The organism is Paenibacillus ferrarius (genome assembly GCF_002027705.1).
GTDB lineage: Bacteria > Bacillota > Bacilli > Paenibacillales > NBRC-103111 > Paenibacillus_E > Paenibacillus_E ferrarius.
Genome location: NZ_MBTG01000003.1, coordinates 1 through 115,343, shown reverse-complemented (window position 1 = coordinate 115,343; position 115,343 = coordinate 1). Strand labels below are relative to the sequence as shown.

The window sequence follows — 115,343 nt, the reverse complement described above, 5'->3', positions numbered from 1 at the left end:
CGATTCCCGACAAGCCTGCTTGGAACCCAAGAAAGTCGCCGTAAGTCACATCCGCTTGCTCGAAGCCAACCTTCGTAATGCCTTGCTGCTGCAGCAGCTCGCGAACGGTTTCGATCGCCTTCGGCTTATGTTCTATAACTTCAAAGCTTTTTGCTTGCTGCGGCGCTTGGGTCATGTACCGGAAATCCGTTAGCAAGATAGCACGATCTAACGTAATAAGGACATAACCGGAAGAACCAGTGAAACCAGATACGTATGTACGGTTATATGCGTTCGTGATGAGTAGTGCCGGCAAATTCTGCTGCTCCAAAACTTTGCGAAGGCGTTCAATACGTTTCTCCTGCATCCAAATCACCAATCTTTCTTATTAATTAAGAAGAGTCGTTTAGCCTTGCATATGCGGTAATAAGGCTCGCAAGCCTAATTCATATCCTTGTGGGCCAAGCCCGCAAATCTGACCGATGACTACCGGGGCAATAACGGAATGATGGCGAAATTCCTCACGTTTATGAATGTTCGAAAGATGAACTTCAATCGTTGGCAATTGCACGGCGGCTAACGCATCACGGATCGCATAGCTATAATGCGTAAATGCGCCTGGATTGATCAGAATACCGTCTTTCGTGCCAAAAGCTTCATGAATTTTATCAATTATATCGCCTTCATGATTCGATTGAAAACTTTCCAGTTCAACCGAAAGTCCCTCTGCTATCTCTGTTAAACTTTGAATAATAACGGGAAGGGATGACGTTCCATAAACACCGGGCTCACGCACGCCCAGCATATTTAAGTTGGGTCCGTTAAGGACAAGAACCTTTTTCAACAGGAAATCACTCCCCAGCATGTTCTGTCAGGATGACGAATACATCCTATTTGACCCTTGATATTTTACCATAACTTTCATGTCTTGTGTATAGCTTCTCTCTTGCTCGTACTAGTGTCTGTGTATTCAATGGCAATCGAGTATCCAATAAACATTCCCCAAAGAAGGAACAAACAGAAATCACTTATGATGGTGTTTATATCCAGTTTATTAATCCAGTAGGTCATGCCCGCCAACGGTCCAATGAGCAAATAGATGGCCACCCACCAGAAAGCTCCATACCCTAATCCCCACCAAGGCCCTTGCAGTTTCCACATGGTCGCCATATAGAGGAAGGCGGCGATGATCGAAAATAGCGTAAAAAATCCCCAACCTACCAGAACCCCCTGCCAAGTTACCAGAAACTCATGCCTGAAAAAAGGCTCAACAAGAAAGCCAATGACAATGTGCGTAAACTTCAAATATTGTTCAACAATTTTGAGTGCGCCCCAAATGAACCCTGCGAAAAACCCAATATAAATGGCATACAGCCACCGATTTGTTTTAATTTTCTGTTCATTCCTTGCCTCCATGTTCCTGTCTCTTCCTCTCTCTGCAGAAGTTCCCTGTCTTTCCTTAGGTATGAATAGTATGTTCTACTGGTATCGGTAGCATTCAACCTGTGAATCCGTTACAATAAGAAAGTACACTAAACCGAATTCGAGAAGGATAAGAAGGTGGAACTCATGGCAGAACAAAACAGTATATACGGAGGACAAGCCGTCATAGAGGGCGTCATGTTCGCAGGAAAAAATGTGCATGTAACCGCCGTGCGCAAAAAGGACGGCTCCCTGGATTACTTGGAAGTACCGAAGAAAGTAATTCCTTGGGTTCAATCGCTCAAAAAAATACCATTTATTCGCGGTATTGTAGGTATTATCGAATCCAGCGCGAAAGGCGCACAGCATTTGAACTTCTCGGCTGAATCCTTTGCTGAACAAGAAGGTGACAACGATAAAAATGCCCAGAAAGAAGAGAAACCAGGCTTCTTTTCTAATATTTCGATGATTCTCGGCGTTGCCGTAGTTGGTGTCATTTCCTTTTTATTCGGGAAATTCGTTTTCACGCTGGTACCAGCAGTTATTGAACAGTTTTTGTTTCAAAATGTATTTAGCAATCAGATTCTTCATAACCTTATAGAAGGTGTTATCAAAATCATCTTACTGGTTGGATATATTTACTTCATATCCCTCACGCCGATGATTCGCCGCTTGTTCCAATATCATGGAGCGGAGCACAAAGTCATCAGCGCTTATGAAGCCGGCGTCGAACTGACGGTAAGCAACGTGCAGAAATTCAACACGCTGCACTATCGCTGCGGCAGCAGCTTCATTGTGTTCACCGTATTAATCGGTGTCGTGATCTACTCTTTCCTCCACTACGATGGGTATGTAGAGCGTATTCTGCAACGATTGCTGCTGCTTCCTGTTGTTATTGGCGTATCCTATGAAGTTCTGCGATTCACGAATTCACTTCGTGAAGTCCCGGTTCTTCGCTACCTCGGTTACCCGGGACTTTGGCTTCAACTTCTTACAACCAAAGAACCAGAAGACCATCAAGTCGAAGTGTCGATTGCGTCTTTCAACCGCATGCGTGAAGCGGAACAACGAATTACGGAGGGACGGGTATGAGAAGAAAATTTTCCCCTATCGAAATTGCCATCGCGATTTTGATTGCCATTGGTTTATTGGTAAGTTTACGAGCCTTATTCATTCCCATACTCGTGCTAGGGATCATCTTTCTCCTTTATAAATTTCCGCCATCTCGCTGGAGAAAGTTTTCTACAGGTCGAGGCCCATCTAAAGTCAAAAGGAAAAATGCCAAATTTCGTGTCATTAACGGAACAAAGGATTCAGAACCGGACGATTACCCGAAATATCATTAAACGTATTAGTCCAGAACGTACTTTGTATAGTTTTCTTCATAAATTTCAGCCGACCATTTGTCGAAATATTCGTTGGAAGCTTTGAATCCTGATTCGTAGAGCAGCATACTCTTTTCTTTCGATAAGTTGAACTGCGTATTCCCCACACCCAGTGTGGGGATTTTTACTGTTCGAAAACGGTTTTTCTGTTCAATATAACGCTCGTCATGGGCGCTCAACATCGTGCCAAAAAGCGCCTCAAGCATAGTGATCGGCCCTTTAATTTTCCGGGTATGCGTGTCGCTTTTCCCCACCAATTGAAAGCCAATCACAGGAATGATCTCGTCACGGTCCGTATCCTTATCGAATACCCATAACGGATAATTACTAAGCAGCCCGCCATCTACAATATAATAAAATTGCTCGGTGAATGGCGTCGCCTTCCCAAAGCTCTTTATTTTGCGCCGAATCCTCACAGGGTCAAAAAAGTAAGGAATGCTTGTGCTCATCCGCACCGCTTTGGCAATCGAAAACTTGAGCGGATCTATCCCATATTGGGCGATGTCGTCCGGCAGAATAAGCAGTTTGCCTTGCGTAATGTCAGAAGCAATAACGCGAAGCTGGTTCGGCTTCAAATCGCCAAAGGTCCGAATACCCTTAGCGGCAAGCTGCTGCTCAACCCAATATTCGAGCGCTTCTCCAGCGTACAGGCCTTTTTTGATTAACAAACGTGCCGCGGGTCCAATAATTTTGGTATTAAAAATGGGGGACCGCTGCATAAACGATTTAAAGGGTGCTCTTAGGATTAATTCCTTCATCTCTTCTCCGGTATAGCCCGCGGCCAGAAAAGCCGCTACAATCGAGCCTGAGCTTGTACCTGCCACTTCATTGAAGACGAGTCCCTGTTCCATAGCCGCACTGACTCCGCCTGCAAGAGCAATCCCTTTCACGCCGCCACCTTCAAACACACCATTAATGATCAACTTACACCACTCCCTGTCGTCGCGCTTAGGGCCTACTTTGTTATGTATGCAGAGGCGGTTTGTTTCTATACCCACAAAAAAAAGACAGAGACCGTTATCACGGTCTCTGTCTAACTTTCAGCGTCGATCTCTTTGCGAATATTCACAAGGTCTTCCATCCGATTCGGGTCCCTGCGGAAATATTCGAGCAGCGTTTCAATACAAGTGATGGAATCCCAACTCAGATGATGTTCAATGCCTTCTACATCCTTATATATATTGTCCTCTTGGACACCAATGACGGTTAAGAAATTTTCCAGGAGCAGATGTCGGTCAACTAAACGTTTCCCCATCTTCTTCCCTTTTGGAGTTAACATTAGTCCACGGTATTTTTCATAAATCAAATAGTGATCCTTGTCCAGCTTTTGAATCATTTTGGTCACGGATGAGGGGTGCACCTCTAGTCCTTCAGCAATGTCGGAGACACGAGCGTAGCCTTTCTCGTCAATAAGCTTGTATATTCTCTCCAGATAGTCTTCCATGCTAGGTGTAGCCATTGCTTTATTTCCCCCTGCTTTTCCTTTATTTCCTGTCTACTGCTTACTTATCATAATGCATCAACCCAGATGCGGTCAAATATCCCATGGTTCATGGACTCGTCGGTTTGGCACACTAAGGAACACCATTAATTCTAATCACGATAGTTGAAAGGAGACAAACATGGCGACTGAATTGCTCACAAGACCTGTGCCTGCAACCTCTGTTTTTGTCCCCGAACTTGTCTATTTTGAACCGGATGCGATGAATTATCCCAAAGGCCAGCGGATTTATGAATGGGCTAAACAGCAAGGTCTTGAGATTCATATGACAACTTCTCATAACCAAATCCGTGATTTGCCCGGCGACTCTGAGCTGGAGAAATATAAAATTGCCAAACGCACGCTTGTCGTTGGCCTCCGCAAGACACTCAAATTCGAGACGTCCAAACCATCCGCTGAGTATGCAATCCCTATTGCTACTGGCTGTATGGGACATTGTCATTATTGCTATCTCCAAACAACAATGGGAGCCAAGCCCTATATACGTGTCTATGTCAACATGGACGATATCCTTGGAGCTGCCAAGCAGTATATCGAAGAACGGGAACCGGAAATTACCCGGTTTGAAGCAGCCTGCACCTCTGATCCTGTCGGATTGGAGCATATCTCCGGTTCCTTAAAAGAATTGATTGAATTTATGGGTCAGCAGGAGCACGGCCGCTTGCGTTTTGTAACCAAGTATCATCATGTGGACCCCCTTCTCGATGCCAAACATAACAAACACACCCGTTTTCGCTTTAGCGTAAACGCGGATTATGTCATCAAGAATTTTGAACCCGGCACCTCCAAATTTCATGAACGCATCGAAGCCGCAGGCAAAGTAGCCCATGCAGGCTATCCACTCGGTTTCATCATTGCGCCGATCATTTGGCATGAAGGCTGGGAAGACGGGTACGCAACCTTACTGGAACGTCTCTACAAAGAGCTGCCTGCCGAAGCTGCCACAGATTTGACTTTCGAAATGATCCAACATCGTTTCACGCGAACGGCCAAAAATATTATCGAAAAAAGATATCCAAAAACGAAATTGGAGATGGATGAAGAAAAACGCAAATACAAATGGGGTAAGTATGGCAGAGGCAAATATGTATATCCCGATGAACAAGCAAATGCTTTGAGAGAATTCATCACAGAACAGATCTTTGATAAATTCCCTCAAGCCAAAATTGAATATTTTACGTAGCTTAAAATTTCATCCAAGCCGGCGTTATGGAGTTCAGCCAAAGCGTGATTTGCGTCATTTTACCTGTGTACAGAAGAATGGCGATCAAGATCATTAAGCCACCGCCAATTTTCATAATCAGATTGGAGTATTTCAGAATCCATTTGGTCGAACCGATGAAAAAGGATAGGACAAAGAACGGAATCGCAAACCCAAGCGAATAAGCCGTTGTAAGCTGGAACCACGTTCCAGGTTCTGTCGTCGCCAGTGCAAGAATGGCGGAAAGAATCGGCCCCACACAAGGTGACCAGCCTGCTGCAAACCCCATCCCAACAAGAATGGAACCCAGATAGCCTGCGGGACGAAAATTGATATTCAATTTTCGTTCCTTCATTAACCATTGAGGCTGAAAGATGCCAAGCAGAAACAATCCCATAATGAAAATTAAAAGGGCAGCAATTTGTCTAAGCAAATCACGATAATCAAAGAAGAAATTACCCAAGAAACCAGCCGTTAACCCCAACGTATAAAAAATGATCGAAAATCCAACGATAAAACTTAACGTATGCAGCATCGTTTGACGGCGAACGCGAGCAGTCGTTTCTCCTGATTTCAATTCGCTAACTGAAATTCCCGTTATGTAAGAAAGATAAGAGGGATACAAAGGCAAGCAGCAGGGTGATATGAAGGATGCGATTCCTGCCCATAAAGCGATCCAAATATTAACAGAGTCCATGTTAAATCCTCAACCCTCTTTTCAGAATGATCCCGACCAGCATAGCAATAAGCGTAAGTACAACCGTACCGCCTGGAGCCAGGTCCCATACTCCCGCGACAACAAGTCCAATAACAACGGCAATTTCAGAAAAGAGAATCGCTAAAAAGACCGAATGTTTAAAGCTCCGAGCTATTAATAAACTGCAGGCAACCGGAATCGTAAGCAAAGATGAAACCAGTAGTGCCCCCACAATCTTAATAGCAACCGAAATGACTAGCGCGGTAAGCATTGTAATCATCATATTATAATATTTGAGTGGAAGTCCACTTACGCTCGCTGCGTCCTCATCAAAGAACATAAGAAAAAACTCTTTGAAATGCGCCGCAATGACGCCAACTACAAGCACACATACACCAAGTACAACCCATAAATCTGTACTATCCAGCGTATAGATGCTGCCAAACAAATAGCTCATCACATTCATGTTAAAGCCCTTGCCTAATGTAAATAACAGCGTAGCCAGCGCCACGCCGCCTGACATAATGATGGCAATCGAGAGCTCTGCATACGTCTTGTACGCTTTGCGCAAGCGTTCAATGGCGAAAGAAGCCAGCAATGCAAATACAAGCCCAACGCCTAACGGATAGACGTTAATTAGAAAGCCGAGAGCTACACCGGCGATGGATACATGTGCAAGCGTGTCTCCAATCATCGACAGCCGCCTTAGGACAAGAAAAACGCCCATCAAAGGCGCCGCAAGCCCAATTAAAATTCCGCCAATTAACGCACGCTGAAAAAAGTACTCCGTGAAAATGTCCAAAATGCCCGCTCCTTACTGAACTCCGATCATCTCGCGAATTTGGCCGATCGAATGAGTCAAATTCGTCTCACGGCAATCCTCGGGATCATGGGTATGCTTGACATAAAACTTAATGCCGCCACTTACCTGCTGCGGCTCTGTTCCTAAATAAGACTGCATCATGTCCATATCATGGGACACCATGATGAAAGTCATATGATGATGCTGATGCATATGTCGGATCATTCGGAAGAATCCGACTTGCGTCTCCGCATCAATCCCAACCGTCGGCTCATCGAGTATAAGGAGCTCCGGATTGTTCACGATCGCGCGCGCGAGGAAAGCGCGCTGCTGCTGTCCACCCGACAGCTGACCAATCCGGCGGTCAGCCAAGTCCTCGATGCGCATGGCAAGCATCGCATCTTCGGCTTTTTGAAGATCGACCTTGGACAGCCGGCGGTAGACCCGTTTTTTGGTGTACATCCCCGACAGCACAATTTCTCTCACCGTAGCCGGAAACAGGGGATTAAACGCATTTTTCTGGGGAACATACCCAATGCGTTCCCAATCCTTGAATTGGCTTAGCGGCCGATCAAACAACCTGATCTCACCAGCTGTCGGCTTCAACAAACCGACAAGCATTTTGAGCAGCGTTGTTTTGCCGGCACCATTGGAGCCGATAACGCCAACAAAGTCGCGTTCGAGCACATCGAAACGCAGCTTATCTATCACTTTCTTATGTTCATAGGAGAACGACACATCATCCATAGACACGATACTGCGATGACAAAACTCTTTTTGACTAATCTCCATCTATTAACTCCTGACTCCTTCACAATGGAATGACTCCAAAACTACTCTTCCTTTATTGTAAAGCCTTCACCAAGTTTTTCAAATTTTTGTCCATGATCGAAATATAACTTTCGCCAGCCTTCACTTGCTCGTCTGTCAGACCCTCAATTGGACTTAGAACCATGGTATCCACCTTGGCATCCTTTGCTAACGTTTTGGCCAACTTATCAGAAACAAGCTCTTCAAAAAATATATATTTCAATTCATGTTCTTTCATGTATTCATTCATTTTCTTCAAATCCTGCGCAGTCGGCTCAGCGTCTGGGGACAATCCCATAATTGCCATCTGAGTCAAACCATAATCTCGGCATAAATAGGCAAAAGCTTGGTGAGATACCGCAATCTCTTTCTTCTTGGTTAAAGCGAGCTCTTTTCTGTAACGAGCATCTAGATCCGTCAATTTCTGAGCATAACTAGCATAATTTTGCTCGAATGCCTCTTTATGTGCAGGGTCGGCACTAATAAGCGCCTCTTTAATATTATTAGCCATTTTTATCGCATTTAACGGACTTAACCAGGCATGCGGATCAAATTCATCTTTATTTTCGGAAGTTTTGATTAAATTGGCCCCTTGGCTTGCTTCTACAACCTTCAAAGTTGAATCTGCAGGCAGACTGCCTAGGAAATCCTTCACCCATCCTTCAAAACCTGCTCCTTGATAGACAAACACTTGGGACTTCGTCATATTTTTAATATCACGGCTCTTTGGGGACCAATCATGCGGTTCTACACCTGCTGGAACGAGATTGATCGCATTCACATACTCACCGCCAATATTACGAGTAAACTCATACAAGGGGTAAAAGCTGGCAACCACATTAACCTTACCATCCACCAGCTTATCCTTCGTACTCGAATTACTGGCACAACCTGTCGCCACAATCGCTAAAACAGCGAAAATAACTATATAAAAAAATCTTTTGTTGGACATCCCCATATCGCTCCACTCACATTCTAAATCGTAATTATTTTTATTAACGAATTGATTATACGAATCCACCTACCCGAAGTCAATACATCTTGACGCAAAATAAAAGGGCTAACTGCGGATGTTCACAGCATAGCCCCACTTTATTCACAATAGTTCACTTTTTTTGTTCACTATCTGAACTCGATTTATCAGACTTGTTGCTCTCCTCTTTCAACTTCTTGTAGCGTTCTTCTGACTGTTTAATCAGTTTCTTCTCCTGCTGAGTCTTATATTCGATAATTTCATTATACATCTGATATTGCTTCTTTAGCTCTTGATTAATCACACTGTCATCCTGACTGGTGCTTTGCGCCTTCGATTTTTCTTGTTTCTGCTTAGACGTATCCTCTTTTTGCTTATCTGATCCTTTGCCAAATAACGTGCAGGCTGTTAAAAGAAAAGCCAGACCAAAAACAACGATAATTTTCACGATAAATCGTATCTTCATCTGCTTCACTCCGTTGTTAGTTTCCTTTAGGATTCCCCACTTGCCTAGGAACCCATTCAAAAACAAAAGAAAGCCCCCAGTCCCACGTTTACTGTGGGATTGGAGGCTTGTCGTTCCTTGCCTTTATTTGACGATCGCACCGTTTGGCATCGAGTCAGGGACAGTGGCAAGCGTTAGCTGATCGCCATGAGAAGCGGCGAGAATCATACCTTGAGACAGCTCGCCGCGCAGCTTGGCGGGCTTCAAATTCGTGACGCAAATAACTTTGCGTCCAGCCAGCTCCTCGGGCGAATAAAACTTCGCAATACCCGAAACAACCTGACGCTGCTCGTACCCAAGGTCGAGCTGCAGCTTTAGAAGCTTATCGGCGCCCTTCACAGGCTCCGCCGATATAACTTGTGCTACGCGCAGCTCCACCTTGGCGAAATCGTCAATCCCGATTTCGTCCTTTGGCTCCGGCGCGGGCACGGTATTGGCAGCTGCGACAGGCGCAGGCGCTGCCTCTTGCACTTCCGCGGCGCTAGACGAAGCGCCGCCCATGGCCTCGACGATGAAGGCGACTTCCGCTTCCACGTCGAGTCTTGGGAACATCGGATCTCCCTTCTGCACAATCGTGCCTGTAGGGAGATGTCCGAAGGATTGGACGCTGTCCCAGTCCGTCAAGCGTGGCAGATCTTCGGCAGCTAATCCAAGCTGCTGCCAGATCAATTGCGGCGTCTTCGTCAAAAATGGACGCAGCAGCACAGACGATATGCGCTGGGACTCAGCCAGCACATACATAACGGAGCCAAGAGTTTCACGTTTGGCTTCATCCTTCACCATCGACCACGGCTGCGTCTCGTCGATATATTTGTTCGTGCGGCTAATAAGCTGCCACACGGCCGATAAAGCGATGGAGAATTCCATCTTCTCCATGGCTTCCTCGTACTTCGCTACCGTCAACCGAACAGTCTCCAAGAGACTTTCATCAAACTCGGTAGCCCCAGCAACATAAGCGGGAATCTTGCCTTCGAAATACTTATCTATCATCACGATCGTACGGTTCAAAAGATTCCCCAAATCATTCGCGAGATCATGATTGACTCGCTCCACAAAACTTTCCGGTGTAAACGTACCGTCCGCACCAAAAGGAACCTCGCGCATCAAATAATAGCGCAGTGCGTCCAAGCCATAACGATCTATCAACGTAACCGGATCTACGACATTGCCTTTGGACTTCGACATCTTGCCATCCTTCATTAGAAGCCAGCCATGAGCAAAAACCTTCTTAGGCAACGGCAAATCAAGAGCCATCAACATAATCGGCCAATAAATCGTATGGAAACGAACAATCTCCTTACTCATTAAATGCACATCAGCAGGCCAGTACTTCTCAAAATTACTCGCATCGTCTGATCCGTAGCCTAGAGCCGTAATATAATTAGACAAAGCATCTATCCACACATAAATCACATGCTTGGGATCACCAGGAACCTTAATGCCCCAATCAAAAGTCGTCCGAGATACCGCCAAATCTTCGAGACCTGGCTTAATAAAATTATTCAACATCTCATTTTTACGAGATTCCGGGTGAATGAATTCCGGATTTTCTTCATAATACTGCACCAGGCGGTCCGCATACTTACTCATCCGGAAGAAATAAGTTTGCTCTTTCATCTTCTCAACAGGACGCCCACAATCCGGACATTTCCCATCAACCAGCTTGCTTTCTGGAAAGAAAGATTCATCAGGGATACAATACCAGCCTTCATACTCACCTAAATAAATATCCCCTTGATCCAGCAATCGTTGGAAAATCTGACTAACAGCAACCTTATGGCGATCTTCCGTTGTCCGAATAAAATCATCATAAGAAATATCCAATTTTCCCCAAAGCACTTTAATACCTGCCACAATCTCATCTACAAATTGCTGAGGGGTAGTCCCTTTTTCCTGAGCTTTTCGTTCAATCTTTTGACCATGCTCATCCGTACCCGTTAAATACCTTACATCAAAACCGCGCAATCGCTTATATCGAGCCATCGCATCGCCAGCTACCGTAGAATAAGCGTGCCCGATATGAAGCTTATCACTCGGATAATAAATCGGCGTAGTAATGTAAAACGTTTTGGCTTTTGTTGACATAATCATTCCTCCTAGCAATTAGTAGAAAACACAAAAAACCCTCATCCATCTTGGGACGAGAGTTGAACTCACGCGGTACCACCCAGGTTCCCCCGCCTTTCACAAGCTCGGGGCTCAGTAAGTCTTACGACTTGCCCATTAACGCTGGGACACGAAGCCAGCTCACTCCCATAGTGTGTGTTAGTTTGCCAACACATTGGGAAGCTCGAAGGCTTATTCTCCGGGACCATCTTCCAGACTTTCTCCTATACCGGCTTTCACCTAACCCGGCTCTCTGTTCATAGGCATCCATCTGTACTTATCCGTTCATCGAAGCATATATAACATCTTAAGCCAAATATATCGAAAAGAAACACACCATGTCAAGCAGACTGATCGTTATGAGTTAATTTTTCCGCTTTGGCCGGCACATGATCAACCCCGCCTGGATGAAAAGGATGGCACTTGCATATCCGTTTCACAGATAGCCATGATCCCTTCAGGGCACCGTGAACCTCAATAGCTTCCAGCGCATATTGCGAGCAAGTAGGATAGAATCGACAAGTTGGCGGCTTCAACGGAGAAAGAAACTTCCGATAGAAATGAATTGGAATTTGCAAAGTCTTTTTCACAGCCCCGCCTCCCCTTAGTTTGCTTATTGATATCAAGCACTCTGTTTCTACATCATGCCTGAAAAAAGGAGCACGGTCAATTTATGAATGTTCTCTTATCCAGTAATTTGATAACATTTAAAAAAACTACGATATAAATGAATCGAAACAAACTTTTTAAACCACTTATTAAAAAAGTAAGGAGAAGACATACCACTCTCGAATTTGTGCGCATGAAAAGCATAGCTCAAATATAGTTTGGGAGTTACTTTCTTAAAGGTTATTTTGTCATGGAGCCGGCTTACTTTGGACGCCATATAAGAGACTATATCCCATTTATCAATCGGCATGCTCGAATGTTCATCCTGATGATTAGCAGTTGTATCCAACCTTATAGCAGGATTCGAAGCTTCCATTTTCCGAAACGAGTTTTTCCAGTTTTCTTCACTAACAAAAGCAAAATATATTTTTTTCAATAATAATTGAGCGCTTCTATAATTTATTCCAAGAATTTGTGACAATGACGCGGCCGAATAACCCTGATCGGATTGAACTAATAATTGGATAGCCCGGAACCACAGAAGCAGCGAAAGCTTGGATTTATGCATGATCGTCCCAGCCGTTAAAGAAATCTGCATCCTACACTCCTTACATTCCAATAATCTGCGAGTACGAATATGAAAAGCTTCATGATAATCACAACGAGGACAACAAAATCCATTGGCCCATCGCAAATTCAGCAAGTATTCCTCACAATCTTCTTCCGTCAGAAAAATGTTCAAATCCATATCAGCAAATTCCTGCCACAATTTCATATCTCCACCACCAAAAGGAACATTTGTTCTTATTTAATTATACCAAATATACGTTCGCTTGTGAAGTGGTTTTTAGGTAGATTACCATAAATATCCTAGCTCATAAAAGGTTCCGATAAAACGCGTTTTCTGTGATACATACAAAAATATCGACGAAACACGCAGGAGCAATATCGGATAGTTGGCCGGCAGTACAAATAGTAGGCGACTCTTGTGGCCCCACTACTTCCGATCGTCAAATTCCAAAAAATTCGCGCTCAAGCGGCTTCCATAGTTCTAGAGCTCTAGCGGCTTTGATAGTCCGCGTGCTTTACGGCTTTGCATTTCTGGTCCTCAAGTACCTTAGATATTTCTAGCCCTCTAGTGACTCTGGCTCAAGTCGCTCTGCTTCTCTAGTGGTTCCAGTAAGCACTCTCCTCTTGCAGCTCCGAGTCAGCTCGCTCCTCTTCTAGCCCCTGTTAGCTCGTTCCCCTTTCGGATCTTGTAAGCTTGCTCCTCTTGCTGGCTACAGTCAGCTCGCTCCTCTTCTTCTTCTTCTTCTTCTTCTTCTTCTTCTTCTTCTTCTTCTTCTTCTGGCCCCCGTTAGCTCATTCCTCTTCTGGCTCCTGTTAGCTCGTTCCTCTTTTGGATCCGGTAAACTTGCTCCACTTTCTGGCTACTGTCAGCATCGCTCCTCTTCTTCTAACCCCTGTTAGCTCATTCCTCTTATGGCTCCTGTTAGCTCGTTCTCTTTTGGATACGGCAAGCTTGCTCCACTTGCTGGCTTCAGTTAGCTTGCTCCTCTTCTTCTGGCGCCTGTTAGCTCGGTCCTCTTCTGGCTCCGGTCAATTCTCTCCTCTTGCAACTCCCAGTCAGCTCCCACTTATTCTGGCTCCACTAACCCTAACCCTCATGTGGCTATGGTAACTTCGGGCCCCGTGTGGCCATGATAGCCCTTAGAGTTATGGTAGTTTTGCTAGTTATACTAGATTAATTGACGAGATAATTCATTAATTTATGTTATTAGCGAAGAATGGTAGCTGGTAATCCTGTTTAAAAAAGCAATTGGTTCGACCGCTTAATAACCATTTTTCAAATCAATTACATCAATTGGCTGGGTTTAATTACCTACCATCCCAAACAAATAAAATACGTTTTGTAGATATCACAGAATCTGAGTATTCAAAGAATAGGATACTCGGGATTGGCAGTACTGTTAGGAATGATCTCAGATTACAGTGTCCTAGAAACCTAATAATATCTGGTGCTTGTAGTTGGTGTTGGGGTTGGGGTTGGGGTTGGGGTTGGGGTTGGGGTTGGGGTTGGGGTTGGGGTTGGGGTTGGGGTGCGATGTCTGTCACTTTTTTTGAATGGTTTGTGATCGAAAGTGAGAGACATCGCTTGTTGTGGTGGTTAAATGGATTTTAGGATTTTATGGAATTTTGGGTAGATTCATTTTTTTCTAGGATTAGAACTCCTTTTGGCGGTAGGGTGATTTTGTTCTTGATTGGTTCCCCGGTTATGAGGTCTGTACCTGTTAGGTCGCCAAGTTCTATGCTTGTTGGTTGGTCATTATGATTTAAGACGAATAGGTAGGAATTGTTTGCTGTTGTTCTTGTTGTTACTTCTATACCGGCTACGGGCGGGATGGGTGCTGTGATGCCTTTTTCTTTGCATAGATTTCCGAGTAAGCCTTGTAAAAAGGAGGGTTCAGGACTTGAAGCTACGTACCAGGCTTGTCCTGCGCCGAATTTGTTTACGGTTAGGACTGGCATTCCCTGATAAAATTCGCTGCCGTATACGGCTTTGACTTCTGCTCCTTCTGCATGGATTAAGTCACATAGCAATCCACATTGATATTGGCCGTGTAGTGCGCCCCATGACTCTGTGAGGACGATTTGGTTGCTTTGATCTGGGTATAAGGCGTCAATTTCTTCTGCCCAGATGCCAAGTACTTTGCGCAGCTCGCCAGGGTAGCCGCCGAGGGTTACGATATCGTTTTCGTTAACGATGCCGCTGAAGAAGGTGGTTAGGAAGGTTCCACCGTCATGAACGAATTGTTCTATTTGTTTAGCGAAGCCTTTTTGGACCATGTAAAGGACAGGTGCAATGATGATGTCGTAGTTTGAGAAATCTGCTTCTGTGCTGATGAGATTGGCTTGTATGTTTTGCTGAAAAAGGGCGTCATAGTATTTGTGGACTTCATCTACGTATTGGAGGGCAACGGTTGGCCCACTGGATAGTTCGACTGCCCACCGGTTTTCCCAATCATAGATGATTCCGACGCGAGTGTTGGCTCTGGCATCCAGCAGTTTATCTGAGAGGGTTTGGAGTTCAGCGCCTAATTCTGCGCACTCGCGGAACACTCTTGTATGTTCATGTCCAACGTGCTCGATGACGGCTCCATGGTATTTTTCACAGGCACCCACTGAGCGGCGCAGCTGAAAGAACATGACGGTATCCGCGCCGCGAGCAACGGCTTGGTAGCTCCAAAGCTTCATCACGCCTGGTCGTTTGAGCGAGTTGTAAGGCTGCCAGTTTTGCTGGCTTGGCGTTTGTTCCATCAGCATGAATGGCTGACCCTCTTTTAAACCGCGCATTAGATCATGGGTCATAGCCGTCAAGCTGGTTGGCGTATTGAAGGACGGATAATTGTCCCAAGAGATGACATCCAAATGCTTAGCCCATTTGAAATAGTCAAGCTCTTTGTAGAGACCCATCAAGTTGGTTGTGACTGGGAGTTCTGGGGTATGCTTTTTAATAGCGTTGTATTCCAGCTTGTAACATTCGAGCAAACTATCCGACATAAATCGTCGATAATCTAATGAAATTCCTTGGAAGAAGGTATTGTCTCCTGTCCGCTCTTCGGAAAGTGCATTCGGCGGAACGATTTCTTCCCAATCATAGAAGGTATGGCCCCAGAAATTGGTATTCCAAGCTTTATTGACTTGCCCCAAGGTGGCATATCGCGCTTGCAGCCAAGTGCGAAACCCGTCTGCACATTGGTCACAATAGCAATAACCTCCATACTCATTGGAAATGTGCCAGATCAGAATGGCGGGATGATCCTTATAGCGCTCAGCTAGCTTTTCAGCTATGCGTTCAGAGTATTTCCGATAAGTGGGGCTGTTCGGACAAGAATTGTGTCTTGCGCCAAATTTACGCTTGCGGCCTTCAAAATCCACACGGAGTACATCCGGGTATTTGCGCGCCATCCAAGCCGGATGAGCCCCCGTGCTTGTAGCTAAACATACATATGTCCCACTCGTATATAAACGCTCGATGATGTCATCCAACCAAGTAAAATCATAGATATCTTCACTTGGCTGTAATAACGCCCAAGAGAATACATTGATGGTAGCTACATCAATCCCTGCTAGTTTGAACATGCGTAAATCTTCATTCATGATTTCTTTATCCCATTGCTCTGGGTTGTAATCTCCGCCATACCAAATTTTAGGAAGTTTATCATTTATCATTGCAAGCACCTCTTAATTTCTTGAAGGATATAAGAATAAATACATTGTATTGGATTCTGAATGATCTTAAAATATAATATTCTTGTATCCTTATATAATAAAATGGAACAGGAATGTGGCCATATGCACACAAGATATGAATTGACGCCTTCGACAGCGCAACCGTTTCCAATTTTCATTGAAAGTATTGGGCACCATGAAGATCAAGAAAAAATAATAAGGCCTGAAGGGATTCCTAATTATCACTGGCTGCAAACTTATGAGGGTGAAGGCGAATTTATTATGGGAGGGAAAAAGCATCACTTAACGAAAGGTTCAGGTGTGTTATTACTTCCTGGAATACCTCACTCTTATTGGGCTGTGACGGACAAGTGGTGCACGCAATATGTTACGTTTAGGGGAAGTTGTGCGGAGGCTATTCTAAACACGTTGGAGTTGAATGAGTCTGCTGTTTATCGTTGGGATGAACAAGGATCTCTGGAATTGGAAATAGGACGTATGTTAAGGAGTTTAGCTACCGAAAATGATTATTCCGGTTATGATGCGTCAGCAGATCTGTACCGATTTTTCATTCAGCTCAAAAAACAAGGTCAAATCAATAATCGGATTTCGTTAAGTAACCAAATGCGGCATTTACAACCTCTGCTAGATTGGCTCGACGCGCATTACGATAACTCAGACACAGGTCTTGAACAGATGGCTGAGGTTCTTAAAGTAACGCCCAGACACTTAAATACGTTGTTTCAGCACGCTTTCGGACTTTCGCCTTATTCCTATTTAATTCGGATGCGCCTCCGCAAATCAAAGGAAATGTTGTTGAGTCATAGACAACGGACGATTACTGATATCGCTAAATGTGTCGGTTTCCGTGATGTAAGCCATTTTGTGGCGAGTTTTCGAAAGCAGATTGGGCTCACGCCTGAAAAATTTCGTCAGATGAATTAGGAACTGAAGAAAGGATTTTAGATTTCCGTCCAAATGGTTTATAATAAAAATATAGTTACTATTTTTTTATCAAAGGAGTCTGAATTCACTTGATTATAGAAATTTTTCAGGATGTCGTCTGTCCTTGGTGCCGGATCGGCAAAAAGAATTTAACGGATGCGCTCGCCGAATTTACAGCTGAGCCTGTTGAGGTTCATTACCGAGCTTATCAACTCGACCCCTCGACGCCAGAGGAGGGCTCTCCTTTCCGCGATGTCATGGTTAAGAAAATGCGGGCAGATGAGGATCGATTGAATGGCATGCTGCAGCAAGTTACAGATGCTGGCAAAGCTTCCGGCTTGCATTTTGATTTCTCCAAAGTCGAAAAAATGCCAAATACGTTAAAAGCGCATCAGCTCATCGCAATCGCACCTATGGAGAACAAAAAAGAGCTTGTTGACGCTATTTTTCAAGCCTACTTTGAAGACGGAAAAGATATCGGGCAGGTTGAGGTTTTGCTTGATCTTGCTGAACAGCTTGGCTTGAACCGTTCACAACTTGCAGCATCTCTGCTCGCCAAGGAAGGTCTGGAAGCAGTTGAGAGTGATCTGGCTTTTGCTAGTCAGGCGGGCGTGACTGGGGTTCCCTTTTTCGTCATTAACGGGAAGTATGCGTTAACCGGCGCGCAGCCATCCGCAACCTTTTCGCAGGTTTTACAGCAGATCAGCGAGGAATCTTAGGAAAGAAAAAACCGACTTCTCTTAGTATGAGGAGTCGGCTTTTTCGGCTTCAAGACTTAAACACAAAGTTCCTGGCTATATAAAGCACCGGTGTCGATGCAATGGATATAACGAATTTAATTCCGTAGGTGGTTAAGAAGATTTGCAACCACACATTCCAATCATATACACCCGCGAAAGCAATGGTGCAGAATACAAATGAATCGACCAGTTGGCTGATCCCGGTGGATCCATTGTTGCGGATCCAAAGCTGGTTTCGCGCTGAGAAGAGCTTTTTCAAATAGGTGTAAATTCTTACGTCCAGGAACTGGCTGATCAAGTATGCTGTCAAACTGCCAAGCGCAATCCGCGGCAAAAGACCAAAAATCGTTTCCAAGGACGACTGAGCTGCTAGCCCAAAATCACTTTCCTGGGGAGTGAACTTCATCGCCATCTGCATAATGATGATGGTCATAATCAGCGTGAAAAAACCGAACCACACCGCTTTTTTCGCTTCTTTTTCCCCATACTTCTCGTTGAGCAAATCCGTTGTTAAATAAATCGTGCCATACATGGTATTCCCAAGGGTCATAACCAGACCAAACATATCAATGGTCTTAACCACTTGGATGTTGGCCAGAACGGTAGCTACCCCCACCCATGCATACAGGCCTTGCTTGCCAAACATGCGATAACAAACGAGAAACAGCACAAAATTAACGAGGACGAATCCTACGCCCCATACAAAATTAAACATTCTAATCCCCCTAGTTTTGATAACGCGGGAAGTTCCCGAACCGCGGCTTTGCTTTGCAAAGCGATGTTGATTATAACATGAAGGGATTAGGTTGTGGCAACTTTTTTTCCGAAAAGTGTCAAGAGGTATCTTTCATCTTTTTAACAGATATAAGATAATGGACGAATGGCATGGCATATCTAGAACAGGAGTCCAACGAATGACTACTTTACTAACAACACTTAAGCATCTACCCACGCGTATTTTGATCATTATTTTGCCTTTTTTATTGATGGGCATGGTCGAATTTCTGGAAAGAGGCACTTATGAAGAGCTGCACAAATGGGTGATGAGCCACCCGCTTTCTATGGTGCTTGCCTACTTCGTGGTCGGTACTTTGTATCTTTTTCTAATCGCGGTATCCGCAAGAATCCAGCTCTCATTTTGGCTGCTGTGTGTTATTTTGCTTCCACTTGGCGCGATAAGCGGCAGTAAATTAAAAGCCATAGGAGCCCCCTACTATCCGTGGGATTTATTTTTTAACAATCAAATTATGACGTATAAGGCTTTTCTGTATGGGTATTTAAACATTAGAATTATTGGAACCCTGATCGTTTTCGTCGTCGTTTCTGCCCTTTTGTTCTTTTTGCTAAATCTCAATAAACGCTTGCGAATTCAATTGACGTGGATTGAGCGTACTATTTATGCTGTCATCGCAATAGTGATGGCAACAAGTCTATACATGGACAAGCCCATTCCGTTCATGAATGTATATGGCATCTATACGGTCCCATGGGATCAAACGATTACGTATGATGAAAATGGCTACCTTTTTTCATCCGTACAAATGCTTGGTTTTTTGAATGTTGCCAAACCGGACGGTTACAGCAAAAAGGCAGTCACCTCCATTCTGGATCAGATTCCAGAGCCCAAAACAGCAAGCGGCAAAAAGCCGAACATCATTGTCATGCTTGGCGAATCATTCATGGATCCTACTGTCATGAAAAATATTACGTTTAGCCGTGACCCTATCCCAAATTTACATCAATTACAGAAAACGTTCACGAGCGGCTTGATGTTGTCTCCCCAATTCGGCGGCAGTACAGCCAATGTGGAATTTGAAGTGCTTTCTGGCAATTCTATGCGATTTTTCGGGAAATCTCCGGACAAAATATTGCCTTATATCCAATACATGAACCATGGCGTGGATTCATTAGCCAGTATTGCAACGAGGCAGGGATACACGGCTACATCAATCAATCCTTTTTTCAGTTATTTCTTTGATAGTAGAAAAGTGTACAAACATTTTGGTTTCTCCAGGTTTATCTCCAGTGAATTTTTTCCGAATGATTTTGAGGGGCCCAACTATGCGGACCGGGCTGTGGTGAAGAAAATTATCGAGGAAACGGAGAAAAGTTCGGGACCTGACTTTGTTTTTGCCAACACGATGGAAAACCACCATCCTTTTAAGCCCGGCAAATTTGCTCAAAATACGATTGAAGTGACTGGGGATATTAGCTCAGAATCCAAAGGTATTCTTGAAACGTATGCGCAAGGGATATCCGGCACAGACAAAGCGCTGCAATCTTTGGTGGACTATTACACGAAAAAGGGTGAACCCACGATTATCCTCTTTTTTGGAGATCATTTTCCATTCTTTGAAGAAGACTACAAGGTATATCGGGATGCCAAATATGTCCTTCCAAATGATCCGGATTTGTACACAAAAACACATTACACGCCTTTTCTGATATGGAACAATTTCCTGCCTGCTGATCAGGAGCAATTAAATCTCAAGCTAAGTCCTTCGTTCTTGGGACCGAAGCTGCTTCATATGGCAGGCATTCAAGGCAGCTACTATACGGATTATCTATATGAACTATCACAAAAAATTCCAGTTATTCCACCGCAGGACATGTGGGATAAGTATGGCATTCAAAACAAGGACCTAGCTGATTACATGAAGCTGCAATATGATAATTTGTTCGGTGGACGTTACGGATACGAAGCCAAAGGTTTCAAAAATACGATTATACAGCCTGGATATGTACTAGGTTACGGAGATCCTATCGTTTCTAAGGTCCTAAGAAGCGAAAATAAGCTGCAGGTCATAGGTTCCCCTTTCTATTCCTCCTGCAACGTTTATATCGACGGCTTAGCTTTCAAATCAAATTTTGACGGTGAGGACTCCCTTTATGTGGATCTCTCCGATTCGGACAACCCTCGCTTAGAGGACGGCAAACCGCATCAAGTAGAGGTTCGCATTTATGATGATAAAAAGATGAAGATTGGTCAATCCAATTTTTATCCTCTCCCCTAGTCATGACAAACCCCCCCTTAGAATAGGATGAAAGCATATCCTGTTCCAAGGGGGGTTTTGGGCATGACTTCTTGCATCCCGCCTGCTCATGTGCATTTCTTCAAGAACATCACTTCAGAAGAGTTGAAGCATCGTCATCTACAAAGGGTCTATACGTTCAGTGTAAACGGAACAGCTTATGATGGTCATGTTCATCAGTATCAAGGCATCACGGGCATTCGGTATGGGCACTATCATAACTTTTTCGGAATATCTGGACCCGCCATTGCCCTTCAGAATGGCACGCATATTCATTTGCTTGAAGGGATTGTTGATTTAAATGCCTACAATACTTCCCGCTCCGGCGCTCTAGTCCAATCAGCCAAGGCATATGGCCTGATTACTGAGCTCCATCAGCATCCCTACTCAGGCTACTCGACGATTGGTATGTCCTATGAGCCCTGGTAAGGTTCGATGCGAAGCGACCACTCGAATGCGAAGGTTTCGCCAGAAGCTAAACCTTGCGCTCCGGAAAGCTCCGCTTTAATGGGCTCATTGAACACGTTCATGATGCTTGTATAAGGTTCAAGCGAGACCGCATCCGTCCATGGCGCGGTGAACAGTACGTGAATAGGGAAACGGTCCCCCATGTCAAAGACCAGCTTCGTCCCGCGAGCTTCGTAATGCAGCTCACAGGTCTGCGGACCAGGCTTCATGCTGAGCATCTGCGACCCGCCAGGATAGCCTGGCAGCTCCGTGACGCGCGCGCCTTGCTGCAGCGCCGCGGTTAGCGTTGACGCCGCAGGCTCGCCTGCGGCGTAGCCGTCTTCGCTCAGCGGCCATTCCCCTGCCGCTGGAATCACGACCCGCACGCGGTCGGCTTCGCCCTCCGCGTACGCGAAATACGGGTGAAAGCCAAGCGAAAGCGGCATTGTGCTGCCGCTTCGGTTGGCGATTTCACCGCTGAGCGACAACGTGCCGTCCTTCAGACGGTACGTAAAGCGAAAGCATGCGGCGTGCGGCCAATACGCCAGCACATCCGCGTGCTCCGCGAAGTCGAACTCCGCGGAGACATAAGCCCCGCCAGCCGCATCCGCGCCGCTGGCTACGACCTTCCACGGCCGCTCGCGCAGCTCGCCGTGGGCATGATCCGGCTCCCGATTCGCGGGGAGCCTGTATTCGCGGCCTTCAAAGGTGAAGGCCGCTTGCTTGACGCGCCCCGGCGGGAACAGAATGGGCACGCCGTAGCGCGAAGACTTGACGCGAAGCTCGGCTGCGCTGGCTGGCTTCGCGATGTAAGCGTGGTTCCGCACATCGAAGCGGAACAGATGCAGTCCGATGGCCGGGATGATCTCGGCCTCGGCTCCGGTAGCATGGTCGACGAGGCGAAGCGTCGACTCCCCGTCCCACTCACTTGCAATAATTTCATATCCACTCATGTGAAATATCCTCCTTAGTTCGTATGTAGAGTCTTTGTGGGTCTCCGATAAAACAAAACGAGCCCTGCTATTCCAATCATAAGAATCACAGTCGTGACTAGACTGCCCTCAGCCCCGAAAATGCCGCCAGAAATTAAAGCACTGTCGGAATAACTCATTTTTAGCGTAAAGAGCGAGGGCATTGGGGTGCCCGATACCTGGAAGCCAAAGATGCACCCCTGCAAATAATTCCAAGACAAATGCAGTCCAATGGGCATCCACAGACTTTGAGAAAACTCTCGGCATAAGCCAAACAACAAGCCAGCCAGCAGCAAATTCAGCAATGGCACAGGATTGCTCCACATTCCCGGGTTAAACGAATGCAGCAAAGCAAACACGAGCGTAGACACGGTTACAGCCGAAATGGTCCCAAATCTCTCTTTCACCAGTCCCTGTAAGTAACCTCGGGCAAAAAGCTCTTCATTTACCGCAACACCGATAAAAAGCAAGAACCCCCATACCAGCTCAAGTCCTAATGAGCTTGTCCAAGCATTGAAATGGAAGAGAATGACGCCAAACAACCAAATCCCGAAGGTGCTGGCCGAAATCAGCAGCGCCCCCAAGAGAACACCAGCGCTAAGCTTAAGTCCCATCTGTCGCGCTCCAAAACCAAGGGCCCATCTTTTCCGCCTCTCAAACACGGCATAGGCAAGAAGAACGCCCCCTACAAAGCCAATAATTTGTGCCCACAATGCGGCTTTAACAAAGAAGGGGTCACCAGCCATTCCAGCCATGCTGAGCTCCTGGTCTGGATGTTTTAGAATCGCTACAACAGCTGCTGCAATTGATAATATCACGGTTATGACAACAATGAAAACTCCGCAAAGCAGTACTTTACCTACAATTTTCAAGATAGCTATAGCCAAACGCTTTTTGGCATCAATGAGATTTCACTCCCTTCTCATCCACTTATTCGCGAAGCTTCGCTTATTTCCTCTTAGGCCCACAGGGAAAGGATACTCTTGTGCAAATGTTGGCTCCATGCCACAATAGAAGAAACTATCTATTCATTTGACGGAGGAATCATGCTTTTTGTACTATTTGCCTTATGGATTATTGCACTTGGTCTTATGATGATCGATCCTAGATCCAGTACAATGCGATGGATGAGCGCTGTCGTTTTTACCGGTGGATTCGGTGCTCTTGCCGCTGTTCTGTCGGAGAACTTCATCCCATATATCCAGCAAACCGTACCTAATCCTTCAATCGCATCATTGCTTTACAATTTCATGGGACTGTGCTCATTGATTTCTTATTATGGCTTACCCTATTCGTTCGCCATGCTTTCCTTAACCTACAACACATTTTGGCAAAAGCCGAAACTTCGGACATGGCTGCCCTTTGCTCTGCTCGTCCCGCCCATTGCATGCTTGTTGTTCACGCCAAGCTACACAGAGGAAATGCCCATCGCCTTTCCTGTCGTAGCCACGTGGGCTTTCCCTTACATATTGATCGGCGCTGGACTCATCCTTACCAAAAAAGAGCGGCTGCCGGCATTGAAACAAACTCATTTATTCACATGCCTGGCACTTCTCCCGCCCATTCTATGTGTGGGTGTGCTTAATTACGTCATGCCAAGCTTTGGTTTCTACCGGATGTGGGTCTATCATGTTTGGATTTTGGCTTTTGTCGTGCCCTTTTTCGTATATACCTTTTTCAAATACGGATTTCTGGGCATGCGCCTGCTCATCGAACGCCGCAAGCTTGACTCCACCTTGCGGGCCATTACTTCTGGAACCGCCATTCTGAACCATGCCATCAAAAATGATGTTGGCAAAATGCGCTTATTTCTCGAGAAGATGAAGCAGCATGCCGAAGATACCGAGCAAACCGAGTTAATCCAAGACATTGATGTGGTTATGAACGCATCCATGCATATTCGCGACATGATTAGTCGTGTCCATGAGCAAACACAAGAGCTTCCGCTCAGAGTTTCTCCCGTACATTTGACAGCGCTGTTGCAAGACGTTACCCCACCGCTGCATCCGTATTTGGCGAAAATTCAGGTGCATCAGAACGTTCCTGACACCTTGAAACTTCTGCTTGATCCGATTCAATTTGCGGAAACATTGACCAACGTCCTGATGAATGCGGCTGAAGCCATGCCAAGCGGCGGCGAGCTTACGATTAGAGCCTTTCAGGCCAAGAAAAATATCGTCATCGAAGTCAAAGATACCGGGATGGGTATGGATAAATCGGTGTTGAAACAAGTGCTGGAGCCCTTTTATACGACCAAAAGCGGCAGCCGCAACAATTTTGGACTGGGACTCGCTTATTGCTACAGTGTGATGAAAAAGCATGGGGGATCGTTGGAGTTAAGCAGTGAGCCTGGGAAAGGAACGAGTGTGTTCCTGATCTTCCCTGGCAACCGATTACAGACATAAGGGGGATTCTGACTTGGAACCAATTCGCGTTTTTATTGTTGAAGATGATCTAGACTGGCTGCGCGGCCTCAAAGCTTATCTGAATCGCCAGACGGATCTGAACGTCGTTGGCACCGTATCGACCTCGGAGGAGGCCAAAGAGCTTTTCACAGAAGCTGATCCCGGCGTTGACGTCCTGTTAATGGACATCATGCTGCAAGATGAGCCCGCCGGAATCGGACTGGCTGAGCAAGCTGTTCTTTCATGGGGCGTGAAGGTCATCATGCTGACATCGATGGAAGAGAAAGATTTCATCTTTCGTTCTTTCCAAGCCGGCGCCATCGACTATCAAATCAAATCTCGCTACGAAGAGTTGCCTGGCATTATCCGCGCTGTGCATGCCCGTCAATCCGCCATTAACGCCGCGGTAGCGGAGCAGATGCGAGAAGAATTCCGCAGACTCAAAAAGCTTGAGCATCAATTCAAAGTAAAAGAAATCAGTGATCTGATTACTCCTACCGAACTGCAAGTATTGGAGATGATTGATCAAGGCCATACGCAAACCGAAATTGCCAGCCGTTTTTTCATTTCTTTGCGTACGGTCAAAATTCATGTCGGACATATTTTGAAAAAACTCGGTAGTCCCAGCAGCAAGGACGCCGCTCAGAAAATCAGAGATTTAGGCTTATTTGAACGAGGAGAAACAACGAAGGGTACGGACAAAGCGGACTAGTGAATGTCCTTCTTCTTAAATCTTCCACCTTTGACATCGTGGATGTTGCCAACTGCCAGAAATGCTTTTGGATCAAGCTCACCCACGATGGACTTTAGCTTTGCTTCCTCCAGCCTTGTAATGACACAGAAGATTACTTTCTTATTATCTCCGGAGAATCCGCCTTCCCCTTCCAGATACGTAACGCCGCGCCCCAAACGATCTAAAATCGCTTCGCCGATTTGTCGGAAACTATCACTGATGATCCACACGGATTTGGACTCATCGAATCCTTCAATCGTCACATCAATCATTTTATAAGCGATGAAATAGGCAATTAACGAATACATGGCACGATCCCAGCTGTAGACAAAGCCAGCGCTGCCGAGGATGAATAAGTTGAAGAACATAACGATCTCGCCTACTGAAAAAGGCAGTTTTTTAGATACCAGAATCGCAATAATTTCAGTGCCATCGAGTGAACCTCCGAATCTGATAACCATCCCAACCCCGATACCCAGAATAATGCCTCCGAATACGGCAGCCAACAAAGGATCATTCGTCAGCTCATGTACGGGATGAAGCAGCGAGGTTCCGATGGACATAACCAGAATGGCGAAAAATGTCGAAAGTGCAAAGGTTTTGCCAATCATTTTATAGCCGATAAATAAGAACGGGATATTTAACAAGGTCAAAAATAGTCCGACTTGCACGTGGGTCAAATACGATAAAATAATGGAAATCCCTGTGATGCCGCCATCGATAATTTTGTTGGGAACCAGGAATATCTCCAGTCCCACTGACATTAAGGCTGCCCCTATGAAGAGGAACACACCGCGCCGCAATAGGGCGCTTTTGGTCATTCTTCGATGTTGTGCATGTATCGTTGCCTTCTTCTGAAATTGAACTTGTTCGTTGGCCAAGGCTAATCCCCTCCGTATCTCATCATCTTCTTATCCTATTTCTCGACAAACTGTTTGATTTCCTCCCTAAAAGAACGCTTTTCAATCTCCTATTCTTATAAAAATTGTTAGATATTCTGCCATCGAATATTATGACCGCCCATGGTATAATGTCAGTTGTCATTTACAATTTCTTAATTCATTCTTTTTAGGAGAACCTATGAAAAATCAACTTAATCGTTTGCTCTTATTTTTTCGGCAACGGTGGCCGCTAGTCCTTATAGCATTTATCCCTGTTGTGGTCATGGAAATCTTGAGCCGAGGGCATTATATAGAAACGATCACATGGGGCTATAAGCATGTGCTGGAGCTCCTTTTTAATGAATGGATCGTCCTCAGTCTTCTGCTCTTATTCATCGCTATGATAGGTCGTACCAAAATCGCATATTGGGTCGTATCCGCACTACTGCTTTCCTTGGCGCTAATCAGCGGTATTAAGTTGAAAATCCTCGGAGTCCCTTTGACCCCTTGGGACATTGTTTTAGCCGGTGAAGCCTCGGATATGGTGAAATACCTCTCCAATATTTTCAGCTTTAACATTTTGATTATGATCGTATTTTTCTTGGCAAGCAGCTATTACTTGTTGTACCGCACACCCTTATTTATGAAAAAAGTGGCATTAAAAGAACGTGGCATTTTGGCGATTATTGCTCTGGCGATGTTAACAGCTGTCTACTCAGACCTGCCTCTACCGATTCAAAGATGGTCCGGGATTAAAGCCTCTGTCTGGAACCAGGTAGAGAACACAACGACAAATGGTTACGCGCTAGCCACAGTTCTCAATACGAAGTCGATGCTTTTTGATAAACGCGAAGGCTACGACGATAAAGCGGTCGAGGCTATTGTTAGCCAGACACCCAAACCGATTAAAGCCGGCGATCCTGGCAATCCTGTTAAGCCGAACGTCATTGTCGTGCTAAGTGAAGCCTTCTGGGATCCAACGGTCATCAAAGGGGTGACCTTCAGCAAAGATCCCATACCGTTCTTTCATAAGCTGCAGCAAACAGGAACAAGCGGAACCATGCTTTCACCGCAATATGGCGGCGGCACCGCGAATGTTGAATTTGAGGTTTTGACCGGAAACTCTATGCGTTTTCTGCCTCAGGGTTCCATTGCCTACAATCAATTCATTACAGGTGAAGTCGATTCTTTAGCGAGCATTTATGCTAGGCAAGGCTACACATCTACAGCTATCAGCCCTTTCTACAATTGGTATTTCAACAGCAACAAAGTTTATAAGGACTTTGGCTTCTCGAAATACATTCCGATAGAATACTTTAAGCCTAATTATTCAGGCCCTTATATCGCAGATCATGAAGTTGCTGCCAATATCATTCATGCGACTGAGTTAAGCGATGGACCCGATTTTGTTTTTGCCAATACGATGGAGAACCATTTCCATTTCTATCCTGGCAAATTTCCCAAAAATAATTTTGATGTTTCTGGCGATATGTCGCCTTCGTCGCAAGGCATGCTTGAAACGCTTGCCCAAGGCATCAATGCCTCGGACAATATGCTCAAGGAACTTGTTGAGTATTACGAGAAAAAAGGCGAACCGACCATTATCGCTTTCTGGGGAGATCACCTCCCTGCGCTTGGCGATGATTATGCCACTTACATGGACACGAAGTATATCAGCGGCAAAGACGACCCTGATTTCCTGAAAAAGATGTACAGCGTTCCGCTCGTAGTATGGAATAATTTCGATACGGAGCGCAAGGATAAGCTTAACATCAGCCCGTCATTTCTAGGTCCTTATCTCATTGAATTATCCAAGCAGCAAGGCAGCTATTATACGGACTTTTTAAGCCAGCTAGTCAAAAAGATTCCGGTCATTCCTCCCAAAGATTATTACCAAGCGATGAACATTAATGAACAAGATCTAAAAAACTACGATACGCTGCAATATGACATTATTTTCGGTGATAGGCATGCTTACAAAGATTACAAAGTGCCTATTATTAATTCCAAGTATATGCTTGGATTCGGCCCGATTACACTGAATACAGTTGAAGCAGACAGCCGCGATATCTCAGGACGTTCCAGCATAACCCTGTCGGTGAAAGGCAATAATTTACCGCCACTCGGTTTTGTGACTTTGAACGGAAAAGCAGTCCCGACAACTTGGCAGGATGAGCATAACCTAACCGCTAAAGTTGAAGGCAGCTTGCTGAAAGCAGGCATTTGGGACATTCAGGTTCATGTGAAAGATTCCAGGGAAACCACCGTAGGCAAGTCGAACACAGTGCCGATCAAAATTGGCGGACGTTAAGCAGCAGCTGGCACCAAAACCCCTTTCCTCATCTTCTGAGGAAGGGGGTTTCTGTTATATTATTTGGGAGCAAGCGCAAGTCTAGAAAGCTGTCTGGCGCGGTAAAGAAGATAGCTGATGCCGGCCAGCAAAACCATTGTAGCTACACCCCAATAAATATGTGTAAATACATCCCCCATTGGAATTGACTTTTGCCAAGCGATGCTCTTCCCGCTCAGTGCCACGCCAAAGGCGCCTCCAACGAATTGTATGAGCTGTGAGAGCCCCATACCTGCACCGATTTGTTCCTTTGGCAAAATGCGTGACATTTCGTTAGACACACTTGTCGTGAGCATAGTAACGCCAAGGCTTAAAGGAATATACACGATTAAAATGGCAATAGGCGATAATGAGCTGAATAAACCAAACAGCACAGCCCCTAGCAGCATCAGAATACTCCCTGTACGCAAAATCAGATGGTTCCCATACCTATCAATCATGCGACCTACCACATTTGAAAATAACGCGGACAGCATGGCTCCTGGAAAAATGATCAATCCTGTGTAGACGGAGCTTAAGCCAAATAGTCGACTAAGCATTAACGGCATCAGGAACAGTGTCGCGAAATGCGCGGCAAATGCGGCAAAGACCATGAAACTCAGCAGCATATACGGCATATTTCTTAGCAGCTCTGGCTGAACAAAAGGGCCGTTCGCACTTTTGATTCGGTACCAGAAAGCAAAGAGGAACACGACTCCAGCGACAAGCGCATAAATGGAGTTCGTTGTCATAAATAATAAAAGACCTGTTACACCAATCCCGATTGAAATCGCACCAGCGAAATCAAATCGAACGTGTTCGGCTTGTTCCTTAGGCAGCAAACGGACCAGAAAGGGAAGCACCAGCACAATTAACCCCGTGACGAGGAACAGGCCATTCCATCCCCAATACTGCGTAATCACACCACCCAAGACGGGGCCTAAGCCCATACCGAACGTAGCCGTTGAAATGATCGTTGACATTGAGCGGCCTCGTCTACTCATCGGAATATAGCGAGTAACCAACATCACCCCTAGGGAGATTCCTGACCCTGCTCCGATCGCTTGCAAAATTCTAGATGCAAACAGCATCAGAAAATGATGACTGAACATGCCTAGAAACGAGCCTACGCCCAAGAAAATGATCCCTATCGTTAATAGTCTGCGAATAGGCAAATAATCGGACAGCCGACTGAAGGTTATCGACGATATCGCAAAAACAATCGAATATCCCGTGACAACCCATGAGGCTGTTGTTGAGGATAATGAGAACTGCTTCATAATCTGTGGCAACGCAACATTAAACATGGTTGTATTCATTGTGATCAGCATGACCGCAATGCTCCACAAGCCCAGAACAAGCCTTTCTCTCATGACCTCCTGTTCTTGAGCTTCCTTTATTGGTGAAGCCTTATCCGTCGTCATTATGAAGCACCTCCTTTTATTGTTCGAATATTATCGAACAATAAAACTTTAACACATTTGTTTAGAAACGACAAGATAAAATGCTTAACAGGTTGTTTCCCTCAGGACCGTCCGCATTTCAGGATAGAAAAACTGAAAAAGCCTGCACAATGGCAGGCTTTTCAGAAATGGAGTTTAGGGCATTTCCTATAAGGAAATGACTTTGCCTGTTGCTTCGGATTCGAAAGCAGCCAGAATAACGTTCAAGGAGCGAAGCCCCTCTTCACCGGAAATGCGCGGGCTTTTGCCTTCCAGAATGCTTGTAACGAACTCATCAATAACGCCGCTGTGCGTTTGTTTTTCGTTCGTTGCGATTTGTCCTACTTTATAACGCTCAACAGTACCGTCACGAAGTTCAACGATCACTTGATCATTAGGATCTGTATCGATTTTGATAACACCGTTCTCGCACCAAAGGACAGTGGAGTTGTCTTGACCTTTGTAATACGTCCAGCTAGCAACCAGAGAGCCTGTAGCCCCGCTCTTCATGCGCAGCAAGCAAGTTGCGTTGTCGTCAACATCGGTTCCCTCTTTGTGGATCGTACCCACGAAAGCTGCTACTTGAGCAACCTCGTCATCCAGCAGCCAACGGATCAAATCGGACTTATGTACGCCTAGATCGCCCATAGCTCCCATGACCGCTTCTTCCTTGCGGAAGAACCAGCTCTCGCGGCCATCAACGCTCCAGCCTTCCGGGCCTGGGTGGCCAAAGGAAGTGCGGAATGTAAGCACTTTGCCCAGCTTGCCGGACGAAAGAATTTCTTTGGCTTTCACATGCGGAGGCATCAGACGTTGGTTATGACCCACCATGAGGAAAACGCCATTTTTCCTCGCAGCGGCAATCATCGCTTCTGCTTCTTCGGCTGTGGCAGCCATTGGCTTCTCCACCAATACGTGCGCACCGGCATTCGCCGCGGCGATGGATACTTCTGCGTGAAGATAGTTAGGTGTACATACGCTGACAGCGTCGACCTTCTCACTCTTCAGCATTTCTTCATAACTGCTATACGCTTTACCGCCGTGCAGCTGCGCATAATGCTCTGCTCTCTCCAGGATCGGATCTACGAAAGCAACCAGCTCCACATTGGAGTTCCAAGCATATTCCGGGATATGTCTATGTTTAGAAATAGAACCGCAACCAACTACGGCTACTTTAATTTTGCTCATTGTCATTATTGCTCCTTTGGGCTGATTAATTAGTTACGTTCGTGTAATGCTCTTTTACCCAGTTCAAGCTGTTCTCAATGCTGGTAAGCGGTGGTTTCTGGCAATTGTCCTGCTCGACCACAAGCCATTCAACGCCAGCTTTCTCCGCTGCCTTGATCACTTCCTGCAAAGGAACATCGCCAAGACCAAGCTCGAGCGTAACTAGCTTGCCTTCAGCATCCTTGGTGAAATCTTTAAAATGGACAAGCGGTAAACGACCCGCATATTTGGCAATGTAAGCAAGCGGATCTTGCCCAGCGAATTGTACCCAACATACGTCCATCTCAACGTTGATCGCATTTTCACCTGTTTTGGCAAACATAGCATCGAAGACGAACTCGTCATTCACTTTATGATGAAATTCGAAATCATGATTATGATATAAGAACTGCAAACCTTGTTTGTTGACTTCTACTGCAATGGCTTCACACTCAGCAATCAAAGCTTTCCATTGGTCGGCAGATTCACGCTCTTCAGCGCCAACATACGGACAAATCGCATATTTAGCACCAATTGTGTGCAAGAAATCAATTTCCCCTTGCAAATTCGTACGGAATCTTTCAAGACTCACATGGCTGCCGAAAGCTTTCAAGCCAAGCTCATCGAGAAGTGCTTTTACTTCAACAGACGATCTGTCGTAATAACCTGCGAACTCAACACCTTCATATCCTAATTTCGCAACATGGCGAAGTGTTCCTTCAAAGTCATTCGCCATATCATCACGAAGTGTATACAATTGCAGACCAATGCCTAAACGTCCCATTTGTTCTCCTCTTTTCTCTTTATCCTATTTTAATGAATCAAGCCTATGTACATAGTATAATGGATCATAGCCTATTCTGACCATTCACGATATAATCAAAACATCTCCTATTTGGCTATGAAAGGTGAATAACATGGAATCAGAACTTATAACTTGCGGCTATTCCTTTCATATGGAGCCGTTTCATGCAAGCAACAAATCCGGACTTAACCATTATCTGTTCCGACTGCAGACTGAAGGCACTTGCGAAGCTTTTGTAGACGGAAAATTCAAGCGAATTGAAGCGGGCCATTTGCTCCTGTTTCAACCGGGAGATCCCTATGAGCTGCGAATCGAACACGATATCAATCAGCTGGATCATAAAATTGCCAGCGGCGATTATTATATATTTTGCCGAGGCACGTGGATTGACGCATGGTGGAAACGCAGCAAGAAGCAATCCTGCACACGTATTGATTTGGATGCCAGACTCATCTCACTCTGGCGGCAGTTAATTCTGGAGAAACGCAGAATGGAAGAAGAAAACAATGAGCTCAGCGGTTATTTGCTGCAAGCCTTATGCCTCTATGTGGAACGCGCAGCAACGGAAACGGTCTCCTTGCAGGGACGCCCCTTCACCGGCACTCGGATGAAAAGATTCATTGAAGCCCATGCTACAGCTACGTTCAAAGTTGATGATGTCGCTAATCATGTTGATCTTAGTGTTTCGCGCGCCGTTCATTTGTTCAAAGAGTGCTTCGGCAAAACGATGATCCAATATTCGCTCGAAGTACGGTTATCCATTGCTGTGGAACGGATGCATGACAGATCATTGTCTCTTGAACAAATCGCTCTAAGCTGCGGCTTCGGCAGCTACGCTTATTTCCATAGAGCCTTCAAACAACGATTTGGCACATCGCCTAAGCTTTTTCGCCAAAAATCTCCTTAACCGAACCCTTTTATAAAATATTCACAAAATCTTCATGCAGATTGACAATTGGAATGAAACATTTCTGCTCTCTCAATCGTATATATAGTAGCAGGAAAAAGATTACAGATACATAGTCTGAAATTGAGGGTTTCTAGAATAGTTATCTACAATTTCTATGAAAATCAACATTTTGTTTCAAAATTGTAAAACTATTTTAAGGTTAAATTAATAATCCTCCTATATGCTAAAACTATAACCAATTCCTAGGATGGTGAAAACTATGAAAATGTTTATTACGATTCATAACAAACCCGTGCCTGTCTACTCCGATGAGAAAAATAAAAAGAAGTTCAACTTATTGAAATCTGCGCTTGAAGCAAAGGTTAGCAAAGGAAGAGCTACCATCAAGAAATGCTTGGATTCTATCATTAGCATTGAAATCGTTGGTTGCGAAGCAATTCTGCACTCTTTTAACGAACGCGACTCACTCGCGTTGTCGCTTTACTAACATCATGGTGAACGACAAACAGCCCTCCACCACCACTTTCTATCAAGTGGCATTGGAGGGCTGTTTATTTGGTTGGCGATTAAGCTTGCAAATATCTTGTATGAACAACATTGAGGTGATGCTGCGCATGCCCTGCAATAACGTAGGCAAGCGCTCTTGCTGAGGTCGGATAAGAGTTAGAAATACCTTGACGCTCCCAAGCGGGTTCCGCGATCGTAGTCAACAGCGTGAAAGTGGATTGCCGAACAGCCTGAAAATCACGAAATAAATCACGGATGGACAGCTCATCAAAATTAGTGTTCGCAATATAGATATCTTGATCAAACCCCGGTAAACTCGTTGTATCCCCACGTGCGATACACAGCATCCGATAGCTCATAATGCGCTCTGTATCGGTAACATGGCCCAATAGCTCCTTCAAGCTCCATTTGTCTGGGGCATAGCGCAAGAGCGCTTTCTCCTCGCTCATCTCGGCAAATAAGGCCGTGATTGCATCCAATTGATTTTGTAAAAAGGAAAGATAGTCCCCTTCCGGCACTTGGCTGATATACGTTTCGAAATGAGAGTTGTATTCCTCTTGATCAGGTCTCTGCAGCATGCGTCGTTAATCTCCCTTCCAAGGTATGAATTTGATATTAATGCCAATATCATATAACAGATAGTAGCAAATTTAAACACCCTGCTTTCCACTGTGCAGAACGGGCTTTTCTGTCGTATCTACAAAAAGCGCAACCCCACTTGATCCTAAGCAGGGTTGCGCTTGATTGCGCTGAAATGATATTATTCGGCGCTGCTGCGTTCAAGCAGCCAAATTTTGCTTTGGAAATCTCCATGAAGCCCAGCAACGGGCAGACCGACGTAGAGTAGATGATCGCCGGGGAATTCGCCTTGCAAACCTGCGACTTGATAATCAAAGTCGGGGTTAAGTCCTTTGAGGCGAAGTGTTTTGATCGCATCATTCGGTATGGCGAGGACGCGGAAATAAGCGACCATCGCTTGGGTTTTATCCTCGGATACAATCATCCAAGCCGTTTCATTGCCCTCGAAGGGGCTAAGCAAACGATACATGTCGCCGAATTGAACGAGCGGTCGAATCTGCTTGTAATCGGCAATTTGCTTTTTGACGATTTCTTTTTCTTCGTCCGAGAAGACAGTCAGATCGAGCTCGTAGCCGAAGTTGCCGGACATCGCAACATTGCCGCGCATTTCCAGCGACGTGTCACGATGCACTTGATGATTAGGAACGGCTGAAACGTGAGCGCCCATCGTACTAATCGGATAGACAATGCTTGTCCCATATTGAATTTTCAATCGGGAGATGGCATCGGAATTATCGCTCGTCCATGTTTGCGGCATGTAATACAGCATACCCGGATCGAATCGTCCACCGCCGCCAGAGCAGCTTTCGAATAAAATGTGCGGGAATTCAGCCGTTAAGGTTTCCAAAACGCCATACAGCCCCAGCATATAGCGATGAGCTGTCTCGCGTTGTCTTTCCGGAGGCAGAGCAGCCGAACCGATTTCTGTCATGTTCCGGTTCATATCCCATTTGATATAGGTAATTGGCGCGCTTTTTAAAATATTTCTAATCATCATTGTAATCTCTTCACAAACATCCGCGCGCGAGAAATCCAAAATCAATTGCTGACGCCCTTCCGTGCGCCTGCGATCCGGTACATGCAGGCACCAATCCGGGTGCTTTCTGTATAAGTCGCTGTTCGGCGAAACCATTTCCGGTTCAAACCAGAGCCCGAACTCCAGCCCCATGCCATTCACTCTGGCAACGAGATCTTCCAGACCATTTGGCAGTTTCGCTTTATCGACAACCCAATCCCCCAAGGAGCTGTTATCGCTGTCTCGTTTGCCAAACCAGCCGTCATCAAGCACGAATAGCTCGATACCCAGCTCTTTGCCGGCGCTTGCGATGCTTTCAATTTTCTCCGCATTGAATTGGAAATACGTTGCTTCCCAGTTGTTAACAAGCACAGGTCTGGTACGGTCGCGGAATTCACCACGGCAAAGCCTTGTTCGGTACAGTCTATGGTACGTTCTAGACATATTCCCCAGACCTTCACTGGAATAGACCATGACCGCTTCAGGCGTTTGGAAATGCTGACCAGGCTCAAGCAGCCAGTTAAAATCAAAGGAATTGATCCCCATCGAAACACGCGCAGTTCCATAAGGACCTACTTCAGCATGCGCCGCGAAGTTGCCGCTATAAACCAGGCTAAACCCATACACATCCCCATGGTCTTCGCCAGCATCTTTGGACAGCAGCGCGACGAACGGATTATGCTGATGGCTGCTTGCGCCGCGGCTGCTTTCAACCGACAGCTTGCCCGGTGCCAAAGGTCGTCTAACCATTTCGCGTTCTCTCACCCATGCTCCAGAAAGCTGCAATAGATCATAATCGCCATGCGAGAAATCTACGCTTGTACTGTAAGCGCGAAGAAGCTTCAAATCAGCGTTCCCCTCATTGACGAAACGGACAGATCGCGTTATTGCCGCATGATCTTTGAAAATCGTATAAGATAGGAACACTCTTAAACCGATGAGTTTATCGATCAAAGCGAGTTCAAGTGTCTCTGCTTCTTCCTCTTGCTCCACATAAGTTGCAGGAAGTCCTTCAAGTACAGGCTTGCCTTGGTAAATTCGATGGTTCTCGTAGACAAGCTCCGTAATCGTAGAGCCGTTCGTTAAGGCAACTTGATACGCGGGTTCCCGATAATCGCTAGTTCCATAAGCCGGGTACTCTTGCGGCATCGTATCGAACGTAATTTTGCGATCCTCGACTACCGGATTTGGATGAAACGAGCATCTTTCCCGATATTGTATGATCGAGCCCAATTGGCCGGATCTGATGGGCCGTCCCCAATACACGTGTGCCGGATACGCGTTATGAATGAGCTGAATCACATAACTCATATGCTTATTTTGTAAATGAAACAGTCCCTGTGTCGCTTCAAATGAAATACTCATAAAATCCCTCCTAAGTTCATCTCTATTATCTTATCCTTCCGCGAACAAAACTATGGAGGATTTGCACCTACATATGGAGGAATGTAGTTTCCGCAAGCTTTCGCTTACAAATGAAAGAAACGGAACTAACGAGCGCTTATGAATGACTTCTCCCTCTATAAGAGCGAAAGCATTCATTTCAACGCACCGTAGTTCCGTTCAATCTGCCAGTCATTTTGTTTATTTAGCCAAATTTATAGGTCATGCCATACCCGCCTTTGGGGTAGACCCAATCAATATTGTAGGAAGGGCATGCAATTCGGCACGTTCCGCATTCGATGCAATTCTCATAGGCAACCGTTGTGATTTTGAGCTTCTTCTCCCACTCATACACATCGGATGGACAGAAAAAATTACAATCTTTGGTGACGCAATTCAGGCATGTCTGCGTGTCTTTAATGACGAGGTGGGATTTATCGTCGCATTTGTAACGAATGGTAAACAGCTTATCTGAAACATCACATTGGCTCATCCGTTCATCGCCCTCCATCCTTTATAACCCAGCTTCATTAAATTAACGGTTCCGCCAGCCGCATTTTTGATGAGTTTCACGGCCATTTTTTGTTTATCTGCTTTTGTAATCCCATCCACAAGAAACATATTATAAGCCGCTTCATTCAGCGCCCTAGGTAATTTGTCGAATAACAGCTCCGGGTCCTGATCCTTTAGGAATTGGTGCATTCCCTTGTATTTTTGCAAATCCTTATGAACAAATGAAGACTTTATTTTATTATCATAAGCATGGAGAGAAGCACCGGAGAAATCCCCGCGTTCCTTGGCTTCCACAATGGCTTCACCTGCTAACCGGCCCGAGGTCATGGCTAAATTGGTACCTTCTCTATGCACGAAGTTGATCAATTGAGCCGCGTCCCCGCACACGCACCAGCCATCGCCGGATAATGGCGGAATCGAGTGAAAGCCTCCTTCGGGGATCAAATGGCCGGAGTACTCTTTGGTTTCACCGCCTTGAATTAATTTCCGAATCATCGGATGCTGCTTAACAGCGTCTAAGACGGCGTAAGGCTTCACTTTTTTGTCTCGCAAATGATTAACCATCACACCAACGCCCAAGGAAATCGTTTCCTTGTTCGTATAGAGAAAGCCCATGCCCGCCATGCCAAGCGAGGTCTCGCCCATGAACTCAATCGTCACGCCTTCATCGCCCTCAAGGCCAAAGCGATCCTCGATTTTCTCCCGCGGCAGCGCAATCACTTCTTTGACTGCAAGAGACACTTCATCCGGCATCCATTCCTTATGAATACCCATCGCTTTGCCCAGCAAGGAATTGACGCCATCTGCAATGACAACAACGTCGGCGTAGAGATCGCCATCTTCCCGATCCGTGCGCACGCCCACAACACGATTGCCTTCCCGAATGACATCCAGCGCCACCGTTTCATAGATGGGGATAGCTCCAGCAGCGACAGCCTTCTCCGCAAACCATTGATCGAATTTCACACGCAGGCCTGTAAAACAGTTAAAAGGCTCCTTGTACGCCTCGTTGCGATGGCCAAATGTGACCATAGATTCCTTGCCCATCATCCAGATTCGCTGCTCGACAATGTAGCGTTCCATCGGGAAGTTTTTCTCTTTCCAAAACTCGGGCACAAGCTCCTCGATTTGCTTGCGGTAGAGGACGCCGCCGAATATATTTTTGGCGCCGGGAAACTCTCCCCTCTCCAGTAGAACAACAGATAAACCAGCCCTTGCCATCGTCAAAGCTGCAGCTGCTCCGGCCGGACCTCCTCCGACTACAATCGCATTGAATTTCTCATTCATTTGGCTTCACTCCTTTCAAGAGCTTCGCTTACCGCACGGGTCGAATCATTGGCAGGTGTGGCACTATCGGCTTCGGTTAGCTGCACGCCAAACAACGTTCGGCGTTTCTTGATTTCCCCGGCAATCGCTGGCACAATTTTGAACAGATCACCCACTATGCCATAATGAGCAAATTGAAAAATGGGCGCCTTCTCGTCTTTGTTTATGGCTACAACCACATCGGCATGGCTCATGCCAACGGTATGCTGGACGGCCCCTGATATGCCGATTGCAAAATACAGCTTCGGCCTCACTGTCGCACCGGTTTGACCGACCTGGTGCTCGTGCCCGATCCAACCTGCGTCGACCGCTGCGCGCGATGCGCCTACAACGCCGCCGAGCGCATCCGCCAGCTCGGTGAGCAGCCCGAAGGCATCGGGGCCGCCCAAGCCGCGGCCGCCCGCCACGATAATCTCGGCATCCTCGAGATTGAGCTTGCCCGTTTCGCGCAGGAAGTCCAGCACCTGCGCGGCAATCTCTTCCTCGCGCATCGTTGCCTCGATGCGCACGATTTCGCCCTCACGCGCGGCATCCTTCGGCAGCGCCTGAAAGACCCCGGCCCGCGCTGTCGCCATTTGCGGCCGGTATTGCTTGCAGAGGATGGTGGCCATCATCTTCTCAGAAAAAGCCGGCCGGCTGGCCAGCAGCAGCCTTGACGGCGGCGGCTCCACGTCGAGCTGCGTCGTGTCGGCCGTCAAGCCCGTCGGCAGGTGCGTCGCGATCGCGCCTGCTAAGTCGCGGCCCGTTGCCGTCGCGCCGAACAGCACGATCTCGGGCTTCGCTTCCTCGATCAGCTTCAAGACGACCCGACTGTACGGCCGGGTCCGGTAGGTGCGAAGCTCAGGCGCTTCGCACAGGAACACCCGGTCTGCGCCGTAATGCACGGCTTCCTCAGCGAGATGTGCGACATCCTCGCCGATCACGAGCGCCATGAGCGGCGCATCCAGCTTGGCTGCCAGCTTCTTGCCTTCGCCCAGCAGCTGCCAGGACACCTTTTTGGCGGCGCCATCGCGCTGCTCCACCACGATCAAAACTCCCCGATATGCGGACCAATCGGGCATTGCCGCTTCCGACTGCTCCGATGCTTGTTCATTTGCCATCGTAATTCCTCCATTCTATCCATTCACCTTATTAACAGAGTGTTAAGAAGACCAATCCAGCAAAGTTTGAATCTCCTTCGTCCACAGCTGATCCGCCAGCAGCGCAGCCGCCTCTTCCGGGGAGTCAGATGCCAGCATCTGGGTTTTCACTGCTTTGATTTCCGGCACCCATGTTTTGGCAACAATGGTCGGCGAGCCCTTTAAACCAATTTTGGCGTGCTCCAGATCAGGGAAATCCGCTGTTGTCCACACGGTAGGCTTATACCTCGCGGCACGCACCATGCCTGGCAGTGAAGCTCGCCTAACTTTATTCAGCTCCTTCAACGCGGTGATGAGCACCGGCATGCTTGTCTCCACCACTTCGATCCCATCCTCCAGAAGCCGGTGAACGCGCACCTTGCGATTCTCTTCATCCACGTTGACGACTTTGTTCACATACGTTAACTGCTCCAGATCCAACCGACAAGCAACACCCGGGCCAACTTGCCCCGTGTCTCCATCCAAAGTCTGCTTACCGCAGAACACGATATCGACAGGCCCCCAAGTCTCGGCTATTTTCTGGATCGTACGTGCAACCACATACGAAGTAGCTAACGTATCCGCACCTGCAAAACCACGATCTGTTACCAAAACAGCCTCATCGGCTCCAAGTGAAATACATTCTTTCAAACCCTTCTCCGCCGGCGGTGGTCCCATCGTTACAACGGTGATTCTTGCTCCTTGTTCATCCTTAATACGCAGCGCTTCTTCCAGCCCATGCATATCATAGAAATTCACAATGCTGGGAACACCCTGCCGGATTAACGTGTTGTTCTTCGGATCAATCCGAATTTCTCTCGAGTCAGGTACCTGCTTAATACACACAACGATATGCAGCATCTCTGCACCCTCCTGTCTCTTATGAAAACTTTCTTACAATAAGCGACTTCATGCTTGTCATCATTGTGAATTTTGTCACTTAAATGGCGAAGCGGAAAGCGCTCTCAAATTTTGTTATAAGAGAATAACCTACAACAATATATGCGCATTGTTTCCTAACATGACAACAACTTTATGTTCATGGGGCTTCTTCCGCCCAGTTGCAGCCCACAAAAAAAAGACCAGAGGCTGCGCTCCGATCTTCAAGTATCAATCATAGGACTCACTACCCTTAGTCCTCGTCTATATCCCCATCAACCTCATAAGTACACATAAACCGCTCCACTTCTGGATATTTCTCTCCCAAGCTGCGAATGACGAAACCGATATTGCGATAAAATTGGACGGCTTCTTCGTCCGTCTCTGCGACGATTCTCAGCGGATGCATGTCTTCAATGATTTCGAGAATAATGCCTCTTCCAAATCCAACGCCCCGACTCTCAGGCTCAACAGCCAAATGAGTAATGGTCATCTCTTGTTCGTCATTGATCCGGAATCCAATGATTCCGACCAAAATGCCTTCGGATTCATAACCATAAAGCCAAAGGTTCAAATCTTCCTTATATTGCTGAATTGTTTGTTCCAAACGATCAGGATCTGGAAACACGCTATAGCTTAACAGCTCTTGTATGCCGTCTTCTTGAATTCTGGATTTCACATCTATTAACATGCGGATCACTCTTTTCTCATTATCTTTTTAATCTATACATAATCTAACAGACTCAGCAGCTTGTCAATGTGAGCGATAGGTTGTACGCCTTTTTCCTCCATTGCATACGTCGTTCGTCCATAGCTGATGAAAGGAATATGCGCATCTCTGGAAGCTTGACCATCTATCCAAGAGTCGCCAACTGACAGCCAACCTTTCGCTTGGAGTTCAGGAAAGTGCCTCATGGCAACCAAATAACCTGATGGGGCAGGCTTCATTGCATCCATCTGCTCTCTGCCGACAATAAGATCAAAATGATCCTTAATGCCTGTTATTTCTAACGCTTGTTGCGCTGCTGCCAGGGAATTATTCGTCACAATGACAAGTTTGAAATGACCTTTCAGCGCATCCAGCAGCTCCATTGCCCCTGGCTCCAAACCTGCCCCTTCCATGCCGCGAAGTTCATGCTTTTGGGCAATTTGCAGGGCAGCCTCGATTAGATGAGAAGGCGCCCCCTCTTTTTGAGCATTGGCTAATATTGTTGAAGTCGTGTGATTTTCCATTGAAAATGAGGCTCCTAAATAACCTTGCTGCATGAGCAGCTCGGCAACTTCCTCTTTCATAGCTTTGAACTGAATATGCGATTGAAGCAAGGTATTGTCCATATCAAAAATGATGCCATGTATGCCATTGACTTTACTCATTTGCACTCCTTTTTAAACTATGTGAAGTCTTAGTGTATTTCGACAATGAAAGACATAAAGCTACATTTACCGCTATATACAGGTTACTTTGCCGACCTCTATAATATAAAAAATACGTGCTGATTTTTATTTTTTTTAATTTCCAAATCAGCTTACAGCTTAGATAATCAAGTGTCAATATAAAGAGATAGCCCCGATAGAATGTGAGGATATGGACATGCACGATATGAGTATTGAAACTTATTTTATTGCCTTAATCTTTCTCGCTTTTGTCCTAATCCTGATAACCTCGATTATAAGTTTAAACCTGACGCGAAAGATTGCCGCAACAACCGCCTGTCAGCAGAAGTTATGGATTGCTTGCAGTGCACTATCATTAGGAGCCGGTGTCTGGTCCATGCATTTTATCGCATTCTTGGCTCATCCTTTATCACTGAATATTACTTATGATTTACAAGCCGTCGTTACTTCTTTAGCTATCGCTATCGCAGGTGCGCTCGTCGGTTTTTTTATTATGTATCGTTCCAAGCTGGAAATACCGAGGCTGTTCTTCGGTGGAACCTTTATGGGTTTCTGCTTTGCCAGTATGCATTACATTGGATTAGGCGCTGTCACCAACGTTGTCATTCATTTCAAACTTGCTCTTTTTGTGATCTCCATTGTCATGTCCGTCGGCGCAAGTATGCTAGCCTTGTATTTGTCTTATTTACAGAGTCCACGAATTATCATGAACGGATTGTTCATGAGCCTGATGTTTATCTGCATGCATTTCGTCGGAATTCTCGCAGCGGATATCGATTTTCCGGCCCAAAATATCCTCCTCCCAGCAGACTCAGTGAGTATGGATAATTTTATCTTAGCCATGTTTGTTGCTTTTGGCACGGTGATCCTATTATTCATCAACTTAAGCAGTTCGTTGAAAACAGATCAAAAACTGCAAAATCAATTTACGCTTCGTGCATCTATCCTAACGTCTAGTCTGGACTGCATTCTGATGTTTAACAACCGAGGTTGGCTTATTGAATTCAATCCGGCCGCTGAGGCTGCATTTGGCTACACGAGGAAATATGCGCTTAGTTTAACCTTGCTGGATTTTCTTTTTCCCTTTGATCAAAATGGACAAGCGGCTGCTTCCTTATTCGGTCAGCTTGCCCGACAAGATGACGCCTTAATGGGCAAACGGCTTGAAATGCTAGCTTACCGTGCCGATCGTACCGCATTTCCGGTGGAGATCACGTTTACAGGCTGCCACCATGAGGGAAAGCCGATCTTCACCGCTTTTCTCAGAGATTTATCCAAAACCAAAACATTGCAATGGTCCTCAGAACAAATCGTTTCATAAAAGAAAAAGCCAGAACGCTGGGTATTGAGCGCTTCTGGCTTTACCTTTTTAAATGAAGAAGCTCGTCTTGCGATTACTTAAGCCGTTTGCTTCGAGGTTGATCGAATTGCGAACGGAATGGCAAGGGAGAGGACACTCACGATGAGACCGAAGACGAACATTCCGTGAAAACCCGTGTAAAAAGCGCTTGATTTGGTCAAAATCGCTCCCATAATCGTGACGCTGACCGCTGTTCCGATATTCCGGGCAAATAGCTGAAGCGAGGTTGAAATGCCTTTTTGATTGGCCTCAACCAACTGCTGAGCACCGATCGTGGACACGGTAAAGATTAATCCGAAGGCAAGCCCCAGAAGTGTTAAAGCACCAAAAGAATACCAGAACGAGGTGCTTTCTCGCAAAAAGAACAGCATTACAGCGGTCACAACGAGCAATAAGTTGCCTGCAATCAGCAGTGGCTTGTAGCCGTAGCGCAGCACCCACTTCCCTGAAGGGACAGCCACAACCATCCATCCGATGGAGGTTCCCAGAAGTGCAATTCCGCTAATAAAAAGCGAATGGCCTTGATTTTGCAAGAAAAGAGGCAGAAAGCTGGATGTTCCGAACAAAGCCGCACAGCTGATAAAAGAACCGGCGATCATGATCGCAACAGGACGATTGCGCATAATATTTAATGGAACAATAGGAGCGCTGTGCCTTTTTTCATAAAAAATAAACACAATGATCAGCAATGCTCCTACTACACCGAATAGGGCGTTGTACCGATCTACAGTCGTCGTCAGCAGAAGAAGCGAAATCCCTCCTGCGAACAAGATTGCGCCGCCATAATCGACCACCGATTTTTTCGGTTGATACACTTCTTTATAAGGCTGAAGGGCAATTAGCGAAACGATGCATATCGGAATATTCACGAAGAAAATCCACCGCCAGCTCAAGTAGGTCACGAAAAATGTGCCTAATAACGGTGCCAGAACCGCTGACAGCCCCCACATTGCCGTAAAAAAGGCCTGAACTTTGCCCCGCTGCTCAACCGGATAAATATCGCCGGCAATAATAGAAGGAAACGGCATCATAACCCCTGCCCCGATCCCTTGAACAGCTCGGAAAATAATCAACTGAAGCATGCTCTGAGATAGACCGCACAGGATGGAGCCTCCCAGGAACAGAAGGATCCCCGCGGCATAAATCCTTTTCCGACCAAACAAATCCGACAGTCGGCCAGCTAATGGAGCCAATACCGTAGATAAGACCATATATGAGGTAAATGCCCACGCATACAGGTCATTCCCACCAATTTCTTTCACAATAATCGGCATCGTCGTATTGGCAATGGTTGTATCCATCGATGCTACAAGCATTGCCAGAACAATACTGACCATCACCGTTGTTCGATTACTCATACTTGCTCCTCTCTACTTGCTTTTTAGTCACGTTCCCATATTGTACCTGATTCCCTCTTTGATGAACAGAAACTTTATGAGGGGGAAAATGATTATTTGAACATCTAATTGAAAATTTTTCTTTACATAATGCTTTTCTATATAATAAAATTAATCCAATTGATTTAGTGGGTAATCAGATTGGGGACATGACAACATGACTTTAAGTGTATTACTGATGGGGGTATTTGTTGGTTTTTTAGTTGGTTTAACTGGCGTTGGCGGAGCCTCACTGCTGACTCCGATCCTAATTCTGATCGGTATTCATCCTTCTATCGCCGTCGGCACAGATCTGCTTTATAATTCCATTACGAAGCTTTTTGGAACCATCCAGCATTGGCGGCAGAAAACGATTGATTTTAAACTAGTCAAAATGTTGGCCATGGGCAGTATTCCGGGCGTTATTGTCGCAGTTCTCTTCCTGAAATTATTCGATTCATTTTTTAACAACCAAGAACTCATGATCAAGCATGCACTCGGCTACGTTCTGATTCTGGTGGCCTTTGCTACCTTGTTCAAAGTATTTTTCGGACACAAGCTCAAAGAAAATCGCTGGCAGTTGAAAAGCCTGCAAGAAAAACGCGGATTGACCATCACAATTGGAGCCGTGCTGGGCTTCATCGTTGGGCTCACGTCCATTGGTTCCGGTTCTTTGTATGCGATAGCGATGCTTTATTTTTTTCGCATGAATCCGGCCCAGCTCGTCGGGACTGATATTGCGCACGCATTTTTCCTTGCTTCTGCGGCAGGCATCCTGCATGCAAGTATGGGCAATGTGAATTACACGCTGGTGCTCAATCTGCTGATCGGCTCCATTCCGGGAGTTCTCATCGGCAGCATGATGTCTACCAAAGCCCCGACGCATGTGCTGCGAATCATCATCGCGAGCTTGGTATTAATTAGCGGGATTAAATTAATTTGAGGCAATGAGCAGGAAGAGGAATAGGAAAAACCTGTGGCGCTACTGGGTAAACCAGCGTAGTCACAGGTTTTTTGTCTGTCGACTCCTACAATTCCCTGGGAAATATATCGCTCTATTTCAGCGTCATTTCCTTAGTGAACCAAAGCTTATAGCTCAGCATGCTGAGAATAATGCTTGTGATGGCAGCAGCGGCGGTGAAAGCAAACAAAATCAAAATCTGATAGCGCACCGCCTCTACCGGATTGGCGCCAGCGATAATCATGCCCGTCATCATGCCGGGCAATTGAACGAGTCCTACGGTCTTCATCCCGTCAATCGTTGGGATCATACTGGCCTTCACGGAGCGCTGCAGCGCCTGCTGTATGGCTTGTCTTACGGTTGAGCCCAGCGCCAGCAGGGCTTCGATCTCTTCTTTGGAGGAGGCGACCTCACGGTTCATTTGATTCAAAAACAAACCACACACGATCATGGAGCTGCCTATCGTCATTCCGCTGATCGGAATAATAAACTGGGTCGTTGGCTTAATGATTCCCAGCCCCAGCATCAGAGACAGCGTCAAAACCTCCGTTACGGCAATAGAAACTGCCACCCGCCAATGAATACCTTGCAAACCCTCGCCACGCTTGCCCGCGTTGTGTGTGGCTATTCCGATCATAATGGCAATGATGATGCCTATGAGTGCTATGTTCTCTGTTTTGAACACATAATGGAGGACATATCCAATAAATAACAACTGCAAGGAACCCCGAATTGTGCCCAGCGCTATATCTTTCTCCAGCCCCAGCTTTTGCCATTTCGACAAAGCGATCGTAATCATGACAAAGGTCAGCGTGAAGCCCAAAGCTAATGTTGACATGCAGGATCATCCCCCTTTTCAACACGTTCAGATGGCGTTTTTTGGAATAAGTTCTCCATCCGAGCTTCCGCCAAAATACCACTATCCAAATGCCAGAAGCGGTTGCCGACTCGACGAGCTTGCTCCTGTTCATGAGTGACCCAAATGATCCCTTTCCCCTGTTCATGGTGCCATTTCATCAATGTGGCTTCTACCGCCTGCTTGCTTTGCGAATCAAGGGCAGACGTGGCCTCGTCAAGGAGCAGAATATCGGACTTCAGCAGCATTGATCTGACAAGTTGAACCCGCTGCTTTTGGCCTCCTGACAATTCCGCCGCTTTCTGAGACCAATCCAGATCACCAAGCCCAACTTGATTCATCAAGCTTTCCGCTGCTTGTTGATCAAAGGTCGTTTGATGAAGCTTGCTCACGGTAGCCAGATTATCCTTAATGGTTGCAGGCAGCATTGTTGGCTGTTGAGGAACATAGCATACCCGTTTGCGCCACTCTGTGGGACCCCAGTCAGCAGTTTGCTTGCCATGAAGTGTTAATTGGCCGCCATCTTTGCTTTCTAATGCGGCGATAACCCGCAGCAAAGTACTCTTGCCCTGACCGGATGGTCCAAGAATAATGATTCGATCCTGAGGCGCTACTTCCGCGCTAATGCGGTCAAACAAAGGCGCTTCGCCGCCATTCGGATGCTTCTTATGCAAATGTTCAATTAACAAAATAGCGGACAGAACCATTCACTCCTTTTTTTCGTCGCAACTACTGATTCTTAAGTATATCACAGCCTTAATTGGAGCGTGACACGAAACTATTTTCATTAAATCAGGGATTACACCTAAACCAGAAGTCAGCCAATTATCATAAGCTGGTAGGAACAACCTATGTAATCATAAAGGAGCTACTGCTTATGCAGCGTCTAATGTGTAAAGGAAAGATCCACCGCGCGACAGTAACGGAAGCCGATCTGAATTATGTTGGAAGCATTTCGATAGATCGACTGCTCATGCAAAAAGCGAATATTTACCCTTATGAGATGGTTCAAATTACAAGCCTTCGCAATGCCACAAGGTGGAAAACTTACGCCATTCCTGCGCCTGAGGGCAGCGGTAAAATTGGCTTGAACGGCCCTCCTGCACACTTGTTCGCACCTGGCGATCTTGTCATCATTCTCAGTATGGGGCTCATGGATGAAACGGAAATCAGCCTACTAAAGCCACAGGTGGTTTTTGTTGATGAAAACAATCAAATCCTCCGAGTAGAGGATCATAATATCGTCATCGCTGAGCAAGAAGTGCAGCCTTATGAGTAATTTAAGCACAAGCAAATGGACGAAGTACAAGCTTCTCCGCAAATCTCCTGAGATCAAGATGTACCTACCGGAAACTGCTTGGCTGAAAGAACGTACGTTCCTCAGCATGCTCACCAAATACGGAGAAGTCATTGTTAAACCAACCGGCAGCTATGGCGGCAATGGTGTTATCGCAATTAAACAAACAGCTCTCTCAACGTATGAAGTCCAAGACGGAGCAAAGAAAAAAAACTTCTCAGACAAGTCCAAGCTAGCTGCTTTTGTGAAAAAAAAGGCCGGAAAGAACCACATTGTTCAGCAGCGCATACCGCTGGCTTCCGTGAACGGCCGCCCGTTTGATCTGCGGGTAATGGTGCAGCGGCGTCCAGGCTCGTCTTGGCAAGTGACCGGCAAGCTGGCCAAAGTCGCCGGAAACGGCTTCATTGTCACGAATATTCGCCTGAGCGGCGGGAAAGTAGTTACGGTCGAACAGGCTCTCAAGCAATCAGAGCTGAGCAGCATCAATACCAATGATTTTCTCGCTCAACTGGATAAAGTCGCTTTGCTAAGCGCCGAACAATTAAGTCTTTCCTACCACGGGGTGGATACGATGGGGATTGATATGGCGTTTGACAAGAAGGGCAATGTTTGGATTATTGAGGTTAATTTTGCACCCATGCTGGAGTTGTTTTTGAAGCTGAAGGATAAATCGATGTTTCGCATAATCAAATCTTTTCGTAAATCTTCCAACCGTCACTCGGGAATAAAAAGTCAATATAAAAAATAAAGGAGGCCCGGAGATGAACCGTTTGGGGCTTTATTGCTCACGCTGTTCTGCCAAGCTCCCCTTTCGATATGTAGAAATGAAATGCGATTGTGGAGGAACACTGTTAGTCGACTACGACCTCGAGTGTATAGGCAGAACTTTCAAGAAGGAAGTCTTAACGACACGCTGCCCATCCATGTGGAGATACAAAGATTTGCTTCCTGTGAGCAACCCGGATTGTATCATCACCTTAGGCGAAGGCTGGACGCCGCTCGTTCGCTTGACGACGTGGGAGAAGAAGCTGCCTATAGGGCAGCTGTGGCTCAAAAGAGAAGAGCAGAATCCAACAGGAAGCTTCAAATCCCGGGGATTCTCTGTTGCTGTTTCGCTGCTCAAGGAATCTGACAGGACCAAAGCAGCTGTTCCTTCCAATGGCAACGCCGCCAGCGCTTTAGCGGCTTACGCCGGTTACGCAGGCATTGAAGCTTCTGTCTTCATTCCGCTGGATTGTCCCCCGCTCATTGTAGAGGAGTGCCCCCTCTATGGGGCAGCTACTTACCTCGTTGATGGATTCATCCATGATGCAGCCGCCATAATTGAAGCAGGCAAGCACGAACAGGGGTGGATCAATGTAGGAACATTGAAAGAGCCTGGTCGTGTTGAAGGCAAAAAAACGATGGGACTTGAGCTCGCCGAGCAGCTAGGCTGGAAGTTCCCCGACGTCATTATTTATCCCACTGGCGGCGGTTCAGGCATTATTGGCATGTGGAAAGCCTACCACGAGTTGAAAGCACTTCACTGGATAGACGGGCCTATGCCAAGGTTCGTCTGTGTGCAGGAAGAAGGCTGTCAGCCCATCGTGGATGGCTTGGCTGCGTTAAATCAAGCTGCAATGACTCCGGCCGTTCATGCTATTGCCAGTCCGACAGGCATGAGAGTGCCGAATCCGCCTGATTTAGCGCTGATTCTTTCTATTATTGTAGAGAGCGGAGGAACTGCCCTCGCCTTGTCCAAGAGCCAAATAGCAGAAGCCACGCAGACTTTAGGTTCGCAAGGCATCTCCGCATCGCCGGAAGGCTCGGCTGCTTGGGCAGGGTTGCTTGCTCTCTGTGACAACGGCTGGCTGCTGCCATCTGACTCTGTTGTGCTGTTTAATACTTCACATGCAATGAAATATGCAAAGCTCACGTCAAGCCCATCGCTTCCGATAATACGAACGTATGAGGATTACCGCAGCTTGAATAAATAACGAAGCGGCTGGCTTTCTCTTCCGCACAATCTGCTTAAAATGAAAGGGCTGTCCTCGAGTAGGTTTATCTACTTCTGGACAGCCCTTGTTTAATAATCTTTATTGACCTAAATTATTTTCTTCATATAAACGATACATCGCTTGAATAAGCGGCTCAGCCGGATCGCGATTCAGTAAATATAACGTCATTAAATATTGCAAAGGCAGCGCACATGTATTGTTGCCATCCTGGACGGCCACGAAGCCTGCTTCAAGAACAGGGCCATGCTCTTCATGAAGCTCCAGATCTACATAGATCTTCTGATCCGGGAACTCTTCGCGTACAGTTGAAGCACAGTAAGGAACAATATGTTTATCCAGCAAATCCTTCGCTTCATCTTCTGTCTGCGGAGGATTCGGCAGCGGATGGTTGTCAGGACTTCTAAGCAAATCTACAAAGAAAGATGAAAGCCAAAGCCCTGCATTCGGATTCGTCTGGAAGTTTCTCATAATTTCATTCAAGAAAAATCCGCAGGATGTGGACTTCTCATCTTTGTTCAGCGTAAAAGCAAACATCGGTCCATAAGTCGGGTTATTTCCGATTTGACCATCCACTTCATATTCAGGGAATTGCTCTTTCATTACTTCTTGAATGTGTTGAAACCAAGTCATAATGATTTGGGCTTGTTCGCGTTCCTGATCTTGTTCGTTTACTTCTTCCGCTTGTGTTTCGATATCTTTTTCTGTCATTGTGGTAAAAGCCTCCTGAATCATTCATATTGGCACGAATATTCTTATTGTACCGCATTTGTATCAGATCAGAAAGCTATTGTTGTATTTTTACAGATCAAACTGGATTAGCCTGATGTGAACGGTAGTGATTACCATCGCCCTATAGGCGATTTGGGGTTGGCATCCCCAACAACTCAAGTGCTTGCTGAAGCGTTTGTTTGTAGATTTGGGTAATCCACAGACGATGGCGAATGCTGGACTCACTGCCCTTCAGAACCGGGCATGCGCTGTAGAAGTGGTTGAAAAGAGCAGCCAGCTCAAACGCATAATGACAAATTAAGCTAGGCGCCAATTGTTGAGTAGCCGCGGCCAAAGTCTCCGGCCAGTAAGCAATATGCCTTAACAGCGGGTACTCCTGCTCTTCCAGCAAACTCACATTGAAGTCAGGCTCCAGATGCAACACGCGAGCATCCTTCTTCGCTTTATCCAAGATGCTATTCGCCCTGCTGTAGGCATAGAGCAAATAAACTCCCGTATTCCCCGTTACTTCCGTCGCCTGCTCCAAGTCCAAAATCACTTCCGTCTGCAGCTGATACTTCAGCAAATAATAACGAATGGATGCCGCTGCAATTGTACGACTGGAAATGCCCGTTTTCTTCGAACGCTTTGCTTCAATTACACTTTCCATATGATCAAGCAAATCGGCAACTTTGATCCCGATACCTTGACGCCCAGACATCGCATAGGAGCTTTTGCCATCCGAAATAGCAATACCAAGACCTGCTGCCGTATCCGGACTCAAAGACACGACGCCATAGCTAACATGCTTAAGCTGGCTGGCTGCTTCCTCATAACCCAGCACCTGCAAGGCTAGCTTTACCATTTCTTGCGGATATTGCTGGCGATGATCAATGACATTAATGACCATATCGGCATGCCCGATCTTTTTCTTACTGCCTTGAGATGAGGTTGACCACAGTCCGGCTCCCCATTTTTTGTAGACAAAATCATTGGAAAGCAGTCCAAATTTCCACAGATGATAAGCGATGTCCTTCGCTGTGTAGGTTAAAATCCCATTGGAACGCACAAGCACTTTATCCCCTTGATGCTCTGCGTTATCGAGCTCTGCGACCGCCTCATCCTCTCGGTTCTTGAGCACCCAACAGCCTGCCAGCTTTCCATCTGCCACCTTGTGGAACATATCTGTTTGACTAAGCAGTTCAAAAGTCGTATCCCAGAACCCTGCGTTGACAATGCTGCTCTCCCAGACCAGCACATCGTACTGAATGCCGAATTGCTTCATTTCCTCCAATTGCTCGCGCACAATACGTTCAGCTACCAAGTTTCCCATCCATGCCAGATTGGATTTTCCGCTTTCCAAAGCATGCAGGACAACAGCTCGCTGCTCCGCAAGCTCAGGTTGGCTTTTGTAAGCTTGATTGATCTTCGCATACGTTTCCCAGCAGAAATCGCCAAAGCGATCGAAGCTCTCTTCCGTTCGTGTATGAAGAATACCCACTACCGTATCTGCCAACTGATTGCCCAAATCATCAATATAGTTATGAACCTCAACTTCGTAACCCGCATGTGCAAGCATACGAGAAAGCGAATCACCGATACAGGAATTTCTCAAATGACCAACGTGTGCGGCCTTATTCGGGTTTATCGACGTATGTTCAATCAACACCTTCGTGTTTTTGCCAATTCCGCCAAGGCTTTGAGCAGCTTGCTCCGCCCTTTGAGCCCATGTATCCCATGCCAGATAAAAGTTCAGAAAACCCGGCTGCACTGCTTCCACCTTACGGAAAAGTCCTTGAACACGTCCATTCTTCTCCATACGCGCTTGTAAGTCTTGGGCGATTTGCAAAGGGGCTCTGCGCACTATTTTGGCTAACTGCATCGCGATATTCGAACTGTAGTCACCATGCTCGAGGTGAGCTGGATGCTCGGTCAAGATTTTCAGTGTGGACGGACGTTCCACGCCGGACTCTTGGAGTATAGCCTGGACATGCAGGTCGATTTCGTTAATTAAAAGCTGCTGAATCATGGAAATTTCCTCCCCAATATCATTATTAATGCAAAAAAGCCCCCGTCTCTAATAAGAGACGAGAGCTGTTCATTCCCGCGGTACCACTCTAAGTGTTAAATCTGCTGATTTAACCACTCCTACGATAACGGCTTATGCCGGATCTCCCTACTTCTTGTTTCGGAAGACCATTTCCCAGACCCGCTTCGTTCTTGACATTCGTACCGGTTCCCACCACTTCCGGCTCGCTGCGACTGTCCGACAAGAACTACTGTCCTGTTCATTAATGTTCGTTATGCAATTTAAGAATTTACTGAATATTACTGCAAGGCATCCCAATTGTCAAGAGGCAACGATTTTCATCATAAGAATACCAATAAGTGCTAATGCTAATCCGGATTGCTCCAGCTTTGAGAATTTATCCTTCAGTATAAATCGCGTGTACAGCAGGACGATCAGCACGTTGAGGGCGACGACCGCAGAAACAAGCCCTGTTTTTCCATGCGCAAAGCCATGAATGATCAGAATCATGCCCACCACATTCGTAATGCCAACCCCCATGCCAATAAGAAAAGTTTGACGCTCTGACCATCTGGCTGAGGAAGGCGTCTTTGCGGGGTTTTGCAAGCGATCCTTCAGCCACCATAGTCCGAAGCAGCAAGTCCCGGTAGTGAACATGAAAAATAAGGTTGGAAAAAGCGGCGCTCCCACAAGTGTTGTCCATTTACTGGATAAATCATTGCCGGCAAAAAGGAGCAAAGCCAATACTCCCCAGCCTGCGCCTTGTAAATTATTCAGCGTGATATCATTCGAATATCTCACAACCAAAATGCCAATAACGATGACAACGAAAGCAAAAAATTGCATGAGATTAAGATGTTCGTTCCAGAGAAAATAAGCAAACACGACCACCACGACCGAGGGTAAGCCAGTGAGAATCGCAACGAGCGAAGCTTTGCCGACTGCAAAGCCTTTGAACATACTCGCATTGGCACCGAATGAAAAGAGCCCCATCTGTACCCCGATCAATGCCGACGAAGTCCAAGCCTGCTTGAATATTAGGACACATAGGATGCTGATGACCGCCCCCATGAAGAAGGTGCCGCATAGCAGCACGTTTCGATTCAATGATTGTTGACTGGTCCAATGATATAAAATCCCCCGCAGCCCAAAGCTCATGGCTGCAAGTACAGAAAATAAAAGCCACATGAAGATCAAATACCCCTTTCTTATGCTCACAAAGATCGGGTTATTTTACCACAATCCACTTTACTGAACAACACTTCACTGATTAAGCAGACGCACTAGAATCGCATCCCCGCCAGCGGAAACCTTGACCTCGGCAAACTTCGCGTCCCGCTCATACGATCTGCCCGTTCCCTCAGGAACGAAATACGTCTCAATGCCATATGCGATATGATTGTATCCGTCTTTCTTGCCATTTAATCGAATCTCGCCGGAGGCCAGCGCTTCTCCAGTATGATAAATTCGGCTGAATTCATAGACGCCTGTTGCTGTATTTGGAGCCAGAACGACAGTGATTTTCTTATCCTGCGCTGAATCTGTTCCCATAGTTTCCCATATTTCAGTGTCCGAAATCGTATATCTCAGACGAACATAATCCCCTTGCATAAGGGAACGCGGGTCAAGCGGTTCCAGTTTCAGCTTAACCAGCTGCCCATGTGCGAGCAGCCACTCGCTTTTCCCTATTTGCAGCGACATCGCCAGAACTTGCAGCAGCACCAAAAGTGCAATAATCCAGCGGTTCCTTTGATCATTGGCAGCTATGTCCTGAGGTTCAGTGGCTGCTAGACGATGCCTTTTTTCGTACCAAACCGTGAACGCTACAATGACTATTCCAATAATCGCGAAACTAACGGATTTATGCAGAAGCTTCCAGGCTAGATCGTAATATTTGTACAAAAGAAAAGCGATCCAAAAGCCCATGGACCAAGCATGCATCCATTTGATCTGCCGCTGCTTGCTGATGACAAGCGCCAATACAACAAGAAGGAAGAAGACAATATTGGAAATATAGTACCAAGCTTTTTCTGTCATAAATGTAAGAATAAACAAGGTGAACAGAAAGGAAGGAAAGCTGCTGTACAGAATAGGTTTTCTTATGCCGTCACTCTTGATTGCCAAAGCGGCTGCGAATAAACAGGCAAGCAATCCTGTCAGTATTGTCATGACAAGAATGCCGCTGTCCAGCCAATTCGCTAACACGAATGCGGTCAGACAAATTGCCGCCAAGAAGAAAAAGATGCGGTGCAGAAGGCCAGACATCATCATGAAAGCTGCGATGGCAACAGCAAGAAACACTAGCAGCATGGAGACATTTTCTGTGAATACGGCAGTTCCAGCCCCGAGCATTAGCCCGCTAATCAGAACCGTATAACGAACCAATGAATTCAATTTCTTCACGGCAATCATTGCAATAACCGATAACAAGCCATATCCCATGAGGATATATTCCGGATCTTCGAACCCCATAACGACTGTAATAATCCCAATGATGGTTAAACTGCCCAAGAGCGAGCCAATAATGATCACGGAAACCGTGAGCACACGCACAATCCATTTGGTGAATTCACCGTCAGACTTGCTGTCCGCGTTAACTGGATGCTCCTCTTGGTCTGCCGTTATGGGAGTTGGGTTCCAAGCACGAATATAGTTCATGAACTTCACATTCGCACCAATGAAAACAATAATGAATAAGAGGCTAATGATGAAAAACAATTCATTATACTGCTCGACAACTAATTCAATGTATTTCACCGTTACCGCAGCCGATACCCACAGTCCTGCAAACAGCAGATAGGTTCTGTTTCTTGATTTATGTGCATAACCAACCGCAGCGGCCAGTGCCGCAACAAGAGGCAAATTCATCCATAGGCCATACTCCTCAAATATTTGCGAGATCGAAATAAATAAAAGGATTCCGATGGCGGCTTGAAAGGTTACCCATTTCAAAAAAGGCGAATCGATAATGCTCCGTTCAGTAAGCACATACATCAGGCTATTAACGAAGACTAATCCCAGCCAAATGGCGATCTGAATGAGCTCAACCTCAGAGCCAGAACCCCATTTTGGGAAGAAATACAATCCATAAGCCAGATGAAATAACACATAAGCCAGAACGTAGAACGGCTGCCACCTGGTTAGAAGCGCGAATAACAACGCCGGTATAAACCAGACTGCGAACAGGCTGTAGCTATCCGCATGGGAATTATAGGTCTGCCCGATAAGAGCAACACCAACGCCGAACGACACACAACTTGCAAACAAGCTTAGTTTGCTTAGAAAGGTTCTGCCGGCTTGACGAGAAAGCCAGACCGACAACCCGTAGAACCCAAGGATAAGCAGGAAGACGGGGATGAATTTCTCCCACCGATTCAGCATCTCCCAATTCGCTGCGAAGAAATATACGATGGCAGTTAATAGGCTGCTTGCCCCCAACACATACCCTAATTGAATCATTACAAATTTGGATTTCATGATAGCATGCCTCCTCTCGATCTACTTCTCATTGTAAGGGAGATGAAGAAGCAGCAGAAGTACTATCTATTCCTAGTACCTGATCATTAACCCAAGGAGGATGAAGCTTGCTACATCGTAGGCGCTGAAACCACATTCCCCTGCGAATGGAGGTACAATTGTTCATAATAGCCATGCAGCGCGATTAATTCCGCATGATTTCCCTCTTCCACAATTTGCCCTTGGCTCATCACAAGGATGCGGTTGGCATGCAAAATGGTTGAGATGCGATGAGCGATAACAAGCGTCGTTCGTCCCTCTGCCACGATTTGCAAAGCCGTTTGAATCAACTGCTCCGTTTGGGAATCCAGGTTCGCCGTTGCCTCATCCAGAATCAACACTTTGGGCTTAAACACAATAATGCGGGCGAAGGAGATCAATTGCCTTTCTCCTGCAGACAACCCGCTCCCTCGTTCCGAGATTCGCGAATCATAGCCATCCTTCAGCCTTGAGATGAGGGTATCCGCCCCAACTAACCGGCAGGCTTCAATAACCTCTTCCCGGCTAATCGTTTCATCAAACATCCGCACGTTATCCAGAATGCTGCCGGCATATAAATAAGGTTCCTGCTGGACAAGTCCAACCATCCGGTGCAAAACAGCCTGCGGAATATCGCGGATGTCTGTCCCATCGATCTCAATACTTCCCTCCTGCACATCATAGAAACGGCAAAGCAGGCTGATCAGAGAGCTCTTCCCTGCACCTGTCGTCCCCACAATGCCAATCATCTCCCCTGGCTGAACATGAAGCTCCAGATCCTCAATAATGGTTCTATCCTTCAAATAACCAAAATGCACATGATTGAATCGGATATCGCCTTTCAAATCAGCGACCGCGATGGATGTCACTTGATCTTTATCCTTCACTTCCGGTTGTGTGGAGAAAACATGCCAGATTCGGTTCAAAGAAACGGTAGTCGATTGAAGCGTGTTCCACTGCTGGGTAATGTTGTTAATCGGCTGGAAAAACTGCCGGATATACGTAATAAAGGCGTACAGCACGCCGAACTCAATCGTTTTATCAAAAACGGCCATACCGCCGACCCACGTAATAAAAGCAATTGAGATATTTCCTAAAATATCAAAAGAACGATTGAACCAAACATTCGTCCGAATTTCACGTAAATTCGCGCGGAAATAGCTGTGATTGCGTTCCATAAAGCGATTATTTTGTTCTTTTTCTTGATGGAACGCTTGAATCAGATGCATCCCTGATAAATTTTCAGCGGCAAAAGCAACCATTTGGGATAATTGCGTCCTCGACAGCTGATATGTTTTGCGCATATATCGCCGAAAGCTAACCGCAATCAGCACGATGATAGGAATCACGATCATACTGTACAATGTCAGCTGCGGATCCAAATGATACATCAGCACAATGATGAAAATAAGTGTCATCCCGTCGCGAACCAAGCTGAGGAGCACTTGTGTAAAAAACTGATTCAGCGTCTCTGTATCGCTAGACACATGTGTAATTAAGCTTCCGCTTGGCGTTCGGTCATAATAGGACATCGACTGTTTAAAAATATGCGTAAACAAATCCTTGCGGATTTTGGCAACGATATTTTGTCCGGCAAATTGAAGTAAATTATTTTGCAAATAACTGAAAAATAAACTGCACACTGAGAGGCCGACATAAAACAAGCAAATAAGCAGAAGCGAATTATAGTCATTTTTCCCAATCATCAAGTTGTCATCAATTGCAATTTTAACTAAATACGGCTGAAACAAGTCCGCGGCAATTCCCAGCAAAGCGCAGAAGACGACGGCGGCAAAGGTGAACCGATGCGGCTTGGCATATCCCGATAAGAATCGGAAAGACGATTTCATGGATTGCCGGTCCTGCGAAGTCTTAGGCAAGGTCATCGTGGCTTCCTCCTTCCTGGATCGCATGCAGCTGCGCATATAGGCCTTCCTGGGCAATTAATTCCTCATGGGTTCCCCGCTGCACGATCCGGCCTTCATGAAGCACAATAATTTCATCGGTATGCTTCAAGGCTGAAATGCGATGAGCAATCCATATCGTTGTTTTATTGGATCGTTCCTTGCGGATTGTGTCAATAATATGCTTCTCTGTCACCGAATCGACGGCACTGACACTATCATCCAAAATCATCAAAGGAGAATCCTTAATGATGCCTCGGGCTAAGCTTGTTCGCTGACGCTGCCCCCCGGACAATGTGACGCCGCGTTCGCCGAGCTTCGTTTCAAACTTCTCCGGGAACGACGTAATACTCGAGAGAATCTGCGCTTTCTTAGCCGCATACTCAACCTGCTCCAGAGGTGACTCTCTTTGATAAAAAGCGATGTTATCCCTGATCGTGGTGCTAAACAAGAAGCCTTCCTGCGGCACATAGGCGATTTGGTTGCGCAAGCTTTCCAGCGTCACATCGCGAATATCCGTCTCCCCGATCCATACCGTTCCTTCCGGAGGGTCGTAAATGCGCAGCATCAGCTTGACCAACGTCGATTTGCCGCTTCCTGTTTTCCCGATTATACCGATGGATTTACCCGGTTCGATTGTTAAAGAGATGTCATGCAATACCTCATCTTCATCATCTGGATAGGCAAAGGATAAATGCTCGATACGAATCCCTTCATGGTCGAGATGCGATTCCTGGGCTAGCTCTTTCTCAACAACTTCTGACTGCAAATCCAACAAATCGTTAATACGCTCCAAGGAAGCTCGGGAACGCTGCATCGCATTGATGACACGCCCAATCTGCTGCAGCGGATTTACCATCATGCGTATGTAGAGCGTTAATTCAACGAAGTTGCCAATGGTGATGCCCCCGTGGATGGTTAAGTAACCTCCGAAAGCAATCGCAATAATCAAGGATATGGCACCCAGAAACGGAATCAAAGCTTCAAATAGAGAGGAGAGCCGAATCAATCTCAGCTGATTGTCTCGAATCCGGTCCACCGTATCGCTGAATCTGCGAATCATAATCGGTTCTACGGCGAATTTCTTCGCGACCCGAATGCCGCCGAATTGCTCCTCGGCTGACTCCGTCATTTTGCCTAATGCCTCTTGGACTTGCATGGAACGCTTTTTGATAACGGGCTGAAATCGAACCGTAAGCACAGGAATGAGCAATAAAGGCAATATGCATATGGCAATTAAATATAACGGGACCGAGCTGAACAACATGGTAATAATCACCGCAATGATTAATATGGCGGAGTTCACCACTTGATTGATTCCCATGGAGATCGATTCTCGGATGACCGTCACATCGTTCGTCATGTAACTGAGCAGCTTGCCAACGCCATTCTTCGAATAAAAAGTCGCACCCAGCTTCGTAAAGTGGTCAAACAGCCGATTCCTGGTAACAAACTCGAAACGTCTGCCATTGCGCATAATCATATATTGACCAATCCCGGCCAAAATACCAAACGACAAGCCAATCAATAATAACTGTTCACTGTAATGGACAATAAGGTCCTTGCTCAAACCACCTTGCTTTAATTGATCTGTGAACAAGCCCAACTGCTTTGGATAATACGAATAAATGATGTTGCCAACTGAAATGGACAATGCGGCAATGACGTACAACGGCCATTTCTCTTTGAAAAAATCAACCAATAACCGTGTAGATTTCAAACGACATCACTTCCTATAATTGTTCTCTGGCAACTGCACCTCCCGATGGGGAAGTTTGCCATGTATCCCTTTACAGTATACGCCTATTCAGAATGACTTCCTATATCAGATATTGACGTTATAATAGAGAAGCCATCTAAACTTAACATAATAGCTTAAGGAGGATTCCCTTCATGGATTTTATACTGGATCGGATTGATAATAAAATTGAGTTTTTTCAAGCGTACGATTTGAAAACACTCGAACGGCAAATTAATGATCAAATTGACAATAACAAAGCCTTGCTGCTGGACGTTTATGCGATCCAACACAACATCGTGTTTGATCCCAATGCCGGCAAAATGCTGTACAGTGCCGTTGTTCATTTTAAAGTGAAGTCATCCTAAACGGCCTGATCCAAAGCCATGAATTGGAAAACCTGCGAACATGCAGGATTTTTCGGTCAAATCGCGTGAAAATCGAGAAAGCCTGCGATTATGCAGGCTTTTTGAGCTTTTCCCCCCTGTTATGGAAAGATTGTCTCTAAAGGATGCATATTCGCAGGCTTATAACCATATTGCTTATTTCCAAGACGAAAAGGATATGAGAACTTAGTCTTCTTGAAGTACAAGACCATGCTTCTTGAATAAATCACTCATCGCTTGCTTAGCCTCAGCTTCATCAGGTCCGTGAATATCGAGTCGGTACACTTCATGGGTCAAGAGCGTAATGCTCAAGCCAAGAATGCTTTTGACATCAATGAACCGTTTGCCCACTTTGAGGACGATGCTGGATTGGAACTGATTCGCCGCTTGGTTGATTTCTACAATTGTTCTTGTACCTAAGCCGCTCAAAGCGTTCCCTCCAATCTGAATTCACGCGGCATTCTGCGAGCTACTCCAGTGCGGATAGCAGCTTCAATGACCGCTCTGCGGATAAGTCTGACAACCTCTTGATTGAAAACACTCGGAATAATGTACAATTTATTCAATTCTTGCGGTGCGACAACAGAGGCAATAGCCGCAGAAGCAGCGAGCTTCATTTCCTCATTAATCGTCGTGGCTTGACAATCCAAGGCAGCTCGGAAAATCCCTGGGAAGCATAGAACATTGTTGATCTGATTGGGGAAATCGGACCTCCCTGTTGCGATAACACCTGCAAGATCTTCAATCTCATCGGGATGTATCTCTGGCGTCGGATTCGCCATGACGAATACGACAGGACGCGGAGCCATTCTTTCCACATCGCTTCGCTTCAGTATCCCCCCGGCTGACAGTCCGATAAACACATCGGCCCCTTCCAAAACATCAGACAAGCAACCCGTTAACTGATTCGGGTTTGTTTGCTGTGCATACCAGTTCCACATCGGGTTCGTGTAAGCGCCGCTGCTAACCAATGCCCCTTCCCGATCTACGCCAATTAACTCCTTAACACCTGCCGCTAACAAAATTTTGGAGCAGGCCACTCCTGCCGCCCCTATTCCGCAGATGACAACCTTCACTTCATCAATCCGCTTCCCGACAACTTTGAGCGCATTGATCAATCCCGCATAGAGAACAACAGCCGTTCCATGCTGATCATCGTGGAACACCGGAATATCCAGCTCGCTGCGCAGCCTCTCCTCGATTTCAAAACAACGCGGTGAAGAGATATCCTCTAAATTGATACCGCCAAAAGCAGGGGCAAGATGCTTGATGGTCGTGATAATTTCTTCCGTACTTTGCGTATTCAGACATATAGGAAAGGCATCGACATCGGCCAGCTGCTTGAACAGCATCGCTTTGCCTTCCATAACCGGCATTGCCGCATAAGGGCCAATATTGCCAAGCCCCAGCACTGCGCTGCCATCCGAAACAACTGCAACCGTGTTGCGTTTGATGGTAAGCTTGTACGCATTTTCTTGTTTATCATGAATCGCCAGGCAAACTCTTGCCACATCAGGCGTATACACACGGGACAGATCGTCCCGATTCTGGATCGGCACTTTGGGCTTCATCTCAATCTTGCCGCCCAAATGGAGCAGGAAGGTGCGATCGGATACATGAACAAGCCGTACGCCCGGCAATTCCTTCATCGCACCCGTGACCGCCTCCAATTGAGCCTGCTCCAACGCGGAAACCGTAATATCGCGAACCGTCCAATTCGGACCGGTCTGGATGACGTCAATGGCAATGACATCTCCCCCATTTTCCGTGATGACCGTTATCAACTGCCCGAAATGAATCATTTCGGTTTGCAGCTCCAATCGCAAAATAATACTTTTACCTCCAAGCGAATCCTTCATGCCAAATTCCTCATTCCTTCGATTTTACTAAGAGAACTCCACCCAGCGGCATAGAGGCACGTATCCAGCTTATGCTTCTTCATTTACCAACACATTTTTGCCTTTCCACTTAAGGAATAAGGGGATTGTCAGCCAGAGGAATCCGATAATTAAGAAAGCGAGTGAGACCGGCTTTTGCAAGAAAATCATGAAATCGCCATTGGAAATCGTTAATGCTCTGCGCATGTTGTTTTCCAGCATCGGTCCAAGAATAAGCCCCAGCACCAGTGGCGCCAACGGGTAGTCATTTTTCGATAAAAAGTAACCAACAAGACCGCAGCCCATGATTAAAAGCAAATCAAAGGTGGAGTATTGAACAGCGTAAACACCAAAGACGGAAAATACGATAATTAACGGAATCAAATACTTCGTTGGCGTTTCGATTACTTTGGCGAACACTTTGACAAGCGGCATATTCAGAATGAGCAGCATCAAGTTGCCCACGAACATACTGGCGATAACACCCCAAGCAAGCTGCGGGTGATCTTGGAACAGCAAAGGGCCTGGCTGCACATTGTACATAATGAAAGCGCCCATTAAGATAGCGGTCGTTCCTGACGAAGGAATGCCTAACGTCAACAGCGGGATCATCGCTCCCCCTGATGCTGCATTATTCGCCGCTTCCGGTGACGCTACGCCTTCGATGGCTCCTTTCCCGAACTTCTCGGGATTTTTGCTGATTTTCTTTTCCACGATATAGGCGAAAAAGGAAGCAAGGATCGCACCTGCGCCAGGCAGGAGCCCGATGAAAAATCCAAGCACCGAGCCGCGCGCAATCGGCGCCGCACTATCTTTCATATCCTGCTTCGTTGGCATAATCCGATTGATTTTGGCCAACTCGCCATCGTTGCCTTCACGCTGCAATATCGTCTTGAACACTTCGCCGACAGCAAAAGTACCTACAGCTACCGTCAGAAATTCCAAGCCCTGATAAAGCTCGGGGATATTGAAGGTGAAACGCTCCACGCCGGAAACATTATCAATGCCGATTGTAGCGAGCAGCAGTCCAAAGGCTGTCATCATTAGCGCTTTGACCATGGATTTCCCGGCAAGCCCGCTGATAGCGAGCAAGCCGAGAACCATCAAGGAGAAATATTCGGCAGGCCCAAACTTGATCGCAACAGCCGACAACGGACGCGCTAGGAAGATAAGACCAATTAAGGAAATAATCCCGGCCGCAAAAGAGCCGATCGCCGAAATCGCCAGAGCAGCGCCCGCTCTGCCTTGCTTAGCCATCTGATATCCATCTAAAGTTGTCACGACAGATGATGACTCGCCTGGCGTATTCAGCAGAATTGACGTCGTTGAGCCGCCATACATGGCACCATAATAAACGCCTGCCAGCAAAATAATCGAGCTAGTCGCAGCTTCCTCTGGACCTAAACCTGCGGTCATAGTCGCTGTAATCGGGATTAATAGAGCTACACCGCTCATAGGTCCAATCCCAGGCAGAACACCTACCACTGTACCGATTAATACACCTAGGAAAACAAACACGACATTGTGCCACTGCATTGCAGTACCCAAGCCATGAAGCACATAATCAATCGTGCTCATTTCAATAACCTCCTTAGAGTTTGCTTAGGCAAACTAAAGCTGCGTCAGACATATCTTAGAAGCCTAGCCAGCTTGGAAACCCGGGCAGCGAGCCGTCCAGCAAATCCACATACATATAATAAACACCACAGGAAAATACGGCCGAAATCAAAAGAGATACCCAGACCTTGCCTTTTTGCATCGTTTGAAATCCAATCATTAAAAACAAAAACGTTGAAATGACAAAACCGATATCTTCAAGAAATAGCGCATAGAGGACTGCCGCCGTAAAAATGATGCCAAATCGTTTATAATCCAAATTTTCTTTGTATTTCTCGGCTTTTTGCCGACGGAAAGTATCATAGATGAGCCGCAGACTCATTAAGGCCAAGAAAGCGCCCAAGATCATCGGGAAAATATTTGCTCCTACATTACTGCCGTATGCACTTGTGGAAATGCTTTTGCTGCCGATTACAAATGCCGTACCGATGGCCAAAAAAACGATGCCCGCATATCGATCAAACAAAGTATTCATCTGTTTTATTCAACCTCCCGCCATCCTGGGGTCCTCTTATTTCTGCATTCCTAACGCAGTCAGCATATCTTTTAATTGTGTTTCTTGCTGTGCAAGAAAAGCTTTGAAATCATCTGCTTTTTTATAATCGGTTTCCCAATTGTTCGCTGTCATTTCTTTTTTCCACACGTCAGAGTCAACCATTTTCTTAATCGTATCCTCCCAGAATTTCTTCGCCCCAGCATCCATATTCTTAGGTCCGAAGAACCCGCGCCAGATGAGGAACTCCGCATCGACCCCCTGCTCTTTCATCGTCGGAATATCCTTCATATTGCCACCGAGCCGCTGAGGAGACGCAACCGCCAGAATTCTGATTTTGCCGGCTTTGACATATTGGTCCAGAGAAGACGCATCTGTTCCGAGAACATCCGCATTGCCGCCGAGCAGTGCAGTTACCGCTTCTCCACCGCCATCATAGGAGACATATTTCACCTTTTTCGGGTCGATACCGTATTTAAAAGCAGGCAGAATAGATACCAGATGATCCATCGAGCCAGGAGCGGATCCGCCCGCTACCGTCAATTTCGTAGGGTCATTTTTCATATCAGTAAGCAGTGATTTCAAATCTTTATATTTGGAATTGGCTGCTACCGCTATGGCCCCGTAATCTTTGGTCAATTGGGCGAGCGGCGTTGTATCCGCGTATCCATAAGGGGTGTTGCCTTCTTTTTTCAAATGGTTAATGAGAATAGGCGGAGAGCTGACGAACAATTTATAATTGTCCTTCACATCTTTGGTCGCATATTCGGCCATGAACACGGCCCCGCCGCCGCCCGGTTTATTTTCAACCGAAATCGGTTTATCCATGGCTTTGGTCTCCGTCAATACTTTTGCAATCGTACGAGCCGTCATATCCCAACCGCCGCCAGCACCAGACGGAGCGATAATGCTTAGCGCCTTTTCAGGGTATTTGGATGCTGCTTGTACAGGTGCCGCCGTTTCTTTACCTTTGTCCACCGCTCCTTCTGTCGGTTTGGCTGCACCATTGCCACAGGCTGCCATGGATAAGGCCAATACGCCGATCGTTGTTACTTTCCAAGAAGCTGCTGCCACATTTTTTATCAAATGAAACCCCTCCATATGTTTGGTGTCGTTCATGTATACGCTTTCTTTGAAGCGCTTTCAGAATAACATCTGAATAAAATTTAGAGAAGTTTAACATGATTAGTTATAATAACTTCGTTTTGGGCATTTTGTTCATATTGTTCACGGGAGCGGAGAGGCGTTTTCCCTCAAAATGATAGCGCTTTATGATACAATACAAGCTGAAACGGGGGGCCTATTCCAGTCATGAAGCTGCAAACCAAACTAATTTTGATTATTTGCTCACTGCTCGTCTTCATCGTCTTAAGTTTAGGCGGCATTTTCTATTACATTATGACCTCTGCGCTTGAAGATCAGATTGGTACTCGCGCTTTGAAAGTCGCTGAGACGGTGGCCAGTATGCCCGACATCCGCGACGCCTTCCAGCTCAAAGACCCCTCATCTGTTATTCAACCCATCGCCGAAGCGGCACGCGAGAAAATTGATGCCGAATATATCGTTGTCGGGAATCGCGACGGGATTCGGTATTCCCACCCTTTACTGGATCGCATCGGGAAAGAAATGGTCGGCGGAGATAACGGCCCCGTCCTTGAAGGGAAGTCCATTATTTCAAAAGCCATTGGATCGCTAGGTCCTTCACTTCGCGGCAAAGCGCCGGTAGTTGATGACGATGGTCAAGTGATCGGTATCGTGTCCGTTGGCTTTTTAACAGAGGATATTGAAGTAATTACTGATGCTTACCAAACACGAATTGAATTGATTTCTATGATCGTGCTTGTCGTCGGGCTTGTCGGTTCTGTTCTCATCGCGCGCAACGTCCGGCGTTCCATTCATGGCTTGGAGCCGAAGGAAATCGGTGCGTTATATACAGAAAAGAAAGCTATCCTAGAGTCCATTCGCGAGGGTATCATTGCCGTCAATCAGGATGGCATGATTACAATGGCAAACCGCTATGCCCTTCAGTTGTTGGAATTGCCTGCTACGGCTAAGATTACAGGAAGACAAGTGGAAGATGTGATCCCAAATACCCGATTGTATGAAGTTGTTCGGACAGGCAAGGCGGAATTCGACCATGAAATGATGATAGGCGATCATGAGGTCATTGTGAACCGAGTACCGATTATGGAGCGCAAATCCGCTGTCATCGGAGCCGTTTCCAGCTTTCGCAGCAAATCAGAGCTGTACCGTTTGGCGGAGGAATTGTCCCAAGTCAAACGCTTTGCGGAAGCGCTCCGCGCACAAACGCATGAGTTCTCCAATAAGCTGTATGTCATTTCGGGGCTTATCCAATTGGAATCGTACCAAGAAGCTGTCGAGCTTATTTCCAAAGAAGCCGATGTTCATCAGAACTGGGTGCAGTTCATCATGCGGGAAATCCCTGATCCGATGATTGGCGGGCTGCTCATTGGCAAATTTAATCATGCCCAAGAATTAAAGCTTACCTTCGAGATTGATCACGAAAGCTCGTTCCGCGATATCCCGGCTCGAATAGATCGCAATCTGCTTGTCACCATTATCGGGAATCTCATTGATAACGCTATGGATGCTGTCCTTGCCCGGGATGATCAAACTGAGCGATTGGTGAAATTGTTTCTTACCGATCTGGGTGAAGACCTCATCATTGAATGTGAAGATCGCGGTATTGGAATCCCGGAGGAAATAGGTATGGCTGTATTTGAGAAAGGATTCTCAACCAAAAAAGGGGAGCATCGCGGTATCGGACTTGCCTTAGTCCAGCATGCTGTCGGGAAGCTGAATGGGTATATCACTTTTCACCGAAATCCTGCTGGCGGCACCATCTTCACGGTTGCGATTCCCAAGATGAACGATTTCACAGAAAGGAGTCAGCTGCATGGAAAACCGCAATCCGAGCGTTGAAGTATTAATCGTCGAAGACGACGTGAAAATTGCCGAAATCAACAGGCGATTCGTTGAAAAAGTAGATGGCTTTCGTGTCGTTGGCATCGCCACCGATGCCTTGCAAGCCAAAGAGCAGTTGGAAATTCTGACCCCGCATCTTGTTCTGCTCGATGTTTATTTACCGGGCGCCTCCGGTCTAGAGATGCTCTCCTTTATCAGACAGCATTACCGGGAAACCGATGTCATTATGATTACAGCTGCCAAAGAAATAGATGCCATTCGCGAAGCGATTCGCAGCGGAGCGTTCGATTATATTATGAAGCCGCTCGTATTTAACCGGCTGCAGGAAACGCTGCTGCGCTATCTGAATTTTCATCGAGAATTACTCCGAATGAAAGAAAGCGGCATGATTAACCAAAGCGATGTTGATCGATTATGGTTGGGGGCGCCAAAGAAAGACTCCGGCTCAGACACCTCCTTCCTGCCCAAAGGCATTGATAAACTCACACTGGTCAAAATCGTTCATGCGATTTCAGCCGCTGAGAACGGTTTGACCGCGGATCAAATCGCCAAAGAAATCGGCGTCAGCCGCTCCACCGGACGCAGGTATCTGGAGCATCTAGTCAGTTCCGGCGATCTGTACGCCGATCTCTCTTACGGCGTAGTCGGCAGGCCCGAACGAGTGTATCGGAAGAATCATGCCTAAGTGAAGGGAATTGGCAGGATTCGGATGCACTTCTTGAAAGCCTGCAATTGTGCATCTTTTTATCATTGAAATCGTGTTTTTTTCTTAAATTCCTGCGATTATGCAGGCTTTTTTGTTAATTCCTTGGATTTTAGAAGCAAAACCATATAATTCCTGCACAATCGCAGGCTTTACCTTTATTCACTCGATTTCCTCTCAAATTCCTGCACTATCGCAGGCTTTTAGTAACAAAGAGAGTCTGAGACGCTGCGCATTTCACGACGGAAAGCCAATTTGTTCTTTGGCGCTCACAGCCGATTTTTGCGCTTTGGGCCCGGTGATCTCTTTCCCTCAACTAGCTGCTTACAGCTAAATCATCTATTGTGCTCCACAAGGAGATACAACAGATTTAGCAGCAGGACGGCAGATCGTGCAGCTCCCCGTCTTTGCTATTGCTGCATAGTCTTCCTCCCGTTAGAGTTGATCTGTATCCTCATTTGGAGCTCAGACGTCGGTTAACCATTTATTCTCCTCATTGGAAATTGTCCAATGAAACCAGCCATCATAGAGTTTATTGCAAGCTTGCACTGGAAATAAGCCAATCAAAATCTCCATTAAACCTCAAAATGGCTGCTTTTTAGAATTTGCATTGGAGTTTATCCAGTGAAATCGTCCTTCAAGCTCATCAAACTAACTTGCATTGGAATTAATCCAATGAAATCCGCCTGCTTTCCATGCATTTATATGTCAACAAAGACGCCGACAAAATCCTGTCGGCGTCTTCCGTTTCAAACCTCGTGGCGCTCCACGATCCCGTCCATACCGTCCGGGATGCGGATCTCCACCTCCACGCTGCGCGGCGCCCAAACCTGCAGCCGCATAACACGCCCGTCCTCCTCGAGTCGCCAGGCGACATCGATGCGGCCCTCGCGCGGCAGCGGCACCGTACCCCTTGCCCACTGCAAGTCCGCGGGCTGCGGAGCCACAACAACCTTCCGCCATCCTTTGTCGGCGGCGGTTACGCCAAGCACATTCGCGCCAAGGAAATAAGCTGGCGCAGCCGACCACGCGTGACAGTGACTGCGCGTGAGCATGTCTGGATTCGCACGATTTTCCGCGAAATTCGGATACATTTCCCAGCAGGTGGTCGCGTCGTAGTCGATCATTTGCCCAAAATGATAACGCATATCCGTGATGATCCGCTCAACACCGGAACTGCCTATTTGGGCCAAAGCCTCATAATAGAAGAAGGACATGAACGGACTGCCGATTTGGACAAAGTCGACAGGCGGAGCAAATAAATACGTCTTCATTTGTTCGCCACGCTCTCCCTCAGCAATTCCGCACAAATACGCGATGACCTGCGTCTGCATGCTAAACACATCCGATTTGCGTCCATTTGCATGAATGCAATCCAAGTAAGCCCCTCGTTCCTCGCTCCAGAGATGGGCGTTAATCGCCTGACTAAGCTGAAGCGCTTTTCCTTCATACGCAGCTGCGTCCCCGGCTTCTCCTACCACTTTTGCCAGCTCAGCAGCGCTCCGAAGTGTTTTGACCAAAATCATATTTTGATGGGTAACCACGCCATGATTCGGTTGATCAATCGGCGCCCAGTCCAGTAAATTCCAGCCTTTGATAAACAATAAGCCGCGTTCATCCAGCTTTTGCTCAAAATGCTCCAAAGTAAAGCGAATATGCGGCCACATGTCACGAGCAAACTGTTCGTCTCCAGTATGTGCAAAATATTCACAGCACGCCAACGCCCAGAAGAAGGTCCAATTCGGAATCACGCTGCTCCAACCACTTGGCACCTGATCGACGTAGAGGGGAGTTTGTGTCCGCGAGCCTGGCACCAATCGCAGACAGCGCTCAACAATTTCGGTCGCGCCGAATACGTAATAGTTCACCAACGCCTCGTTCCGGCTGTCGCCAACCCAGAAAACCTGCTCATACGCAGGACAATCTACGAAAGTGTCCTCCATGCATAACCGAGTGGTATGTTTGCTGATCTGCCAAATGTCGTTCAACAGCGCATCTGAGCAGTGAAATTTCCCTACCTCTGCAACTGGATAATTGCTTTGCAGCAGCTGGACGCCATATAACTTAATCGGTCTTCCCGCATTTCGGGCTGTAACCATCAAATAACGAAAACCTCTGCGCACGAAAGACGTATAGGATTGGCGCCCCTCCGAGCACGTGTAACACAAGGTATTATCCAAATGAAATGTATCCTGACGCCAGCCGTCACGCATATATTCGAAGCCATAGAAATCAAGAATGCTTCCTTCGGAGGCATCCACTTCAAACTGAATATAACCTGACAGTTCTCGGCCAAAATCAATAATAAACTCCGTATCCGCACCTTCATAAGCAGGCACAATCGCCGGTGTTCCACTTGGGATAACCGCTTGCTGCAAGCTGTAAGGAATCGCTTGGGACTGGCTCTCTTTTTTCCAAATGCTCAAGGCAAAAATAGAATCCCTGCTAACCAATTCGAGCGGAAAAGGTCGAATCCATTCCCTAAACGGACTCAGCTCCGCAGAACTGGCAATCGTCCGAATCGCCAAATAAGTGCTATAAGCAGGAAAAGCCTCCTCATCCAGCTCCTCCTTCAATCCCTCTCCCGAAGCAAACGAATTAAACCCTTGATAAGCATGCAAGGCTTCATGGGTGTCCAAGTGGTCAATTACTTCACAGCTGGCAAAAGGACCGATAGAGATGAATGAAGAGTCCGCAGCACCCGCCTCTCCAAGCGGAGAAATCAGTTCAAACGGAATTTCACAATCAATACCCAACTGCAAAGCTCTGCCATGATCTACGCCCGTTGTTTCCATCAGAAGGAAATTATCTCCGGCCTTTAAGTCAATTTCTGCATATCTTTCTGGCAAAACGCCCGAGTACCGATCCTCAGACAGCCATTCTCCATTGACATAGCATGCTTTTACGCGCCCAGCTTCCATTAAGCCTATAGAAGCTTTGGCCGCTTCTCTCGTGCGAATGACCGCAGCCATATAACCCACATAACCGACGGGATTCGCATGATTAACACTGTCAGGAACTAATTGGTTGCGAATATCAATGGATGCTGTCCACGCCACCGGCTTTACTTGATGAAGAGATTCAATGCGCACTGGCCATACAAGTTCCTCCGTCAAAAAAGGAATATCTCTCGGAATAAGCTTGCTCCACGGCTGAGTTCCAACGGGTCCGATCAACACTGCTGCCGGCCATGCGCTCTCATCGAAATTGTCCGAATGCCACGCTGTCGGCCACGCTCTGGCATCCATTCGCTCCGCAAAGCCTTGCTGGCAAGCCATCCGTCCTGATCTGCTGTCATAACCAAGATGCAAGGAAGTTTTCCATTTCTCATCTGTAACTAATTCAACCTTAGATTGCCCGCTGCAGTCGCTCTCAACTTGGACAACTAATCCACCCCGACCTCGCAGATAGTAGAAGTTGGATACACCAAAATGAATGACCATAACCGCAATCGTATTCGTTCGTCCTTTGTACAAGAGATGCTCAATATCGTACGTATCGTACGCGAGCTCGAATGGCCAAGAACGAACAGGACCTCTTCCCACTTGTGTGCCATTGACGATTAACACATAGCGTGAATCGGCAGTTAGCGACAGCTTCGCTGCTCCCCAGCCCTCTGCCGGTACTTCAAATGTTCGGCGGAAGCATCTCCACGTATTTCGCGGACTTTCCTCGCCTTCCCCCCAGATCCACTGTGCTTGCCAATTGATTACCGCATGTTCCATATTTCTGCCTCCGCTAAAATAATGATTGTTTCTTCCATGCCCTTATTTTATGATGTTAGCGTACTCATTTTTAGGGTTATTTCCGACATTCATTAGGGTCAAAATTGACATAACGAGGGTGAATTGGTATGACCATTAAACGAAGCATTCTTGAAACGATGGGCGATCAATTTTTTCTGCCGGATCTGCCTTTCTATGTCAATCGGGTCAACGAGTCCTTTCATATGCTTCAGCATACGCATGATTTTATTGAAATCAGCTATGTTGCTGAAGGAAGCGGTGCTCACTATATTGAAAATACATCGCTAGCCGTCTCCAAAGGAGACCTCTTTTTCCTCCCGGTTGGTGTTTCTCATGTGTTCCGACCAGCATCAACCGCTCACACCAAGCCCTTGGTCGTCTACAATTGTCTCTGTACTTCCGACTGGATGCATCAATTGCTGGTGAACCACGCTAATGGCAGTACGGAAGACTTCAACGCTTATTTTACCCAAGCCATTGAGCAATCGACTTGGCTTTCCTTCAAAGAAGGAAATGGTGAGTTTCAGCCTTTGTTCGAACGGCTGCATTTTGAATATAACGCTCATCGCAGCGGCTTTATGACCATTTTCCAGACCTGCGTCGCACAGCTCCTCGTCTATATGTACCGATCACAAGCGGATCTTACGCCACAGGTGGCGGAGGTCAAGCTTCAGGATTTGGATCGCTTGCTCGCTCATATCCGCAGCAATTGCAGTCAGCTCCTTTCACTGACGGAGGCTGCGGCACGGCTATCGATCAGCGAACGTCAGCTGCATCGCCAGCTTAAAAAGCACACGGGCATGTCCTTCATGGCCTACGTTCAACAAGCCAGAATCGAAGCCTGCTGCCGACAGCTCCGCGCAACGGATCACAAAATCAGCGATATCGCAGTAAATGTAGGCTATCAGGATATGAAGTTCTTCAATAAGCTTTTCAAAAAGCTGACCGGTGTCACGCCAAGAGAATACAGACAGCAGCAACATGCCGCCGAAAATTTGACGTAAAGTTGAAGAGATGCTCGCATTTCAATAGAATGAGAGACCTTTGGGACTACTATTTGTGACAAAGTAGACGGTGGGGAGCTGAGCCAAAACCAGCGTTAGCGAATACGCTGACTTATAGGCGACGTCCGGGCCTCACCTATTTTGAAAACCTGCATATGTGCAGGCATTTTCGATCAAATCGCGTGAAAATAGAGAATGCCTGCGATTATGCAGGCTTTATAAGCTTTTCCATTCAGAAATCGAAAAAAAGTCTCGAAAGGATGCATGTTTGCAGGCTTTTCACTATTTTGCTTATTCCCACGACGAAAAAGATGCATAATCGCAGGAATTATGCGAAAGGTATGCACGCGTCTGAGGCCAATCTGCCAACATGAAGCAAATTCAAGCGACTCAAGCCAACACAACCAACTCATGCCACCCCACCATGAAGGTGTGTATCAACAGAAAGACTGGTACAACCTGCGGCCAACTGTCTTCCAAACAACATGCAAAAACGCCTCCAAAACCACTGTGCCAGTGTGGATGGAGGCGTTTCGATAAGAAACTAAAAACTTGGGACAACTGCTTTTGGACTATTTTATAACCCTAACATAAATTGAATGGTCATATCACTGAATCCAGGCAAGCCTTCATGACCGAAGTCTGGGTATATTTCATACGATTTCTTGGACTTAATTTTGTTGTATGCCGCAAATTGTGTGGAAGGCGGACAAACCGTATCCGCTAAACCAACTGCCATCAGGACTTCCCCTTGAATACGATCAGCCAAATATTGAATATCAATATAACCCAGCTGTGTAAATACTTCCTCTTGACGTTTGTGCTGCGGATCATGACGGCGGAAGTAATCCTTCAGCTCCTGATAAGCATCTTTCGCCAAATCCATTTCCCAAACGCGTTTGTAATCGCTAAGGAACGGATAAACCGGCGCTAATCGTTTGATGCGCGGCTCAAGAGCAGCACAAGCAATCGTCAGAGCGCCGCCTTGTGAGCCACCCATTGCGCCTACACGTTCAGGATCAACCTCCGGCATGCTCATGGCAATTCCCGCCAGCTGCGCTGTATCCAAGAAAATATCTCGGTACAACAGTTGATCTGGATGATCATCAATCCCGCGAATGATATGACCACGCAGCGTTGTCCCTTTCACCCCGCCTGTATCTTCCGATAAACCGCCTTGACCGCGGCAATCCAGCGAGAAGAAGGAGAAACCTAAGGCTGCATATTGAATTTTGTCCGACCAATCGCCTGAATTTCCGGAATAGCCATGGAACTGAACAATTGCCGGATGAGGCGAGGTTGCATGTTTCGGACGGACATATTTGGCATAAATGCGTGCGCCTTTCACACCTGTGAAATAGAGGTCAAAGCACTCTGCATAAGGAACCTGAAACTCACTTGGGCGAAGCTCAATTTGCGGATCAATCGCCTTCATTTCTGCGATAGCCCGTTCCCAATAAGCATCAAAGTCGGCAGGACGGGGGTTTCGGCCTTCATACTTGAGCAGGCTTTCTAAGGGCATGTCAACTAATGGCATTTCTCTTCCTCTTTTCTATTTTGTTTATGCGACCGTGTAGGTAGTTAAATCAACGGGTTGATCATTGACTAATCTTGTAATCTCCCTATCTGGACCACATCTTAACACCAAAATTTCCTCGCTCATATTCGTATATGTAAGGTTAAATGCTTCTTTAGATGTCTGGTAGTCGGGTTGTTTGGTGTTCATGCGGCTTGCAAATTGCTGAAGATTGACAATTCCCTTGGCCTGCGCTGTAAGCTTATCCATGCATTCGATAACAATGGCGTTCTTGTTTCCTTTGCTAGTAACGACGTTGCGATCCTGCCCAACCTCTCTTTGGAAAGGCTGATCCATATGTACGGCCATATAAACCTGACCACATAAACCGAACAAACCGCTCGTTTCCTCTACCCACTCGCCTACAGGCAGACAGCCAATGATTTGATTAGACTGATCTTCAGGAATTTGATAAGAAGCCATTATGACGTTGCGATGAAAAAGCACTTCCACATATTCGCTTTGGTGGCGCAGATCTCCTTCACCAAATTTGTTTCCAGGATGGAAAAAATAAGCATGATTGATCCCCGGTGTTGCACTAAGCGGTAAACAGACATCCCAACGATGCTGTTCATTGTCAAATTCGGCAATACGCTCATACATTCCACCTACGGCAAAGCTCTCTGTGAGATAAAGATAGGAGTGCAGAACATCATCTTCATGAAGCCCCTGCCCGACTTGTTTGGGCACCTGACGTGTGACTTCAGTTGGAACTAAGCGGTTTAAGGCTTTAGCCTTAATTGCCTCGGAAGCTTCATAAGTCAGAAATCCCGCATATTCCGTACGAGGCATATGATCCGGCAAAGAGAAATCGCCGAATTGTACATAATCATGCAGGACATTCGTATCCTTGGGCATGTCATGCGGCCAAATGCGTGAATGGGCACCTGCCCATGCCCCACCCAAATAATACGTGGCGCGAACGTTCCACAAATAATCCAGCATTTCAGCCAACGTTGTTTGAATCGCTTCATCCTTCATAAGCTCCCACGCACAAGTAAAAGCCTGCACCCAGTGCCAAAACCAAGGAAGTGCGCTGTACTCCACCATCCCAACTGCTTTGATGCGCTCGAGCGTGCTGCGCAAGGACTGAAAGCCATCTTCCAACAAGGCTTTATCTTCATACAGCTGTCCAAAAATAAGTTTGGCAGCAGTGTACTTCGCTTCATGATGATTATAAGCAGTCAGCGGCTTGCGATAAAAATTACTTTGATAGATATGATTAAAGGTCGTGTCAAAAGAACTCCGCAGCGATGAACTCATTTCATGAGCGTAGCGCTGATAGAAGATGACCATCAAACTTCCCATTAACTCTACAGGCAGCGTATTTTTGGAAGCTTCTTTTGGTGAAGGGAAGAGATTAAGCGGCCAATGTCCATAGGTTGCACTCTCCGGCTGCTGATCCTGAAGCTCCAGAAGCAGGAGCAGAACACCTTCCGCTTTGCTTTTTGCTTGTTCGCGATCTCCCTCAAAAGGAATTGTCTGATCCTGGGAAGCCGCAAATAAATAGGAAGCGTAATAGAAATTGTCTCGGACATCTTGCTGAAACAGGAACCCACTATTCAAAAGAGGCTGCTGATAAGCCTTTGCGGCAATTTTCGTTATGATTTCAACTTGGCGTTGCTGTAAATTCGTCACATGTGTCATCCCCTATTTGCAATAATTGAAACGTTTAACCTCAGTTTATATGCAAACAAAACAGGCGTCAATGCTAAGTGGCATTCACATTTCCCACATTCTGGTCGTTGCTATGACTGGACTTTTCTTATAAAATAATTAACCGTTGGTTAAAATATACAATCACCCATTAGATACGGCATTGGAGGTATTCATCCTGATTCATATCGAAAATTTGCAAAAAGTATATGAGGACATGCCGGGACGTCTACCGGCCATACAGAAAATCCATTTACATATTAAGCGTGGCGAAATCTTCGGAATTATCGGACATTCCGGTGCAGGGAAGAGTACGCTGCTCCGCTGTGTGAATTTGCTGGAACGCCCCTCCTCTGGAACCATTCAGATTGATGGTGAAGAAATGACCCGCTTGGATGCTCGGCAGCTGCAGACGAAGCGGCGCAAGATCGGAATGATCTTCCAGCATTTTAATCTCCTCTCCTCCTCTACTGTGGCTGAAAATATTGCTTTCCCATTGAAATTATCAGGGATCGGACAAGCAAAGCTCCAAGCACGCGTTCAGGAGCTGCTGGATCTCGTTGGTCTGCAGGAGCATGCCCATAAATATCCGAACCAGCTTTCCGGCGGTCAGAAACAGCGTGTAGGCATTGCCAGAGCTTTGGCCAATCATCCAGACATTTTGCTCTGTGATGAAGCAACCTCTGCACTTGATCCCCAAACAACGAATGCTATTCTTGCTCTGCTGCTAGATATTAATCGCAAGCTGGGCATCACGATTCTGCTTATCACTCACGAAATGCAGGTCATTCGAGCTATTTGCGACCGTGTAGCTGTGATGGAAAAAGGCCTGATCGTCGAAACCGGTAATGTGCTCGATGTCTTCCTGAAACCACAACATACGGTCACAAAGGATTTTGTTGGGCAAGTTTCTGACTTCGCCGCACAGATGGAGAATGAACATAGCGAGGATCCGAGTGATACTGCCGGGACTTTGATTCGAATTACTTATATCGGCAAGCAAACCTATGAACCGATTTTGTTCGAAACCGTCAAGTTAACGGATGTATCCTTCGCTATTCTGCAAGGTACCATTTCTTCGATGAAAGGCGTTCCTTACGGCCAATTGGTCGTCCGACTAACCGGCGGGCAGCCGGAGGAAATCGCAGCGGTCATTGACAAACTTAGGCAAGAAGGGATCGAAGTGGAGGTAATGACGCTTTGAATATGACATGGGACATCAATTGGACTGAAATTACCAAAGCAACCGGTGATACGCTTGTCATGCTGGGCTGGTCGCTCCTGTTCACATTTATCATCGGTATGGCTTTAGGCATTATTTTATTCCTTACTTCCAGGGGGCAGCTGCTGCAAAATCTGCCGCTGTACAGCGTGCTTTCCATCGTTGTGAACATCCTGCGGTCTGTGCCGTTCGTCATCTTAATGATCTCGGTATTCCCGATCACCAAAGTGCTGGTGCACACGACCATCGGCGTGAAGGGTGCTATCCCGCCCCTCGTCATTGCAGCTGCGCCCTTTCTGGCGCGGCTCGTGGAAACTGCGCTGCGCGAAATCGAGAGCGGCGTCATTGAAGCCGCTCAGTCGATGGGCGCAACGCCATGGCAAATCGTCTGGCGCGTTCTGCTGCCGGAAGCGCGCCCAGGTCTGATCTCAGCCGTCACAGTAACGGCTGTTGCTCTGCTCTCCTACTCCGCCATGTCAGGCGTCGTCGGAGGCGGCGGCCTTGGCGATCTCTCGCTGCGTTATGGCTATATGCGCTTTCGCACCGATATCATGATCGTGACCGTCGTCATTCTCGTGCTTTTCGTCCAGCTGCTGCAAATGCTGGGAGATCGTTTGGTTACCAAATACAATCGCAAATAATCGTTTGGAGGTACTTACATCATGAAGAAATTATCAACAGCCTTAGTGGCCTTGCTATTCGTACTTGCTCTTGCCGCATGCGGACAAAAAACAGCGGAAACCCCTGCAAGCTCAGCGCCTGCGGCATCTGCCGTACCCGGCACATCCAAAGAAATTACGCTGAAAGTGGGCGCTTCCTCCGTTCCGCATGCTGAAATTCTGAACAACGTTAAAGCCAAGTTGAAAACACAAGGCGTGAATTTGGAAGTTATCGAATTCAACGACTACGTTCAACCCAATGTTCAAGTGTTTGAGAAGCAGTTAGATGCAAACTTCTTTCAACATCAGCCCTATCTGGATCAATTCAACATCGACAAAAAGCAAAATCTCGTTAAAGTCGCAGGCGTACACATTGAACCGTTCGGCGCTTACTCGCAAAAGGTGAAATCCGCTGCTGACTTGAAAGAAGGCGCAACCGTCGCGATTCCGAATGACCCTTCCAATGCAGGTCGCGCACTTGCTTTGATGGAGAAAAATGGCCTAATTAAACTAAAAGAAGGCGTTGGCATCAAAGGCACCGTTCAGGATGTTGTAGAAAATAGCAAAAAACTGCAAATCAAAGAGCTTGACCCAGCTATGCTGCCGCGCACCGTCGGCGAATTTGACCTCGCCTTAATCAATACGAACTACGCTTTGCAAGCGAACTTGCTGCCTACGAAAGACGCGTTATTTATGGAGGACAAAAACTCCCCTTACGTGAATATTCTTGTATCCCGCCCGGACAACAAAGATTCCGAAGCTATGCAAAAGCTGGCCAAAGAACTCAATTCCGAGGACACGAAGAAATTCATCGAAGATAAATACAAAGGTGCGATCGTTCCTGCCTTCTAAAACAATTCCCTGTCTAGGATTGTTATCGTCGGGGGAAGCGACTTGTTAAGAAACCCCCGGGGAGTTGTTTACAAGGCTGCCGTACTAGCTGAGCATTCTTAAAGCCTGCGAAAATGCAGGCTTTTTTAACAAAATCAGAGCAAATAAAGAAAAGCCTGCGATTATGCAGGCTTTTCTAGCATTTTTATCCAATAAGCAAATAAGAGCCACAAATGCCTGCACAATCGCAGGTTTTCCGCTTATCAAGTCCCATACACTTTCCACGATTCTACCCCAGTTGAAGTGGTCGATTTGGCGGTGATATTTAATCTGATTTTCGTTGTCGATACTGGGGTAAAAGTTGTCGTATTATACTGGTTAGCCACAATCCCTAGCCCGGACGGACTTCCTACATTCACCCATGCCGTCCCGTTCCAGTATTGCAGCGTATAGGAAGCAGGCAGGTCGATGCCTTGATCGTCATCAAACCAATAGATATCAGTTTTTGAGATCGTTTTGGCACTCGCGAAATCAATCTGCAGCCATTGTGTCGTACCTGGGTTATCCCAGTTGCCATAGACGGCATGGCCTCTATCATTTGAGCTTGTTGGCGTGTAGCCATCATTCAGACCTGCTAGACTTTCCCATGAGGAAACGAATGAAGTAGTTACCGTCCCTTGAGGCGCGATATCCACAGGTCCAGTAGTTGTGCCGGCTTGCAGCTTCACCTCATACGTCGCCGCTGTGCCAATGTTCAGGCTAACCGTCGTTTTGGACCCATTCGCAGCAGATACTGACCCCACGACTGCATTATTGAGAAGCACATCATATGTGCCCGCAGCCAGTCCGCTAAACGAGACTTTTGTCGTATGGGCTGCTGTTGGCGTTAAATTCTTCAAAGTAAAGCTCACATTATTTTTGGCAATCGCGACCGTTGCAGAGGAGTATTGATCCCTTTCAAGCTCCATGGAGAGCTTCTCGGTAATCAGATTCAACCTTTTGAATACTCCGTCCTTCGGCGTAATCACATAACTCGAACCACTCTGTGTCACATCGGCGCCATACCCGTAAAGCCCAAATATAGGATCAACCGCGATATCCGCACTGAGAATTTTGAGCGCTCCGAACAACCCTAGATCCGCTTCCCCGCTCATCCCGCGCCAGCCATTGAACAGCGGGCCTCCGTCCAAACCTAGAGCGCCATAATTGCCTTTCTCGGCTTGGTAGGTCCAGGAAACAGCACCGATATTAGCGGCATCCGAAGAGATTTGCCCAGAATTAATCGCACCAACATTAGCAAACTTCGCCGCATAGGAAAGTCGCTGCTCCACTTCTGGCGTTGTGGAATGATTGCGTATCCAATCGTCCATTGTATAACCAGCCAACGAAGTGGTGTATTGAAAATTCCACCAGTTCTCGCCTGTAATGGTCACCGGATCTGCGTAATAATACCAGATGGGCATCTGTCCGCGAGCAGCCCGAGTTTTGTTGTTGATTTTGCTCATCATCGTTGTATTATTATTCATTTTAGCCAGCGTATAAACGGCTTCTTCCCCTGTATTATCGTAAGAATATTCAGAGCCGTAGGGGTAGGTCGTGTTTTTGAAATTATTATATTTCGTTGCCATTTTCGCGATCATATCATTGGCCTGTGTCGTATAGCCTTCATCTTGCAAGGCTTTGATGATATCCGGGGTTGTCAGCTCACCCATGAGGCCGGTATTCCAGTTATAAGCAACAGGGCCGTCATACAAGGCTTTGAAGATGTTATATGCCCTTAATAAATAGGTGTTTTTCGTTTGCGCGTATGTGATGAGATTCGGATACAGCTTCGCAATTTTATACATGCTGAAATACGTGTTATAAATATGCGGATACGCATAGCCGCGATATGTCGGGGTATCATTCGGCTCTGGCATCAAGAAGTCATGAATGAGATAATCCGTATGATTATTCACCATAAGCCGATTCCAGATGGCCGTTTCCAAATATTGATCCACCGCCGTCACTTCGGCCGCCACAGGTGTCAACGCATTTTTCTCTGCGAGGAATTGACCGTGCGTGTACCCCCAATCATCTCCCCAGCCCCAATATCCGGCAAAAGAGCCCCGCTTCGCTTTATTTTGCATCATCCAATCGTCGAATACCTTGTCATAGATTTGCCCTGGCGCATTCCACTGCGTTTTGTTCACCATGAATGTGGCATGCCTTTGCAGCGCAGCATCAATAGGCTCTATGGCATAGAATTGCAGGACCGTTTTCTCGCCGCTGCCATAGTTGACGGTTATGTTGTTTGGCCCTAGATGCGTGAGACTGAGGTCATAAATTTTATGATCTGTCCCAGTTGTACTCACATAAGTGATTGTCGTTTCAGAAGGATACTGCGCAGTCACTGAGGTAATCGCCTTCGACGTGTGCAAATCAATCTTCGCCTTCATATTGGTAGCGAACATCATGCCCGGTACAACCGTTACATCTACGAGTCCTTCTGTGTATAGGCGATCTTTCATCGCGTTCTCGTTCGCCACTTTAATGAATTTAAAGGCATACGTTTTGCTTTGATTGGCTGCCAGTATTAGGCTTGTATTCGGCAAATAGCCGCGGTTCGTGCTTTTAATGACATTCGAGTGAATATAGAAAACATTCAGCCCTTCTGTCCAGCCCCCTTGATCCATCGCCCACTTGCTGCCTGGATGCTCTTCAATTCTCCAGCGATCCTGATACTCAAATCCTGCACCTGTCGCAGCATCCGGTATCAGCAGCAGAAATGGTCCAATTCCACTAGGCCGTGCAGCTGTGATATAAGAGTTATTGTTCCCTACATACGAGTGGGTGACAACTCGTGTTTCATAAATCGGATCATTTCCTGCTGTCCAGAACTCATTGAAAGGGAGCGGCAGACCTACGTCGCCGAACTCAATCGTTTGAGAGCTGGTATTCGTCAAATTAATAGACCACTGCAAATAATCATTCACTAATGCATAAGTCACAACGACTTTGAAGTTCTTAATCCCTTCACTATTCGCAGAATTCTGATAAGTGACTGTTACTGTATTTCCGCTTTGGGTAATCGTTCTCCCGTCCGCAGACTTGCTCGTATAGGCTTTGGTCCAAGCACCGCTGCCCAGCTTGTACGTGAACATCAATTCGCCCAGCCACTCGTGATCGGCCGTATTTTGATTCGGCGCATTCGTCCCATTCATTACATAATCTGTGGCGAACGTATCCCCGGTCAGCTTCAACGATGTAATTTCACCGTTCGTACCGGTCTGCACATTGAACGTGCTGTTGGATAACGTATTCGCATACGCCAGGCCTGGCGCACACAAAACGAGTACAACCGCTGTCAAGAACAGGCTCACAAGCAGTACAAGGCTATTCCGGCTGAACTGAAAACTTGGCATGCTCAATCATAACACCTCCATTAAATTGAATTAAATAGCCCAAACCTCTGGAATTGCTGCTGACTTTCCCATCACCTCCTTTCAGCATGTATATAAAGCAAGCGGAGCCTGCCAAAAAAGCCGTCTCACCAGCATTCGCTCATGGTGCTTATCCAACACGCCAATGAAAGCGCATTCACCAGAGGCAATAGAGAATAGACAGAACGCTGCTAACGCTGTCTGTCGCTCTATTTTTTACTTGCTTACCCTTTAATCCCCGTTGTCGCGATGCCTTCAATGAAATACCTCTGACCGAACAAGAAGACGATTACCGCTGGCATCACCACAATCGCTGTGCCCGCCATCAGGAGGTTCATCGGCGTATTATTCGCCCCTCGCAGCGTGGACAAGCCTAATGAGACGGTATATTTATTTGAATCATTCAGATAAACCAATTGACCAAGAAAATCATTCCAAACACCAACGAAAGTGAACAAAAGCACGACAACAATAGCTGGTTTAATAAGCGGAAGTATGATTTTACGATAAATCGTAAAGTAACTAGCGCCGTCAATAACGGCTGATTCATCCAGTTCTTTGGGAATCGTCATCAGAAACTGCCGCAGCAAGAAGATATTAAAGGCGCCGCCGCCGAAAAAAGCAGGAATGATTAGAGGCCAGTAGGAATTCGTCAGCTGCAGCTTGGACCAACCGATGTATGTGGGGACTAGCGTAACAATGCTGGGAAGTAAAATCGTCATGATGATAAGTGAAAACCATAGATTTTTCAACGGGAATTCCAGTCTGGCGAAGCCAAAAGCCGTTAAGCTGGCAGTTAAGCCTACACCAACTAATACCGGAATAATAACCGTAAAGGTGTTTATAAAATATTTGCCGAAATCAACGCGCGCCATCACCTCTGTATAATTATCAATCCGAAAAGCATTCGGAAACCAGATCGGCGGAAACTCGAGAATTTCCTGCAAATTCAGCAAGGATGATCGAATGATCCAATACATCGGGAAAAAGACAAGCAAGGACAGCAAGAACAAGACGCCGTACGTGACAATTTTACCTCTGAGCCGGTAAGTCATTACTTTTTCCCTCCTTCATAATGTACCCATCCGGCAGAAGAGCGGAACAACAAGTACGTGAAGAATGCAACAATGATGAACAACACCCAAGCGAGTGCGCAGGCATAGCCCATATTTTGACGCTGAAACGCTTCTCGATAGATATAGAATGCATAGAATAACGTTGAATTTCCCGGGCCGCCTTGCGTCATCGCATAGGCTTGCGTAAAAGCTGTAATCGAATTAACGAAACCGAGTATGACATTATAGAAAATGATAGGCGACATGAGCGGAATCGTTACGGAACGTAATTTATGCCACCAGCCTCCACCATCGATTTCCACAGCCTCGAGTAAATGAGTCGGCACATCCTGCAATCCGGCTAGAAAGATTACAATGACATTGCCAGACCCCCATACGGCAATAATAATCATAGATAACACCGAGGTATCCGGGCTGTTCACCCACATCAACTTATCAATGCCAATGAAGCTTAGCAGATGGTTGATAATGCCGAAATCAGGATTATACAGCCACAGCCAAATGATACTGCTGGCAAGCACAGGAATAATCGAAGGCAAATAAAAAATTGCGCGGAAGGTAGCTCTGCCCCTAATCTTCTGATTGAGGAACAAGGCCACGACAAAGCAGAACATAATCGAAGCAATGACGGAACCAATCGCATAATAGGCAGTCGCTTTGAGCGAGTCAAAAAAGAAGAGATCTTGGGTAAAAATATTCCGGTAATTGTCCAAGCCAACCCATTGCTTCGGCTTGAGAATCGTCCAATCCGTAAAACTCAGATATAAGCTGTACAGCAATGGACCTAGCGTAAAAATGAATAGTCCCAGAATGGCTGGCAAGATGCATAAGTATCCTACAATTACCTGCTGCCGCTTAAGGCTTCTGTAACTAGACTGCTGATCTGTAGACATGATTCGGTACCCCCTAAGTGTGACAACCTTCCTTGTAAGCACATCAGGAACAAGCTGATCGAATAACACTTGTTCCTATGTGCTGTTTGCCTACATCTTACCTAACATGAATGTAATTTAATTGGCTTTGCCGCTATCAAAAATAGGTTTAATTTTCGGCATCATCTCTGCAACCGCGTCCTTAGCCGACTTCGTGCCTAACCACACCTGATCCAATCCGGGATTCAGCACATCCCCAATTCGGCTGTACGTCGGCAAGAAAAACCATGGTGTCGGATATGTGGCTTTCAGAGCGTAATCGATAACAGCCGTTTTGTACTCCGGTGGATGAACAGGTGATTGTGTCCATCTCTTGATTTTCTCAGGATCTGTGTACCAGCTCATTTCCGTCGGCATCCATACCCCGCTATCAATGTTCGCTAAGTTCTTCTCAATATCCATAAGCCATTTGTAAAGCTCAATGGTTTCTTTGGGATGCTTTGTGCTCTTATACACGACCATCGGTGTTCCTGTATTGGTGGTTGCCGGTTTTTTGAAAATGGGCAGAACACCGATGCCGTTTTTGAGTCCGTTTTTGAGCTGAGGATTAATATTCACTAATTCCCATTGCCCTGACGTGACCATCGCGACTTTTTTGGATAGCAGCAATTGACCGACATCTCCTGGCAATCCAGAGGATTGTGCTGCTGTTGGCGAGACGTGCTCTACATTGGATAGATCGGCAATTTTCTGAATGGCTTCAATGGTTTCCGGCTTATCCAGCAAAAGCTCTTTCCCATCTTGGCTTACTTCCCCGCCGCCATTGGAGATCGCAAAAGGTGTCCAGAAGAAGTCTTGGCTATGCGACACATTAATGCCATACTGCACGATGTTTTTGGCATCGAAGCCTGCTTCGCCCGGGTGCTTGCCGCCTTTATCTTTTGTTAGCTTTTTGGCTACATCCAGCATTTGATCCCAGGTCCACGCTTTTTCGGTTTCAGCTGGCGGATACGGAATTTTCGCTTCGTCGAACATATTTTTGTTGTAATGCAGCAAAATAATTTCGTTTGCAGCACTGTAGCCAAGCAGTTTTCCGTCCGGGGTTACGAATTTATTGCTCTCTAACTTCGGAGTGACGGACCCGTCCTTATAATACGAAGATAAATCCATCAGAATATCCGACTCTGCATATTTAAGTGCTTGTGCTTCCAGCATCGTGCTGATATCCGGAAGTGTTTTGGAGGCAGCCATCGCGCTTAACTTCGCACCGAATTCAGCAAGCGCAACGTTCTGATAGTCAACCTTGATGTTCGGATGTGCGGCTTCGAACGCGTCCAAGCTGATTCTCGTAGACTTTGCCTCTTCATTATTCGCCCAGTCCGTGAACCGAATCGTCACTTTCTCTCCGCTGTCGGCCGCCTTCGTCGGAGCTGATGAACTTGCAGGCGTGTTCGCTGCGGGCGCAGCAGTACCGTTTGATGCAGGTGTGTTTGTCGAGCTGCAGCCTACCATTAATCCTAGCGCTAACGTAGTGACCGTGCTGACTTTTAAGCCTTTTCTCAAAGATCTCAAATTAACCCCTCCAAATGATTGTTATCATTTTCGCTTTTACCTATATATACCATAAACCTTCGCAGGTTAAAGCCTTTTTTATTTCTCCTTGATCCAAACCGACATTTCTCCTTGCCCTCGATTGGCCCAAGCATAATAGGGAATGAACTGGGCTGTCATCGGTTCCCATTCATGTGGGATATTTGCGCTATATAATTGCTCGCCCCACTTGTGTCCCAGATCCTCAGAACGAATACGTTTGGCGGCAACAGAAAGCGTCTGAATTCCTCCCAACAAAGCTTGCTCAAAATGCTTCTGGTGTTCATCCTCATCTTCCAGCACAATTTGATGCAAACCCGCTCCGTTATCGGCTTCCTCCATGCAATAAATCAAAGGCCCACATTGCAAGGCTACCTTACCGAAGGTATCACGCACATGGGGATGACCTTTCATTCGCCTCACCTCCATCGGCAGCACCCACTCAACCTCATCCTTGTCATTCCATTCCCTCGTGAGATAAACATAGCCGTCACGCACATTTTCAGCTAGCTGCACGGGAGAGCCTTGCACCGTCAATGACGGCTCTGTACACCAGTTTGGAATGCGCAAGGCAAGTGTAAAAGACGTTTTGGCGCTTACTTCAATGGTAAAGCGAACATTACCCTTCCAAGGAAGCTCGGAATGCTGATGAATTATGATCGACTGTCCTGTGACATCCAATGTCATTTCGCTGCCTATATAAAGGTTGGCATACACGATGTCGCCTTGGCAGGTGTAAATGTATTGGCCTAGTGACGCCAGCAATCTAGCGATATTCGGCGGACAGCAAGCGCAGCCAAACCATCCCTGTCTAACCGGCTTCACATGGTTTAATTGATGATTCTTACGAATAGCATCCGGCCATACTTCCAGTGGATTAACATAGAAGAAACGTTTGCCGTCCTGAGACATGCCGCTGAGTACAGTATTGTAAAGCGCCCGCTCCATCATATCGGCGTATTCGCTTTTGGCCTCGATTTGCAGCATGCGCTGAGCAAAGAAAATTAATCCGATGGAAGCGCAGGTTTCCGCATAGGCCGTATCATTTGGCAAATCATAATCCAGTGTAAAAGCTTCTCCATGCGCCATAGAGCCAATGGCCCCTGTAATATACATTCGTTTGCTGACAATGTTCGTCCACAGCTTTCGACACGCTTCCAGAAGCTCCAGATCGCCGCTTTCAGCTGCAACATCCGCCATCCCGGAGCACATATACACAACTCGGACTGCATGCCCTTCAGCTGTATGCTGCTGCCTAACCGGCAAATGGGATTGATTGTAGGTGTAATCGAACACCATATCCAAGCTGGGAAAATGCGTTTGCCCGTTTCGTCGGTGGAACTCCTCTTCGAAGAATCGAGGCTCCTTCCCACGCTCATCCAGAAAATACTGACTTAATCGCAGATAACGCTCATTCGTTGTCGTTTGGTACAGCTTCACCAGCGCAAGCTCGATCTCTTGATGACCGTCATATCCGTGAATTTGTGTATCTCCAGGACCAAACACCTGGTCAATACAATCGGCCAATTTGCATGCTACATCCAAAATCAAACGCTTCCCAGTAGCTCGATAATAAGCAACCGCCGCTTCAATCAAATGCCCTGCACAATACAACTCATGACATTCAGCCAAATTCGTCCATCTGCCATTGGGTTCCTTCAATGTAAAATATGTATTCAGATACCCGTCCGCATGCTGGGCCTTCGCAATAATCGCAATCACTTCGTCAGCCAACTGCTCCAATTCAGCGTCATAGCCCGTTTCCAGCAAGTAGCTGACGGCTTCCAGCCACTTCGCTACATCACTGTCCTGAAACACCATGCCATAAAATTCACCTTGCTCCAAGCCGGCAGAAATTTTAAAATTTCTCATGGCATGGCTTGGCTCAGCACCTTCGATTTGATCGTTCAACGCTTCCCACTGATAAGGAACGACAACATTCCGAACCAATCGAATATAAGCAGACCAGAAGTCATCTGTGATAAGTACATTCCTTAGTGGAAGTGGTCTGGAGATTGATAAATTCGCCATGTAGGGGTCCCCTTTATTTTATAGATATGATCTTTTTCGTAAGCGCTTTAATTAATATACTACATGGTGTACCATAGTATTTATATAGTGTTTTCCAACCACATTTTTAAAAATATCAACCTTTTCAAAGGAGTGATTTGCGATGATGAGCTCACCGATTTTGCACTTTATTTCCCCTCCAGTTCCTTATTTCATCGACTGCGGCCGTTTCCAATACCAGGAAGGCGAGCAGCATGTAAGCCGAAACCAGATCGGTGTATTTGATTTAATGGTCGTGACAAAAGGAACCTTGCACTTGGGTGAAGGAACGACAGAGTGGACGATTCAAGAAGGCGAAGCTTTCATCTTAAGACCGGACGCGAATCATTATGGAACCATTCCTTGTGCAAGTGTGACGGAGATTATTTGGATTCATTTCCAAACGTTTGGCGCGTGGGATGAGTGCAGCAACATGAACGAATGCCTGGACAATCAACAAACGTTAATTGCCAATCACAAGCAAATGGCTTATTTAAATCACAGCGAGGTATGCTCCGTATTTATCCCCAAATTTATGAAGCTGTCGCAGAAAGCGCTCGACATATTGGAGCAGTTCTTCCAATTGGACGAAGAGCCGCGTTCACTGCGGAATTGGAAGCGGCAAGGTGTCTTCCAGCAATTCATGCAATTGGTCGATCGCGACCTCGCGGCAACCTCTGATGTGACCGCCTTCCATCTAGCGGAGAAAGTCGAGCTGTTCTTGCGGCAGAATTATACACAGAAGCTGACGAATACCCTTTTGCAGCAGGAATTGAATTATCATCCTAATTATTTGGCCAAATGTATGCTCAAAGTGTATGGCGTTACGCCGATGGACTACTTATTTCAATACCGGATCGAGCAGGCCAAGAAGCTGCTTCTCCAAACCAAATGGAGTATGGCTCGCATCGCAGAAGAAGTTGGCTTTCAGCACGGCTCGTACTTCTCCTTCTGCTTCTCCAGCAAAGAAGGTATCTCACCGATGAACTTCCGCCGAAAGTTTATTGGTCATGCTTAGCGAAGCCATTGCCCACCACTTCGCGGACATCGCTGAAGCTGACGAAAGCGGCTGGATCTACGCGGTGGACCAGCTTTTTGAGCTTAATAATCTCTTTGCGGCTTACAATACAGTAAATCACTTCGCTATGTTTACCCTTATAGCCGCCTCTTCCTTCCAAGAATGTGATGCCACGCAGTAATTCTGTCATGATCTCATTGCCAATCTGAATAGGTTTAGCCGTTACGATGAACGCAGCTCGTGCGCCAGAAGCACCTTCCAGCACAAAATCAATCACTTTTGCTCCAACAACAATCGCAACTAACGTATACATGGCCCGATTGAGGTCCAAATAGATTAAAGACAGCAGCAGGACAATGCAATCAATCGCAAAAATGGTCTTCGCGATCCCGATTCCATAATGCTTCAACAAAAGCCGCGCGATAATGTCCGTCCCTTCCGTCATTCCTTCAAATCGGAACACAATGCCGAACCCAAGACCTGCCTTGTCGGCAGGTTCAGCAGCTTCTTGGCTGCTTTTTGCGGCTGAGACGGCTTTTTTTGGCGGGCTCAGCTTGCTTTTTCGGGGGTTGGGGCTGCTTGCTTTCACGAGTCGGCCTTTTTGGCAGGCTCAGCGGCTTCTTGGCTGCTTTTTGCCACTGAGACTGCTTTTTTGGCGGGCTCAGCTTGCTTTTTCGGGGGTTGGGGCTGCTTGCTTTCACGAGTCGGCCTTTTTGGCAGGCTCAGCGGCTTCTTGGCTGCTTTTTGCCACTGAGACTGCTTTTTTGGCGGGCTCAGCTTGATTTTTCGGGGATTGGGGCTGCTTGCTTTCACGAGACGGCCTTTTTGGCAGGCTCAGCAACTTCTTGGCTGCTTTTTGCGGCTGAGACGGCTTTTTTTGCGGGCTCAGCTTGCTTTATCTAGGGTTGAGGGGTTGCTTTTGCGAAACCGCCAACCGCCAAAAAGACTTTCGCATCTCTGCGAAAGTCTAATTAATTCACTTATTTACTTAAGTATCGAGTAAATATCTGTATACGTGTAGCCATGCGCCTCGGCGACCGCTTGGTAGGTCACGTACCCGGACGCCACATTGATGCCTTTGGCAATGGCTTTGTTGTCCAAAGCTGCGCGGGCATAGCCTTTGCTCGCGATCTGCAAGCCATACGTTGTCGTAACATTCGTTAGCGCCAATGTCGAAGTGCGAGCTACGGCGCCAGGCATGTTCGCCACTGCGTAATGGATGACCCCATGCTTCACATAGGTTGGCTCATCATGCGTGGTAATGCGGTCAATCGTCTCGATGGAGCCGCCTTGATCAATCGCCACGTCAACGATGACGCTGCCTGGGCTCATCTTTTTCACCATTTCTTCCGTCACAAGACGTGGAGCGCGAGCTCCCGGAATCAAAACAGCGCCAACCACTAAATCCGCATGACGCACAACTTCAGCGATGTTATAGGGATTGGACATGATCGTTTTCACGCGACCTTGGAATTGATCATCCAGTTGACGAAGCCGATCCGCGTTCAAATCCACGATCGTGACGTCAGCACCGAGTCCTACTGCCATTTTGGCTGCATTGGCGCCAACAATTCCGCCGCCGATTATGGCGACTTTCCCTGGCTCAACGCCAGGTACGCCGCTGAGGAGAATACCTTTGCCGCCATGCGCTTTCTCCAGAAAGTGCGCGCCGATTTGTACGGACATGCGGCCTGCTACTTCGCTCATCGGTGTCAATAAGGGAAGACTGCCATTGTCGAGTTGAATCGTCTCGTAAGCGATAGCGGTTACTTTATTTTCAGCCAAGGCATGCGTTAATTCTGCCTCTGGCGCTAAGTGTAAATACGTGTAGAGAATTAATCCTTCATGGAAGAAGCCGTATTCCTCAGGAAGAGGTTCTTTCACTTTAACGACCATTTCTGCTGCCCATACTTCGGCTGCTGTATCTACAATCGTTGCTCCTGCTTCAACATACGCTTCATCTGTAAAACCGATGCTGTGACCTGCCAACGTTTCTACGAGAACCTCATGCCCTGCTTTTTTGTAAGAATGTACGGAACTAGGTGTCATGCCCACACGAAACTCATTATTTTTAATTTCTTTGGGGACTCCGATGATCATAGGGCATCTACCTTTCTTCATGATCCCCTTATTGGGGATCTGTCTCTACTTGTCGTTTCCAAGTATAAAACGGATCCCCCTTCGTTCCATTAGACAAATTGTCAAAAATCTAAGCGATTTCTTTTCACAATTTCAGTACCGGATTGATTAATTGATAGGCGCGAATTGCTACTTGCAAGGCTAAGCGTTTCTCGGGAAGCATGTAGTCGGCGCCCAGCAATTCTTCTATTTTTTCCAAACGATAATAGAGCGATTGCCTCACGATAAAAAGCTGCTGAGCTGCAATTTGCTTCGATCCGTCATTGTCCAAATACACCTTCAGGGTGCGCAGCAGCTCACTTCCTTTGGTCTGATCATGGTCGATGATCGGCCCCAAATAGGTGCGTACAAAAGCTTGCAAAATCTGCTTGTCAGCAATATGCAGCAGCAATTGAAACACGCCCAGCTCATCGAAAAATATGACCTTCCCCTGCAGCGTTGGCGCCAGTGAAATGGCTTGAAGGGCTTCCTGATAGCTAATATGAGCTTGCATGAAACTGAGATTACGCTGACCAATTCCAATGGTCAGCTTCATTTGTTCCTCAGCCTTCATAGCCAGCAGCGAATGAAATACTTGCTGCAGCCTCTCCTTGAAAGGCCGTTTGGGTGCTTTATCGAAAGCTACAACGACGAGTTTGTTATTTTTCAAAGTAATCAAGGGATGGAACGAATGTTGTTCAAAAACAGAGCGAACAGACAGCGATAGATGAATGCCTATTGACTCCGTGCCCTCGTCCTGCAAGCTATGATTCTCTTGTTCCTGTTCAAATTCAATAAGAATAACATGATAAGGCAGCTCATTCAGCTGCTTAAATTCGTTGCCAATCAAGACTTTGATCTGCTCTTCATCTCGAATCCGGAGATGCAGCAGGTCGTCCACCCACAAGGTTTGTGAATATAATTTACGCTCTTCCATATAGCGCTTGCGCAGCAAATCCTGAGCGATAGACAACGAGGCAGAGTCCATAATCAAGTACTCATATTCCTGCGGCTTCCGGCTAAGGATCAGGATGAGATGCGCCCATGTTTTCCCCATTGCCCCGACTGGCTGCACGATAACGGTTTGGCCGTCTATCTCCTCTACCGAAGGAACGGGTGCCTGCCCATGATCGGAGGTTTCAGCCAGTTTTCCTGCTAGACAACTCAGCCAATGCCCTGATTCCCGGCTAGACACCGGAGGAATAAACTTGGGCTGTCCGTCCTGCGGGACATAGATCACTTGAGCTTTGGTACTGCTTTGAAGCAAGCCAAGCACGTGATTAACTCCTTGGGAAGTCAGAGTCATACGGTGAAATTCACGTGATATTTTTTCCAAATCCTGCAAAGCTTTATGGTGCTGGTTAATCATATGCGCATGGATATCCTGCGTAATGTCGATGAATCGTACACTTTGCGGAAATATAATAAGCGGAAGTTGACAGGCTTCAGCTGCGCTTAGCCACTCTTGCGGAATGGTGCTGACATTGTGACCCATCTCAATACATAGGCAGGAGACCTGATTATGTATCAACTGATCCAGATAAGTCATGAAAGCTGCTGTATCATTCTTGAAAGCAGCACCTGTCGTCAGAATCAGCTCGCCGCCTTGCAGCAATTGTTCGAAATGGATCACCTCGATAATATGGACCCAGCGAACAAGCCGCTGCAATCCTTCTTTGCCCGCTGCGAGATACGCATGCTGGAAAGTAGGACGAGCCAGTACTTCCTGTACCGTTAATTGATAGTCATGATTCAAAAGAGTCACTCCGCTTTCTACCCGCTCATCTAAAGTTATCCACAATCGCCCACAAAGGTTATATGTGGATGAATTTGTTCACCATAGGGCTGCAATCTCCCCTTCCAGTTTACATGAAAAAAGCGCCTGTTTCACTAGGAAACAGAACGCATGGATGTAAGCAGCCGCTATAACGCTTTATCAATGGCGACGGTGTGGCCTGACCACACCTTCTGGGATGTCCAGGGGGTATCAGCCCCCTGCCAAAATGCATTCTCAGCCGATAAGCCTAAAGGCAGGAAAACCGCAGAGCATAAGTATAAACTGCCTGTAGAAATGTACGTTTCTCCAAGCTCAGGCTGGTGACCGCATAGACCGATCGTGAGCCAGCCGGCTTCGTCGAAGGTGCCAGGTGCTTCAATCAATCTGCGGATGACAGCGCCAAGCGCGCCTCGGACTTGAGCTGGCGCAACTTCGGGCGGCAGTTCGCCGCGCATTGCCGTCTGGGCAAGCGATTGAAACGCCCCGAATCGGTAGGCAAGGGAGCGGCCAATAACCGGAAACGTCCCCTCGGGGGAAATCGATCGTTCCTGTACAGCTGCAAAGCGCTGGGCCCTTGTAATGACAGGCTTGCGCATGCTTGCCCACTCCTCGTAATGGTCACCCACCTGATCAAGAATTTCAACCAGCATAGGCTGAATGACGAAGCTGTTGTAATAGTCGGCGTGGTAGTGCGGACCGTCCCCGTACATCCCATCGCCTAGATACCACTGTTCGTGTTGTTTCAGCGCATAATCTACGCGCATCGGGTCCCAATCCTCGCCCATGTACCTCAGCGCCGTTTCCGTCATTGCCGCAAACAACAGCCAATTACTGAAACCCGGCTTGCGCGTTCGCGTCGCCTTCATCGCTTGTGCCAGATTGCTTTTGACACGACTGTCCAGCTGATGCCATAACGCATTTGGGGCTCTTAGAATCGCATTAGCCAGAAACGCCGTATCCACAATGGGCTGGAACCCTTGACTGAAATTCAGGAAATCCGGCGATTCCGGATCCGTTCCTGCATCAAGCGCTGTCCGGGCAAGCTCGCCATAGTGAAGCCGCAGCTTCTCTTCTTCGGCATCAAGCGCAGGTGTCTCCAACCAAGGAGAGAGACCAACCAAGGTGCGGGCGAAAGCCTCAAGATGCGAATACTGGAGCTGCTCTTGTTTTTTATTTTCAACAGGCATCGTTGCCCGCAGTTTTTTTGCTGCCAAAGCGTTTAACACGGGATCGGCGATCCGAAGCATCGTTTGTAACCAATAGCAACGTTCTTCGCTGTTCGCAAAGCTTTTATTCATACCAGTATCCTTTGATTCCTTTGTCCAAACGAACCAACGCTTCCAAGTAGTAATAATCGCCCCAGATCATATAATCATCCGGTGCATTCCCGCCGCGAACACTATAGGAACCCCGCTCAATGAAGCCCTGCGCATCAGGTTTGCCAATTGTCGCATACGATTTGACTAACCCTGTCATAGAGCGTTGAATTGCTTCTTGCAAATACGCGCGATCAGGATCGTCTGCCGCTAAATGCTCAAGAATTTCCAAAGCCCCTGCTGAAGCAATGGCGGACGCCGAGCTATCGCGTTTCGTCTCCGCATTCACCGGTGCGTTGAAGTCCCAATATACCACGTCATCTTCCGGCAAGCGGTCGAAGAAATAACGAGCAAGACGTTTCGCAGTTTCCAGATAAAGTGGATTTTTGGTGTAGTGATATGAAAGGGCAAAGCCATAAATTCCCCAAGCTTGACCACGAGTCCAAGTGGAGCCGTCTTGATAGCCTTGATGTGTACCGCCGCGTAATGGCTCACCTGTTTCTTGATCAAAGTAGAACGTATGATAAGAGGAATCATCACCGCGAACTAAATAACGACGGCTTAAGTCAGCATGAATGACGGCCACTTCTTTGTATTTTGCATCGCCCGTTTGTTCATACGCCCAATACAGCAGCGGCAAGTTCAGCATACAGTCGATAATAATGCGGCCACCGTTTTCCTCGTTGCCTTCCGCGCCCCATGCTTGAATGTACTGGCCTTTCGGTCTCCAGCGCTTCATAAGCACATCTGCTGCTTGCAGTGTCAATTGTTTGGCCGATTCGTCCTTCTCAATAATCCACTGTGCTTTGGAAGATAATGAGTATAAGAAGCCAATATCGTGGTGATCCAGCGCTACATTCTTTTCAATTCTTTCTTTGAAGCTCGCAACCGTTTTCACAGCCGCTTGGCGGAACGCTTCATCGCCGCTGTATTGGTAGCCAAGCCACAAAATACCGGACCAAAAACCATCTGTCCAATCGTTGTTAGGATTCAGGTGGTACACATCGTTCTCACTAACGTGAGGGAACAAATCCCCAAAACGCTCAATATTCGTTTTTGTTTTCGCTAATGCGTCTTCAATGGCTTGCTTCCACATGTTAAAATCACTCCGTCTCTAAATTTTAGTTGTTTCTCGTTCAATGAACACCAGCGGAACCTCGATCTCTCGAACTTCATCCGTTTCGGGCTGATTAGTCAGCTTATTAAGCAGTTTATTTATGGCCATTTTGGCTTGATAGCTATAGGGAATATCCCAGCTTGAAATACCAGGAAAGCTGTTTATAGCGATGTAATCGTTATTAATGCCAATGAGTTGAAGCTGCTTAGGGAAATTGAGCTGCAATTTATTAGCTGCTGTCAGCAGTTTCAATGCCACATGATCGTCAAAAGCAACAATGCCTACAGGGGCGCTATGACGCTGCAGCAAATCTTTTAAATACGCTTCCATATCCAGTTCTCTGTGCTCTACAATTTCATGAACAAGCTGGCTGCCATATTGCGAAGCACCCGCCATGAAGCCCATGCGCCGCTGTTCATCAATGACCTTCGAGACTTTGCTGCCTACATAACAGAGCACGGTGCACCCGCGATCCACCAGCACTTGACAAGATTGCTTGCATGCCTCGGCGAATCCTAAGTTCACGGAACCGATAGAGATATCCTCCGGCCAATCCCATCCGTTGATGAGAACTAATGGTGTCCCACTGTTTACAATGGATCGTGTGGATTCAAAGCCCATTGCCAAACCATGACAGATCAATCCATCTACTCTGCGCTGCTGCAGCACTTCCAAATTTCGGCGTTCAATATCGGGATCGAATCCTCCGGATGAAAAAACCGACAAGTGATAGCCCGCATTGTGTGCTTCAATCTGCAAATGCTCAGCCAGCTGGCCGTAATAACTCGTCAAACCGGGAACAATAAGTCCAATCTCAAATGTTTTGTTGCGGCTTAATCCCGCCGCCATCGTATTTCGCCGATATCCCAGCTGCTCAGCTGCCAATTCGACTTTGCGAATCGTCTCTTTGGACGATCGAATACCACCTCGATTCAGCACATTGGAGACGGTGGCAATCGATACACCAGCTGCTTCTGCCACTTCTACAATTGTGACTTGTTTGGGCTTGCTCATCCTTGGTTCAACTCCGTTTTGTTAAACGTTTAACATACTCTATTAGCTTAATTTGAAACGTTTAACCTGTCAAGCTGAAAATATAAAAAAAGACCGAGCAGCTTCATGTACGAAGACGCCTCGATCTTTCTATTCCATCCACTTATTTATTTTTTATTTTTTTCTAAAATAGCATTCGCATCCTTGCGGAATTTGGCTGCCGCTTCTTCCACGCTTGTTTTTTTGTACAGAATTTGCTCACTGGCCGACTTCAGCAATTTCTCTACCTCGATGGAGCCAACCGGATTCGGTGGATCCATTTGGCTGCTGTTTTGCTCAGCCCATGCGACGTAGTCGAAGATTTTCACTTCGTTTGGCGACAACAACGGCTTCAGGGCATCTTTTACTTTGGAGGAAACCGGTACACCGCGGTCGCCTTTAATCAATTTATTCGCTTCAATATCGTTCACGAAGAAGTTGATAAATTTCGCAGCTTCTTCTTTCTGTTTCGAGCTGTTCGCGATGGAGAAATACATGCTTGGTTTCAAGAAAAGACCTTTATTTCCATTGCGTCCTGGAAGTGGCGCCAATTCAAGCGGACGGTCTTTGACCAAGTTAGCGACAGCCAAGAACTGGTTGGACCACCCATTGCCTGTAATCGCATTGCCCAGTAAGATTTCGTCTTCTTCCGCTACACCTTTCTTTTGCGACTCTTTGTCGAGGGAAAGGATGCTTCCGGAATCGTACCATTTCTGGTAGCGCTTGAAGTAATCGATGAATGGCTTATCATCATTGAAACCAAGAGCGGTTCCGTCTGCATTGTACATTTTTTGATCGATGGAACGCAGGTAGTACGGGAAGAAGACTTCATGATGAAGAGCGAAACCGCCGATTTGCTTGCCTTTTGCTTTCGCTTTCGCCGCAATCGCATCATAATCGTCCCATGTCCAATCTTTACCTGGAACATCAATGCCGAGACTTTTAAACGTATTCACATCAAGCGTTGTAGCCAGTGCGTTGACGCCTAAGTTCATAGCAACCAGTTTGCCGCCGACTTCACCGCCGGAAACCGCGTTCGGGCTGATGGAGGATACATCAATCAAGCCATTTTTTGTGTAAGCTGAGAGATCTGCCAGCTGATTTTTGCCGCCATATTGGGTGAGGTAAGAGATATCCATTTGGATAATATCCGGTAATTGGTTCGCCGATGCTTGAGGAGCCAGCTTTTTCCAATAATCATCAAATGGCGCGTATTCCGCTTCAATTTTGACATTCGGATGCGCCTTCTCATACATCTCAATCACTTTCAACGTGTAATCGTGACGCGCTTGACCTCCCCACCAGGCCACACGAAGCTTAACCGGATCTGTACTTGGCGCTGCTGTTGCGGTGGCTGTGGCTGCCTTGGTTGGTTCGCTGCTTGCCGCAGGTGTTGGAGTTGTCTTGCTTGAAGAGCATGCTGCTGCCGTAAACATCATGGATAGTGACAACGCTAAAGTGAATACTTTTTTCATCTCTAATCCTCCCCTGAGTGAGCCGATCGATTTTGGATAACGCTTACATGTTTATTATCCAACTTTCCAACCTAAAGTTTAATCCAGAAAGTAGAGGAGTTTGTTTAAAAAACAGTGATAAAAAAATACAAAAAAAAATAAAACCAACGACACCTTTCTTACGTATACCTAATTATGTGTACTATTCTTTAGGGTTAGGGAGGTTTCTTGCTTATGACAACGACACTTGCTTTTCACCAAACCGCTTCAATCCGTGATATGATCTCCATGTTGGTCTGGTATTTACGTAAGAAGCGCAAAGCGTAACTGGACTCGCACCCCTACGATGCACCAAGCGCGAGAACAACCATGATCAAGGCTATTTGAAGTCAAAGATGTGATCCACCGTTTTTTTGAGGTAGGTTTTGTCTCCAATACAAGAAGGCTGTATCTTTGTAGAAGCTCTACGAAGGATACAGCCTTTTTACTGTTCTAGGAAATTAGTAGCTCGTAGACAGCCAGTTCACTTTGGCTGAAAGGCTGAAAATCAGCCTTACGAACAAGCAGGTACGCGCGAAAAGCGCCCAGCGCTGGTTTTTTCAGCCCTCAAAAACAAAGACCGCTAAACCAAAACCGAACCCAAAAGCTCATAAGAGCGAAGCCGCTTCTCATAGTCAGCAATTGGCGTAACAATAAGAAATTCATCAATGTGAGCCAGCTGAGCTAGGCCCACTAGCTGACGCTTAACGGTTTCAGCCGTTCCAACTAACAACTTGCGCCCTGCTGCAGATTGCATCTTTTGTCCATCACGCGCTACAGCCAGCGATTGCGGCACTTCCCCATTCTGTCTCAGAGGCATATCAGGCTGCGATTGCTGCCAAGGTACACCCTCGGAGGCTAGAGATAAAGCCTCCTCCTCTGTTGGCGCACATATAACGCCTATGGCTATCATGGCGCGTGGCGTTTGAACTTGCGGGGATGGTTGAAAGTTATTTCGATAAGCTGCTACCATCTCCAGAGCATCGCTGTCGCTCATAAACTGTCCAAACACATAACCCGTACCGTAGGCTGCGGCGAAGTCCGCGCTTTTGCGATTCGTTCCCAACATCCATACTTCCGGCGGTATAGAAGGCAATGGCCTTGCATGAACGACTTGGCCCTCACATTCAAACTGATCGTTCAGTAAAGCCATTAAAGCTGACAAGGAATTCGGAAGCTGCCTGACATTGTCCAGAAAGTTGCCGCTTAGCGCAATCGTCACCTGAGCTGAACCCCCGGGTGCCCTGCCTATCCCCAGATCAACTCGTCCTGGATACAAGGTAGCCAGCATATGAAAAACTTCAGCTACCTTCAGCGGCTTATAATGAGGCAGCAGCAATGCGCCCGAGCCGAGGCGAATTCGCTGCGTTCTCGCACCGATATGTGCGAGAAGCACCTCAGGGGATGTGCAAGCCAATCCAGGCATATCATGATGTTCAGCGACCCAATAACGCGTGTATCCCCACATTTCTGCCTGCTGAGCCAGCTTAACAGACTGTTCTATGGCATAAGCAGGCTCAGCAGGAGGAATAACCGGAACAAGATCTAGCACACTTAGCTTCATACGAATGTTCCCCTTTGATATTTCTTACAATGCTTCCCCTTTGCCGCCATCAATATTGACGGAAGTACCTGTCACGTATGAAGCTGCATCCGAGGATAAAAAGGTAATAACATTCGCCGCCTCTTCCGCATTGCCGATGCGGCCAAGCGGGATGTCGTGTCTGGGATCACGGGCATATTCGTCCCAAGTCAGTTCAGGCGCCTCGCGCTTCCAGCCTTTTTCCAGCTGATCGCTGCGGATTTTGCCTATACAGACAGTGTTGACACGAATTCCATGGGCAGCGAGATCCTTGCTCATCGCATTCGTTAACGCTAGCCCTGCCGCCCGACTGACGGAAGTTGGCAATGAGGAGGCTGGCGGTGTTTTGGCCGCGGATGTCGTGAGATTTACGATTGAACCTCCACCGGCTTGACGCATATAAGGTATCGCATAACGGGAGCAATGAATAGCTCCGAATAATTTCAGCTCCAGATCCTGACGCCAGATCTCCGTTCTCACTTGCTCGAATGGCGCCGCAGCGGATGTTCCCGCATTGTTCACCAGAATATGCAATCCTCCGAATCGCTGGAAGGTTTGCTCTACTGCGCGCTTGCAATCCTCTTCCGAAGTCACATCCGCTTGGATGCTGAACACTTCGCCATCAGTCACATTGGCAATATGAATAGCAGCTTCCTGAAGCTGCTCGGCATTGCGAGCAAGAATCGCTACTTTAGCTCCTTCACGAGACATCGCGATGGCTGTCGCTAGCCCGATACCTTTACTTCCTCCAGTAATAAGCGCCACTTTTCCTTGCAAGCCCAATTGCATAACTTCACGCATCCTTTCTTTCAGCTAATATCATTAAATTGCTCTAAGCCAAGCATACTCCGTTTACGCGCATATATACAAATTTGGTTAAAAAGAAAAAGAGAGGCATCGCCTCTCCCTTGTCCATTCCGTATTCATTGGAATTAATTTTGAAGATAAACCGCTTCTCCAGTACGCGCAGATTCATAAATCGCTTCAAGGATTTGTGAAACAACATATGCTTGTTCCGGTGTCACAACAGGCTGCGTATCATTTTCAATGGCTTTAATCCATGTGCGCATTTCCAAATCAGCATCGCTTTCTACAGCCCCGTCGTAGAAGGCTACTCCGCCTGCTTTCAGGTCGACTTCCGTCGTATACAAACGGCTGTGCTTCTCGCCATTAATGCGAAGTCCGCCTTTCATATCCGCTCCGCCTTCTGTACCGCTAAGGGAACATTTGGCTTCATCCACTTCCAGCGTGTTCAGGGCCCAGCTGGATTCCAGGATAATCGTTGCCCCGTTCTCCATAACAACCATGCCGAACGCAGAATCTTCTACGGTGAATTTACTTGGATCCCATGGGCCCCAGGCATTAGCCGCATTCTCTTTCTGCGATAATTTGTGATAGGACGTACCCAGCACGACTTTCGGCTTGTAGTTATCCATCATCCAAAGCGTTAAATCGAGTGCATGCGTACCAATATCAATCAGCGGTCCGCCGCCTTGTTTCTCTTCATCCAGGAATACGCCCCAAGTCGGAACAGCACGACGGCGAATCGCATGAGCTTTGGCAAAATAAATTTCACCAAGCTCGCCTTCCTCGCAGACACGTTTCAAATGCTGGCTGTCCGGACGGAATCGGTTATTATAGCCAATGGTCAGCTTCTTGCCTGTGCGCTTCGCTGTTTCTGCCATACGCTTAGCATCAGCCGCCGTTTTAGCCATTGGCTTCTCACACATCACATGCTTGCCCGCTTCAAGAGCAGCGATCGCAATTGAAGCATGAGAATCATTTGGCGTCAACACATGTACAATGTCAATGGTAGCGTCTTTCAGAAGCTCGGTGTAATCCTCGTATACTTTAGCGCCTTTAGCTCCATATTTCTCGGAAGCTTCCGCTGCGCGTTCTGGAACAATATCACAGAAAGCGACCAGCTCAACATTTGTTAGTTTTTTTAGACTTGGCAGATGCTTGCCGTTGGCAATTCCCCCACAGCCGATAATACCGATACGAAATAGTCGTGACATGTCAATTCCTCCAAAATGGTTTGTTTTATATTAAAGCAAGTCGATGGTCACTTCTCGTTTCGATAAGGACGAACGGATAATCCCATCAATAATGGCTTGATTGCGTACGATTTGCTCGCCAGGGATAGGCGCTGGCTTGCCTTCACGAACAGCCTCGACGAAATCGCGGACTTTTTCGTTGAACAAATTTTTGTTATGTTCGATTAATGGAATTTGGCTTTCGGTATGATGGCCTCTGACGTCGTGGAAATACGTAATGGCACCTACATTTCCATCAAATACGCCGCTCCATGGACCTTTACCGGCAGGCGTTACTTTCAAGCCGCCATCGGTCCCCAAAAATAGAGTTGGCCCCAATGTATCCATATGCATAGCCCACGATATTTTAAAATTAAGCACAAGATCATCTTCGAACCGAATCATCGCTACGCCAAAATCTTCGACATCAAACCGGCTTGCTTCGTTATGATACAGCGGATTAGTGCCAAAATAATTACTGCTGTAAGCGGATACGGTAAGCGGTTTCGGATAGCCCATTGCATTCAGAGCCATATCGAGTGAATAACAGCCAATATCAGCCATTGCACCCGCACCGGCAATTTCTTTGCTAATAAACGTTCCGCCAGGCATGCCTCTGCGTCGCCCGCCGCCTGTTTCTACATAATAAACTTTGCCGAGCTGACCGGATTGCACGACATCCTGAATAATTTTCATATTCGGATCGTATCTCGGTTGAAAGCCCACATTCAGCATGAAGCCTGTTTGTTTGGCGGTTTGCGCCATTTCTACGGCTTCTTCCAAAGTTACAGACATCGGCTTTTCCAGCATGACGTTCTTGCCTGCACGCAAAGAATCGACTGTCGTTTGATAATGCGCCACATTCGGTGTGCAAATGCTCACTCCATCCAGCTCTAACTCCAACAGCTTCCTGTAGTCGTCAAAAGGCTGAGCTGACGGAATACGCCAGAAATCAATAAACTGTGCAGCTTTACCTGGTATTTGATCCGCTACCGCAACAATTTCTACGTCGGCTAGTTCTTGATAGGCTTTTACATGCGAGCCTGCAATGCCTCCGCTGCCAATAATACCGATCTTCAACGTTCTGCTCATTGAGATTCCCTCATCGCTATGTGATATTAAGACATCCTCCATAAATGTAGCATAGGAAATACGATATTTTTAGTGTAACTTTCGGACAATTATATTCAGAAATTACGACACAAAAAACCAGATGGACATAAGCCCTCTGGCATGAAGTCGTATATATAGAAAGAAGTGACAATCTAGTTGCCCCCCGCTTTTCTTTGTGCATCCTCCAAATAACTTCGATAGACGGGCTGATCCGGCTGCTCTCGAACTAAATTTTCATAATACCGAGAAACCTTTTGGAAATAGTACGGATGTACGTCATGGTTAGGAACTAACCGGTAGGGAGCCCAGCGATACGTCTGCACTTGATAAGCTTGATCCGAGTCTTTCACCCACAGCGCAATTTCACATAACCCGTCTCTTCCATCCCGGTTTGGCATATCTTCGATTTCCAAATGGGAATACGTTGTACCAGGAGGAATTAGCCGCTGATACCCTGTTGGCGTCAACTGTATGATGTCCAGCTCAGAGGAGGCGGACTCATTTTGCCAGCCAATAATGACATCCCATCCTTCTCTTCTAGACACAGGTGCTGCTGCAAAATCCGTTACTGCCTGTGCTCTCCCTGTAGCCGCCGACCCAATAGGGAACCAGTTTCCTGAAAAATCCTTGATCGCGAATAAATATTGATTGCCTAAGTATCTATACAAGGCTGTGATTTCGGGCTGCCCGTCACCGTCTACATCCGCATAAAGAATAGCCGCGGGATTACCCGGCTGCTCCAGTTGGATGACTTCGGCTTCCTTGGGAATGCAGCTTCGGACGACGGAAAGGAAATCAAATTCGGTCACGCTCATCGTTATCCCTCTTTTCGCATCATTATCAAGTAAAGTATATGCGAGGGGAAACTTGGCCCATGAGTAGGAATGATAACCTTACTGGGGAATTATCTGAGAATTATCTGTTATGCGCTTCCCAGCTGATATTCATGCGTCTGATGAACGCAGTGGATGAAACGCACCGTTTGTGTTTCGGCCCTCATGACCACGGAATGGGTTTCAGCGCGCCCTCCGAATAGGAATTTCACTCCGCTGAGGAAATCGCCGGAAGTGACGCCTGTCGCCGCGAAATAAATATCGGATTCCCCGATTAAATCGCGCATGCCAAGCACGTTGGAAGGATGAACAATCCCCATCTTGATGCAGCGCTGCTTCTCTGCTTCATTGTCCGGCAGCAGCCGCCCCTGAAATTCGCCTCCCATGCAGCGAAGCGCAGCGGCAGCCAGCACACCTTCCGGCGCGCCGCCGGAGCCGACGTGCAGATCGATTCCCGTTTCGGGAAAAGCAGTCGCCATCGCGCCCGCGACATCACCGTCGCTAAGCAAATGAATTTTTACACCCAATGTCCGCAAAATGAGGATTTTATCGGCATGACGTTTGCGATCAAGGATGGAGACGGTCAGCTCCGTGATGTCTTTAACCAGCAGTTCAGCCGCTTTGCGAATGGTCGTCTCTAGCGGATCATCCAAACTCAGCTTGCCAGCTAGCCGAGGACCAACGGCCAGCTTCTCCATGTACATATCCGGCGCATGCAGCAGATTTCCTTTCTCTGCAATGGCCACTACCGAAAGTGCGTTGTTCCTGCCGCTGGCAACAATATCGGTTCCCTCAAGCGGATCAACCGCTACGTCATACTCTAGACCCATCCCATTACCAACTGGCTCACCAATATAGAGCATCGGGGCTTCATCCATTTCCCCTTCGCCAATCACAACAGTTCCTCGAAATGGAATGGAGCTAAAAATAGAACGCATGGCAGAAGTTGCGGCCTCATCAGCGCTGTGTTTATTCCCTTTTCCTGTCCAACGAGCGGACGCTAAAGCTGCGGATTCTGTGACACGTACAATTTCCAATGACAAATCTCTTTGCATACATCCATTCACCCTTTCAATTAGGAATTGTTTAATCCTTTTACCTGTCAGCCAAAATCAGTCCTGCGGTTTCCTCAATCGCTTTCCCGCTTACATCAATGATCGAACAACCCAGCTCCTGATATAGCTTCATTGCAAAAGCAAGTTCTTCTTCAACTCGCTCGTCAGTCGCATATTTCGCCCCAAAAGGAAGGCCAACAGCTTTCAGTCGTTCTGTTCGGATTCGCACAAGATAATCTGGATTCATCGTTAATCCGATCAATTTCTTGGGATCAAGCTCATAGAGGATGGAAGGCGGCTTCACCTCGGGAACTAAGGGGTAATTCGCTACCTTATAACCTTTGTGCGCCAAGTAAATACTTAAAGGTGTTTTGGAAGTTCGCGAAGGTCCAATCAGCACCATATGCGCTTGCTTCATCGCGCTGGGATCTTTCCCATCGTCACTATTTACCGTGAATTCTACGGCTTCTACCCGCTGATAGTATTCCTCATCCAATTGATAAAGCAGCCCTACTTTTCTTTTGGGTGAATCTTTAAAGGTATCGATAAAAGCCTGCATCATCGGTCCCATGATGTCGATGGCATTCACATTCACACGGATCGCTTCCTGCCGCATCATCTCACGAAGCTCAGGCAGAACGAGCGTATAGGCGATAAAACCGTTTACGCGGAAGGCCTCTTCAACGATTGATCGCACCTCATCCTCCGTTCGGATCAGCCCATATCGCTTGACTTGTACTTGGCTTGCATTGAACTGCCGGATCGTTGCTTGTACGACGGTATTCGCCGTTTCTCCCACTGCATCCGAGCAGACGAAAATGGTATGCATCTTCTCTCCCACGTAATCTCCCCCTGATTAAGCCCCTAGCGCCACTTCAAGCAGCAATTTGGTCATTGTTGTTTTGGTTATCCGGCCAACCACTTCATCGTGGCTTTGTTCATTCGCTGCTTTGATCACCACAGGCAAGCTGTCCACGTCATGGTGAATCATTTTTCTGGCGGCTTCTAAGACGCTTTCTTCAGGACCAACAGTCACAATATTCGGATGTCTCGTCATCACGAGTGAAACAGGCATCGTATTCGCCGTCGTCTGCCCAAGCGTAACTTTCAGCAAATCTTTTCTTGAAACAATTCCCACAAGTGCGCCTTGCAGATTCACAATCATGAGGCTTCCTACATTTTCGAGAAAAAGAGTGACGACCGCATCACTCACGGTTACCGTTTCTCGGAGTACGACGGGAATTCCCATGACTTCCTTCACCTTCATAGCTTCTATATGCTTGAAAGGCGAGTCCACTTCGAGTGCTGCTTTGCCCAAGAAATAGCCAACCTTAGGCTTAGCATCGATATGCTGAAGCATAACCAATACGGCGAGGTCTGAACGAATGGTCGGCCGGCTTATTCCCAGAAGCTCTGCGATGCGTTCCCCTGTAATCGGGGCATGCTTTCCAACAAGATCAATAATTTCCAACTGACGCGATGTAAGCTCGATGATGTTTCCCTCCTATTGAGCCAAAACCAGCTATATAGTGTGCTCTATTTATTATATATTGTATATTATATAACAAAACAAATGAAAATAAAGATGTTTATAGCACATATTAGAATTTTTTATCACTCTTATAGATGATAGTTCCCCTTTGTTATACAAAAAAACTCTCCATTCACTCCCAAAAAAGCTGGAATGACTAGAGAGTTCCCTGTGCACAAGCTTTGTATTATTGAAAAAAAACAATGCCCATAATACCTGCTGAGACGATGACGAAAAAAGGATGGAGCTTATATTTAATAATTGCAAAAAAAGCCCCTACTGTAATCAGGACAGATGCAATACGATCCCAGGAAACCTGAAATTTATCCACACCCAGCCCCCCCAAACCAAAATGAATCGCGGCAAAAATAATAAGTCCGGTCACAACCGGCTTCAACCCATAAAAGGACGATTTGAACCACTTATTCGAGTGCCACTTGTACAAAAATGCAGCTAACAAAATAATTAACAGCAAGGATGGCAGCACCATCCCGAAGGTAGCCGCAATGGCTCCTGGTACCCCTGCGGTCTGCAATCCGACCAATGTTGCGCTATTCGTGGCGATCGGTCCCGGACCTGTTCCGGCCAAGGTAATGACTTGATTGAACGCATCCGCTGTAAGCCAATCGTGCTTAACCACCTCACGCTGAATGACAGGCATCATCGCATACCCGCCGCCGAAGGAGATCAATCCTATTTTGAAAAATGTGAAAAAAAGACTGAATAGCATAGGATCACCTTATATCCCGTCAGCGAAGAAGTATTCATGAGCGACTAGGCTGGTGCTTCTTGCGGAAGGCCTTTCTCGAGGAGCGAGCGGGTCTTTCATTCCCCATCTTTGTTTTAAAAACACGGCCATCAGCCCAAGTATTAAACCGAATAGAATCATAACGACAGGCGAAACCGGGATAAATAGCAAGATGGCAACCGTGCTCGCAGCAGCGAACAGTGTTATTTTGTCAATAATGGAGGACTTCGCCATTCTGTAGGCGGCTGCCGCTATCAACCCGACAACCGCGGCATGAATGCCTTCCATAACGGCTTGCATTTTGGGATAGCTTTGAAGAAACGCGTACACGATGCTGAGCAGCAGCACGATGAAGAAGGTTGGAAGTGTAATGCCGATGACGGCTGTTACAGCTCCGCGTATTCCTGCCAAATGATACCCTACCAGCGCTGACACATTCACGCCGACCCCGCCAGGAGCAGCTCCTGAGACCGCCATCAGCTCGGCCATTTCATCCTCTGTCATCCACTGGTTCGTGACGACAACTTCTCTTTGAATGGCTGGCAGCATCGCATAGCCACCTCCAAATGTCAGCGGACTGATGCGAAGAAACGTCCAAAAAATTCGTGCTAATTGATGCAAATGTTTTATCGGCATGTTGGTTGACCTCCCCTGCACTTAATTCTATTTTGAACTAAAGTCAGCGAATTGTCCAATCAAATAATTTAATCCCCTTTTTAATTAAAGCTTATAATGCAGGATTAACGCCTAATTCAATTCCTATCATCCCGATTAATACTGTAAGTTTAATTTATTTTGGTTCAAAGGTGGTTGAAAGTTCACAATTGGGGTAAGTATCCCTATGAACAACCCCCTAACTCATTCAAAGGAGTGAATGATCATGAACCGAATGATTCAAGCTTATTTCCATACAGAGAGCCAAGCTGAAGATGCCAAGGTACTGCTGCTTAAGTATAATCCAGAAATTCTAGAGGTTGGCCGATTGCCGGAAGGTTTCAATGGCAGCGGTCGAGTTCTGCTCCCATTGGTAGACGGCGTTGGTACTGGTGCCGATGCCAGTGGTCATACGGGCATTGGAACCGTCGGTGTTATGCCAACCGTAGGCACTCTGGCATCTGAGGAATATTTAGAAGAGGATCAAGATACGCTCCATTATGTGCTTTCTGCCAAAGTCCGCGAAGCTGATTATTTGGGGGCTGTTGATCTTCTCCGCCGTAATCATGCTCATTTGGAAAAAATAGACTAACCCAAAAAGGCGCTTTCTACCTGTGAGTAGATCGCGCCTTTTTACCGATAAGAGAAGCATCACCAATCCAACTGAATCCCTTGGAATTATTTCAACCCAGCAACAAGCCGTTTCTTCATCGCCAAGTTCGTCAAGTAAACCCCAACTACGATCCAAACCGCCCCTAGCAGATGATATAATTGCAGCGATTCACCTGTAAAGAATGTTGCGAAAATAGCGCTGAACAGAGGTATTAAGTTGAGAAAACCCGCACAGCGCTGAGGTCCAACAAGCTCAATGGCCCGATTCCAGCTCAGAAAAGAAACGATTGACGCGAATAATCCGATATAAATGAGTCCTGCTGTCAGCGAGAGATTCCAGTCAACCTGTGGGGCCTTTATTCCCCATTCCACCATTGAAAGCGGAACTAACAACACAAGCGCGGCCGCAACTTGGATCAGAAGAAAAGGACTGGATGGAAACCGTCCGGCCATCTTTTTCATTCCAACTGAATATAGCGCCCAACAGATTACAGCCCCGATCATCAGCAAATCACCTTTATTAAAAGACAAATGCAGCAGCGCTGACAAGCTTCCACGGCTAATGATCCAGCTTACACCAGCCATCGAGATTAGAATGCCTGGCAAAGCTGCCCAAGCAAAACGCTCTCTCATAACTAGCCATGTCAGCACAACGACAATGATAGGTGTCGCTGAATTCATCAAGGAAGCATTGATCGAGCCGGTAAATTGGACAGCTTCATAGGTTAACGTGTTAAACCCGGCAACACCTGTTGCCGATAAGAAGAGGATCATCGGCCAATTCCGCAGAAACTCCGCTCGCAGCTGCCACACCTGCTTGCCAAAGAAAGGCAGCAAGCAAAGAAAAGCAAGACTCCAACGCAAAGTCGCTAATGTAATTGGCGGAATATGCAGAACAAGTGCTTTGCCCGCGACAAAATTGCCTCCCCATATGCATGTGGCAAGGATAAGCAAGAGATAAGGGGAACGTCTTAGCATGTAGGTTAGAACTCCTTTAATAGACATGTTCGGATTCGTTCATTCATCATAACATAGGATGATTGCAAAAGTTCATTGACACTTGCATTTCCTATCTATTACTATTGCTTAGTAGTTGTGCGATGGCCGGAGGTGAGTTCAACATTGAAACATAGTTTATCGACGGACATGCAATTGTTCGCGGCGGCCCTTTCCCAAGTGATTGTTACCGTCATCCAACGAACAGCGGATGATATCCCTGTTTTCGTTGCTGCTGGCATAGTGGCGAAGTATACCCCCTTTTATGTTCAAATTGGTGAAACCAACTATCTGCGGGATGAAAGCGAGTTTCGGATCGACTAGTCCTAGCGTTGGCTTATTAGGCCATCATCCTAATTCTCAATGACATGTAATTTCACAATACGATCCTAATGGAATCAATTCATTCAAACAATGATACATCCTTTCTTTGTCACGTTCCGAAACAAGACGAATGGCATGGAAATCAAAATAAATCAACCCTTCTGCTGCATCGTATTTCGCAAAGGACATGCGACCATTCGGGAATAGCCGATTCATCGCTTCCAAGATGCCAAATTGGTTCAAATCTCTTCGTTTTGCGGCCTGAATAATAGCTTCCGGCACTTCTGGAATAAGCGGCACCTGATCGTCAACGACTTGATGATAAGCTTTTACTTGATAACAGGCGTAAGGATATAAGTAATCGTTTGCATAAAGCTGCAAGTTCTGTGCGTCTTTTTCCGGCAGCTGCAAGTTTTCATTCCACGCATAAATGGTTGCTTTGTGCTTGGAGGCAGTATGAATTCGAATATAATTCAGCTGTGGAAAACGATTCCTCACAAACTGCTCCGACAATAAACGAGTCCCCACCATTGATCACCTCTTTCAACAAATTGCCCTGCTCTTACAGCATATGCCGCATAAAGAGGCAGCTCTCCTTTATCTCACCAAGGAAGCTGCCTCTAACGTTATGATTTACTCTGGAATCGGCAATCCAAGTCCCTCTGCGACACGAATGCCGTATTCGGGATCAGCTTTGTAGAAGTGCCCAATCTGTCTGCTTTTAATCGCATCACTTTCAACCGGCTGCATGGCTCCTACAATGGTTTGGACAAGACGGATACGTTCCTCGTCGCTGAGTAGTCTGTATAAGTCACCTGCTTGTGTGTAATGATCGTGATGATCATAAGCGACACTATCCGCTGCACCGGAGACTTCGTAAGGCGCCGTTTTGTAAGCTGACGTTTCCGCAGCACCGCCCAAGCTATTGGGCTCATAATAAACAGAGCCTCCACCATTATCATCCGAGCGCATTTGACCGTCCCGTTGGTACGTATTCACTTCACTATGCGGACGGTTGATCGGCAGCGCTTGATGATTCGCTCCTACCCGGTAGCGATGCGCATCTCCATACGCGAACAGCCGGCCCTGCAGCATTTTATCCGGCGAAGCCTCAATCCCTGGAACGAAGGTGCCCGGCGAAAAAGTAGCCTGCTCGACCTCCGCAAAATAGTTTTCAGGATTGCGATCCAACACCATTCGCCCTAATTCTATAAGGGGATAATCTTTCTGCGACCAAACTTTGGTCACATCAAACGGATCAAAGCGATACGTATCGGCATCCTCCAAAGGCATAATCTGCACGCATAGCTTCCACACGGGGAATTCCCCTTTATCAATGGCGTTAAACAAATCTTCCGTATGGTAATCCGGATTATCCGCTGCAAGCTTGGCGGCAACATCCGGTGCTAAGTTCTGAACCCCTTGCTCCGTTTTAAAATGGTACTTCACCCACACGGCCTGACCTTCCGCGTTCACCCATTTAAACGTATGGCTGCCGAAGCCATGCATATGCCGCAGCGTCGCAGGAATCCCACGATCCGACATCAGAATCGTCACTTGATGCAAAGATTCCGGAGACAACGACCAGAAATCCCACACCGCGTTCGGATTTTTCAAGTGCGTCTGTGGATGGCGCTTCTGGGTGTGAATGAAATCCGGAAACTTAATCGCATCGCGAATGAAAAAAACGGGCGTATTATTCCCAACCAAGTCATAATTGCCTTCATCCGTATAAAACTTCACCGCAAAGCCGCGCGGGTCCCTTACCGTATCTGATGATCCATTCTCACCGGCCACCGTCGAAAAGCGAACAAACAACGGCGTCCGCTTACCTACTTCCGCAAATAAGCTTGCTTTCGTATACTTCGTCAAATCCTGCGTTACCTCGAAATACCCGTGTGCACCGGCTCCCTTCGCATGAACAACCCGCTCCGGCACTCGCTCACGGTTGAAATGAGCCAGTTTCTCCAGAAGATGCACGTCCTGAATTAATGTCGGACCCCGCGACCCCGCAGTCATCGAATTCTGGTTATCTCCAACAGGAGCTCCCCAACTGGTCGTAAGCTTGCTCTTTTCAGTACTCATAATGGACTCACCTCTTCTATGTAATCAAGGATTTCCGATATAAGCGCTCTCATCGCTTCTCGGACTACAACGCTGACAACCTGTATGACCTTATTTCATATGTATTCGAGGACCTGTCTCATTATGATGATTTGGTTGTAAACAGAAATGACTTGTTAAGGTTACTATTTCTGGTTCTGAGCGGGTAAGCCGTACACCCCAAACCTGAAAAAGCCTGCAATAATGCAGGAATCTTCAGCTAAATCAAGCGAAAAATGGAAAAAACCTGCGATTATGCAGGCTTTGACAGCTTTTCAGACCAAAAATCCAGAAAAGGGCTAAAAAGCCTGCACAATCGCAGGAATTCAATGATTTTGGAAAATCCAAGCGAAAAAAGATGCATAATTGCAGGTTTGCAAAAAAATAAGGCATCTTACTAGGTAGATATCCGTGTTTTCAAAGAAACTCGCTATTCCGTTTGTGGGAATACCCAGCTAACACTTGTTCACTCGCCTACCTTGCCACCTTCTGACTTCCTTATCTTATTTACATACCTGCGTATACTCACCAGTCTCTACTCTCACTTACTACTTACTACTTACTACTCACTACTCACTACTCACTACTCACTACTCACTACTCACTACTCACTACTCACTACTCACTGCTCACTGCTCACTACTCACTGCTCACTACTCACTACTCACTACTCACTACTCACTACTCACTGCTCACTACTCCCACTCACCAGTCACTCCCCCGCCACCCCGCACGCCTGCCAAATAAGTCCGCAAAACTTGCTCAGCTTTCCGCACTAGCAATGGTTCGGTTCGGCGCATCGCATCGTCCAGCGGCATCGGTCCATCCATAATACTGTGGATGCTCGTCACGCCGTGCGCGTAAAGAGACTCTATGCCATCTCCAACGGAGCCTGACATAATAAAAACCGGGACACCCCGCCGTTGAGCGGCTTGGGCAATGCCCATAGGCGCTTTGCCCGAGGCGGTCTGGGCATCTGTTCGTCCTTCCCCCGTAATGACGAGGTTGGCCCCTTGAAGATGTGCATGGAAATTCGTCTTTTCCATAACGATTTCAATGCCTGGCCTCACGACGCTAGGAAAAAATGCTTGAAAAGCGCCACCAAGCCCACCTGCCGCCCCCGCACTAGGAGCATGATGAATGGCAATCCCTGTATGCGTCTCAATAAGGTCCGCCCAGTGATGAAGTGCCTGATCCAGCTCTTCTACCATAGCTGGCGTTGCCCCTTTCTGCGGGCCGAACACCGCAGACGCCCCTTGCGGGCCGATCAACGGGTTCGTCACGTCTGAAGCAATCGTGAAGCGCGACGCTTGGATGCGCGCATCAAATTGCGCGCTGTCGATGCTTCGAACACGCGCAAGAGCTTGTCCGCCATCCCCTACGGCATGCCCGGCTTCATCCAGCAGCTGCAGCCCTAGCGCTTGCAGCATGCCGCTGCCGCCATCATTCGTAGCGCTGCCGCCAAGTGCGAGAATAAATTCGCGGTAGCCGTTATCCAGCGCATGCTTGATTAGCTGCCCAGTGCCGTAGGTCGTCGTAAGCAGCGGATTTCTGGACGCCGGCGCAATCAGATAGAGCCCCGAAGCAGAAGCCATTTCGATGACGCAAGTCACATTGTCGCCGAGCACGCCGTATTCTGCCGTCACTTCTTCACCTAGCGGCCCGCGCACAGTTACTTGGTGGATGGTTCCATGCGTAGCACCAGTGAGACTGTCTACCGTACCTTCCCCGCCATCTGCGATCGGAATGAGTACGGTTTCGGTTTCTGGCGCAGCTAGCAGGATGCCTTTTTCGATGGCAGCGGCCGCGTCCTTCGCGCTTAGACTTCCTTTGAACGAATCCGGTGCAATTACAACCTTCATAAGCATCGTCCTTCCGCCAGGCTTATTTATTGATGAGTTTGAATAAAGCTTGGGTACCGCTATCTTCTTCACCACTCGCGGCTAACTGTTCATAGAGTGATTTGGCAAGGGTCAATCCAGGAAGCTCCAGCTTCATTTCTTCCGCTGATTCGAGCGCAATTTTCATGTCTTTGATAAAATGCTTCACATAAAAGCCCGGCGCAAAGTTGCCAGCGATCATGCGCGGCGCCAAATTGCTTAACGACCAGCTGCCTGCCGCGCCGGTTTCAATACTTTTGAGTACAGTCGTCGGGTCCAGCCCTGCTTTCTGAGCATAAACAAGCGCCTCAACAACGCCCATCATATTGCTTGCGATAGCAATTTGGTTGCACATCTTGGTGTGCTGACCTGAGCCTGCTGCGCCTTGGTACACAATGTTGGTGCCAAGCTTCTCCAAAAGCGGCAGTACCTCATCAAATACATCACGCGCGCCGCCAACCATAATGGATAAACGCGCTTCCTTTGCACCGATATCCCCGCCGGAAACAGGAGCATCCAAGGCATACATTTGCCGTGTCAACGCTTCCTCGTAAATACGTTTGGCCAATATCGGGCTTGATGTTGTCATATCAACGAGATAACTTCCTGGCTGCGCATTGGCAAGAATGCCATTCGCGCCCAAATAAATCTCTTCAACGTCAGTTGGGAACCCTACCATTGTGAAAATAACCTGACATTTGCCAGCCAATTCTCCAGGAGATGCTTCCCAATGCGCCCCTTGTTCGATTAATTCCTGTGCTTTGGATTTCGTGCGCGTATAGATATGTACTTCATAACCAGCCTGAATGAAATGACCAGCCATGCTTTTGCCCATAACACCTGTGCCTACTAAACCTATTACCGTTTCTGAGGGAATGAATGCCACGATCATTTTCCACCTTTCCAAGCAATTGCAATTTTAACCTTAACTTATCATCGTCTGTGTTTCCGGTCAAATAACAAATGTGTAACCACGTCATAATTACTTTGACAGACATAGTATATCGTTGTATAGTGTAAATCAGGAGGTGAGGGTTATTGTCGACTTGAAAATAACATCCGATCTCATTCGGGGACATACAGATAGCATCATCCTTAAACTTTTACAATCAGGCGATAAATATGGCTACGAAATATCCAAGCTCGTGCAGGTGAGTTCCGGTGGAGAGTATGAATTGAAGGAAGCTACCATGTACTCCAGTCTAAAGCGTTTAGAGCAGGAAGAAAGCATCTTCTCCTATTGGGGGGATGAAACGCAAGGCGGTCGAAGGAAGTACTATCAGATTACCGACAAAGGCAAAGAGACTTATTTAACCAACAAGCGAAATTGGGAACACGCGAAAACAATTCTCGATTTACTACTATAAGAAAGGCGGTATTCGTATATGAATCAACGGCTATCCGTATATTTAGATGAAATTTTTGCCCATTATGAAGATTTGAAACCGATTCAGGAGCTGAAAGAAGAGCTTTCGAGGGATTTACAAGAACGTTTGCAGGATTTGCGTAAAGAAGGGTTTGACGAAGAAGCCGCCTTTCAGCGAACGATCTCATCCATCGGCGAAATTTCCGAATTAATTGAAAGCATCCATGCGAGCACGACCAAGCTGCAGCAAATTATCGGCATCGATTTTTCTATGCAAAATTTACAGAAATCTGATTTCAAAGATATTCAAGTCCATGACGGGAAGTTTAACTACAGCAACCTGCAGGATTCAGATTTCAGCAATTCAGACCTATCCCATGCCACCTTCAAATGCAGCAACCTAGACCGCGTGAAATTTGATGGAACCAATTTGACTGGAGCTAAAATATCCAAATCCAATCTCAAAGGAGCCAGCTTTCACAATTGTATCTTGAATCACGTTGATTTCTCTTCCTCTGATTTAAGCGGCGTTTGTCTGGATAATCTATCGTTCACAGGTACAACGTTTCATCATTCAGGTTTAAAAGGCACCACCTTCCGCAATGCCACATTTCAGAGCTGCTCCTTCAAAACAGAGGTCAAAAAAGCTATTTTCGACGGTGCCCGTATGGATAAGGTGACTTACGCCTTGTTAAAAGCATTTAAAGCCAACCTAAGCAATGTTACTATTATTTAGCGCGAATGCGCATTCGCTGAGAGTGAGGAAACCTAACCATATGCAACGCCTGGGTGACATCCGCCTACTTAGTCACTGTGATGGCAGGCATGTCAATCTTCGGGAATTTGTCCGATCACATTCACCATTATGTTCGATGCAGTTCCCGTAGAAAGCCGCGGTAAGTTAGGCAGATTGTTTGGCGCAGTTTTCGGAATGATATCGCATTGATTGAGCTGAATCGGCTTTATTCGAGCGTTGAGCCTGCCTATTCTTTTGGGGCAGGCTCAGCTTGCTTTTGCGGGGGTTGGGGGCTTATTTTCTTCCGAGACTGCCTTTTTGGCAGGCTCGGAGGGGCTTTGGCTACTTTGGGCGGCTGAGACGGCTTTTTTGGCGGGCTCAGCTTGCTTTTGCGGGGGTTGGGGGCTTTTTCTCTTCCGAGACTGCCTATTTGGCAGGCTCGGAGGGGCTTTTGGCTACTTTTGGCGGCCGAGACGGCTTTTTGGGCAGGCTCGGAGGGGCTTTGGTTACTTTGGGCGGCTGAGACGGCTTTTTCGGCAGGCTAAGATTGCTTTTGCGGGGTTGGGGGCTTTTTTTTCTTCCGAGACTGCCTTTTTGGCAGGCTCGGAGGGCTTTTGGCTACTTTGGACGGCTGAGACGGCTTTTTGGGCGGGCTCAGCTTGCTTTTGCGGGG

At 46.8% G+C, this 115,343-nt stretch carries 104 protein-coding genes, 1 pseudogene and 1 other annotated feature (1 of these 106 running past the window's edge); of the genes and pseudogenes, 30 read left to right on the top strand and 75 right to left on the bottom strand.

What is annotated here, in order from left to right:
* The 3 genes from BC351_RS04545 to BC351_RS04535 form a co-directional block, all read right to left on the bottom strand.
* Positions 1-346, bottom strand: the beginning of a protein-coding gene (locus BC351_RS04545; RefSeq protein ID WP_079409531.1) for a M24 family metallopeptidase. The gene continues 728 nt to the left of window position 1, outside the view; 346 of the gene's 1,074 nt are visible here — the first part of the coding sequence; it begins with the start codon at positions 344-346; its stop codon lies off the left edge, out of view.
* Positions 347-385: 39 nt separating this feature from the next.
* Positions 386-823: a type II 3-dehydroquinate dehydratase gene (gene aroQ / locus BC351_RS04540; protein WP_079409688.1), complete on the bottom strand. Its 438-nt coding sequence runs from the start codon at positions 821-823 to the stop codon at positions 386-388.
* A 77-nt stretch (positions 824-900) separates the two neighbouring features.
* Positions 901-1,395, bottom strand: coding sequence for a YqhR family membrane protein (locus BC351_RS04535; protein ID WP_079409530.1), 495 nt, complete (start codon positions 1,393-1,395; stop codon positions 901-903).
* Between the two features lie 153 nt (positions 1,396-1,548).
* Between BC351_RS04535 and BC351_RS04530 the strand changes: the two genes are divergently transcribed.
* Together BC351_RS04530 and BC351_RS04525 are read left to right on the top strand one after the other, a co-directional pair.
* Positions 1,549-2,493, top strand: coding sequence for a DUF1385 domain-containing protein (locus BC351_RS04530; RefSeq protein ID WP_079409529.1), 945 nt, complete (start codon positions 1,549-1,551; stop codon positions 2,491-2,493).
* Entirely contained in the window at positions 2,490-2,747 is a 258-nt protein-coding gene (locus tag BC351_RS04525) for a hypothetical protein (protein ID WP_079409528.1), read from the top strand. Before BC351_RS04530 ends, BC351_RS04525 begins: the two co-directional genes overlap by 4 nt.
* Before the next feature lie 5 nt (positions 2,748-2,752).
* Here the strand turns inward: BC351_RS04525 and BC351_RS04520 are convergent, their stop codons facing one another.
* Entirely contained in the window at positions 2,753-3,709 is a 957-nt protein-coding gene (locus BC351_RS04520) for a patatin-like phospholipase family protein (RefSeq protein WP_079409527.1), read from the bottom strand.
* A gap of 110 nt (positions 3,710-3,819) precedes the next feature.
* Positions 3,820-4,245 carry a transcriptional regulator MntR gene (gene mntR, locus BC351_RS04515; protein WP_079409526.1) on the bottom strand — a complete coding sequence of 142 codons (426 nt, stop codon included), beginning with the start codon at positions 4,243-4,245 and terminating at the stop codon, positions 3,820-3,822.
* A gap of 163 nt (positions 4,246-4,408) precedes the next feature.
* Between mntR and splB the strand changes: the two genes are divergently transcribed.
* Positions 4,409-5,470, top strand: a complete 1,062-nt coding sequence (splB, locus tag BC351_RS04510; protein ID WP_079409525.1) for a spore photoproduct lyase — start codon at positions 4,409-4,411, stop codon at positions 5,468-5,470.
* 1 nt (position 5,471) lies between these two features.
* Here splB and BC351_RS04505 read toward each other — a convergent pair whose 3' ends face one another.
* The 9 genes from BC351_RS04505 to BC351_RS04465 form a co-directional block, all read right to left on the bottom strand.
* Positions 5,472-6,185 carry a cytochrome c biogenesis CcdA family protein gene (locus BC351_RS04505; protein WP_079409524.1) on the bottom strand — a complete coding sequence of 238 codons (714 nt, stop codon included), beginning with the start codon at positions 6,183-6,185 and terminating at the stop codon, positions 5,472-5,474.
* 1 nt (position 6,186) lies between these two features.
* Entirely contained in the window at positions 6,187-6,987 is an 801-nt protein-coding gene (locus BC351_RS04500; protein WP_079409523.1) for a metal ABC transporter permease, read from the bottom strand.
* Between the two features lie 12 nt (positions 6,988-6,999).
* A complete protein-coding gene (locus tag BC351_RS04495) occupies positions 7,000-7,779 on the bottom strand; it encodes a metal ABC transporter ATP-binding protein (protein ID WP_079409522.1) in 780 nt (259 codons plus the stop codon).
* Positions 7,780-7,831: 52 nt separating this feature from the next.
* Entirely contained in the window at positions 7,832-8,749 is a 918-nt protein-coding gene (locus BC351_RS04490; RefSeq protein WP_079409521.1) for a metal ABC transporter substrate-binding protein, read from the bottom strand.
* 154 nt (positions 8,750-8,903) lie between these two features.
* The gene (locus tag BC351_RS04485) at positions 8,904-9,236 is read right to left on the bottom strand and encodes a hypothetical protein (protein WP_144028273.1); all 333 of its coding nucleotides are present in this window, start codon (positions 9,234-9,236) and stop codon (positions 8,904-8,906) included.
* A 123-nt stretch (positions 9,237-9,359) separates the two neighbouring features.
* Complete coding sequence (gene metG / locus BC351_RS04480; protein ID WP_079409519.1) at positions 9,360-11,360, bottom strand: methionine--tRNA ligase; 2,001 nt, start codon at positions 11,358-11,360, stop codon at positions 9,360-9,362.
* 362 nt (positions 11,361-11,722) lie between these two features.
* The gene (yidD, locus tag BC351_RS04475; protein WP_079409518.1) at positions 11,723-11,971 is read right to left on the bottom strand and encodes a membrane protein insertion efficiency factor YidD; all 249 of its coding nucleotides are present in this window, start codon (positions 11,969-11,971) and stop codon (positions 11,723-11,725) included.
* 95 nt (positions 11,972-12,066) lie between these two features.
* Positions 12,067-12,759 (bottom strand): transposase, encoded by a 693-nt coding sequence (locus BC351_RS04470; protein ID WP_158081980.1) that lies wholly within the window; start codon positions 12,757-12,759, stop codon positions 12,067-12,069.
* A 1,409-nt stretch (positions 12,760-14,168) separates the two neighbouring features.
* The gene (locus BC351_RS04465) at positions 14,169-16,223 is read right to left on the bottom strand and encodes a beta-galactosidase (protein ID WP_079409516.1); all 2,055 of its coding nucleotides are present in this window, start codon (positions 16,221-16,223) and stop codon (positions 14,169-14,171) included.
* A 60-nt stretch (positions 16,224-16,283) separates the two neighbouring features.
* Here BC351_RS04465 and BC351_RS04460 point away from each other — a divergent pair, with 60 nt between their 5' ends.
* A complete protein-coding gene (locus BC351_RS04460) occupies positions 16,284-17,168 on the top strand; it encodes a helix-turn-helix transcriptional regulator (protein WP_244208884.1) in 885 nt (294 codons plus the stop codon).
* A gap of 89 nt (positions 17,169-17,257) precedes the next feature.
* Complete coding sequence (locus BC351_RS04455; protein WP_079409514.1) at positions 17,258-17,887, top strand: DsbA family oxidoreductase; 630 nt, start codon at positions 17,258-17,260, stop codon at positions 17,885-17,887.
* Between the two features lie 49 nt (positions 17,888-17,936).
* Here BC351_RS04455 and BC351_RS04450 read toward each other — a convergent pair whose 3' ends face one another.
* Positions 17,937-18,623, bottom strand: coding sequence for a queuosine precursor transporter (locus BC351_RS04450; protein ID WP_079409513.1), 687 nt, complete (start codon positions 18,621-18,623; stop codon positions 17,937-17,939).
* A 199-nt stretch (positions 18,624-18,822) separates the two neighbouring features.
* On the opposite strand from BC351_RS04450, the gene BC351_RS04445 reads away from it, so the two are divergent.
* Positions 18,823-20,922, top strand: coding sequence for an LTA synthase family protein (locus BC351_RS04445; protein WP_158081979.1), 2,100 nt, complete (start codon positions 18,823-18,825; stop codon positions 20,920-20,922).
* A gap of 63 nt (positions 20,923-20,985) precedes the next feature.
* Positions 20,986-21,369 (top strand): YmaF family protein, encoded by a 384-nt coding sequence (locus tag BC351_RS04440; RefSeq protein ID WP_158081978.1) that lies wholly within the window; start codon positions 20,986-20,988, stop codon positions 21,367-21,369.
* On the opposite strand, the gene BC351_RS04435 is transcribed toward BC351_RS04440, so the two are convergent.
* Positions 21,354-22,340, bottom strand: a complete 987-nt coding sequence (locus tag BC351_RS04435; protein WP_079409510.1) for an aldose 1-epimerase — start codon at positions 22,338-22,340, stop codon at positions 21,354-21,356. The two genes, BC351_RS04440 and BC351_RS04435, sit on opposite strands and share 16 nt — an antisense overlap.
* Before the next feature lie 14 nt (positions 22,341-22,354).
* Positions 22,355-23,230 (bottom strand): CPBP family intramembrane glutamic endopeptidase, encoded by an 876-nt coding sequence (locus BC351_RS04430; RefSeq protein ID WP_208629586.1) that lies wholly within the window; start codon positions 23,228-23,230, stop codon positions 22,355-22,357.
* Between the two features lie 174 nt (positions 23,231-23,404).
* Here BC351_RS04430 and BC351_RS04425 point away from each other — a divergent pair, with 174 nt between their 5' ends.
* Complete coding sequence (locus BC351_RS04425; RefSeq protein ID WP_079409508.1) at positions 23,405-24,763, top strand: sensor histidine kinase; 1,359 nt, start codon at positions 23,405-23,407, stop codon at positions 24,761-24,763.
* Positions 24,764-24,776: 13 nt separating this feature from the next.
* On the top strand, positions 24,777-25,475 hold the full coding sequence (locus tag BC351_RS04420) for a response regulator transcription factor (protein WP_079409507.1): 699 nt from the start codon (positions 24,777-24,779) through the stop codon (positions 25,473-25,475).
* On the opposite strand, the gene BC351_RS04415 is transcribed toward BC351_RS04420, so the two are convergent.
* Positions 25,472-26,317, bottom strand: a complete 846-nt coding sequence (locus BC351_RS04415) for a YitT family protein (RefSeq protein ID WP_079409687.1) — start codon at positions 26,315-26,317, stop codon at positions 25,472-25,474. The genes BC351_RS04420 and BC351_RS04415 overlap by 4 nt on opposite strands.
* 259 nt (positions 26,318-26,576) lie before the next feature.
* On the opposite strand from BC351_RS04415, the gene BC351_RS04410 reads away from it, so the two are divergent.
* Entirely contained in the window at positions 26,577-28,688 is a 2,112-nt protein-coding gene (locus BC351_RS04410; protein WP_079409506.1) for an LTA synthase family protein, read from the top strand.
* A gap of 59 nt (positions 28,689-28,747) precedes the next feature.
* On the opposite strand, the gene BC351_RS04405 is transcribed toward BC351_RS04410, so the two are convergent.
* From BC351_RS04405 to BC351_RS04395, 3 genes are all read right to left on the bottom strand, one after another.
* Positions 28,748-30,130 carry an MFS transporter gene (locus tag BC351_RS04405; RefSeq protein WP_079409505.1) on the bottom strand — a complete coding sequence of 461 codons (1,383 nt, stop codon included), beginning with the start codon at positions 30,128-30,130 and terminating at the stop codon, positions 28,748-28,750.
* 186 nt (positions 30,131-30,316) lie between these two features.
* Positions 30,317-31,336, bottom strand: a complete 1,020-nt coding sequence (locus tag BC351_RS04400; protein ID WP_079409504.1) for a Gfo/Idh/MocA family protein — start codon at positions 31,334-31,336, stop codon at positions 30,317-30,319.
* A 25-nt stretch (positions 31,337-31,361) separates the two neighbouring features.
* Positions 31,362-32,138 (bottom strand): sugar phosphate isomerase/epimerase family protein, encoded by a 777-nt coding sequence (locus BC351_RS04395; protein ID WP_079409503.1) that lies wholly within the window; start codon positions 32,136-32,138, stop codon positions 31,362-31,364.
* A 133-nt stretch (positions 32,139-32,271) separates the two neighbouring features.
* Between BC351_RS04395 and BC351_RS04390 the strand changes: the two genes are divergently transcribed.
* Positions 32,272-33,066, top strand: coding sequence for a helix-turn-helix domain-containing protein (locus BC351_RS04390; protein ID WP_079409502.1), 795 nt, complete (start codon positions 32,272-32,274; stop codon positions 33,064-33,066).
* Between the two features lie 262 nt (positions 33,067-33,328).
* Positions 33,329-33,556 carry a 3-dehydroquinate dehydratase gene (locus BC351_RS04385; RefSeq protein ID WP_079409501.1) on the top strand — a complete coding sequence of 76 codons (228 nt, stop codon included), beginning with the start codon at positions 33,329-33,331 and terminating at the stop codon, positions 33,554-33,556.
* A gap of 79 nt (positions 33,557-33,635) precedes the next feature.
* On the opposite strand, the gene BC351_RS04380 is transcribed toward BC351_RS04385, so the two are convergent.
* The 8 genes from BC351_RS04380 to BC351_RS04345 all read right to left on the bottom strand — a co-directional run bounded on the left by BC351_RS04380 (position 33,636) and on the right by BC351_RS04345 (position 41,763).
* Entirely contained in the window at positions 33,636-34,154 is a 519-nt protein-coding gene (locus tag BC351_RS04380) for a DinB family protein (protein WP_079409500.1), read from the bottom strand.
* A gap of 182 nt (positions 34,155-34,336) precedes the next feature.
* Positions 34,337-36,535, bottom strand: coding sequence for an alpha-galactosidase (locus BC351_RS04375; RefSeq protein WP_079409499.1), 2,199 nt, complete (start codon positions 36,533-36,535; stop codon positions 34,337-34,339).
* Positions 36,536-36,758: 223 nt separating this feature from the next.
* On the bottom strand, positions 36,759-37,046 hold the full coding sequence (locus tag BC351_RS04370) for a ferredoxin family protein (RefSeq protein WP_244208883.1): 288 nt from the start codon (positions 37,044-37,046) through the stop codon (positions 36,759-36,761).
* Positions 37,043-38,353 carry an FAD-dependent oxidoreductase gene (locus BC351_RS04365; protein WP_079409497.1) on the bottom strand — a complete coding sequence of 437 codons (1,311 nt, stop codon included), beginning with the start codon at positions 38,351-38,353 and terminating at the stop codon, positions 37,043-37,045. The genes BC351_RS04370 and BC351_RS04365 overlap by 4 nt, the downstream gene beginning before the upstream one ends.
* Complete coding sequence (locus BC351_RS04360) at positions 38,350-39,492, bottom strand: electron transfer flavoprotein subunit alpha/FixB family protein (RefSeq protein WP_079409496.1); 1,143 nt, start codon at positions 39,490-39,492, stop codon at positions 38,350-38,352. Before BC351_RS04360 ends, BC351_RS04365 begins: the two co-directional genes overlap by 4 nt.
* A gap of 42 nt (positions 39,493-39,534) precedes the next feature.
* Positions 39,535-40,371 (bottom strand): electron transfer flavoprotein subunit beta/FixA family protein, encoded by an 837-nt coding sequence (locus tag BC351_RS04355; RefSeq protein ID WP_079409495.1) that lies wholly within the window; start codon positions 40,369-40,371, stop codon positions 39,535-39,537.
* A 271-nt stretch (positions 40,372-40,642) separates the two neighbouring features.
* A complete protein-coding gene (locus BC351_RS04350; protein WP_079409494.1) occupies positions 40,643-41,080 on the bottom strand; it encodes a GNAT family N-acetyltransferase in 438 nt (145 codons plus the stop codon).
* Positions 41,081-41,112: 32 nt separating this feature from the next.
* A complete protein-coding gene (locus BC351_RS04345; protein WP_079409493.1) occupies positions 41,113-41,763 on the bottom strand; it encodes an HAD family hydrolase in 651 nt (216 codons plus the stop codon).
* Positions 41,764-41,980: 217 nt separating this feature from the next.
* On the opposite strand from BC351_RS04345, the gene BC351_RS04340 reads away from it, so the two are divergent.
* Positions 41,981-43,105: an MHYT domain-containing protein gene (locus BC351_RS04340; RefSeq protein ID WP_158081977.1), complete on the top strand. Its 1,125-nt coding sequence runs from the start codon at positions 41,981-41,983 to the stop codon at positions 43,103-43,105.
* A 77-nt stretch (positions 43,106-43,182) separates the two neighbouring features.
* On the opposite strand, the gene BC351_RS04335 is transcribed toward BC351_RS04340, so the two are convergent.
* Positions 43,183-44,502: an MFS transporter gene (locus tag BC351_RS04335; protein WP_079409491.1), complete on the bottom strand. Its 1,320-nt coding sequence runs from the start codon at positions 44,500-44,502 to the stop codon at positions 43,183-43,185.
* Between the two features lie 196 nt (positions 44,503-44,698).
* Here BC351_RS04335 and BC351_RS04330 point away from each other — a divergent pair, with 196 nt between their 5' ends.
* On the top strand, positions 44,699-45,463 hold the full coding sequence (locus BC351_RS04330; RefSeq protein ID WP_079409490.1) for a sulfite exporter TauE/SafE family protein: 765 nt from the start codon (positions 44,699-44,701) through the stop codon (positions 45,461-45,463).
* 112 nt (positions 45,464-45,575) lie between these two features.
* Here the strand turns inward: BC351_RS04330 and BC351_RS04325 are convergent, their stop codons facing one another.
* Together BC351_RS04325 and BC351_RS04320 are read right to left on the bottom strand one after the other, a co-directional pair.
* Positions 45,576-46,319, bottom strand: a complete 744-nt coding sequence (locus tag BC351_RS04325) for an ABC transporter permease (RefSeq protein ID WP_079409489.1) — start codon at positions 46,317-46,319, stop codon at positions 45,576-45,578.
* Positions 46,307-47,044, bottom strand: a complete 738-nt coding sequence (locus BC351_RS04320; protein WP_079409488.1) for an ABC transporter ATP-binding protein — start codon at positions 47,042-47,044, stop codon at positions 46,307-46,309. The genes BC351_RS04325 and BC351_RS04320 overlap by 13 nt, the downstream gene beginning before the upstream one ends.
* A gap of 170 nt (positions 47,045-47,214) precedes the next feature.
* Between BC351_RS04320 and panD the strand changes: the two genes are divergently transcribed.
* Genes panD through BC351_RS04305 form a run of 3 tightly spaced genes read left to right on the top strand, consistent with a single transcriptional unit; the run spans position 47,215 to position 49,610 of the window.
* Positions 47,215-47,616, top strand: coding sequence for an aspartate 1-decarboxylase (panD, locus tag BC351_RS04315; RefSeq protein ID WP_079409487.1), 402 nt, complete (start codon positions 47,215-47,217; stop codon positions 47,614-47,616).
* Positions 47,609-48,382, top strand: a complete 774-nt coding sequence (locus tag BC351_RS04310; RefSeq protein WP_079409486.1) for a YheC/YheD family protein — start codon at positions 47,609-47,611, stop codon at positions 48,380-48,382. Before panD ends, BC351_RS04310 begins: the two co-directional genes overlap by 8 nt.
* A gap of 13 nt (positions 48,383-48,395) precedes the next feature.
* A complete protein-coding gene (locus tag BC351_RS04305) occupies positions 48,396-49,610 on the top strand; it encodes a threonine synthase (protein WP_079409485.1) in 1,215 nt (404 codons plus the stop codon).
* A 99-nt stretch (positions 49,611-49,709) separates the two neighbouring features.
* On the opposite strand, the gene BC351_RS04300 is transcribed toward BC351_RS04305, so the two are convergent.
* The 6 genes from BC351_RS04300 to BC351_RS04275 form a co-directional block, all read right to left on the bottom strand.
* On the bottom strand, positions 49,710-50,339 hold the full coding sequence (locus BC351_RS04300; protein WP_079409484.1) for a hypothetical protein: 630 nt from the start codon (positions 50,337-50,339) through the stop codon (positions 49,710-49,712).
* Positions 50,340-50,481: 142 nt separating this feature from the next.
* Entirely contained in the window at positions 50,482-52,368 is a 1,887-nt protein-coding gene (locus BC351_RS04295; protein WP_079409483.1) for an arginine--tRNA ligase, read from the bottom strand.
* A gap of 51 nt (positions 52,369-52,419) precedes the next feature.
* Positions 52,420-52,640: a binding site (T-box leader), on the bottom strand.
* Positions 52,641-52,689: 49 nt separating this feature from the next.
* The gene (locus BC351_RS04290) at positions 52,690-53,556 is read right to left on the bottom strand and encodes an EamA family transporter (RefSeq protein ID WP_079409482.1); all 867 of its coding nucleotides are present in this window, start codon (positions 53,554-53,556) and stop codon (positions 52,690-52,692) included.
* Positions 53,557-53,631: 75 nt separating this feature from the next.
* Positions 53,632-55,845 carry a GDYXXLXY domain-containing protein gene (locus BC351_RS04285; RefSeq protein ID WP_079409481.1) on the bottom strand — a complete coding sequence of 738 codons (2,214 nt, stop codon included), beginning with the start codon at positions 55,843-55,845 and terminating at the stop codon, positions 53,632-53,634.
* A 110-nt stretch (positions 55,846-55,955) separates the two neighbouring features.
* Positions 55,956-57,749, bottom strand: a complete 1,794-nt coding sequence (locus tag BC351_RS04280; protein WP_244208882.1) for an ABC transporter ATP-binding protein — start codon at positions 57,747-57,749, stop codon at positions 55,956-55,958.
* Entirely contained in the window at positions 57,736-59,487 is a 1,752-nt protein-coding gene (locus tag BC351_RS04275; protein WP_079409479.1) for an ABC transporter ATP-binding protein, read from the bottom strand. The genes BC351_RS04280 and BC351_RS04275 overlap by 14 nt, the downstream gene beginning before the upstream one ends.
* Positions 59,488-59,660: 173 nt before the next feature.
* Here BC351_RS04275 and BC351_RS04270 point away from each other — a divergent pair, with 173 nt between their 5' ends.
* Positions 59,661-59,873 carry a YrzA family protein gene (locus BC351_RS04270; protein WP_079409478.1) on the top strand — a complete coding sequence of 71 codons (213 nt, stop codon included), beginning with the start codon at positions 59,661-59,663 and terminating at the stop codon, positions 59,871-59,873.
* 204 nt (positions 59,874-60,077) lie between these two features.
* Here the strand turns inward: BC351_RS04270 and BC351_RS04265 are convergent, their stop codons facing one another.
* From BC351_RS04265 to BC351_RS04245, 5 genes are all read right to left on the bottom strand, one after another.
* Entirely contained in the window at positions 60,078-60,320 is a 243-nt protein-coding gene (locus tag BC351_RS04265; protein ID WP_079409477.1) for an HPr family phosphocarrier protein, read from the bottom strand.
* The gene (locus BC351_RS04260) at positions 60,317-61,750 is read right to left on the bottom strand and encodes an NAD-dependent malic enzyme (RefSeq protein ID WP_079409476.1); all 1,434 of its coding nucleotides are present in this window, start codon (positions 61,748-61,750) and stop codon (positions 60,317-60,319) included. Before BC351_RS04260 ends, BC351_RS04265 begins: the two co-directional genes overlap by 4 nt.
* A 69-nt stretch (positions 61,751-61,819) precedes the next feature.
* The gene (locus BC351_RS04255; RefSeq protein ID WP_079409475.1) at positions 61,820-63,346 is read right to left on the bottom strand and encodes a tripartite tricarboxylate transporter permease; all 1,527 of its coding nucleotides are present in this window, start codon (positions 63,344-63,346) and stop codon (positions 61,820-61,822) included.
* Positions 63,347-63,401: 55 nt separating this feature from the next.
* Positions 63,402-63,860: a tripartite tricarboxylate transporter TctB family protein gene (locus BC351_RS04250; protein WP_079409474.1), complete on the bottom strand. Its 459-nt coding sequence runs from the start codon at positions 63,858-63,860 to the stop codon at positions 63,402-63,404.
* Between the two features lie 36 nt (positions 63,861-63,896).
* Entirely contained in the window at positions 63,897-64,979 is a 1,083-nt protein-coding gene (locus tag BC351_RS04245; RefSeq protein WP_079409686.1) for a Bug family tripartite tricarboxylate transporter substrate binding protein, read from the bottom strand.
* 210 nt (positions 64,980-65,189) lie between these two features.
* Here BC351_RS04245 and BC351_RS04240 point away from each other — a divergent pair, with 210 nt between their 5' ends.
* A complete protein-coding gene (locus BC351_RS04240; RefSeq protein WP_079409473.1) occupies positions 65,190-66,821 on the top strand; it encodes an ATP-binding protein in 1,632 nt (543 codons plus the stop codon).
* Positions 66,796-67,509: a response regulator gene (locus BC351_RS04235; protein ID WP_079409472.1), complete on the top strand. Its 714-nt coding sequence runs from the start codon at positions 66,796-66,798 to the stop codon at positions 67,507-67,509. The genes BC351_RS04240 and BC351_RS04235 overlap by 26 nt, the downstream gene beginning before the upstream one ends.
* A gap of 767 nt (positions 67,510-68,276) precedes the next feature.
* Here the strand turns inward: BC351_RS04235 and BC351_RS04230 are convergent.
* Positions 68,277-71,252, bottom strand: a complete 2,976-nt coding sequence (locus BC351_RS04230) for a family 78 glycoside hydrolase catalytic domain (RefSeq protein WP_079409471.1) — start codon at positions 71,250-71,252, stop codon at positions 68,277-68,279.
* A 128-nt stretch (positions 71,253-71,380) separates the two neighbouring features.
* Between BC351_RS04230 and BC351_RS04225 the strand changes: the two genes are divergently transcribed.
* Positions 71,381-72,277 (top strand): AraC family transcriptional regulator, encoded by an 897-nt coding sequence (locus tag BC351_RS04225; RefSeq protein ID WP_079409470.1) that lies wholly within the window; start codon positions 71,381-71,383, stop codon positions 72,275-72,277.
* A gap of 577 nt (positions 72,278-72,854) precedes the next feature.
* On the opposite strand, the gene BC351_RS04215 is transcribed toward BC351_RS04225, so the two are convergent.
* Both BC351_RS04215 and BC351_RS04210 read right to left on the bottom strand, forming a co-directional pair.
* A complete protein-coding gene (locus tag BC351_RS04215; protein ID WP_079409468.1) occupies positions 72,855-73,814 on the bottom strand; it encodes an acetylxylan esterase in 960 nt (319 codons plus the stop codon).
* A 24-nt stretch (positions 73,815-73,838) separates the two neighbouring features.
* Positions 73,839-75,491, bottom strand: a complete 1,653-nt coding sequence (locus BC351_RS04210; protein ID WP_244208881.1) for a hypothetical protein — start codon at positions 75,489-75,491, stop codon at positions 73,839-73,841.
* A gap of 196 nt (positions 75,492-75,687) precedes the next feature.
* Here BC351_RS04210 and BC351_RS04205 point away from each other — a divergent pair, with 196 nt between their 5' ends.
* Genes BC351_RS04205 through BC351_RS04195 form a run of 3 tightly spaced genes read left to right on the top strand, consistent with a single transcriptional unit; the run spans position 75,688 to position 78,242 of the window.
* Entirely contained in the window at positions 75,688-76,713 is a 1,026-nt protein-coding gene (locus BC351_RS04205) for a methionine ABC transporter ATP-binding protein (RefSeq protein WP_079409685.1), read from the top strand.
* 2 nt (positions 76,714-76,715) lie between these two features.
* On the top strand, positions 76,716-77,372 hold the full coding sequence (locus BC351_RS04200) for a methionine ABC transporter permease (RefSeq protein WP_079409684.1): 657 nt from the start codon (positions 76,716-76,718) through the stop codon (positions 77,370-77,372).
* A gap of 21 nt (positions 77,373-77,393) precedes the next feature.
* Complete coding sequence (locus BC351_RS04195) at positions 77,394-78,242, top strand: MetQ/NlpA family ABC transporter substrate-binding protein (protein WP_079409466.1); 849 nt, start codon at positions 77,394-77,396, stop codon at positions 78,240-78,242.
* Between the two features lie 84 nt (positions 78,243-78,326).
* Here BC351_RS04195 and BC351_RS04190 read toward each other — a convergent pair whose 3' ends face one another.
* The 6 genes from BC351_RS04190 to BC351_RS04165 form a co-directional block, all read right to left on the bottom strand.
* Positions 78,327-78,506 (bottom strand): hypothetical protein, encoded by a 180-nt coding sequence (locus BC351_RS04190; RefSeq protein WP_079409465.1) that lies wholly within the window; start codon positions 78,504-78,506, stop codon positions 78,327-78,329.
* Positions 78,485-81,625: a DUF5695 domain-containing protein gene (locus BC351_RS04185; protein WP_079409464.1), complete on the bottom strand. Its 3,141-nt coding sequence runs from the start codon at positions 81,623-81,625 to the stop codon at positions 78,485-78,487. The genes BC351_RS04190 and BC351_RS04185 overlap by 22 nt, the downstream gene beginning before the upstream one ends.
* Before the next feature lie 242 nt (positions 81,626-81,867).
* Positions 81,868-82,698: a carbohydrate ABC transporter permease gene (locus BC351_RS04180; RefSeq protein WP_079409463.1), complete on the bottom strand. Its 831-nt coding sequence runs from the start codon at positions 82,696-82,698 to the stop codon at positions 81,868-81,870.
* A complete protein-coding gene (locus tag BC351_RS04175) occupies positions 82,698-83,612 on the bottom strand; it encodes a carbohydrate ABC transporter permease (protein ID WP_079409462.1) in 915 nt (304 codons plus the stop codon). The genes BC351_RS04180 and BC351_RS04175 overlap by 1 nt, the downstream gene beginning before the upstream one ends.
* Positions 83,613-83,729: 117 nt before the next feature.
* Positions 83,730-85,163, bottom strand: coding sequence for an ABC transporter substrate-binding protein (locus BC351_RS04170; RefSeq protein WP_079409461.1), 1,434 nt, complete (start codon positions 85,161-85,163; stop codon positions 83,730-83,732).
* A gap of 78 nt (positions 85,164-85,241) precedes the next feature.
* The gene (locus BC351_RS04165) at positions 85,242-87,212 is read right to left on the bottom strand and encodes a glycoside hydrolase family 127 protein (protein ID WP_079409460.1); all 1,971 of its coding nucleotides are present in this window, start codon (positions 87,210-87,212) and stop codon (positions 85,242-85,244) included.
* 142 nt (positions 87,213-87,354) lie between these two features.
* On the opposite strand from BC351_RS04165, the gene BC351_RS04160 reads away from it, so the two are divergent.
* On the top strand, positions 87,355-88,248 hold the full coding sequence (locus BC351_RS04160) for an AraC family transcriptional regulator (protein WP_244208880.1): 894 nt from the start codon (positions 87,355-87,357) through the stop codon (positions 88,246-88,248).
* On the opposite strand, the gene BC351_RS04155 is transcribed toward BC351_RS04160, so the two are convergent.
* The 18 genes from BC351_RS04155 to BC351_RS04070 all read right to left on the bottom strand — a co-directional run bounded on the left by BC351_RS04155 (position 88,232) and on the right by BC351_RS04070 (position 106,635).
* Positions 88,232-88,837: a YitT family protein gene (locus BC351_RS04155; RefSeq protein WP_079409459.1), complete on the bottom strand. Its 606-nt coding sequence runs from the start codon at positions 88,835-88,837 to the stop codon at positions 88,232-88,234. The genes BC351_RS04160 and BC351_RS04155 overlap by 17 nt on opposite strands.
* Positions 88,834-89,061: a hypothetical protein gene (locus BC351_RS04150; RefSeq protein ID WP_079409458.1), complete on the bottom strand. Its 228-nt coding sequence runs from the start codon at positions 89,059-89,061 to the stop codon at positions 88,834-88,836. Before BC351_RS04150 ends, BC351_RS04155 begins: the two co-directional genes overlap by 4 nt.
* Before the next feature lie 171 nt (positions 89,062-89,232).
* Complete coding sequence (ald, locus tag BC351_RS04145; RefSeq protein WP_079409457.1) at positions 89,233-90,348, bottom strand: alanine dehydrogenase; 1,116 nt, start codon at positions 90,346-90,348, stop codon at positions 89,233-89,235.
* 124 nt (positions 90,349-90,472) lie between these two features.
* Complete coding sequence (locus BC351_RS04140) at positions 90,473-92,122, bottom strand: PucR family transcriptional regulator (protein ID WP_079409456.1); 1,650 nt, start codon at positions 92,120-92,122, stop codon at positions 90,473-90,475.
* A 167-nt stretch (positions 92,123-92,289) separates the two neighbouring features.
* Positions 92,290-93,441, bottom strand: a complete 1,152-nt coding sequence (locus tag BC351_RS04135) for a DUF2264 domain-containing protein (protein WP_079409455.1) — start codon at positions 93,439-93,441, stop codon at positions 92,290-92,292.
* On the bottom strand, positions 93,434-94,555 hold the full coding sequence (locus tag BC351_RS04130) for a glycoside hydrolase family 88 protein (RefSeq protein WP_079409454.1): 1,122 nt from the start codon (positions 94,553-94,555) through the stop codon (positions 93,434-93,436). The genes BC351_RS04135 and BC351_RS04130 overlap by 8 nt, the downstream gene beginning before the upstream one ends.
* An 18-nt stretch (positions 94,556-94,573) precedes the next feature.
* Positions 94,574-95,590 carry a LacI family DNA-binding transcriptional regulator gene (locus BC351_RS04125; RefSeq protein ID WP_079409453.1) on the bottom strand — a complete coding sequence of 339 codons (1,017 nt, stop codon included), beginning with the start codon at positions 95,588-95,590 and terminating at the stop codon, positions 94,574-94,576.
* 146 nt (positions 95,591-95,736) lie between these two features.
* Positions 95,737-97,083, bottom strand: a complete 1,347-nt coding sequence (locus BC351_RS04120; RefSeq protein WP_079409452.1) for an ABC transporter substrate-binding protein — start codon at positions 97,081-97,083, stop codon at positions 95,737-95,739.
* A gap of 601 nt (positions 97,084-97,684) precedes the next feature.
* Complete coding sequence (locus BC351_RS04115) at positions 97,685-98,665, bottom strand: LLM class flavin-dependent oxidoreductase (protein WP_079409451.1); 981 nt, start codon at positions 98,663-98,665, stop codon at positions 97,685-97,687.
* A 24-nt stretch (positions 98,666-98,689) separates the two neighbouring features.
* On the bottom strand, positions 98,690-99,472 hold the full coding sequence (locus tag BC351_RS04110) for an SDR family NAD(P)-dependent oxidoreductase (protein WP_079409450.1): 783 nt from the start codon (positions 99,470-99,472) through the stop codon (positions 98,690-98,692).
* 143 nt (positions 99,473-99,615) lie between these two features.
* Positions 99,616-100,701, bottom strand: a complete 1,086-nt coding sequence (locus tag BC351_RS04105; protein WP_079409449.1) for a Gfo/Idh/MocA family protein — start codon at positions 100,699-100,701, stop codon at positions 99,616-99,618.
* Positions 100,702-100,731: 30 nt separating this feature from the next.
* Positions 100,732-101,811 (bottom strand): Gfo/Idh/MocA family protein, encoded by a 1,080-nt coding sequence (locus tag BC351_RS04100; protein WP_079409448.1) that lies wholly within the window; start codon positions 101,809-101,811, stop codon positions 100,732-100,734.
* A gap of 173 nt (positions 101,812-101,984) precedes the next feature.
* Positions 101,985-102,647, bottom strand: coding sequence for a hypothetical protein (locus BC351_RS04095; RefSeq protein WP_079409447.1), 663 nt, complete (start codon positions 102,645-102,647; stop codon positions 101,985-101,987).
* 107 nt (positions 102,648-102,754) lie between these two features.
* Positions 102,755-103,720 carry a class II fructose-bisphosphatase gene (glpX, locus tag BC351_RS04090; RefSeq protein ID WP_079409446.1) on the bottom strand — a complete coding sequence of 322 codons (966 nt, stop codon included), beginning with the start codon at positions 103,718-103,720 and terminating at the stop codon, positions 102,755-102,757.
* Between the two features lie 40 nt (positions 103,721-103,760).
* Complete coding sequence (locus tag BC351_RS04085) at positions 103,761-104,549, bottom strand: pyruvate, water dikinase regulatory protein (RefSeq protein ID WP_079409682.1); 789 nt, start codon at positions 104,547-104,549, stop codon at positions 103,761-103,763.
* A 27-nt stretch (positions 104,550-104,576) separates the two neighbouring features.
* Positions 104,577-105,191, bottom strand: a complete 615-nt coding sequence (locus BC351_RS04080; protein ID WP_079409445.1) for a helix-turn-helix transcriptional regulator — start codon at positions 105,189-105,191, stop codon at positions 104,577-104,579.
* A 247-nt stretch (positions 105,192-105,438) separates the two neighbouring features.
* Complete coding sequence (locus BC351_RS04075; protein WP_079409444.1) at positions 105,439-105,981, bottom strand: chromate transporter; 543 nt, start codon at positions 105,979-105,981, stop codon at positions 105,439-105,441.
* 9 nt (positions 105,982-105,990) lie between these two features.
* Entirely contained in the window at positions 105,991-106,635 is a 645-nt protein-coding gene (locus tag BC351_RS04070; RefSeq protein WP_079409443.1) for a chromate transporter, read from the bottom strand.
* A 244-nt stretch (positions 106,636-106,879) separates the two neighbouring features.
* On the opposite strand from BC351_RS04070, the gene BC351_RS04065 reads away from it, so the two are divergent.
* On the top strand, positions 106,880-107,245 hold the full coding sequence (locus tag BC351_RS04065; RefSeq protein ID WP_079409442.1) for a hypothetical protein: 366 nt from the start codon (positions 106,880-106,882) through the stop codon (positions 107,243-107,245).
* A gap of 86 nt (positions 107,246-107,331) precedes the next feature.
* On the opposite strand, the gene BC351_RS04060 is transcribed toward BC351_RS04065, so the two are convergent.
* Positions 107,332-108,243 carry a DMT family transporter gene (locus BC351_RS04060; RefSeq protein ID WP_079409441.1) on the bottom strand — a complete coding sequence of 304 codons (912 nt, stop codon included), beginning with the start codon at positions 108,241-108,243 and terminating at the stop codon, positions 107,332-107,334.
* A 144-nt stretch (positions 108,244-108,387) separates the two neighbouring features.
* Between BC351_RS04060 and BC351_RS04055 the strand changes: the two genes are divergently transcribed.
* Complete coding sequence (locus BC351_RS04055) at positions 108,388-108,585, top strand: hypothetical protein (protein WP_079409440.1); 198 nt, start codon at positions 108,388-108,390, stop codon at positions 108,583-108,585.
* Positions 108,586-108,621: 36 nt separating this feature from the next.
* On the opposite strand, the gene BC351_RS04050 is transcribed toward BC351_RS04055, so the two are convergent.
* From BC351_RS04050 to BC351_RS04030, 4 genes are all read right to left on the bottom strand, one after another.
* Positions 108,622-109,116 carry a hypothetical protein gene (locus BC351_RS04050; protein WP_079409439.1) on the bottom strand — a complete coding sequence of 165 codons (495 nt, stop codon included), beginning with the start codon at positions 109,114-109,116 and terminating at the stop codon, positions 108,622-108,624.
* Between the two features lie 102 nt (positions 109,117-109,218).
* Positions 109,219-110,670, bottom strand: a complete 1,452-nt coding sequence (gene katA, locus BC351_RS04045) for a catalase KatA (protein ID WP_079409438.1) — start codon at positions 110,668-110,670, stop codon at positions 109,219-109,221.
* A gap of 713 nt (positions 110,671-111,383) precedes the next feature.
* Complete coding sequence (locus BC351_RS04035; protein WP_079409681.1) at positions 111,384-112,550, bottom strand: glycerate kinase; 1,167 nt, start codon at positions 112,548-112,550, stop codon at positions 111,384-111,386.
* A gap of 22 nt (positions 112,551-112,572) precedes the next feature.
* Positions 112,573-113,454, bottom strand: coding sequence for an NAD(P)-dependent oxidoreductase (locus BC351_RS04030; protein ID WP_279628304.1), 882 nt, complete (start codon positions 113,452-113,454; stop codon positions 112,573-112,575).
* Between the two features lie 151 nt (positions 113,455-113,605).
* Here BC351_RS04030 and BC351_RS04025 point away from each other — a divergent pair, with 151 nt between their 5' ends.
* From BC351_RS04025 to BC351_RS43215, 3 genes and pseudogenes are all read left to right on the top strand, one after another.
* A complete protein-coding gene (locus BC351_RS04025) occupies positions 113,606-113,935 on the top strand; it encodes a PadR family transcriptional regulator (protein ID WP_079409680.1) in 330 nt (109 codons plus the stop codon).
* Between the two features lie 18 nt (positions 113,936-113,953).
* Positions 113,954-114,670, top strand: a complete 717-nt coding sequence (locus tag BC351_RS04020) for a pentapeptide repeat-containing protein (RefSeq protein WP_079409435.1) — start codon at positions 113,954-113,956, stop codon at positions 114,668-114,670.
* 50 nt (positions 114,671-114,720) lie between these two features.
* Positions 114,721-114,874, top strand: a pseudogene (locus tag BC351_RS43215) (MFS transporter); the annotation flags it as partial.
* Positions 114,875-115,343 lie beyond the last annotated feature (469 nt).

Excerpts from the sequence above, each read along its gene's own strand:
- glpX (WP_079409446.1), bottom strand. The coding sequence starts at position 103,720 with ATGCAAAGAGATTTGTCATTGGAAATTGTACGTGTCACAGAATCCGCA.
- BC351_RS04400 (WP_079409504.1), bottom strand. The coding sequence starts at position 31,336 with ATGAGCAAAATTAAAGTAGCCGTAGTTGGTTGCGGTTCTATTTCTAAA.
- BC351_RS04485 (WP_144028273.1), bottom strand. The coding sequence starts at position 9,236 with ATGAAGATACGATTTATCGTGAAAATTATCGTTGTTTTTGGTCTGGCT.
- BC351_RS04435 (WP_079409510.1), bottom strand. The coding sequence starts at position 22,340 with ATGAGTGGATATGAAATTATTGCAAGTGAGTGGGACGGGGAGTCGACG.
- BC351_RS04130 (WP_079409454.1), bottom strand. The coding sequence starts at position 94,555 with ATGTGGAAGCAAGCCATTGAAGACGCATTAGCGAAAACAAAAACGAAT.
- BC351_RS04200 (WP_079409684.1), top strand. The coding sequence starts at position 76,716 with ATGACATGGGACATCAATTGGACTGAAATTACCAAAGCAACCGGTGAT.
- BC351_RS04410 (WP_079409506.1), top strand. The coding sequence starts at position 26,577 with ATGAAAAATCAACTTAATCGTTTGCTCTTATTTTTTCGGCAACGGTGG.
- BC351_RS04460 (WP_244208884.1), top strand. The coding sequence starts at position 16,284 with ATGATCTTAAAATATAATATTCTTGTATCCTTATATAATAAAATGGAA.
- BC351_RS04240 (WP_079409473.1), top strand. The coding sequence starts at position 65,190 with ATGAAGCTGCAAACCAAACTAATTTTGATTATTTGCTCACTGCTCGTC.
- BC351_RS04425 (WP_079409508.1), top strand. The coding sequence starts at position 23,405 with ATGCTTTTTGTACTATTTGCCTTATGGATTATTGCACTTGGTCTTATG.
- BC351_RS04370 (WP_244208883.1), bottom strand. The coding sequence starts at position 37,046 with ATGAGCCAATGTGATGTTTCAGATAAGCTGTTTACCATTCGTTACAAA.
- BC351_RS04065 (WP_079409442.1), top strand. The coding sequence starts at position 106,880 with ATGAACCGAATGATTCAAGCTTATTTCCATACAGAGAGCCAAGCTGAA.
- BC351_RS04405 (WP_079409505.1), bottom strand. The coding sequence starts at position 30,130 with ATGACGACGGATAAGGCTTCACCAATAAAGGAAGCTCAAGAACAGGAG.
- BC351_RS04290 (WP_079409482.1), bottom strand. The coding sequence starts at position 53,556 with ATGTGGCTTTTATTTTCTGTACTTGCAGCCATGAGCTTTGGGCTGCGG.
- BC351_RS04450 (WP_079409513.1), bottom strand. The coding sequence starts at position 18,623 with ATGTTTAATTTTGTATGGGGCGTAGGATTCGTCCTCGTTAATTTTGTG.
- BC351_RS04445 (WP_158081979.1), top strand. The coding sequence starts at position 18,823 with ATGACTACTTTACTAACAACACTTAAGCATCTACCCACGCGTATTTTG.
- BC351_RS04390 (WP_079409502.1), top strand. The coding sequence starts at position 32,272 with ATGGAATCAGAACTTATAACTTGCGGCTATTCCTTTCATATGGAGCCG.
- BC351_RS04285 (WP_079409481.1), bottom strand. The coding sequence starts at position 55,845 with ATGAAATCCAAATTTGTAATGATTCAATTAGGGTATGTGTTGGGGGCA.
- BC351_RS04530 (WP_079409529.1), top strand. The coding sequence starts at position 1,549 with ATGGCAGAACAAAACAGTATATACGGAGGACAAGCCGTCATAGAGGGC.
- BC351_RS04270 (WP_079409478.1), top strand. The coding sequence starts at position 59,661 with ATGGATTTTATACTGGATCGGATTGATAATAAAATTGAGTTTTTTCAA.
- BC351_RS04395 (WP_079409503.1), bottom strand. The coding sequence starts at position 32,138 with ATGGGACGTTTAGGCATTGGTCTGCAATTGTATACACTTCGTGATGAT.
- BC351_RS04120 (WP_079409452.1), bottom strand. The coding sequence starts at position 97,083 with ATGAAAAAAGTATTCACTTTAGCGTTGTCACTATCCATGATGTTTACG.
- BC351_RS04100 (WP_079409448.1), bottom strand. The coding sequence starts at position 101,811 with ATGAGCAGAACGTTGAAGATCGGTATTATTGGCAGCGGAGGCATTGCA.
- BC351_RS04085 (WP_079409682.1), bottom strand. The coding sequence starts at position 104,549 with ATGCATACCATTTTCGTCTGCTCGGATGCAGTGGGAGAAACGGCGAAT.
- BC351_RS04160 (WP_244208880.1), top strand. The coding sequence starts at position 87,355 with ATGATGAGCTCACCGATTTTGCACTTTATTTCCCCTCCAGTTCCTTAT.
- BC351_RS04535 (WP_079409530.1), bottom strand. The coding sequence starts at position 1,395 with ATGGAGGCAAGGAATGAACAGAAAATTAAAACAAATCGGTGGCTGTAT.
- BC351_RS04230 (WP_079409471.1), bottom strand. The coding sequence starts at position 71,252 with ATGGAACATGCGGTAATCAATTGGCAAGCACAGTGGATCTGGGGGGAA.
- ald (WP_079409457.1), bottom strand. The coding sequence starts at position 90,348 with ATGATCATCGGAGTCCCCAAAGAAATTAAAAATAATGAGTTTCGTGTG.
- BC351_RS04280 (WP_244208882.1), bottom strand. The coding sequence starts at position 57,749 with ATGACCTTGCCTAAGACTTCGCAGGACCGGCAATCCATGAAATCGTCT.
- BC351_RS04365 (WP_079409497.1), bottom strand. The coding sequence starts at position 38,353 with ATGAATGAGAAATTCAATGCGATTGTAGTCGGAGGAGGTCCGGCCGGA.
- BC351_RS04070 (WP_079409443.1), bottom strand. The coding sequence starts at position 106,635 with ATGCCGATAAAACATTTGCATCAATTAGCACGAATTTTTTGGACGTTT.
- BC351_RS04505 (WP_079409524.1), bottom strand. The coding sequence starts at position 6,185 with ATGGACTCTGTTAATATTTGGATCGCTTTATGGGCAGGAATCGCATCC.
- BC351_RS04095 (WP_079409447.1), bottom strand. The coding sequence starts at position 102,647 with ATGAGCGTGACCGAATTTGATTTCCTTTCCGTCGTCCGAAGCTGCATT.
- mntR (WP_079409526.1), bottom strand. The coding sequence starts at position 4,245 with ATGGCTACACCTAGCATGGAAGACTATCTGGAGAGAATATACAAGCTT.
- BC351_RS04310 (WP_079409486.1), top strand. The coding sequence starts at position 47,609 with ATGAGTAATTTAAGCACAAGCAAATGGACGAAGTACAAGCTTCTCCGC.
- BC351_RS04195 (WP_079409466.1), top strand. The coding sequence starts at position 77,394 with ATGAAGAAATTATCAACAGCCTTAGTGGCCTTGCTATTCGTACTTGCT.
- BC351_RS04525 (WP_079409528.1), top strand. The coding sequence starts at position 2,490 with ATGAGAAGAAAATTTTCCCCTATCGAAATTGCCATCGCGATTTTGATT.
- BC351_RS04185 (WP_079409464.1), bottom strand. The coding sequence starts at position 81,625 with ATGCCAAGTTTTCAGTTCAGCCGGAATAGCCTTGTACTGCTTGTGAGC.
- BC351_RS04350 (WP_079409494.1), bottom strand. The coding sequence starts at position 41,080 with ATGTTAATAGATGTGAAATCCAGAATTCAAGAAGACGGCATACAAGAG.
- BC351_RS04375 (WP_079409499.1), bottom strand. The coding sequence starts at position 36,535 with ATGAGTATTTCATTTGAAGCGACACAGGGACTGTTTCATTTACAAAAT.
- BC351_RS04355 (WP_079409495.1), bottom strand. The coding sequence starts at position 40,371 with ATGCTGCATATCGTTGTGTGTATTAAGCAGGTACCTGACTCGAGAGAA.
- BC351_RS04330 (WP_079409490.1), top strand. The coding sequence starts at position 44,699 with ATGACTTTAAGTGTATTACTGATGGGGGTATTTGTTGGTTTTTTAGTT.
- BC351_RS04125 (WP_079409453.1), bottom strand. The coding sequence starts at position 95,590 with ATGAGCAAGCCCAAACAAGTCACAATTGTAGAAGTGGCAGAAGCAGCT.
- BC351_RS04245 (WP_079409686.1), bottom strand. The coding sequence starts at position 64,979 with ATGGAGGGGTTTCATTTGATAAAAAATGTGGCAGCAGCTTCTTGGAAA.
- BC351_RS04380 (WP_079409500.1), bottom strand. The coding sequence starts at position 34,154 with ATGCTGCAGAGACCTGATCAAGAGGAATACAACTCTCATTTCGAAACG.
- BC351_RS04060 (WP_079409441.1), bottom strand. The coding sequence starts at position 108,243 with ATGCTAAGACGTTCCCCTTATCTCTTGCTTATCCTTGCCACATGCATA.
- BC351_RS04495 (WP_079409522.1), bottom strand. The coding sequence starts at position 7,779 with ATGGAGATTAGTCAAAAAGAGTTTTGTCATCGCAGTATCGTGTCTATG.
- BC351_RS04075 (WP_079409444.1), bottom strand. The coding sequence starts at position 105,981 with ATGCTATTCAGTCTTTTTTTCACATTTTTCAAAATAGGATTGATCTCC.
- BC351_RS04335 (WP_079409491.1), bottom strand. The coding sequence starts at position 44,502 with ATGAGTAATCGAACAACGGTGATGGTCAGTATTGTTCTGGCAATGCTT.
- splB (WP_079409525.1), top strand. The coding sequence starts at position 4,409 with ATGGCGACTGAATTGCTCACAAGACCTGTGCCTGCAACCTCTGTTTTT.
- panD (WP_079409487.1), top strand. The coding sequence starts at position 47,215 with ATGCAGCGTCTAATGTGTAAAGGAAAGATCCACCGCGCGACAGTAACG.
- BC351_RS04360 (WP_079409496.1), bottom strand. The coding sequence starts at position 39,492 with ATGGCAAATGAACAAGCATCGGAGCAGTCGGAAGCGGCAATGCCCGAT.
- BC351_RS04110 (WP_079409450.1), bottom strand. The coding sequence starts at position 99,472 with ATGCAATTGGGCTTGCAAGGAAAAGTGGCGCTTATTACTGGAGGAAGT.
- BC351_RS04340 (WP_158081977.1), top strand. The coding sequence starts at position 41,981 with ATGCACGATATGAGTATTGAAACTTATTTTATTGCCTTAATCTTTCTC.
- BC351_RS04180 (WP_079409463.1), bottom strand. The coding sequence starts at position 82,698 with ATGACTTACCGGCTCAGAGGTAAAATTGTCACGTACGGCGTCTTGTTC.
- BC351_RS04490 (WP_079409521.1), bottom strand. The coding sequence starts at position 8,749 with ATGTCCAACAAAAGATTTTTTTATATAGTTATTTTCGCTGTTTTAGCG.
- BC351_RS04260 (WP_079409476.1), bottom strand. The coding sequence starts at position 61,750 with ATGAAGGATTCGCTTGGAGGTAAAAGTATTATTTTGCGATTGGAGCTG.
- BC351_RS04255 (WP_079409475.1), bottom strand. The coding sequence starts at position 63,346 with ATGAGCACGATTGATTATGTGCTTCATGGCTTGGGTACTGCAATGCAG.
- BC351_RS04235 (WP_079409472.1), top strand. The coding sequence starts at position 66,796 with ATGGAAAACCGCAATCCGAGCGTTGAAGTATTAATCGTCGAAGACGAC.
- BC351_RS04020 (WP_079409435.1), top strand. The coding sequence starts at position 113,954 with ATGAATCAACGGCTATCCGTATATTTAGATGAAATTTTTGCCCATTAT.
- BC351_RS04135 (WP_079409455.1), bottom strand. The coding sequence starts at position 93,441 with ATGAATAAAAGCTTTGCGAACAGCGAAGAACGTTGCTATTGGTTACAA.
- BC351_RS04175 (WP_079409462.1), bottom strand. The coding sequence starts at position 83,612 with ATGTCTACAGATCAGCAGTCTAGTTACAGAAGCCTTAAGCGGCAGCAG.
- BC351_RS04465 (WP_079409516.1), bottom strand. The coding sequence starts at position 16,223 with ATGATAAATGATAAACTTCCTAAAATTTGGTATGGCGGAGATTACAAC.
- BC351_RS04300 (WP_079409484.1), bottom strand. The coding sequence starts at position 50,339 with ATGACAGAAAAAGATATCGAAACACAAGCGGAAGAAGTAAACGAACAA.
- BC351_RS04105 (WP_079409449.1), bottom strand. The coding sequence starts at position 100,701 with ATGTCACGACTATTTCGTATCGGTATTATCGGCTGTGGGGGAATTGCC.
- BC351_RS04225 (WP_079409470.1), top strand. The coding sequence starts at position 71,381 with ATGACCATTAAACGAAGCATTCTTGAAACGATGGGCGATCAATTTTTT.
- BC351_RS04295 (WP_079409483.1), bottom strand. The coding sequence starts at position 52,368 with ATGATTCAGCAGCTTTTAATTAACGAAATCGACCTGCATGTCCAGGCT.
- BC351_RS04250 (WP_079409474.1), bottom strand. The coding sequence starts at position 63,860 with ATGAATACTTTGTTTGATCGATATGCGGGCATCGTTTTTTTGGCCATC.
- BC351_RS04215 (WP_079409468.1), bottom strand. The coding sequence starts at position 73,814 with ATGCCATTAGTTGACATGCCCTTAGAAAGCCTGCTCAAGTATGAAGGC.
- BC351_RS04320 (WP_079409488.1), bottom strand. The coding sequence starts at position 47,044 with ATGGTTCTGTCCGCTATTTTGTTAATTGAACATTTGCATAAGAAGCAT.
- BC351_RS04325 (WP_079409489.1), bottom strand. The coding sequence starts at position 46,319 with ATGTCAACATTAGCTTTGGGCTTCACGCTGACCTTTGTCATGATTACG.
- BC351_RS04440 (WP_158081978.1), top strand. The coding sequence starts at position 20,986 with ATGACTTCTTGCATCCCGCCTGCTCATGTGCATTTCTTCAAGAACATC.
- BC351_RS04415 (WP_079409687.1), bottom strand. The coding sequence starts at position 26,317 with ATGACCAAAAGCGCCCTATTGCGGCGCGGTGTGTTCCTCTTCATAGGG.
- BC351_RS04385 (WP_079409501.1), top strand. The coding sequence starts at position 33,329 with ATGAAAATGTTTATTACGATTCATAACAAACCCGTGCCTGTCTACTCC.
- BC351_RS04115 (WP_079409451.1), bottom strand. The coding sequence starts at position 98,665 with ATGAAGCTAAGTGTGCTAGATCTTGTTCCGGTTATTCCTCCTGCTGAG.
- katA (WP_079409438.1), bottom strand. The coding sequence starts at position 110,670 with ATGAGTACTGAAAAGAGCAAGCTTACGACCAGTTGGGGAGCTCCTGTT.
- metG (WP_079409519.1), bottom strand. The coding sequence starts at position 11,360 with ATGTCAACAAAAGCCAAAACGTTTTACATTACTACGCCGATTTATTAT.
- BC351_RS04345 (WP_079409493.1), bottom strand. The coding sequence starts at position 41,763 with ATGAGTAAAGTCAATGGCATACATGGCATCATTTTTGATATGGACAAT.
- BC351_RS04035 (WP_079409681.1), bottom strand. The coding sequence starts at position 112,550 with ATGAAGGTTGTAATTGCACCGGATTCGTTCAAAGGAAGTCTAAGCGCG.
- BC351_RS04165 (WP_079409460.1), bottom strand. The coding sequence starts at position 87,212 with ATGGCGAATTTATCAATCTCCAGACCACTTCCACTAAGGAATGTACTT.
- BC351_RS04050 (WP_079409439.1), bottom strand. The coding sequence starts at position 109,116 with ATGGTGGGGACTCGTTTATTGTCGGAGCAGTTTGTGAGGAATCGTTTT.
- BC351_RS04305 (WP_079409485.1), top strand. The coding sequence starts at position 48,396 with ATGAACCGTTTGGGGCTTTATTGCTCACGCTGTTCTGCCAAGCTCCCC.